The 114,955-nt window shown below is 64.2% G+C and carries 105 protein-coding genes, 7 tRNA genes and 1 pseudogene (2 of these 113 cut by a window edge); 78 read left to right on the top strand and 35 right to left on the bottom strand.

The features are described from left to right. From E7V67_009290 to E7V67_009330, 9 genes are all read left to right on the top strand, one after another. Positions 1 to 39 carry the final stretch of an RlmE family RNA methyltransferase gene (locus E7V67_009290; protein WUR15282.1) on the top strand. Its footprint begins 627 nt before the window's first position, so the window shows 39 of its 666 coding nt (coding positions 628-666); the start codon falls outside the window, past its left edge; the stop codon is at positions 37 to 39. A 255-nt stretch (positions 40 to 294) separates the two neighbouring features. Further along, a complete protein-coding gene (gene ftsH, locus E7V67_009295) occupies positions 295 to 2,175 on the top strand; it encodes an ATP-dependent zinc metalloprotease FtsH (GenBank protein ID WUR15283.1) in 1,881 nt (626 codons plus the stop codon). Between the two features lie 97 nt (positions 2,176 to 2,272). After that, complete coding sequence (gene folP, locus E7V67_009300; protein ID WUR15284.1) at positions 2,273 to 3,097, top strand: dihydropteroate synthase; 825 nt, start codon at positions 2,273 to 2,275, stop codon at positions 3,095 to 3,097. A 57-nt stretch (positions 3,098 to 3,154) separates the two neighbouring features. Beyond that, positions 3,155 to 4,507 (top strand): phosphoglucosamine mutase, encoded by a 1,353-nt coding sequence (gene glmM / locus E7V67_009305; protein ID WUR15285.1) that lies wholly within the window; start codon positions 3,155 to 3,157, stop codon positions 4,505 to 4,507. Between the two features lie 67 nt (positions 4,508 to 4,574). Then, a tRNA-Pro gene (locus E7V67_009310) sits at positions 4,575 to 4,651 on the top strand. A gap of 90 nt (positions 4,652 to 4,741) precedes the next feature. Next, positions 4,742 to 4,818, top strand: a tRNA-Arg gene (locus E7V67_009315). A 208-nt stretch (positions 4,819 to 5,026) separates the two neighbouring features. Next, the gene (locus E7V67_009320) at positions 5,027 to 5,623 is read left to right on the top strand and encodes a hypothetical protein (protein ID WUR15286.1); all 597 of its coding nucleotides are present in this window, start codon (positions 5,027 to 5,029) and stop codon (positions 5,621 to 5,623) included. A gap of 6 nt (positions 5,624 to 5,629) precedes the next feature. Continuing rightward, positions 5,630 to 6,367 carry a hypothetical protein gene (locus E7V67_009325; protein WUR15287.1) on the top strand — a complete coding sequence of 246 codons (738 nt, stop codon included), beginning with the start codon at positions 5,630 to 5,632 and terminating at the stop codon, positions 6,365 to 6,367. A gap of 194 nt (positions 6,368 to 6,561) precedes the next feature. Then, positions 6,562 to 7,056 (top strand): hypothetical protein, encoded by a 495-nt coding sequence (locus tag E7V67_009330; protein ID WUR15288.1) that lies wholly within the window; start codon positions 6,562 to 6,564, stop codon positions 7,054 to 7,056. Positions 7,057 to 7,099: 43 nt separating this feature from the next. On the opposite strand, the gene E7V67_009335 is transcribed toward E7V67_009330, so the two are convergent. Beyond that, positions 7,100 to 7,717: a LysE/ArgO family amino acid transporter gene (locus tag E7V67_009335; protein WUR15289.1), complete on the bottom strand. Its 618-nt coding sequence runs from the start codon at positions 7,715 to 7,717 to the stop codon at positions 7,100 to 7,102. 98 nt (positions 7,718 to 7,815) lie between these two features. Between E7V67_009335 and E7V67_009340 the strand changes: the two genes are divergently transcribed. Then, on the top strand, positions 7,816 to 8,715 hold the full coding sequence (locus tag E7V67_009340; protein WUR15290.1) for a LysR family transcriptional regulator ArgP: 900 nt from the start codon (positions 7,816 to 7,818) through the stop codon (positions 8,713 to 8,715). 102 nt (positions 8,716 to 8,817) lie between these two features. Here E7V67_009340 and E7V67_009345 read toward each other — a convergent pair whose 3' ends face one another. Beyond that, positions 8,818 to 9,894: a type II asparaginase gene (locus E7V67_009345; GenBank protein ID WUR15291.1), complete on the bottom strand. Its 1,077-nt coding sequence runs from the start codon at positions 9,892 to 9,894 to the stop codon at positions 8,818 to 8,820. Positions 9,895 to 10,063: 169 nt separating this feature from the next. Here E7V67_009345 and E7V67_009350 point away from each other — a divergent pair, with 169 nt between their 5' ends. From E7V67_009350 to E7V67_009400, 11 genes are all read left to right on the top strand, one after another. Next, positions 10,064 to 10,585, top strand: coding sequence for a DUF3305 domain-containing protein (locus E7V67_009350; GenBank protein WUR15292.1), 522 nt, complete (start codon positions 10,064 to 10,066; stop codon positions 10,583 to 10,585). Next, positions 10,575 to 11,204, top strand: a complete 630-nt coding sequence (locus tag E7V67_009355) for a DUF3306 domain-containing protein (GenBank protein ID WUR15293.1) — start codon at positions 10,575 to 10,577, stop codon at positions 11,202 to 11,204. Before E7V67_009350 ends, E7V67_009355 begins: the two co-directional genes overlap by 11 nt. Then, the gene (locus E7V67_009360; GenBank protein WUR15294.1) at positions 11,179 to 13,275 is read left to right on the top strand and encodes a 4Fe-4S binding protein; all 2,097 of its coding nucleotides are present in this window, start codon (positions 11,179 to 11,181) and stop codon (positions 13,273 to 13,275) included. The genes E7V67_009355 and E7V67_009360 overlap by 26 nt, the downstream gene beginning before the upstream one ends. Further along, a complete protein-coding gene (locus E7V67_009365; GenBank protein WUR15295.1) occupies positions 13,272 to 13,883 on the top strand; it encodes a molecular chaperone TorD family protein in 612 nt (203 codons plus the stop codon). The genes E7V67_009360 and E7V67_009365 overlap by 4 nt, the downstream gene beginning before the upstream one ends. 115 nt (positions 13,884 to 13,998) lie before the next feature. Beyond that, positions 13,999 to 14,196: a hypothetical protein gene (locus E7V67_009370; protein ID WUR15296.1), complete on the top strand. Its 198-nt coding sequence runs from the start codon at positions 13,999 to 14,001 to the stop codon at positions 14,194 to 14,196. 18 nt (positions 14,197 to 14,214) lie between these two features. Continuing rightward, positions 14,215 to 17,187, top strand: a complete 2,973-nt coding sequence (locus E7V67_009375) for a formate dehydrogenase subunit alpha (GenBank protein ID WUR15297.1) — start codon at positions 14,215 to 14,217, stop codon at positions 17,185 to 17,187. 8 nt (positions 17,188 to 17,195) lie between these two features. Next, positions 17,196 to 17,822, top strand: a complete 627-nt coding sequence (gene fdh3B, locus E7V67_009380; GenBank protein ID WUR15298.1) for a formate dehydrogenase FDH3 subunit beta — start codon at positions 17,196 to 17,198, stop codon at positions 17,820 to 17,822. Then, positions 17,819 to 18,046 carry a hypothetical protein gene (locus E7V67_009385; GenBank protein ID WUR15299.1) on the top strand — a complete coding sequence of 76 codons (228 nt, stop codon included), beginning with the start codon at positions 17,819 to 17,821 and terminating at the stop codon, positions 18,044 to 18,046. Before fdh3B ends, E7V67_009385 begins: the two co-directional genes overlap by 4 nt. 14 nt (positions 18,047 to 18,060) lie before the next feature. Continuing rightward, a complete protein-coding gene (locus tag E7V67_009390) occupies positions 18,061 to 19,179 on the top strand; it encodes a formate dehydrogenase subunit gamma (protein ID WUR15300.1) in 1,119 nt (372 codons plus the stop codon). Positions 19,180 to 19,186: 7 nt separating this feature from the next. Continuing rightward, positions 19,187 to 19,546: a hypothetical protein gene (locus E7V67_009395; protein WUR15301.1), complete on the top strand. Its 360-nt coding sequence runs from the start codon at positions 19,187 to 19,189 to the stop codon at positions 19,544 to 19,546. A gap of 15 nt (positions 19,547 to 19,561) precedes the next feature. Further along, entirely contained in the window at positions 19,562 to 20,404 is an 843-nt protein-coding gene (locus tag E7V67_009400; protein WUR15302.1) for a formate dehydrogenase accessory sulfurtransferase FdhD, read from the top strand. A gap of 70 nt (positions 20,405 to 20,474) precedes the next feature. Here E7V67_009400 and E7V67_009405 read toward each other — a convergent pair whose 3' ends face one another. Beyond that, entirely contained in the window at positions 20,475 to 21,023 is a 549-nt protein-coding gene (locus E7V67_009405) for an FxDxF family PEP-CTERM protein (GenBank protein ID WUR15303.1), read from the bottom strand. Positions 21,024 to 21,493: 470 nt separating this feature from the next. Continuing rightward, positions 21,494 to 22,045 (bottom strand): FxDxF family PEP-CTERM protein, encoded by a 552-nt coding sequence (locus E7V67_009410; GenBank protein WUR15304.1) that lies wholly within the window; start codon positions 22,043 to 22,045, stop codon positions 21,494 to 21,496. A gap of 322 nt (positions 22,046 to 22,367) precedes the next feature. Here E7V67_009410 and E7V67_009415 point away from each other — a divergent pair, with 322 nt between their 5' ends. The 7 genes from E7V67_009415 to E7V67_009445 all read left to right on the top strand — a co-directional run bounded on the left by E7V67_009415 (position 22,368) and on the right by E7V67_009445 (position 27,001). Further along, positions 22,368 to 23,264 (top strand): LysR family transcriptional regulator, encoded by an 897-nt coding sequence (locus E7V67_009415; GenBank protein ID WUR15305.1) that lies wholly within the window; start codon positions 22,368 to 22,370, stop codon positions 23,262 to 23,264. Positions 23,265 to 23,519: 255 nt separating this feature from the next. Next, on the top strand, positions 23,520 to 23,681 hold the full coding sequence (locus E7V67_009420; GenBank protein WUR15306.1) for a hypothetical protein: 162 nt from the start codon (positions 23,520 to 23,522) through the stop codon (positions 23,679 to 23,681). Between the two features lie 16 nt (positions 23,682 to 23,697). Then, positions 23,698 to 23,865, top strand: coding sequence for a hypothetical protein (locus E7V67_009425; protein ID WUR15307.1), 168 nt, complete (start codon positions 23,698 to 23,700; stop codon positions 23,863 to 23,865). A 197-nt stretch (positions 23,866 to 24,062) separates the two neighbouring features. Next, positions 24,063 to 24,440: a hypothetical protein gene (locus E7V67_009430; protein ID WUR15308.1), complete on the top strand. Its 378-nt coding sequence runs from the start codon at positions 24,063 to 24,065 to the stop codon at positions 24,438 to 24,440. After that, on the top strand, positions 24,437 to 25,168 hold the full coding sequence (locus E7V67_009435; protein WUR15309.1) for a DUF5668 domain-containing protein: 732 nt from the start codon (positions 24,437 to 24,439) through the stop codon (positions 25,166 to 25,168). The genes E7V67_009430 and E7V67_009435 overlap by 4 nt, the downstream gene beginning before the upstream one ends. Further along, entirely contained in the window at positions 25,168 to 26,247 is a 1,080-nt protein-coding gene (locus E7V67_009440; protein WUR15310.1) for a histidine kinase, read from the top strand. Before E7V67_009435 ends, E7V67_009440 begins: the two co-directional genes overlap by 1 nt. A 13-nt stretch (positions 26,248 to 26,260) precedes the next feature. Continuing rightward, positions 26,261 to 27,001, top strand: coding sequence for a LytTR family DNA-binding domain-containing protein (locus E7V67_009445; protein WUR16252.1), 741 nt, complete (start codon positions 26,261 to 26,263; stop codon positions 26,999 to 27,001). Here the strand turns inward: E7V67_009445 and E7V67_009450 are convergent. The 10 genes from E7V67_009450 to E7V67_009495 form a co-directional block, all read right to left on the bottom strand. Continuing rightward, positions 26,994 to 29,285: an ATP-dependent DNA helicase gene (locus tag E7V67_009450; protein WUR15311.1), complete on the bottom strand. Its 2,292-nt coding sequence runs from the start codon at positions 29,283 to 29,285 to the stop codon at positions 26,994 to 26,996. The two genes, E7V67_009445 and E7V67_009450, sit on opposite strands and share 8 nt — an antisense overlap. Continuing rightward, positions 29,273 to 30,913 carry a VRR-NUC domain-containing protein gene (locus E7V67_009455; protein ID WUR15312.1) on the bottom strand — a complete coding sequence of 547 codons (1,641 nt, stop codon included), beginning with the start codon at positions 30,911 to 30,913 and terminating at the stop codon, positions 29,273 to 29,275. The genes E7V67_009450 and E7V67_009455 overlap by 13 nt, the downstream gene beginning before the upstream one ends. 205 nt (positions 30,914 to 31,118) lie before the next feature. Next, entirely contained in the window at positions 31,119 to 31,670 is a 552-nt protein-coding gene (locus E7V67_009460; GenBank protein ID WUR15313.1) for a phasin family protein, read from the bottom strand. A gap of 82 nt (positions 31,671 to 31,752) precedes the next feature. Beyond that, positions 31,753 to 31,956, bottom strand: coding sequence for a hypothetical protein (locus E7V67_009465; GenBank protein WUR15314.1), 204 nt, complete (start codon positions 31,954 to 31,956; stop codon positions 31,753 to 31,755). After that, a complete protein-coding gene (locus tag E7V67_009470) occupies positions 31,953 to 34,151 on the bottom strand; it encodes an ATP-binding protein (GenBank protein WUR15315.1) in 2,199 nt (732 codons plus the stop codon). Before E7V67_009470 ends, E7V67_009465 begins: the two co-directional genes overlap by 4 nt. A gap of 137 nt (positions 34,152 to 34,288) precedes the next feature. Next, positions 34,289 to 34,373 (bottom strand) — tRNA-Leu (locus E7V67_009475). Positions 34,374 to 34,415: 42 nt separating this feature from the next. Further along, positions 34,416 to 34,500, bottom strand: a tRNA-Leu gene (locus tag E7V67_009480). Positions 34,501 to 34,588: 88 nt separating this feature from the next. Next, positions 34,589 to 35,665 (bottom strand): NF038122 family metalloprotease, encoded by a 1,077-nt coding sequence (locus tag E7V67_009485; protein WUR15316.1) that lies wholly within the window; start codon positions 35,663 to 35,665, stop codon positions 34,589 to 34,591. Between the two features lie 220 nt (positions 35,666 to 35,885). After that, positions 35,886 to 35,970, bottom strand: a tRNA-Leu gene (locus tag E7V67_009490). A gap of 62 nt (positions 35,971 to 36,032) precedes the next feature. After that, a tRNA-Leu gene (locus E7V67_009495) sits at positions 36,033 to 36,117 on the bottom strand. Between the two features lie 291 nt (positions 36,118 to 36,408). On the opposite strand from E7V67_009495, the gene rnr reads away from it, so the two are divergent. From rnr to E7V67_009520, 5 genes are all read left to right on the top strand, one after another. Continuing rightward, positions 36,409 to 38,952, top strand: a complete 2,544-nt coding sequence (gene rnr / locus E7V67_009500) for a ribonuclease R (protein ID WUR15317.1) — start codon at positions 36,409 to 36,411, stop codon at positions 38,950 to 38,952. A 100-nt stretch (positions 38,953 to 39,052) separates the two neighbouring features. Continuing rightward, positions 39,053 to 39,799 carry a 23S rRNA (guanosine(2251)-2'-O)-methyltransferase RlmB gene (gene rlmB / locus E7V67_009505; GenBank protein WUR15318.1) on the top strand — a complete coding sequence of 249 codons (747 nt, stop codon included), beginning with the start codon at positions 39,053 to 39,055 and terminating at the stop codon, positions 39,797 to 39,799. A 121-nt stretch (positions 39,800 to 39,920) separates the two neighbouring features. Then, positions 39,921 to 40,664 carry a serine O-acetyltransferase gene (gene cysE / locus E7V67_009510; GenBank protein WUR15319.1) on the top strand — a complete coding sequence of 248 codons (744 nt, stop codon included), beginning with the start codon at positions 39,921 to 39,923 and terminating at the stop codon, positions 40,662 to 40,664. A 9-nt stretch (positions 40,665 to 40,673) separates the two neighbouring features. Further along, positions 40,674 to 41,345, top strand: a complete 672-nt coding sequence (locus E7V67_009515; GenBank protein ID WUR15320.1) for a YceH family protein — start codon at positions 40,674 to 40,676, stop codon at positions 41,343 to 41,345. 65 nt (positions 41,346 to 41,410) lie between these two features. Next, positions 41,411 to 42,340 carry a restriction endonuclease gene (locus tag E7V67_009520; GenBank protein WUR15321.1) on the top strand — a complete coding sequence of 310 codons (930 nt, stop codon included), beginning with the start codon at positions 41,411 to 41,413 and terminating at the stop codon, positions 42,338 to 42,340. A 55-nt stretch (positions 42,341 to 42,395) separates the two neighbouring features. Here the strand turns inward: E7V67_009520 and E7V67_009525 are convergent, their stop codons facing one another. From E7V67_009525 to E7V67_009540, 4 genes are all read right to left on the bottom strand, one after another. Beyond that, complete coding sequence (locus tag E7V67_009525) at positions 42,396 to 42,932, bottom strand: hypothetical protein (GenBank protein WUR15322.1); 537 nt, start codon at positions 42,930 to 42,932, stop codon at positions 42,396 to 42,398. Positions 42,933 to 43,091: 159 nt separating this feature from the next. Beyond that, the gene (locus E7V67_009530; GenBank protein ID WUR15323.1) at positions 43,092 to 44,072 is read right to left on the bottom strand and encodes a hypothetical protein; all 981 of its coding nucleotides are present in this window, start codon (positions 44,070 to 44,072) and stop codon (positions 43,092 to 43,094) included. Further along, positions 44,069 to 44,926 (bottom strand): ABC transporter ATP-binding protein, encoded by an 858-nt coding sequence (locus E7V67_009535; protein WUR15324.1) that lies wholly within the window; start codon positions 44,924 to 44,926, stop codon positions 44,069 to 44,071. Before E7V67_009535 ends, E7V67_009530 begins: the two co-directional genes overlap by 4 nt. Beyond that, positions 44,923 to 45,297, bottom strand: coding sequence for a GntR family transcriptional regulator (locus E7V67_009540; protein WUR15325.1), 375 nt, complete (start codon positions 45,295 to 45,297; stop codon positions 44,923 to 44,925). Before E7V67_009540 ends, E7V67_009535 begins: the two co-directional genes overlap by 4 nt. 773 nt (positions 45,298 to 46,070) lie before the next feature. Between E7V67_009540 and E7V67_009545 the strand changes: the two genes are divergently transcribed. Both E7V67_009545 and E7V67_009550 read left to right on the top strand, forming a co-directional pair. Continuing rightward, positions 46,071 to 48,287 (top strand): SulP family inorganic anion transporter, encoded by a 2,217-nt coding sequence (locus E7V67_009545; protein ID WUR15326.1) that lies wholly within the window; start codon positions 46,071 to 46,073, stop codon positions 48,285 to 48,287. Between the two features lie 94 nt (positions 48,288 to 48,381). Next, complete coding sequence (locus tag E7V67_009550; protein WUR15327.1) at positions 48,382 to 50,697, top strand: hypothetical protein; 2,316 nt, start codon at positions 48,382 to 48,384, stop codon at positions 50,695 to 50,697. A 2-nt stretch (positions 50,698 to 50,699) separates the two neighbouring features. Here the strand turns inward: E7V67_009550 and E7V67_009555 are convergent, their stop codons facing one another. Beyond that, positions 50,700 to 51,419 (bottom strand): DUF72 domain-containing protein, encoded by a 720-nt coding sequence (locus tag E7V67_009555; GenBank protein ID WUR15328.1) that lies wholly within the window; start codon positions 51,417 to 51,419, stop codon positions 50,700 to 50,702. 114 nt (positions 51,420 to 51,533) lie between these two features. Between E7V67_009555 and E7V67_009560 the strand changes: the two genes are divergently transcribed. Together E7V67_009560 and E7V67_009565 are read left to right on the top strand one after the other, a co-directional pair. After that, positions 51,534 to 52,109: a DUF1439 domain-containing protein gene (locus E7V67_009560; GenBank protein WUR15329.1), complete on the top strand. Its 576-nt coding sequence runs from the start codon at positions 51,534 to 51,536 to the stop codon at positions 52,107 to 52,109. A 265-nt stretch (positions 52,110 to 52,374) separates the two neighbouring features. Next, positions 52,375 to 53,130 carry a tetratricopeptide repeat protein gene (locus E7V67_009565; GenBank protein WUR15330.1) on the top strand — a complete coding sequence of 252 codons (756 nt, stop codon included), beginning with the start codon at positions 52,375 to 52,377 and terminating at the stop codon, positions 53,128 to 53,130. On the opposite strand, the gene E7V67_009570 is transcribed toward E7V67_009565, so the two are convergent. After that, a complete protein-coding gene (locus E7V67_009570; GenBank protein WUR15331.1) occupies positions 53,131 to 53,952 on the bottom strand; it encodes a class I SAM-dependent methyltransferase in 822 nt (273 codons plus the stop codon). 139 nt (positions 53,953 to 54,091) lie between these two features. On the opposite strand from E7V67_009570, the gene E7V67_009575 reads away from it, so the two are divergent. After that, positions 54,092 to 54,682 (top strand): DinB family protein, encoded by a 591-nt coding sequence (locus E7V67_009575; protein WUR15332.1) that lies wholly within the window; start codon positions 54,092 to 54,094, stop codon positions 54,680 to 54,682. Between the two features lie 4 nt (positions 54,683 to 54,686). Here the strand turns inward: E7V67_009575 and E7V67_009580 are convergent, their stop codons facing one another. The 3 genes from E7V67_009580 to E7V67_009590 all read right to left on the bottom strand — a co-directional run bounded on the left by E7V67_009580 (position 54,687) and on the right by E7V67_009590 (position 56,632). Further along, positions 54,687 to 55,427, bottom strand: a complete 741-nt coding sequence (locus E7V67_009580) for a UDP-2,3-diacylglucosamine diphosphatase (GenBank protein ID WUR15333.1) — start codon at positions 55,425 to 55,427, stop codon at positions 54,687 to 54,689. Positions 55,428 to 55,438: 11 nt separating this feature from the next. Then, on the bottom strand, positions 55,439 to 55,930 hold the full coding sequence (locus tag E7V67_009585; protein WUR15334.1) for a peptidylprolyl isomerase: 492 nt from the start codon (positions 55,928 to 55,930) through the stop codon (positions 55,439 to 55,441). 72 nt (positions 55,931 to 56,002) lie between these two features. After that, positions 56,003 to 56,632: a peptidylprolyl isomerase gene (locus tag E7V67_009590; GenBank protein WUR16253.1), complete on the bottom strand. Its 630-nt coding sequence runs from the start codon at positions 56,630 to 56,632 to the stop codon at positions 56,003 to 56,005. A gap of 304 nt (positions 56,633 to 56,936) precedes the next feature. Between E7V67_009590 and cysS the strand changes: the two genes are divergently transcribed. The 24 genes and pseudogenes from cysS (at position 56,937) to E7V67_009710 (ending at position 85,157) form a co-directional block, all read left to right on the top strand. Further along, on the top strand, positions 56,937 to 58,322 hold the full coding sequence (gene cysS, locus E7V67_009595) for a cysteine--tRNA ligase (GenBank protein WUR15335.1): 1,386 nt from the start codon (positions 56,937 to 56,939) through the stop codon (positions 58,320 to 58,322). After that, positions 58,322 to 58,984 (top strand): DNA-3-methyladenine glycosylase, encoded by a 663-nt coding sequence (locus E7V67_009600; protein ID WUR15336.1) that lies wholly within the window; start codon positions 58,322 to 58,324, stop codon positions 58,982 to 58,984. Before cysS ends, E7V67_009600 begins: the two co-directional genes overlap by 1 nt. A 91-nt stretch (positions 58,985 to 59,075) precedes the next feature. Beyond that, positions 59,076 to 60,050: an acetyl-CoA carboxylase carboxyltransferase subunit alpha gene (locus E7V67_009605; protein ID WUR15337.1), complete on the top strand. Its 975-nt coding sequence runs from the start codon at positions 59,076 to 59,078 to the stop codon at positions 60,048 to 60,050. 91 nt (positions 60,051 to 60,141) lie between these two features. Then, positions 60,142 to 61,512 (top strand): tRNA lysidine(34) synthetase TilS, encoded by a 1,371-nt coding sequence (gene tilS, locus E7V67_009610; GenBank protein ID WUR15338.1) that lies wholly within the window; start codon positions 60,142 to 60,144, stop codon positions 61,510 to 61,512. A gap of 138 nt (positions 61,513 to 61,650) precedes the next feature. Continuing rightward, positions 61,651 to 62,898 (top strand): aspartate kinase, encoded by a 1,248-nt coding sequence (locus E7V67_009615; GenBank protein ID WUR15339.1) that lies wholly within the window; start codon positions 61,651 to 61,653, stop codon positions 62,896 to 62,898. 118 nt (positions 62,899 to 63,016) lie between these two features. Further along, positions 63,017 to 63,109 (top strand) — tRNA-Ser (locus E7V67_009620). Positions 63,110 to 63,585: 476 nt separating this feature from the next. Further along, positions 63,586 to 63,777, top strand: a complete 192-nt coding sequence (locus E7V67_009625) for a hypothetical protein (GenBank protein WUR15340.1) — start codon at positions 63,586 to 63,588, stop codon at positions 63,775 to 63,777. Between the two features lie 198 nt (positions 63,778 to 63,975). Beyond that, the gene (locus E7V67_009630; protein ID WUR15341.1) at positions 63,976 to 64,407 is read left to right on the top strand and encodes a hypothetical protein; all 432 of its coding nucleotides are present in this window, start codon (positions 63,976 to 63,978) and stop codon (positions 64,405 to 64,407) included. 403 nt (positions 64,408 to 64,810) lie between these two features. Next, the gene (locus tag E7V67_009635) at positions 64,811 to 65,401 is read left to right on the top strand and encodes a hypothetical protein (protein ID WUR15342.1); all 591 of its coding nucleotides are present in this window, start codon (positions 64,811 to 64,813) and stop codon (positions 65,399 to 65,401) included. A 752-nt stretch (positions 65,402 to 66,153) separates the two neighbouring features. Continuing rightward, positions 66,154 to 67,179: an HOASN domain-containing protein gene (locus E7V67_009640; protein ID WUR15343.1), complete on the top strand. Its 1,026-nt coding sequence runs from the start codon at positions 66,154 to 66,156 to the stop codon at positions 67,177 to 67,179. A gap of 36 nt (positions 67,180 to 67,215) precedes the next feature. Further along, positions 67,216 to 68,199 (top strand): HOASN domain-containing protein, encoded by a 984-nt coding sequence (locus E7V67_009645; GenBank protein WUR15344.1) that lies wholly within the window; start codon positions 67,216 to 67,218, stop codon positions 68,197 to 68,199. Between the two features lie 31 nt (positions 68,200 to 68,230). Continuing rightward, positions 68,231 to 69,652, top strand: a complete 1,422-nt coding sequence (gene purB / locus E7V67_009650) for an adenylosuccinate lyase (protein ID WUR15345.1) — start codon at positions 68,231 to 68,233, stop codon at positions 69,650 to 69,652. Beyond that, positions 69,649 to 71,109, top strand: a complete 1,461-nt coding sequence (locus E7V67_009655; GenBank protein WUR15346.1) for an adenylosuccinate lyase family protein — start codon at positions 69,649 to 69,651, stop codon at positions 71,107 to 71,109. The genes purB and E7V67_009655 overlap by 4 nt, the downstream gene beginning before the upstream one ends. 45 nt (positions 71,110 to 71,154) lie before the next feature. Beyond that, positions 71,155 to 72,228 carry a class I SAM-dependent methyltransferase gene (locus tag E7V67_009660; GenBank protein ID WUR15347.1) on the top strand — a complete coding sequence of 358 codons (1,074 nt, stop codon included), beginning with the start codon at positions 71,155 to 71,157 and terminating at the stop codon, positions 72,226 to 72,228. A gap of 394 nt (positions 72,229 to 72,622) precedes the next feature. Continuing rightward, complete coding sequence (gene cueR, locus E7V67_009665; GenBank protein WUR16254.1) at positions 72,623 to 73,096, top strand: Cu(I)-responsive transcriptional regulator; 474 nt, start codon at positions 72,623 to 72,625, stop codon at positions 73,094 to 73,096. 682 nt (positions 73,097 to 73,778) lie between these two features. Then, positions 73,779 to 74,954, top strand: coding sequence for an efflux RND transporter periplasmic adaptor subunit (locus tag E7V67_009670; GenBank protein ID WUR15348.1), 1,176 nt, complete (start codon positions 73,779 to 73,781; stop codon positions 74,952 to 74,954). Then, positions 74,951 to 78,143 (top strand): annotated as a pseudogene (locus E7V67_009675) (multidrug efflux RND transporter permease subunit). Before E7V67_009670 ends, E7V67_009675 begins: the two are co-directional and overlap by 4 nt. Continuing rightward, positions 78,140 to 79,612 carry a TolC family protein gene (locus E7V67_009680; protein ID WUR15349.1) on the top strand — a complete coding sequence of 491 codons (1,473 nt, stop codon included), beginning with the start codon at positions 78,140 to 78,142 and terminating at the stop codon, positions 79,610 to 79,612. The pseudogene E7V67_009675 and the gene E7V67_009680 overlap by 4 nt, the downstream one beginning before the upstream one ends. A 78-nt stretch (positions 79,613 to 79,690) precedes the next feature. Further along, positions 79,691 to 82,255: a heavy metal translocating P-type ATPase gene (locus E7V67_009685; protein ID WUR15350.1), complete on the top strand. Its 2,565-nt coding sequence runs from the start codon at positions 79,691 to 79,693 to the stop codon at positions 82,253 to 82,255. 49 nt (positions 82,256 to 82,304) lie between these two features. Further along, positions 82,305 to 82,580 carry a glutaredoxin family protein gene (locus E7V67_009690; GenBank protein ID WUR15351.1) on the top strand — a complete coding sequence of 92 codons (276 nt, stop codon included), beginning with the start codon at positions 82,305 to 82,307 and terminating at the stop codon, positions 82,578 to 82,580. Further along, on the top strand, positions 82,577 to 83,662 hold the full coding sequence (locus E7V67_009695) for a 2Fe-2S iron-sulfur cluster-binding protein (GenBank protein ID WUR15352.1): 1,086 nt from the start codon (positions 82,577 to 82,579) through the stop codon (positions 83,660 to 83,662). The genes E7V67_009690 and E7V67_009695 overlap by 4 nt, the downstream gene beginning before the upstream one ends. After that, positions 83,649 to 84,149, top strand: a complete 501-nt coding sequence (gene cueR, locus E7V67_009700) for a Cu(I)-responsive transcriptional regulator (GenBank protein ID WUR16255.1) — start codon at positions 83,649 to 83,651, stop codon at positions 84,147 to 84,149. Before E7V67_009695 ends, cueR (E7V67_009700) begins: the two co-directional genes overlap by 14 nt. 156 nt (positions 84,150 to 84,305) lie before the next feature. Beyond that, complete coding sequence (locus E7V67_009705; protein WUR15353.1) at positions 84,306 to 84,503, top strand: heavy-metal-associated domain-containing protein; 198 nt, start codon at positions 84,306 to 84,308, stop codon at positions 84,501 to 84,503. 141 nt (positions 84,504 to 84,644) lie between these two features. Next, positions 84,645 to 85,157 (top strand): MerR family transcriptional regulator, encoded by a 513-nt coding sequence (locus E7V67_009710; protein ID WUR15354.1) that lies wholly within the window; start codon positions 84,645 to 84,647, stop codon positions 85,155 to 85,157. Positions 85,158 to 85,257: 100 nt separating this feature from the next. Here E7V67_009710 and E7V67_009715 read toward each other — a convergent pair whose 3' ends face one another. After that, a complete protein-coding gene (locus E7V67_009715) occupies positions 85,258 to 85,692 on the bottom strand; it encodes a hypothetical protein (GenBank protein ID WUR15355.1) in 435 nt (144 codons plus the stop codon). Between the two features lie 184 nt (positions 85,693 to 85,876). On the opposite strand from E7V67_009715, the gene E7V67_009720 reads away from it, so the two are divergent. The 3 genes from E7V67_009720 to E7V67_009730 all read left to right on the top strand — a co-directional run bounded on the left by E7V67_009720 (position 85,877) and on the right by E7V67_009730 (position 87,199). Next, positions 85,877 to 86,236: a hypothetical protein gene (locus E7V67_009720; protein WUR15356.1), complete on the top strand. Its 360-nt coding sequence runs from the start codon at positions 85,877 to 85,879 to the stop codon at positions 86,234 to 86,236. A gap of 101 nt (positions 86,237 to 86,337) precedes the next feature. Then, the gene (locus E7V67_009725) at positions 86,338 to 86,670 is read left to right on the top strand and encodes a four-helix bundle copper-binding protein (protein ID WUR16256.1); all 333 of its coding nucleotides are present in this window, start codon (positions 86,338 to 86,340) and stop codon (positions 86,668 to 86,670) included. 187 nt (positions 86,671 to 86,857) lie between these two features. Continuing rightward, a complete protein-coding gene (locus E7V67_009730) occupies positions 86,858 to 87,199 on the top strand; it encodes a DUF305 domain-containing protein (GenBank protein ID WUR15357.1) in 342 nt (113 codons plus the stop codon). 114 nt (positions 87,200 to 87,313) lie between these two features. On the opposite strand, the gene E7V67_009735 is transcribed toward E7V67_009730, so the two are convergent. The 6 genes from E7V67_009735 to E7V67_009760 all read right to left on the bottom strand — a co-directional run bounded on the left by E7V67_009735 (position 87,314) and on the right by E7V67_009760 (position 96,192). After that, a complete protein-coding gene (locus E7V67_009735; protein ID WUR15358.1) occupies positions 87,314 to 88,708 on the bottom strand; it encodes a heavy metal sensor histidine kinase in 1,395 nt (464 codons plus the stop codon). Further along, the gene (locus E7V67_009740; GenBank protein ID WUR15359.1) at positions 88,705 to 89,376 is read right to left on the bottom strand and encodes a heavy metal response regulator transcription factor; all 672 of its coding nucleotides are present in this window, start codon (positions 89,374 to 89,376) and stop codon (positions 88,705 to 88,707) included. Before E7V67_009740 ends, E7V67_009735 begins: the two co-directional genes overlap by 4 nt. A 98-nt stretch (positions 89,377 to 89,474) precedes the next feature. Next, the gene (locus tag E7V67_009745; GenBank protein WUR15360.1) at positions 89,475 to 92,642 is read right to left on the bottom strand and encodes an efflux RND transporter permease subunit; all 3,168 of its coding nucleotides are present in this window, start codon (positions 92,640 to 92,642) and stop codon (positions 89,475 to 89,477) included. Further along, a complete protein-coding gene (locus tag E7V67_009750; protein ID WUR15361.1) occupies positions 92,639 to 94,141 on the bottom strand; it encodes an efflux RND transporter periplasmic adaptor subunit in 1,503 nt (500 codons plus the stop codon). The genes E7V67_009745 and E7V67_009750 overlap by 4 nt, the downstream gene beginning before the upstream one ends. Further along, positions 94,138 to 95,424, bottom strand: a complete 1,287-nt coding sequence (locus E7V67_009755) for a TolC family protein (protein WUR15362.1) — start codon at positions 95,422 to 95,424, stop codon at positions 94,138 to 94,140. The genes E7V67_009750 and E7V67_009755 overlap by 4 nt, the downstream gene beginning before the upstream one ends. A gap of 75 nt (positions 95,425 to 95,499) precedes the next feature. Beyond that, on the bottom strand, positions 95,500 to 96,192 hold the full coding sequence (locus tag E7V67_009760; GenBank protein WUR15363.1) for a hypothetical protein: 693 nt from the start codon (positions 96,190 to 96,192) through the stop codon (positions 95,500 to 95,502). Positions 96,193 to 96,519: 327 nt separating this feature from the next. Between E7V67_009760 and E7V67_009765 the strand changes: the two genes are divergently transcribed. From E7V67_009765 to E7V67_009805, 9 genes are all read left to right on the top strand, one after another. Next, entirely contained in the window at positions 96,520 to 96,873 is a 354-nt protein-coding gene (locus E7V67_009765; protein WUR15364.1) for a hypothetical protein, read from the top strand. Position 96,874: 1 nt separating this feature from the next. Then, a complete protein-coding gene (locus E7V67_009770; protein ID WUR15365.1) occupies positions 96,875 to 98,245 on the top strand; it encodes a TolC family protein in 1,371 nt (456 codons plus the stop codon). Between the two features lie 10 nt (positions 98,246 to 98,255). Then, a complete protein-coding gene (locus E7V67_009775; protein WUR15366.1) occupies positions 98,256 to 99,647 on the top strand; it encodes a copper oxidase in 1,392 nt (463 codons plus the stop codon). Between the two features lie 26 nt (positions 99,648 to 99,673). Then, positions 99,674 to 100,027, top strand: a complete 354-nt coding sequence (locus E7V67_009780) for a copper-binding protein (protein WUR15367.1) — start codon at positions 99,674 to 99,676, stop codon at positions 100,025 to 100,027. A gap of 126 nt (positions 100,028 to 100,153) precedes the next feature. Further along, positions 100,154 to 100,483 carry a copper-binding protein gene (locus tag E7V67_009785; GenBank protein ID WUR15368.1) on the top strand — a complete coding sequence of 110 codons (330 nt, stop codon included), beginning with the start codon at positions 100,154 to 100,156 and terminating at the stop codon, positions 100,481 to 100,483. 21 nt (positions 100,484 to 100,504) lie between these two features. Further along, positions 100,505 to 100,873 (top strand): copper homeostasis periplasmic binding protein CopC, encoded by a 369-nt coding sequence (gene copC, locus E7V67_009790; protein WUR15369.1) that lies wholly within the window; start codon positions 100,505 to 100,507, stop codon positions 100,871 to 100,873. 1 nt (position 100,874) lies between these two features. Beyond that, the gene (locus E7V67_009795) at positions 100,875 to 101,771 is read left to right on the top strand and encodes a CopD family protein (GenBank protein ID WUR15370.1); all 897 of its coding nucleotides are present in this window, start codon (positions 100,875 to 100,877) and stop codon (positions 101,769 to 101,771) included. A gap of 171 nt (positions 101,772 to 101,942) precedes the next feature. Then, the gene (locus tag E7V67_009800; protein WUR15371.1) at positions 101,943 to 104,345 is read left to right on the top strand and encodes a heavy metal translocating P-type ATPase; all 2,403 of its coding nucleotides are present in this window, start codon (positions 101,943 to 101,945) and stop codon (positions 104,343 to 104,345) included. Between the two features lie 377 nt (positions 104,346 to 104,722). Further along, the gene (locus E7V67_009805) at positions 104,723 to 106,009 is read left to right on the top strand and encodes a hypothetical protein (protein ID WUR15372.1); all 1,287 of its coding nucleotides are present in this window, start codon (positions 104,723 to 104,725) and stop codon (positions 106,007 to 106,009) included. A gap of 1,095 nt (positions 106,010 to 107,104) precedes the next feature. Here E7V67_009805 and E7V67_009810 read toward each other — a convergent pair. The 3 genes from E7V67_009810 to E7V67_009820 form a co-directional block, all read right to left on the bottom strand. Beyond that, positions 107,105 to 107,305 (bottom strand): hypothetical protein, encoded by a 201-nt coding sequence (locus tag E7V67_009810; protein WUR15373.1) that lies wholly within the window; start codon positions 107,303 to 107,305, stop codon positions 107,105 to 107,107. 881 nt (positions 107,306 to 108,186) lie between these two features. Continuing rightward, a complete protein-coding gene (locus E7V67_009815; GenBank protein WUR15374.1) occupies positions 108,187 to 108,750 on the bottom strand; it encodes a hypothetical protein in 564 nt (187 codons plus the stop codon). Positions 108,751 to 108,926: 176 nt separating this feature from the next. Beyond that, positions 108,927 to 110,024, bottom strand: coding sequence for an integrase domain-containing protein (locus tag E7V67_009820; protein ID WUR15375.1), 1,098 nt, complete (start codon positions 110,022 to 110,024; stop codon positions 108,927 to 108,929). Positions 110,025 to 111,047: 1,023 nt separating this feature from the next. Here E7V67_009820 and E7V67_009825 point away from each other — a divergent pair. The 4 genes from E7V67_009825 to E7V67_009840 are packed head-to-tail and all read left to right on the top strand — an operon-like array spanning position 111,048 to position 113,588. After that, positions 111,048 to 112,301, top strand: a complete 1,254-nt coding sequence (locus E7V67_009825) for a PRTRC system protein D (GenBank protein ID WUR15376.1) — start codon at positions 111,048 to 111,050, stop codon at positions 112,299 to 112,301. Continuing rightward, positions 112,298 to 112,564, top strand: coding sequence for a hypothetical protein (locus tag E7V67_009830; protein ID WUR15377.1), 267 nt, complete (start codon positions 112,298 to 112,300; stop codon positions 112,562 to 112,564). Before E7V67_009825 ends, E7V67_009830 begins: the two co-directional genes overlap by 4 nt. 6 nt (positions 112,565 to 112,570) lie before the next feature. After that, entirely contained in the window at positions 112,571 to 113,008 is a 438-nt protein-coding gene (locus E7V67_009835) for a CFI-box-CTERM domain-containing protein (GenBank protein WUR15378.1), read from the top strand. A gap of 19 nt (positions 113,009 to 113,027) precedes the next feature. Next, positions 113,028 to 113,588, top strand: coding sequence for a hypothetical protein (locus tag E7V67_009840; protein WUR15379.1), 561 nt, complete (start codon positions 113,028 to 113,030; stop codon positions 113,586 to 113,588). A gap of 57 nt (positions 113,589 to 113,645) precedes the next feature. Here the strand turns inward: E7V67_009840 and E7V67_009845 are convergent, their stop codons facing one another. Both E7V67_009845 and E7V67_009850 read right to left on the bottom strand, forming a co-directional pair. Then, positions 113,646 to 114,665, bottom strand: a complete 1,020-nt coding sequence (locus E7V67_009845) for a S49 family peptidase (GenBank protein WUR15380.1) — start codon at positions 114,663 to 114,665, stop codon at positions 113,646 to 113,648. A 17-nt stretch (positions 114,666 to 114,682) separates the two neighbouring features. After that, positions 114,683 to 114,955: the 3' end of a hypothetical protein gene (locus E7V67_009850; protein WUR15381.1), read on the bottom strand. The gene runs 375 nt beyond the window's last position; the window shows 273 of its 648 coding nt (coding positions 376-648); its start codon lies off the right edge, out of view; the stop codon is at positions 114,683 to 114,685.

Below are 114,955 nucleotides of genomic sequence, written 5' to 3' on the forward strand. Positions count from 1 at the left end.
TTGAAACATCCCGTCGAAAAAAGCAGCGAAATCGCCTGAACGGCCCTTGTAATCGGGGCGGGCACCCGCACATCCAAGCGGACAGCGGCGTGTGCCGCCGGGGCCGACGCCGGCGGGCCAGGCAGGCCCGGGTGGCTGGCACGCGGCAAGCGGCGCATCCAGGCGACAAAAGCGGTATATTTGACGCGTTTGCCGGGTGTCCCGATGGGCAGGTTTGTAGCATGGCCTGCGCATTGCGAGTAAAATCGGAATTCTGCTACAGGTAACAGGTGCGCGAGCATCCAAGGAGTTTTCGTGAATAACATGTTTTCCAAGTCCGCCATCTGGGTCGTCGTCGCCCTGCTGTTATTTATGCTGTTCAAGCAATTTGACAGCCACAGCATTTCCGGCGGCAGCAAGACCATCGCGTACTCCGACCTGCTCGACGAGATCAAGGCGAAGCGCATCAAGGACCTGGTCATCGAAGGCAACAGCATCACCGCGACGAAGGTGGACGATACGCGCGTGCGCACCACGTCCACGTACCTCGACCGCGGCCTGATCGGTGACCTGCGCGACAACGGCGTGCGCTTCGACGTGCGTCCGCCGGAAGAGCCGTCGTTCCTGCAGCAGGTGTTCGTCTCCTGGTTCCCGATGCTGCTCCTGATCGGCGTCTGGATCTTCTTCATGCGCCAAATGCAGGGCGGCGGCAAGGGCGGGGCGTTCTCGTTCGGCAAGTCGAAGGCCCGCATGCTGGACGAAACCAACAATACCGTCACGTTCGCGGACGTGGCCGGCTGCGACGAAGCCAAGGAAGAAGTGACGGAGATCGTCGACTTCCTGCGCGACCCGACCAAATTCCAGAAGCTGGGCGGCCGTATCCCGCGCGGCGTGCTGATGGTCGGTCCTCCGGGTACCGGCAAGACGCTGCTGGCGCGCGCCATCGCCGGCGAAGCGAAAGTGCCGTTCTTCTCGATTTCCGGTTCCGACTTCGTCGAGATGTTCGTCGGCGTGGGCGCCTCCCGCGTGCGTGACATGTTCGAGAACGCGAAGAAACACTCGCCGTGCATCATCTTCATCGACGAGATCGACGCCGTCGGCCGCCACCGCGGCGCCGGCATGGGCGGCGGCAACGACGAGCGCGAACAGACGCTGAACCAGCTGCTGGTCGAGATGGACGGTTTCGAGGCGTCGTCCGGCGTCATCGTCATCGCCGCCACCAACCGTGCGGACGTGCTGGACAAGGCGCTGCTGCGCCCGGGCCGTTTCGACCGCCAGGTCTCGGTCGGCCTGCCGGACATCCGCGGCCGCGAACAGATCCTGAACGTGCACATGCGCAAGGTGCCGATCGGCACGGACGTGAAGGCCGACATCCTGGCCCGCGGCACCCCGGGCTTCTCCGGCGCCGACCTGGCCAACCTGGTCAACGAGGCCGCGCTGTTTGCCGCGCGCCGCAGCAAGCGCCTGGTGGACATGCAGGACTTCGAGGATGCCAAGGACAAGATCTTCATGGGTCCGGAGCGCAAGTCGATGGTGATCCGCGAGGAAGAGCGCCGCAACACGGCCTACCACGAGTCCGGCCACGCCGTCGTCGCCAAGCTGCTGCCGAAGGCCGACCCCGTGCACAAGGTCACGATCATGCCACGCGGCTGGGCCCTGGGCCTGACCTGGCAGCTGCCGGAGCACGACAAGATTTCCGGCTACAAGGACAAGATGCTGGAAGAAATCTCGATCCTGTTCGGCGGCCGCATCGCCGAGGAGATCTTCGTGGGCCAGATGTCCACCGGTGCCTCGAATGACTTCTCGCGGGCCACCAAGTTGGCCCGTTCGATGGTGACGCGCTTCGGCATGTCCGATTCGCTGGGCGTGATGGTGTACGAGGACGAGCAGAACGAAGGCTTCCTGGGCGGCAGCAACAAGACGATCTCGGAAGCCACGCAGCAGAAGGTCGACGCCGAAATCCGCAACATCCTCGACACGCAGTACGCCCTGGCGCGCAAGCTGCTGGAAGAGAACCGCGACAAGGTCGAGATGATGACGAAGGCGCTGCTGGACTGGGAAACTATCGATGCCGACCAGATCAACGACATCATGGCCGGGCACGAGCCCCGTCCGCCGAAGGCCGGCGTGACCTTGCGCAAGAAGCCGAGCGACGACGGCCCGACCGCGTCGCCCAACGTCACCGCCCCGGCCTGAGGTCGCCAGCGTGGCGTGAACGAAAGGGTGAGGAGCGATCCTCGCCCTTTTTGTTTGGTCCGTCGTTCGCGACGTCAATCCTGATTCTCACTACCGTATGCCGCATTTCCCGTTTGGCCGCTTCAATCTCCCGCGCGAGCGCACGCTCGTCATGGGCATCCTCAACGTTACCCCCGACTCGTTTTCCGACGGTGGCCAGTTCGCCGCGCTCGACTTCGCGATTTCGCACGCGGAGCAGATGATCCGCGACGGCGTCGACATCATCGACGTCGGCGGCGAGTCCACCCGGCCGGGTGCGCCGCTGGTGCCGCTGGAGGAGGAGCTGCGCCGCGTGCTGCCCGTGCTGTACGCGCTGCGCGACTGTGGCAAGGCGATCTCCGTCGATACCTACAAACCGGAGCTGATGCGCGAGGCCGTGCTGGCCGGCGTGGACATGATCAACGACATCAATGCCTTCCGCGCCCCCGGCGCGGTCGAAGCCGTGCGCGACAGCGATTGCGCGCTTTGCCTCATGCACATGCTTGACAAACCTGCAACAATGCAGGATAAACCTGTCTACGCCGACGTGGTGCGCGAAGTCACATGCTTCCTGCGCGAGCGTATCGAAGCGCTGACATCCGCTGGCATTGATCGCAGTCGCCTGTGGATCGATCCTGGCTTTGGCTTTGGCAAGACGGTCGAGCATAATTATGCCTTGTTGAAGGCCGGCAGCCAGATGGTGGCCGAGCTTGGGGTGCCATTGCTGGCGGGGCTGTCGCGCAAGTCGATGATCGGTGCCGTCACCGGCAAACCGGTCGAGCAGCGCCTGGCCGGCAGCCTTGGCGGCGCGCTGGCGGCGGTGGCCCATGGCGCCGGCATCGTGCGGGTGCACGATGTGGCCGAAACGGTCGATGCCCTGAAAGTGTGGCACGCGGCCCAGTGAAACAGCGGGAACGATGGGCCAGGCCCGCGTTCCCTTAACGAGTAAAGAGAGCAGACTATGGCACGCAAATATTTCGGAACCGATGGTGTCCGTGGACTCGTCGGCGAAGCGCCGATCACGCCTGATTTCGTCATGCGGCTGGGCTATGCCGCCGGCAAGGTGCTGGCGAAGACGGCGACTCCCGGCATGGCGCGCCCAACCGTCCTGATCGGCAAGGACACGCGCATTTCGGGCTATATGCTGGAAGCGGCGCTCGAAGCAGGGTTTGCCGCCGCTGGCGTGGACGTGATGCTGGCCGGCCCGATGCCGACGCCGGCGATTGCCTACCTGACCCGCGCGCTGCGCCTGTCGGCCGGTGTCGTGATCTCGGCATCGCACAATCCGTTCCAGGACAACGGCATCAAGTTCTTCTCGGAACGCGGCACCAAGCTGCCAGATGCCGTCGAGCTCGACATCGAGGCACAGATCGACCTGCCGATGGAGTGCGTGCCGTCCGAGAAGCTGGGCCGCGCCAAGCGCCTGGAAGACGCCCAGGGCCGCTACATCGAATTCTGCAAGAGCACGTTCCCGAACGAGCTCGACCTGCGCGGCCTGAAGATCGTCGTGGACAGCGCCCACGGCGCCGCCTACAACATCGCGCCGCACGTATTCCACGAGCTGGGGGCCGAAGTGATCCCGATCGGCAACAAGCCGGACGGTTTCAACATCAATGAAGGCCATGGCGCGACGGCACCGAAGGCGATGGCCGCCGCCGTGCTGGCGCACGACGCCGACCTGGGCATCGCGCTGGACGGCGATGCCGATCGCCTGATCATGTGCGATGCCAATGGCCGCCTGTACAACGGCGACGAGCTGCTGTACGTGATGGTCATGGATCGCCTGGCGACGGGCGAGGTGAAGGGCGCCGTCGGCACCCTGATGACGAATATGGCGCTGGAAGTGGCGTTTAAGGAAAAGGGCATCGGCTTCGCCCGAGCCAAGGTGGGCGACCGCTACGTCCTGGAAGTGATGCAGGAGAAGGGCTGGATCCTGGGCGGCGAGGGCAGCGGCCACCTGCTGGCGCTGGACAAGCATACGACCGGTGACGGCATCGTCTCGGCGCTGCAGGTGCTGTCGGCGCTGAAGCGCGCCAACAAGACGCTGGCGCAGATCGCGGGCGAACTGGAGCTGTTCCCGCAGACGCTGATCAACGTGCGCGTGCCGGCCGGCTTCGACTGGCAGAAGAACGCCGCGATGGTGGCCGAGAAGGAAGCCGTCGAGCGCGAGCTGGGCGACACGGGGCGCGTGCTGATCCGCGCATCCGGCACCGAGCCGCTGATCCGCGTGATGGTGGAAGCCAAGGACGCCGCGCGCGCGCAAAGCCTGGCGCGGCGCATCGCCGACAAGGTCGAGGTGCCGCTGGCCGCCTGAGCCGCCGTTCCGGGCCCATGTCGATAGATTTGACGCTGCATGCCTTGACCGAGTATGATGTCTTCATCGGAGTGTAGCGCAGCCCGGTAGCGCACCTGGTTTGGGACCAGGGGGTCCAAGGTTCGAATCCTTGTACTCCGACCACTCCTTCTAAAAAGCCGGTTGTCTTCGACAACCGGCTTTTGCTTGAGCAGCCCGTTCATCCACGTCGCGGCGCCTGCCGATCTTCCTCTACTGCCCATAGCTCAGTTGGATAGAGCATCAGCCTTCTAAGCTGAGGGTCGCTGGTTCGAACCCAGCTGGGCAGGCCAGTAATCATCTCCCGCCGTGCAATACATTTCCCATTTGCTTCCGTGGCCTGCCTGTATGGCGGCGCGATAAATCTGCGCGGTCACCTGATTATTTTTGCCAGACCTGTCAGATATAGCAGGCTTCCCGTGACCATTGGATAGAATTCCTGTCATATACCCCGGATAGAATGCCCCTGCATTTTAATCCACCATCAACCAGGGGAATTGCATGAATTCGTTTATTAAGTCCATCAGTGGCGCCGCTATTGCCGCCGCCGCTTGGTTCGGGTTCGCAAGTGCTGCTCAGGCCGCTGAAGCGACCGTCGTCTCGCCAAACACCGAGATGGTCGTCAATCATCCATACAAATCGCCGAACGGCGTGTACTCGATTATTTTCCAGAGCGACGGCAACCTCGTCGTTTATAAAGGTTCGAATTACACGTGGCAGAACTCGCTGTGGTCGTCCGGCACGGACGTCAAGAAAGGCAAGCACGCGGTCTTGCAGGGCGATGGCAATTTCGTGATTTATGACGGCCTGATCGCATCCGGCGGCAAGGCCGTGTGGGATTCGCGCACGGCGGGCAAGGCGCCGTCGGCCACCATCAGCGACACCGGCGTGTTTGCCGTCAGCGGTGGCTTCAAGACCAATGCCGACCCGGCCGCGCCGAGCACGAACCCTCCTTGCACGCCGCGCCAGATCGGCCTGTGCATGTACCGCGGCACGCCGACCCAGTTCAGCACCTGGGTATTCGCCTGCACGAACGCCGAAGCGGTGCGGATCGCCGGTCCGGGCGCCAGCCTGGGCGCGTGCATTCACTGGAACTGATGCCCTATGACGTCAGCCCGTAAAACGGTAGGGCTGATCGGTGCCGCGGCCGCCTTGGCGGCAGCGGCATGGTTCGGCAGCGATCCGGCCACGCAGCAGGCAGCTGCCGCCTCGTCGACCCGTGGCGCCGAGGGCGTGGCAGCCGGCGCGCCGGCCCGGGGCGATGCTGGCGACCGGCTGTCGTCCCGGCCGGGTTCGTCGCTCGATTCGCCGTTTGCCCGTGGTGGCGCCGGCCGGCCCGATCCGGAACAAATGATCCGGGAGCGGGCCGCACTGATGAAGCAACTCGGCTTGGCGACGCCGCCCGAATATGACCGCATGTCGCTGGCCCAGCTGAAGGAGAAGGCCCACGCCAAGGATATTTTCGCGCTGCTGCAACTGGGCGTGCAGTACCAGTACCAGAATAACGGCCTCGAATTCGATCCGGATTACGACTTCGGCAAGGACCCGCAGCTGGAATCGAAACGCTACCTGACCGAGGCCGTCAATGCTGGCCATATTCATGCGTCGACGATCCTGGCGAAGCAATATGCCGAGAGCGGCGATACGGTCGAGGCATATGCGTGGAATACCCTTGCCGAACGGCTGTGGGATACGTCGAATAAGGAATGGAGCAAGACCGCCTTCGCCGGCCTGACGCCGGAACAGCGCATGCGCGGCGAACAGCGGGCCAATGAACTGTTTATCGCGGCGTCGCAGCGATTTTTACCGGCATCACAGGTCGCCAGCGAGACTGACAAATAGCCAGCCCATTTTATTTTTGTTATAGAGTTCTCGCATTAGAAAGGTATATTATGCGTTTCAATCTGCATCGCCTGGCAGCGTTCGCGCTCGCCAGTGGCGCAATGCTGGCCTCTGTGTCGGCATCGGCTCAGCTGGTCAACCAGCCGCCAGTTGCGCCATTCAAGGTCGTTCTGACGGCTCCACAAGAGATGGTGGTGAACCAGCCATATGTGTCGGCGAACGGTGTGTACACGCTGATCTTCCAGAGCGATGGCAATATGGTGATTTACAAGGGACCGCCACCGTACACCTGGCGCACTGCGATCTGGAGTACGGGTTCCGACGTCAAGCAGGGCCGCAAGGCCGTCATGCAAACGGATGGCAACCTGGTCGTGTACGATGCCAATAACGCGCCAGTATGGGATTCGAGAACGGGTCAAGCCCAGCAAAACTACGCGCCGTTCCTGACCCTGAACAACGACGGCTCGATCCAGATTACGTCCAGCAATCCGAAGAGCAACTGGTCGTCGCCACGCGACCCTGCGGCGCCGAGCACCAACCCGGGCGGCTGCACCACGGCGCGCCAGTACGGCATTTGCGTGTTCCCGAACTCGCCGAGCCGGTTCACCAGCTTCGTGCTGGCCTGCAGCATGGCCGAGGCACAGCGGATGGCTGCCGCCTCCGGCGCGGCCTTCGGCGCCTGCCGCTGAGCGACCGACACATCCGAAAGGAGCGCCGCGTGCGCTCCTTTTTTCATCCCGGCGCAAGCACCAGGGTGAGCGCCAGCGTCACCATCACCGCGCCAGTCAGCGCTTCGATGACGCGCCACACCTGCGGTCGGCCAAGCACGCCAGCGAACCGCGCCGCACCAAACCCCAGCCCGGCAAACCACAGCAGCGAGGCCGTCATCGCGCCGGCGGCGAATACGGGCCGTTGCTCCACGGAATAGCGGCCGCCCACCGAGCCCAGCAGCACGACGGTGTCGAGGTAGACGTGTGGGTTCAGCAACGACAGCGCCAGCACCGTGACCAGCGCGGTGGTCGTGCCTGTCGTCGTCGTGCCCATGTCGGCCGACAAGCCGCCGGGCCGCCGTACCCGCGCCCAGCTCTTCAATCCATACCACAGCAGGAAGGCGGCGCCGCCCCAGCGCGCCAGCGCCAGCAGGGCAGGCGACGATTCGATCAGCGCACCGGCGCCCGCCACGCCCAACCCGATCAGCAGCACGTCGATGCCGACACAAGCGGCAACGGTCAACGCCACATGCTGGCGCCGCACGCCCATGCGCAGCACGTGAGCGTTCTGCGCGCCGATCGCCATGATCAGGCTGGCACCAAGGCCGAGCCCGCTGAGATAAACCGCTGTGGTCGTCATCGTTGTTCTCCTTAAAGCAAGGATTGTGATGAGCACCAGCGTCAAAGTGAAGCTGGGTTAAGATATTTCAACTTCCATTAGTTTTCCTTAACTTAGCAATGACGCTCGACCCACGCCAATGCAGCGCCTTTATTGCCGCAGCCGAGACCGGCAGTTTCGAGCTCGCGGCCGCCCAGCTCACTGTCACGCCGTCCGCGATCTCCCAGCGCATCGCCGCCCTGGAGACGGCACTGGGCGCGCCGCTGCTGATCCGCAGCCGGCCGTGCCGTGCTACCGCGGCGGGGCAGCACCTGCTGCAATACCTGCGACGCAGCCGTTTATTGGAAGCGGAATTTCTAGCCGAGATCGGAGCGGACGATCGGCAACCTGTCCAGGTGGCGATCGCCGTCAACAACGATACGCTCGGCACCTGGCTGCTGCCGCCATTGATCCAGATACTGGCCGAGCAGAATATGACGGTCGAAATCCTGCTGGACGACCAGACCTTTACCTATTCGCTGCTGGAGAAAGGCGAAGCCTTGGCCAGTGTCTCGAGCGAGGCACAACCGATGCGTGGTTGCACGGTGCAGCCATTGGGCGTGATGCGTTACCGGCTGCTCGCCAGTAAATCGTTTGCACAACGCTGGTTTGCCGACGGATTCAACCGCGAAGCGGCACGGCGAGCGCCCGTCATGTTTTTCGACCGCAAGGACAAACTGCAGTCCGATTTCATCGAACATCGGCTGGGCCTGTTGCCGGGCGCTTATCCCGTGCATTATGTGCCGTCCAGCGATCCATTCGTCCGCGCCATCCGCCTGGGAATGGGGTACGGCATGCTGCCGTCGCAGCAATATGGCGATGGCCTGGAAACGGGCGAGCTGGTCGATTTATGTCCGGGGGAATATATGGACGTGCCGTTGTACTGGCACGCATGGCGTGTGCAGTCGCCGAAGCTGGAACGGTTGGGACAGCGTATCGTGGACGCCGCCAGAGGAGAACTGCTGCAGGCCTCGGACTGAAAGCTGGCGCTATCGCGCCAGGGCCTGGCTTATTTGCTGCCGGGCTCGTGCCCAAATTGGGGCCCTGGCCCCGAGTCGACACGGCCCCGGCTTTATGAACAATCAATAGGTGTAGAACATGCGCTGGATATCGCGCGTGTTATTGGTCTTGGTCAGCGCCAGCATCAGCAGGATACGGGCTTTTTGCGGGCTCAGGGTATCGGACGCGACGAAATCCAGCTCGTCGTCATTCGCTTCGCCGTTGCGTGCCAAAATGCCTTGGCCGACGCGGCTGGAGCGCACGATGATCGTGCCCTTTTTACGCGCGGCGATCAATCCTGGCTTGACCCGGGCGGCAATGGAACCGTCGCCAACGCCGGCGTGGATAATGCCTTTCGCACCGGCGGCGACAAACGCATCCAGCGCCACGGTATTCATATTGGCATAGCCGTACACGATATCGACTTGCGGCAGGGCCGTCAGGTTGGCGATATCGAATTCGCTGTCAGTCGTATGCTTGCGGGTCGAAGCGCGGTAAAAGAACGGCTTGCCGCCTTGTACGTAACCCAGCAGGCCCAATTCCGGCGTTTTGAAACTGTCCGGGGTCGAGGTATTCGTTTTCGTGACATCGCGGGCGGCGTGGATCTGGTCGTTCAGCGCCAGCAGGACGCCCTTGCCGACGGCTTCCTGGCTGCCGGCGATCGACACAGCGTTATACAGGTTGATCGGGCCGTCGGCCGACAGGGCGGTGGACGGACGCATCGCGCCGACCAGCACGACCGGCTTCTTGCTCTTCACGACCAGGTCGAGGAAATACGCGGTTTCTTCCATCGTGTCGGTGCCGTGCGTGATGACGATGCCATCGACATCGTTCTGCGCCAGCAGCGCATTGACGCGCTTGCCCAGGGTCAGCCAGTGTTCGTTCGTCATGCTTTCGCTGGCGATCTGGAATACCTGCTCGCCCTTGACGTTGGCGATCTTGGCCAGTTCCGGCACCGCGTTGATCAGTTGCTGCACGCCGACGGTCGCGGCCGTGTAGCCGACAGTGGTCGTGCTGGTCGCGCCTGTGCCGGCGATCGTGCCGCCGGTGGCCAGTACCGTCACATTCGGCAATTTTGTCGTTTGCGCCTGCGCGGCCGTGATGGCCGTCAGCGCGCAAAACGTTGCTACCAGCCAGCGTGACACTGTTGTGCTCTTCATATGCTCTCCTCTCAGGACGTTGTAATACGCGCATCTTAATACACAGACAAGGTGCTGTACCAGTGCAACTTGGGGCTTTTACTGATGGAAATACTCAGCAGTTTCAGGCATATTGGCAGGCTGACGATTAACGATCGTTGCCGATGTGCACGAACTGCCGGATGAAATTTTGGAAACAGATAGCCTGAACATTGCCGTTGTCATGCACCGCAAGCCGCTGGCCAGCCGCTGGCAGCCGTACCAATGGCAGCCGCTGGAGGTACTGCTCGAGCCAGGCCTGACGGGCGGTGCGGCCCCCCGTTGCCTGCGCGACGACCCGGCCGACCTGCGCTGGCTGTTCGGCGGCTTCGAGCTGCGCCTGTACAGCGACGAGGCCGAAGGCTACTTCCTCAACGTGGACACGGGCGCACCTTGCTGGTTCGTCATGTGGCGTCTTGATGAGATCGACGGTGTCGAGGTCGCGGTGCCGCGCACCGTCACGCTGTCGTACAACGAGGCGGCCCGGCTGATGGATGGCGGCGAGCAGGTCGACACCGTGCCGGCGCCCGCGCTGATCGCCGAACGCCTGCGCGAATTCGTGCAGGCCTACTATCGTCCGGAACCGAAACGCAAGCGCCGCAAGCCATCCTTCGAAGGCGGCGCCGGTGTTGCCGAGATGGCCAGGGCGGAGCGGACGGGCCATGGCGGCTGAGACCTTTTTCGCGCGCTGGTCGCGCGTGAAAGCCGGCACCAGGGCCGAGGCCAGCGAGCCGGCCGCGCCCGTGCTGGCGGAAGCGACCGGCTTGCCCGTTGCGCCGGCTGCTGATAGCGCTGTCATCGCCCCAGCCGAGCCGGCGCCGACCATCGAGCAGGTCGCGCAGCTGCGGGCGGACGGCGACTTCCGCCCCTTCGTCGCGCGCGGCGTGGACGAGGGCGTGCGCCGTGCCGCCATGAAGAAGCTGTTCAGCGACCCGCACTTCAACGTGATGGATGGCCTGGACATCTATATCGACGACTACTCGAAGCCCGACCCGATGCCGGCCGCGATGCTACTGGCCCTGAACCATGCGAAGGACCTGCTCGACCCGCTCGGCACGCTGGCGCGCGAACACGCGAAGCGCGGCCTGCTGACTGCCGCCGACCAGGCCGACCACGCCGACATCGTCGACGAGACGCCCGCGCCGGAACAGTGGCCCGTTGCCGAGCCAGAGCTTGAAGAGACCCCGGCGCCGGAAGCGCCCACCGCCAACGCCGCAGCGGTAGACGACGCGGCGACCATCGACCCAGCCAATCGCCAGGAAGACCATGAACAGCCGAATCAAAGTATGTAACTGCAACCGCACGATGGCCGTCGACGGCGCCGCACTGGGCGCCGCCCTCGACGCGGGCGCCTTGCCCGTCGCCACGCAGCTGTGCCGCCGCGAGGTGGGCGACTACCTGGGCACCCTGGACGGCAGCGAGAAGATCGTCGTGGGCTGCACGCAGGAGCAGCCGCTGTTCACGGAGCTGGCGCAGCAGAAGGGGACCGTGGCGCCGCTGCGCTTCGTCAACCTGCGCGAAACGGGCGGCTGGGGCCAGGACGCCGCCCAGGCCATGCCGAAGATGGCCGCGCTTCTCGCCATGGCGCGCCTGCCGGACCCGGAACCGGTGCCGGAAGTTGAATATCACTCGGAAGGGCGCGTGCTGATCACCGGTCCGGCCGCGCGCGTGCTGCCGTGGGCGCGCCGCCTGCAAGGCCAGCTGGAAGTGTCGGTGCTCCTCACCGACACGGCGGGTGCGGTGCTGGCCGGTGGCCAGGGCTGGCCCACGTTTGCCGGCGGCGAAGTGGTCGTCAAGGGCTGGCTGGGCCGGTTCGACGTGACGTGGCGCCAGGCCAATCCGATCGACCTGGACCTATGCACGCGCTGCAACGCCTGCGTCAAGGCCTGCCCGGAAGGCGCCATCGGCCTCGATTACCAGGTCAACCTGGACGCATGCTCGTCCCACGGCGACTGTGTCAAGGCCTGCGGCGCCGTCGGCGCCATCGATTTCGAGCGGAGCGACACGACGCGCGGTGGCCAGTTCGACCTGGTGTTCGATCTGCACGAGCAGCCGCTGCTAACCATGCACCAGCCGCCGCAGGGCTATTTCGCACCCGGCGCCTCCGAGGCGAAAGCGGCCGAACAGGCGATGCAACTGGCCAGCCTGACGGGCACTTTCGGCAAGCCGAAGTTCTTCCAGTACAAGGACAGCATCTGCGCGCACGGCCGCAACAAGAAAGTAGGCTGCAACGCCTGCGTCGACGTGTGCTCCGCCGAAGCGGTCAGCCATGACGGCGACAAGATCCGCGTCAACCCGAACCTGTGCGTGGGCTGCGGCGCCTGCACCACCGTGTGCCCCACCGGCGCGCTGTCGTATGCCTACCCGCGCGTGGCCGACCAGGGTGCACGCATCCGTACGCTGCTGGCGACCTTTGCGAAAGCGGGCGGCAAGCGCCCCGCGCTGCTGCTGCATTCGCAGGAGGAGGGCGCAGCCCTGGTCGAAGCGCTGGGGCGTGCGGCCGGTGCGGGCCAGATGCGCGGCGTGCCGGCCCGCGTGCTGCCGCTGCCTTTGCACCACGTGGCCTCGGTCGGCATCGACGTCTGGCTGGCCGCCGTCGCGTATGGCGCGGCCAATGTGCTGATCCTCGCCACCGGCGCGGAAGCGCCGCAGTATGCGGCGGCGCTGGCGCAGCAAGTCGAGATCGCGCGCACCATCCTCGCCAGCCTGGGCTATGGCTCCGGCCACGTGCAGCTGGTACAGGCGGGCGACGCCGCCGCACTGGATGGCGCGCTGCGCCGCATCGAGGCCGGCCAGGTGCCGGCCGTGCCGGCCACGTTCGCCATCGGCGGCGGCAAGGGCGGCGACAAGCGCACCACCCTGGACTTCGCGCTCGACCACCTGGCCCGGCACGCGCCGGTGCCGCAGCGCGAGATCGCGCTGCCGGCCGGCAGCCCGTTCGGCGCGGTCAACGTCAACCGCGATGCCTGCACGCTGTGCATGGCCTGCGTCGGCGCCTGCCCGTCGTCGGCGCTGGCGGACAACCCGAACGCGCCGCAGCTGCGCTTCACGGAGTCGAACTGCGTGCAGTGCGGCCTGTGCGAGAAGACCTGCCCGGAAGGCGCCATCGACCTGGTGCCGCGCCTGCTGCTGGCGCCCGAGGCGAAGCAGCCGCGCGTGCTGAACGAGGCGCAGCCCTACCACTGCATCCGCTGCGCCAAGCCGTTCGGCACCTTGCAGATGGTGGAAAACATGGTGGCAAAGCTGTCCAGCCACGGTGCGTTCGCGGCCAACCTGGACCGCCTGCGCATGTGTTCCGACTGCCGTGTCGTCGACATGATGCAGCCGGCCAAGGAAGTCTCGATCTTCGAGGTGAAGCGATGAACGAAACCCGACTCCAGTTCGAAACGCCGGACAGCGGCGAGGAAGCGGCGCGCGCCGAGTTGTATGGCCTGCTGTCGATGCTGTTCTACCAGGCGCCCGATGCGCCTCTGCTGGCCGCCATCGCGGCCGCGCCGGCCGAAGGCGAGGGCGAGCTGCCCGCCGCGTGGCGCGCCCTGCAGGCCGCCTGCGCCGCCGCCGACCCGGCCGCCGTGCGCGACGAGTACGACAGCCTGTTCGTCGGCACGGGCAAGCCCGAGGTGTTCCTGTACGGCTCGTACTACATGTCCGGCTTCCTGATGGAGAAGCCGCTGGCACTGCTGCGCGTGGAGCTGGCAAAACTGGGCCTGGAGCGCAGCGACGCCATGCCGGAAACCGAAGACCACATCGCCGCGCTGTGCGACGTGATGCGGGTACTGATCACGTCGGACGACGTGCTGCATGGCAGCATCGCCACACAGCGGCAGTTCTTCGGCGCTCAGATGCAGCCCTGGGTGCAGCAGCTGTGCGACGCGGTCGCCGCGCATGCGCAGGCGCATTTCTATCGTCATGTGGCGGCGCTGGCCGGGGCGTTCTTCGCCGTCGAAATGCAGGCGTTCGACATGAGTTGACGTCAAACCCGGCGGGTTATCGCACGTGCTCGTGTTGAGGGCGTGAAAATGTGTGAGAATGTCGAGTAGTTCTATTAAGCAATAAGTGTTACTAATACTGTCTGAGGAGACCAGCTTGTCTACCCAATCCAAACCCACGCGCAGGGCGTTCTTTGCCGGCCTTGGCGCCGTCGCCGCGGCCGGTGTCGCCGTCAAACTGGCCGGCAAGCCCGCCGAACCTGTCGCCGCCGAGCCGGCGCCAAGCGAACCGGAAGGCACCAGCTACCGGCTGTCCGAACACGTCAAGAAGTACTACCGCACCGCCAAGATCTGACGCGGGGAAAGGACCACTATGTTATTAACTCGTAAAAACGGCGACGCCGGCCGCCAGTCCGGCCGCGCCGGCCGCTTTGCCGCCGGCCTGTCGGAAAGCCTGGCGCGCGCGCTGCCGACCATGGATCGCCGCGCCTTCCTGAAGCGTTCCGGCATCGGCGTGGGTGTCGGCATCGCCGCCTCGCAATGGCAGCTGGTGAAGAAGGCGCAGGCCGCCGACAAGCCGGCCGAAGCCTCCGGCCTGAAGCGCGAAGTGCGCCGCACCGTGTGCAGCCACTGCTCGGTGGGCTGCGCGGTCGACGCGGTCGTGGAGAACGGCGTCTGGGTGCGCCAGGAGCCGGTGTTCGATTCGCCCATCAACCTGGGCGGCCATTGCGCCAAGGGCGCCGCGCTGCGCGAGCACGGCCACGGCGAGCACCGCCTGAAGTATCCGATGAAGCTGGTCAACGGCAAGTACCAGCGCATCAGCTGGGACGTGGCGCTGGAAGAGATCTCGCAGCGCCTGCTGGCGGTGCGCAAGGACAGCGGGCCGGACTCGGTGTTCTTCGTCGGCTCCTCGAAGCACAACAACGAGCAGGCGCAGCTGCTGCGCAAGTTCGTCTCCTTCTTCGGCACCAACAACTGCGACCACCAGGCCCGCATCTGCCACTCCACCACCGTGGCCGGCGTGGCCAACACGTGGGGCTACGGCGCCATGACGAACAGCTACAACGACATGGCGTTCTCGAAGGCCGTCATGTACATCGGCTCGAACGCGGCCGAGGCGCATCCCGTGTCGATGGTGCACATGATGCATGCCAAGGAAAACGGCTGCAAGATGATCGTGGTCGACCCGCGCTTCACCCGCACGGCGGCCAAGGCCGACCAGTACGTGCGCATCCGTTCCGGCTCCGACATCCCGTACCTGTACGGCATGCTGTACCACATCTTCAAGAACGGCTGGGAAGACAAGGAATACATCCACGACCGCGTGTACGGCATGGAAGCGGTGCGCGAGGAAGTCATGAAGTGGACGCCGGAGAAGGTCGAGGAAGCCTGCGGCGTGCCGGAAGCGGAAGTGTTCAAGGCCGCGCAGACGATGGCACTGAACAAGCCGTCCTCGGTGGTCTGGTGCATGGGCCAGACGCAGCACTCGATCGGCAACGCCATCGTGCGCGCCTCCTGCATCCTGCAGCTCGCGCTGGGCAACGTCGGCAAGTCCGGCGGCGGCACCAATATCTTCCGCGGCCACGACAACGTGCAGGGCGCCACCGACGTGGGCCCGAACCCGGACTCGCTGCCCGGCTACTACGGCCTGGCGACCGGCGCATGGAAGCACTGGTGCACCGTCTGGGGCGTGGACTACGAGTGGGTCAAGGGCCGCTTCGCCTCGCAGGCGATGATGGAAAAGTCCGGCACCACGGTGTCGCGCTGGGTCGACGCCGTGCTGGAAAAGAACGAGCTGATCGACCAGGACAACAACGTCCGGGCGATGGTGTTCTGGGGCCACGCGCCGAACTCGCAGACGCGCGGCCTGGAAATGAAGAAGGCGCTGGACAAGCTCGACACCCTGGTGGTGATCGACCCTTATCCGTCGGCCACCGCCGCGATGGCGGCGATGACGGTGGACGGCCAGGAGCTCAATCCGAACCGTGCCGTCTACCTGCTGCCGGCCGCCACCCAGTTCGAGACCTCCGGCTCCGTCACCGCGTCGAACCGCTCGATCCAGTGGCGCGAGAAGGTCATCGAGCCGCTGTTCGAGTCGCGCACCGACCACATGATCATGTACCAGCTGGCCGAGAAGCTGGGCTTCGCCAAGGAGCTGGTCGCGAAGATCAAGCTGGTGCCGGGCAAGGGCGGCATGCTGGAACCGGAACCGGAATCGATGCTGCGCGAGATCAACCGCGGCACCTGGACCATCGGCTACACGGGCCAGACGCCGGAGCGCCTGAAGGCGCACATGCGCAATATGCACAAGTTCGACGTCAAGACCCTGCGCTGCAAGGAAGGCCGTGACGAAGAGACCGGCTACGACCTGTCGGGCGATTACTTCGGCCTGCCGTGGCCATGCTTCGGCACGGCGGAGCTGAAGCACCCGGGTTCGCCGAACCTGTACGACACCAGCCGCCACGTGATGGACGGCGGCGGCAACTTCCGCGCCAACTTCGGCGTCGAGCGCGACGGCGTCAACCTGCTGGCCGAAGACGGCTCGCACTCGGTGGGCGCGGACATCACGACCGGCTATCCAGAGTTCGACCACGTGCTGCTCAAGAAGCTGGGCTGGTGGGACGACCTGACCGAGGACGAGAAGAAGGCGGCCGAAGGCAAGAACTGGAAGACCGACCTCTCTGGCGGCATCCAGCGCGTGTGCCTGAAGGTGCACGGCGTGCACCCGTACGGCAATGCCAAGGCGCGTGCCGTGGTGTGGAATTTCCCCGATCCGGTGCCGCTGCACCGCGAGCCGATCTTCGGCACGCGCCCGGACCTGATCGCGAAATACCCGACCCACGACGACAAGAAGGCCTTCTGGCGCATGCCGACCCTGTACAAGACGCTGCAGCAGAAGAACGTCGAAGCGGGCCTGGCGGAGAAGTTCCCCATCATCCTGTCGTCCGGCCGCCTGGTCGAGTACGAAGGCGGTGGCGAGGAAACCCGTTCCAACCCGTGGCTGGCCGAACTGCAGCAGGAGAACTTCGTCGAGATCAATCCGCAGGCGGCGGCCGCGCGCGGCATCCGCAACGGCGACTACGTGATCGTCTCCACGCCGACCGGCGCACGCATCAAGGTGCGTGCCCTCGTCACGCAGCGCGTGGCGCCGGACACGGCGTGGATCCCGTTCCACTTCTCCGGCTGGTGGCAGGGCAAGGACATGCTCGAGTTCTATCCGGAAGGCGCGGCGCCGGTCGTGCGGGGCGAGGCCGTCAACACGGCCACCACGTACGGCTACGACGCCGTCACCATGATGCAGGAAACCAAGACCACGATCTGCAATATCGAGAAATTTACCGCCTGAGGACCGACATGGCACGCATGAAATTCATTTGCGACACCGAGCGCTGCATCGAATGCAACAGCTGCGCCACGGCGTGCAAGAACGAACACGAAGTACCGTGGGGCGTGAACCGCCGCCGCGTGGTGACGATCAACGACGGCATCATCGGCCAGGAGAAATCCGTGTCGGTGGCCTGCATGCACTGCTCGGACGCGCCCTGCATGGCCGTCTGCCCGGTGGACTGCTTCTACCGCACCGACGAGGGCGTCGTGCTGCACAACAAGGATGCCTGCATCGGCTGCGGCTACTGCTCCTACGCCTGCCCGTTCGGCGCGCCGCAGTTCCCGTCCAACGGCACCTTCGGCCTGCGCGGCAAGATGGACAAGTGCACGTTCTGCGCCGGCGGCCCGGAGGAAAACGGCTCGCAGGAGGAGTTCGAGAAGTACGGCCGCAATCGCCTGTCCGAAGGCAAGCTGCCGGCCTGCGCCGAGATGTGCTCGACCAAGGCCCTGCTGGGCGGCGACGGCGACGTGGTGGCGGACATCTTCCGCACCCGCGTCATCACGCGCGGCAAGGGCAGCGAAGTGTGGGGCTGGGGCACCGCCTATGGCAACAAGCCGCAGCAGGACTCGGTGCCGCAGGAGCTGGCCAAATGAAGCGCCTCGTCATCGTGACGGCGGCGCTGCTGCTGGCGGCCTGCGGCGAAGTGGACCAGGCCAGGCCGGGCGTGGCCGTCGAACGGGGCGACCAGGCGGCCTACACGGGCGCGCACGGCACCATCGCGGCCAAGGGCTGGGAGGCGGGCAACCGCACCTCGTGGCAGCAGCAGGTGCGTAACCGCGGCCAGCTGCAGAACGAGTACAACCGGATCGCCCGGTGAGAGGGGAGGCAAGCATGCAACGATGGCTAGCCATGCTGGCGCTGTGCTGCGCCGCGCTGGGTACCGGCAGCGCGCTGGCGCAGCAGGAGACGCCGGCAGCTGTCCCCGCGCCCGCGGCGGCGCCGCAGGTGCAGTCGGTCGACATCCTGAAACAGGACCAGGCCGAGCGCACCCGCGTCCAGCCGGGCAACGCGGCGCCCGTGTGGCGTTCGGTGAACGCCGGCACGGAGCACTATTCCAGCCTGCCGTATCGCGAGGCGGGAGTGCTGATCCAGCAGAAGGTGCAGTACCCGGGCCAGGAACGTGCCGTCTCGGCGGGCGAGGCCTGGCGCCGCTTCCGCAACGGCCCGCTGCTGCACGTGGGCGGCTGGCTGTTCCTGGCGGCGATCGCCGCCTGCGCGGCGCTGTACTTTATTGCCGGACCCCTGAAGATCAAGGGACCGCTGACCGGCCGCCTGATCGAGCGCTTCACCCCGGGCGAACGGCTGATCCACTGGTCCGTCGCGATCACCTTCGTGATCCTGATGCTGTCCGGCCTGACGATGGCGTTCGGCAAGTTCGTCCTGATGCCGCTGATCGGGCACGGCCTGTTCGGCTGGCTGACGTATGCGCTGAAGACCGTGCACAACTTCGTCGGTCCGCTGTTCGCCGTGTCGCTGCTGGCCATGATCGTCAAGTTCGCGCGCGACAACCTGCCGGTGAAAGCCGACGTCAAGTGGCTGCTGTCGTTGGGCGGCGCCATCGGCGGCAAGCACCCGCACGCGGGCCGCTTCAACGGTGGCGAGAAGATCTGGTTCTGGGGCGGCGTGCTGGCGATGGGCGTGCTGGTGACGGCGTCCGGCTTCGTGCTGGACAAGATCGTGCCAGGCCTGGACTATACGCGCCACCTGATGCAGCTGTCGAACGTGGTGCACCTGGTGGCGGCCTCGCTGGTGATGGCCGCGTCGCTGGGCCATATCTACCTGGGCACGCTCGGCATGCAGGGCGCCTACCGCGCCATGCGCGACGGCTACGTGGACGACCAGTGGGCCAAGGAACACCACGACCTGTGGTATGACGAGGTGGTACGGGGCGACGTCCCGCGCGTACGCTCGCAGGAACCCGTGCCGGCCGCCAAGCCGCGCACCGTTTGAGGAGAGAATGATGAAACCTAGTGTATTGGCCGCGCTGCTGCTGGCCGGCGCCACGCTGGCGCAGGCCAAGCTGCCGGCCCAGACGGAAGAGCAGAAGGCCGCCGCCGCGGCCGCGAAGGACAAGGCGGCGTGGACCGACAAGGTGTCGGCCTTCCAACTGTGCAAGGCGCAGGACCGGGTGGCGGCGTATTATGCGAAGCACAAGGCCGACGGCAAGCCTGTCACGCCGACGGCGACGCCGGCCTGCACCGATCCGGGGCCGTACGTGGCCCAAGTGGCGGCGCAGGCCCAGGTGGGCGTGGCCGATTCGAAGCCGGTGCCGGCCGCCGGCGCGGTCCAGCCGGGACCGGCCGTACCGAAGAAATAGCAAGGAACCAGCGCGATGTCGTACCGCCCCCAGTTGTCGAGCGCCAGCGCCGTGCTGACGCGTGAAGTCGAGGTGCTCGACGAGCGGGGCCGCGCGTCCGTCATCGCCATTCCCGCCGAGCGCCCGCTCACCGTCTACGTGGACAAGCGCGAGCTGGTCACCCTGATGACGCTGGGCGGCGCGCCGGAAGCGCTGACCCTGGGCTACCTGCGCAACCAGCGCCTGGTGACGGCGCTGGAGGACATCGTCTCCGTGCAGGTGGACTGGGATGTCGATGCCGTCGCCGTCACCACGCGAAACGGCATCGCCAGCCTGGCCGAACGCACGTCCAAGCAAGTCGTCACGACCGGCTGCGGCCAGGGCTCCGTGTTCGGCGGCCTGATGGACGACGTCGACCGCATCGCGCTGCCGCCCAACGCACGGCTGGCGCAATCCACGCTGTACCGCATCGTCGATGCGGTCCGCATCCAGCAATCGATCTACAAGCAGGCCGGCTCCGTGCACGGCTGCGCGCTATTTTCCGCCAGCGGCGAGATGCTCAGCTTTGTCGAGGATGTCGGCCGCCACAACGCGGTGGACGCGATCGCCGGCCAGATGTGGCTGGACGGCACCGAAGGCGCCGACAAGGTGTTCTACACAACCGGCCGGTTGACCTCCGAGATGGTGATCAAGGGTGCCCAGATGGGCATTCCGTTCCTGCTGTCCCGTTCCGGCACGACGCAGATGGGCCATATGGTCGCCGAGCGCATCGGCATGACCCTGCTGGCACGCTGCACCGGCAAGCACTTCCTGCTGCTGACGGGGCAGGAGCGGCTGGTCTACGAGCCTGGTACCGCGGATGTGCTGCGCTACGCTTGAACAGAAATCCGCCGATGAGCGAAAAAAAACCCGCCGAAGCGGGTTTTGGTGAAGCTAACTCAGCTGAAGATCAGCCCAGTTTGTTGTTGGCTTTGCGGCGAGCCGTGAAAGCCAGCATGCCCAGGCCCAGGCCCAGCATGGCGTAGGTGGTTGGCTCAGGAACAGCCGACACCAGGTTCAGGTTGCCAGCGTAGGAACCGCCTTTGCCGCTCAGCAGCGTGTTGCCGGTGACGGTGAAGCCGTAGTTGCCGGCGACCAGGTCAGCTTCCGGGAAGAACGAGATGCTGCCGTCGGCATCGAAGGTCGTTGCCAGGTTGGTGCGCACGCCGCCCACTTCCGAGAAGAAGGTGATGTCGGTGATGCCATAGTTGGCCAGGCGAGCCGTGTCGATCTTGGTTTTGCCAGCCACTGCCGTGCCGGAGGCCGACGCCAGGGCGTCCGAAACCGAGAACAGGAAGGTGTCGGTGTACGAACCGGTCGTTGCGTGGGTCATGCCGAACGTTGCGTTGCCAGCGGCATCGAACGTCAGGGTGGTGTCTGCAGCGGCGACGCCGCTGGCCAGCAGGCCGGCGGACAGCAGGAGGGAACCGGCGACCTTGCTGAACAGTGCTTTTTTCATCTGAATTACCTTATTGGTTGTTAGGGGTTGGTGAAACTCGATTCTGGCTCAACTTCGGGCTATCTCGGGTATCCATCGTGACACAAGGTTACCCTCGGTGGCCCGACGTCTTAAAGAAATCATAACATAGCAATGCTAGAGTGCGACGCCTGTTACAATTTAGCATTGAAACAGTAGCAATATTCTGTTGCATTGCGGAGTAAAATTCCTGCAAGCAACTCAAGCGAATTGCAGAATGGAATTCACTGTTTCCTAAGCGCTAGACTAGCGTTTGCTTGCCGCAGCGCCAAGGCAAGTTGTGCTTGCATGAAATTTCACTACAGTATCGCTGTGGAAATTGGTGCAATGCAGCATTATTGCGTCAGGCTTCCAGTTTGTAACCAAGAAGCGCTTTCCATGCCGCGCAGTCGGCTTCCACGCGCAAAAAAACCCGCCGAAGCGGGTTTTGGAAACTGGACCGCGCGTTCCGATCAGCCCAGCTTGTTGTTGGTCTTGCGGCGGGCGGTAAAGGCCAGCAGGCCGATACCGACGCCGAGCATCGCATAGGTAGCTGGTTCCGGCACTGGCGCCGTCACGTTCAGGGTCCCTGCATACGAACCGCCGGATGCACCGTTCAGCACGTTGCCGCTGACGGTGAAACCGTAGTTACCTGCGCTCAGGCCTTCCACTGGATAGAACTCGATGTGGCCGTCCGAAGTGAAGGACGTTTCCAGGTTCGTGCGTACGCCACCGACGTCCGAGAAGAACTGGATGTCCGTGATGCCGTAGTTGGCCAGACGGGCGCCATCGATATAGGTCTTGCCGACGATGGCGGTACCGCTGATCCATGCCTGGGTGGCTGGGTCCACGGAGAACAGGAAGGTGTCCGTGAACGAGCCGGCGGAGTCGTGCGTGATGCCGAACACGGCATTGCCAGCGGCGTCGAAGGTCAGGGTTTCGTCTGCCGCTGCCACGCCGGAGGCGAGCAGACCAGCGGACAACAGGAGGGAGCCGGCTACCTTGCTAAAGAACGCTTTCTTCATTTGTATTACCCCTTGATTCGTTTGTTGTTACGAAAGTAGTAGCTTGACGTCAGCCGTTGCACAGCCAATACTTTCCTAGCCTGCAGAAAATATAAGTTTACGCAACTGCTAACATTGTCAATATAACTCTGCCGGCTTCGAAGATACTTCATTAATGAAATGTGTTTGTTCACATCCGGCCACGCCGTTTTCCCGTCCAGGGGCGCCGGAAAAAGATCAGCTAAAGTCAAGGACTATATTTTTTTCTTTTTTGCGAAAGAACTGCGTTGGCTAGCGGCAATGCTGCGCCGGGCCACGCGGGCAGCCCATCTATAATGTGCCGATGGACATTCATTCCGACGACCTGAGAACCTTTGTCGCCGTGGTCGACAGCGGCTCGCTCAGTGCGGCGGCCGTGCACCTCGGGCAGACCACGTCCGGCGTCAGCCGTGCCCTGTCGCGCCTGGAAGAAAAGTTGCAGACATCGCTGCTGACGCGTACCACGCGCCGCATGGAACTGACGGAAGAGGGCCAGCTCTTTCTCGACCGGGCCCGCCAGATCCTGGCGGCCATCGAGGAGGTCGAGGAGTGCATCCGCATTCGGCGCCAGCGACCGGCGGGGCGCCTGTGCGTGGACGCGGCGTCGCCGTTCATGTTGCATTGCATCGTGCCGCACGTGGCGGAATTTCGCGCGCTGTACCCGGAGATCCGGCTCGAGCTGACCAGCAACGACCAGATCGCCGACCTGATCGAACACCGCACCGACATCGCGATCCGCATCGGCACCCTGCAGGATTCGACGTTGCATGCCCGGGCGCTGCCCGCCAGCGCCCTGCACGTGCTGGCCAGCCCGGAATACCTGGCCCGCCACGGCAGCCCGGCCGATCCGGGCGAGCTGGCCGCGCACGCCTTGCTCGGCTTCGTCCAGTACGAGCCCGGCAACCTGTGGCCGCTGCGCCATGCCGACGGCAACTCGCTGCAGGTGACGCCGGCGCTGGCCGCATCGAGCGGCGAGACACTGCGGCAACTGGCGCTGGCGGGGCAGGGCATCGCCTGCCTGGCCGACTTCATGACGCGCGCCGACATTGCCGCCGGCCGCCTGGTGCCGCTCCTGGCAGCATTCAACAGCGGCTACCGCCAGCAGATCCACGCCGTGTATTACCGCAACACGCAGCTGGCCCAGCGTATCAGCTGCTTCCTCGACTTCCTGCAACAGAAACTGCTCCAGCATCAATCGTAGGTGCAGTCCCACAGTAACGAGAGCCGAAGCGCGACGTGCCTTTGTTCGCTGGCGCACGGAGGCCCGGCCTGCGCGACCATAAGATGGAGTTGCGTGATTGATGCGCGATGCAACGAATCATAAGAAGCGAAGCAAAGCCGCTCGTCCGCAGGCAAGCCGGTCGCCTCAAGCGCCGGCACCAGAATTCATGGCCAGACCCGCGCCCGCGTACTTCGAGGCAGAACCCCTGGCTGACAATCGTACTAGGAGGTCATCATGACGACGCCGCAAACGAATCATCCTTCGAAGGAAATGGTGCGTGAGTATCTGGAACGCAGGACGCAGGACGTGCAGCCGCCACCCACTCCGGAGGAGATCCGCCGGCAACTGGGCTGGGGCCTCGTCATGTTCGATGAAAAACCGGATTACCGGTCCTAACCACAAGGAGAACAGCATGACCAAACGTATCGGCAACAAGGATATCGCCCAGCATCGCGGCAAGGAGGAAAAGCAGCGCGTGCGCGCCTCCAACATCGCGATGGAAGCCGAAAAGAAAGCCATCGCCGCCGCCAAGTACCGCAACCAGGTAAAGGGCCGCCCGGCCCCGGCCGCCCAGGCCTGAGCGCGCCGCCGGCACCCGCCAGCCCACTCCCCGGAGTGGGCTGTTTGTTTTATGGGGCCGCGCAGCGACGCGGCACCGCCGTTCACCGCCCCCGCCGTCATTCGCCGGTACCGGCCCGCCGTCCGCCGAAAAGCGGTTGGCACCGCTGTCGCGTCGGCGTATCGTTGCCGCATCGTCAAGCGACTCCGGAGGGCATCATGCACGATACCACTCACCATGCCTTGCAGCGCCAGCGCCGCCAGGTGATCTGGGGGCTCACCCTGATCGCCTTCGGCGTGGCCTACCTGCTGCAGCGCGACGACGGCGACGCCGTCGTGCGCCTGTGGCAGTACTGGCCATGGGTGCTGGTCGCGTTCGGCGTCAACAACATGCTGCCGCCGACGGACGGCCGGCGCTTCGTCGACGGCCTGTCGCAAGTACTGTTCGGCGCCTGGTTCTGGATCACCATCGAAGGCTGGTGGGGCCTGAACTTCGGCAACAGCTGGCCCTTGCTGATCATCGTCGGCGGGCTGGGCATGGTGCTGCAGCCGCTGGCGCACCGGTATTTCCCGCGCCACCAGGAGGAGCGGTCATGAGCACCAGGTACCCTGGGCAGCACATGGGCGCGCAGGTCGTCGTCGGCCTGGCCGTCATCGCCATCGGGTTGCTGTTCCTGTGCGATAACCTGGGCTGGCTGGACCTGGACATGGGCATGCAATTCTGGCCCGTGGTGCTGATCGCGGCCGGCGTGCTGAAGATCTCCCAGTCCCGCTCCCGGCGCGGCGGCATCGCCGGCGGCGCGCTGCTGCTGGCCGGCGTGCTGCTGCTGCTGCGCGCGCTGGGGCTCGTGACGATCGGCTGGAACGTGCTCGGTCCCATGTTCCTGATCGGTGGCGGCGTGCTGTTGCTGTTGCGTGGCGCGACCCGGCGCGGCATCGCGGCAGGCACCGGCGCCCCGGCCGGCGTGCGCCTCGACAAGGACGCCGACAACGCGACCGAGGACGTCATCAACGTCACGACCGTGCTCGCCTCCTATCGTCGCCGCATGACCACGCAGCATTTCCGCGGCGGCGAGATCACGGCCATCACGGCCGGTTGCGACCTGGACCTGCGCGAGGCATCGATCGACAGTGTCGCGGTCCTGCACGTGTTCGCGCTGATGGGCGGCATCAACATCAAGGTGCCGACGGATTGGACGGTGGAACTGGAGGGAGTGCCGATCCTCGGCGGCTTCGAAGACTCCACCTTGCGTCCGCGCGACGCCGGCAAACGCCTGGTCGTGCGCGGCTATGCCATCATGGGCGGGCTGGAGCTGCGCAACTGATGCAGGGACCGTTGTCGACCCGGCGCGGCGCGCTGCTTTACCTGATCGCCTGGCTGTACCTGGGCATGGCGCTGGGCGTCGTGTGCGCGGCGCTGGCGCATACCCGGCTGGTCAACGGCCTGGTGTTCGCGCTGCCGACCACGCCTGCGTACGGCATCGCCGCCGGTTTTTCGACCTACTACCTGTGCCGCGCCAATCCGCTCGGCACACGTCCGGCGCCGCTGATCATCGTGATGCTCGCCGCGGCGGCGATCCTGGCCGGTTTCATGTGGCTCGCCGTGCTGCAGGGCTGGAACGAGTTGTGCCAGGGCCTGGGCGTGGCATGGGCCGGGGTGCCGGTCGGCACCGAGCTGTCCGCCTTGCTGTTCGCCCTGGGGGCGCTGCTGTATGGGCTGCTGGCCGCGATCAACTACCTGGCCATCGAGGCCGGCCGCGCGCGCAACGCGGAACGCCATGCGCTGGAAGCGCGGGTGGCGGCGCAGGAGGCGGAGCTGCGCATGCTGCGCACGCAGATCGACCCGCACTTCCTGTTCAACAGCCTGAATTCGATCAGCGCGCTGACGTCGCAGGACCCGCGCGCGGCGCGCGACATGACCTTGCAGCTGGCCAGCTTCTGCCGCCACAGCCTGGGCCTGGCGGGGCAGGACAAGGTGACGCTGGAGCAGGAGATGACGTTGATCCGGCACTTCCTCGCCATCGAAAAGGTGCGCTTCGGCGCGCGGCTGGTAACGGAGGAGGCGCTCGAGAAGGGCGCGCTGGCCTGCCTGGTGCCGCCGATGATCATCCAGCCACTGGTGGAGAACGCGGTCAAGCATGGCATCGGCCAACTGCCCGAGGGCGGCCTGCTGCTGGTGGCGGCGTGGCGCGAGGGGCGCGGGGCCGCCACGCGCCTGCGCATCACGGTCAGCAACGCCGTCGACGAGCACGCGAACAGCGGCGGTGCCGGCGGCATCGGCCTGGCCAACGTGCGCCAGCGCCTGGCCTGCGCCTACCCGAACGCGGCGACGATCGCCTGGAAGCGCGAGGACGGCACGTTCACCGTCGATATCGCGCTGCCGGGCGAGACCAAGGAGAGCTGACGTGAGCGCGCTCATCCGCACCGTCATCGTGGACGACGAACCGCTGGCGCGCGCTCTCGTGCGCGAATACCTGGCGGGGCATGCCGACGTGAGCATCGTGGCCGAATGCGGCAACGGCTTCGAGGCCGTCAAGGCCATCGCCGAACTGGCGCCCGATCTCGTCGTGCTCGATATCCAGATGCCCAGGCTCGATGGCTTCGAGGTCGTCGAGTTGGCCGGTACGCGCGCGGGCACCCGCTTCATCTTCGCCACCGCGTTCGACCAGTACGCGATTCGCGCGTTCGAGGTGCGCGCGCTGGACTACCTGCTGAAACCGTTCAGCCAGCAGCGTTTCGATCAGGCGCTGGACAATGTGCGGCGCGCCCTGGCCGCCGCCGTCGCGGCGCCCGCGCTGCGCGGCCTGGGGCGGGCGGCGGCGCCGGGCCAGCCGCTCGAGCGCGTGCTGATCCGCGATGGCGCCCGGGTCCACGTGATCGGCTGCGACACGATCGACTGCGTGCGTGCCCAGGACGACTACGTGGAAATCCACGCCGGCGGCAAGGCTTATCTGAAGAACCAGGCGCTGTCGGAGCTGGAAGGCCAGCTGGACCCGCGCCGCTTCCTGCGCGTGCACCGTTCCTGGCTGGTCAACATCGAGGCCGTCGGCCGCATCGAGCAGGCCACGCGCGACAGCCACGTGGCCGTGCTGCGCGATGGCAGCCGCATTCCCGTCAGCCGCGGCGGCTACCAGAAGCTGCGCGCCGTGATCAGCTGACGGCCGGGCCGATGCGCCACCAGGCCGGCAGCAGCGCCTGGATCTCCGGCCGGCCGAAGCGGTCGTCGATCAGGTGCACGGTGCCGCGGTCGGTGGTGGTGCGGATCACGCGGCCAGCCGCCTGGACGACTTTCTGCAGGCCTGGGTACAGGTAGGTGTAGTCGTAGCCGGCGCCGAACATCGCGTCCATGCGCCGGCGGATGCCTTCGTTGACGGGGTTCAGCTGGGGCAGGCCCAGGGTGGCGACGAAGGCGCCGATCAGGCGCGCGCCCGGCAGGTCGATGCCTTCGCCGAAGGCGCCACCCAGCACGGCGAAGCCGATGCCCTGGCCGTCGGCCGTGAAGCGGGCCAGGAAGGCGTCGCGCGCGCCTTCGTCCATGCCCCGTGCCTGGCGCCACACCGGCACGCCGGGATGCCGCGCCTCGAACAGGTCGGCCGCCTTTTCCATGTAGTCGAAACTGCTGAAGAACGCCAGGTAGTTGCCGGGCTGGCGCTGGTACTGAGCGCCCATCAGCGCCGCGATGGGCGCGAGCGAGCGGTCGCGGTGCTGCCAGCGCGTCGAGATATGGCTGGCCACGTGCACTGCCAGCTGGTCGGCGGCGAAGGGCGAGGCGACGTCCACCCAAGCCGTATCGGCCGGCATGCCCAAGGTGTCGGCGTAGTAGTTCCAGGGGCTCAGGGTGGCCGAGAACAGCGCCACCGAACGGGCCGCGGCAAAACGCGGCTGCAGGAACGGCGCCGGCACGATATTGCGCAGGCACAGCGTGGAGCCGCGCTTGCCGGCACGCGACGTGGTCAGCGTCACGTCGAACAGCGAGTGGTCACCGAAGCTTTCCGCCAGCCGGGCGAAGTGCAGGCCCTGGAAATAGAAGTCCAGCACGTCGGCGTCGAACCAGGCCGGGTTCTCGGCCAGGTAGTCGCCGATGGCCGTCGTCGCCGTCTGCAGCGCGCCCATGAATTTTTCCGGCAGCGCCGCCAGCGCGCGGTACTCCTCGTCCTGTTCCTTTTCCAGGGCGAGCCACTGGCGGTGCACCCGGTCCAGGGGCTTGGCCAGCGCCGCCGGCGCCGTCTTCTTCAGCGCGCGCAAGGTGCCGTGTTCCAGGTCGGCCGAGTACATGGCGCGGGCACGCGAGACCATATTGTGGGCCTCGTCCACCAGCACGGCCACGCGCCAGTCGTTTTGCACCGTCAGGGAATGCAGCAGGGCGGAGAAGTCGAAGTAGTAGTTGTAGTCGCCCACGATCACGTCGGCCCAGCGCGCCAGTTCGCTTTGCAGGTAATACGGGCAGACGTCGTGCGCCAGCGCGGCCGCGCGCACCGAGGCCCGGTCCAGCAACGGCAGCGCCAGTGCGGCGGCACGCGCGGCCGGCAGCCGGTCGTAGAAGCCGCGCGCCAGCGGGCATGCTTCGCCATGGCAGGCCAGGTCCGGATGCTCGCAGGCGCGGCTCTTCGCCGTCAGCTCCAGGGTGCGCAACGGCAGCAGCGGCGCGCTCTCGCGCAGGCGCGTGACGGCGTCCAGCGCCATCTGCCGGCCGGAGGTTTTCGCGGCCAGGAAGAAGATCTTGTCCAGAGCGTGCCTGGGCGCGGCCTTCAGCAGCGGGAACAGGCTGCCGATGCTCTTGCCGATCCCGGTCGGCGCCTGCGCCAGCAGCGCGCACGAGCGGCTGCTGGCCTTGAACATGGCCTCGGCCAGTTCGCGCTGGCCGGGCCGGAACGTGGGATGGGGGAACGCCAGTGCCGCCAGCTGCGCGTCGCGCGCCGTGCGGTGCGCCAGCTCCTGCTCGGCCCAGCCGACGAAGGCGGCGCAATGCGCCTCGAACACGGCGCGCAGCGCGGCGGCGTCGTGCTGCTCGGCCAGCACCGTTTCCTTCTGGCTGCCGATGTCGAAGTAGACCAGGGCCAGGCGCACGCTGGCCAGCCCGCGGGCCTGGCACAGCAGGTGGCCGTACACCTTCAGCTGCGCCCAATGCAGCGCGCGGTGATTGGCCGGCATGCGCGCCAGGTCGCCGCGGTAGGTCTTGACCTCTTCCAGCTGGTGGTTGCGCGGATCGTAGCCATCGGCGCGGCCGCGCACGTGCAGCGGGCCCCACTGGCCGGACAGGGCGATCTCGCGTTCGTAGTCGTCGTCGCGCCGCGCGCTGACGACCGCATGGCCGGCGATGCCTTCCTGCGCCGTGGGCGAGGGCGTGAAGCGCAGGTCGAGGTCGCCCGTCTTGGCCGTGAACTCGCACAGCGCGCGCACCGCCACCGTGTAGCGCGCGGCAGCTTCCGTCACGCCTGCCATTGCAGGTAGCACACCGTGACGGGCATGCGGTGCTGGGCGCAGTAGTCGATCCAGCGCAGCTGGTTGTCCTGCAGCCGGTCGCCCGGTCCCTTCACCTCGATCATCTGGTAGCGCCGCTCCTGTGGCCAGAAGCGGATCAGGTCCGGGAAGCCCGTGCGGTTTTCCTTGACGTCGGCCAGGATGCGCTGGAACGACACCTTCAGGTGCTCGGGCGGAATGCAATCCAGCGCCAGCGCCAGCAGGGTGTCGTCCAGGCCGTCCCAGTAGACGAACGGCGACGAGATGCCGTGCTTGGCGGCGCGGGTGGCGCGGATCGCGTCGCGCCAGCTGCCGTCGTCCAGCCGGGCGAAGCAGGCGGCGAAGCGCTCGGCGCGGCGGTGCCCGAAGTCGGCGCTGTGCAGGTCCGCCGGGCCATGGTGGAACGGGTGGAAGAAGGCGCCCGGCACGGCGGCGAAGATGGCGTCCCAGCACAGCAGGCCGAACAGCGAATTGATCAGCGTGTTCTCGACGTAGAACACCGGCGCCCCGTCCTGCGCCAGGTGGTCGCGCACCACGCCCTCGACCCACCAGCCGGGCGCCGGCAGCGGCAATTCCAGGTCGAGCCGGTCGATGGCGGGGCGCTTGCGCGGCGCGGCGCCGGGATGGCCCAGCCGGCGCGCCAGGCGCGGGCCGATGCGCAGCAGCTGCTGGCGTTCCGCCTCGCTTTCCGGCGCGGCCTGGGCACGCGCCAGCAGTTCCCACGCGGGGCCGTACTGCTCGTCCTTTTCCAGCACGCGGATGGTGCGGGCACGGGCCCCGGGCCAGGCGCAGTCGGCATACACGGCGAGCGCGCCGGGCCAGTCGCGCAGCTTTTCCAACTGCTGGCCCATCTGGAACAGCAGCTTGTGGCGGCGCCCGCGCAGCCATTCGTTGTCGCCGCTGGCCGGCGGCACGTCCGCCAGCACGGCCAGCGGCGCCTCGCCGGCGCCGAAGCGCTCGCGGCAGGCGTGCAGGCGCAGGTACTCGTCGATGTCGCGGCGCGACCGGAATGCCCGCGCAGCGGGGCCGAAATCGACTTTTTCAAAGCGGTAGACACCCAGGTCGGACAGCACGAACTCGGTCCAGTCCTGGTGGTAGTTACCGAAGAAGATCAGGCGCAGGCGGTCGCACAGGGGCTTGGCCAGCACGCGGTAGACGGCGTCGTCGCCGTCGGGCCACCACGCCGAGAACGGGCGCGCCTCCTGGTGGTTTTCGCGCAGCGCCGCCAGCTGGTCGGCCTTGCGCGCCGCGCGCAGCGCCCCTTCCAGGCCGAACACCTGGCACAGCTCGGGTTTTTGCAACAGCTCGAACAGCTCGTCCAGGGTCAGCTCCGGATCGGCGGCGATCCAGCCCTGTTGCGCCAGCGCCCCGGCGGCAGCGCGGCTGCAGCCGATTTCGTCGTAGCTCAGCTTGCTTGCGCGGAACAGCAGGCCCTTGCGCATGACCATGCGTACGAACAGCGCGCGGGCGTTTTGCGGCAGGGTGGGGAAGACGTCGATGAAAGCACGCTCGTCGGCATCGAGCAGGTCGCCATAGCGCTCGCCGATCCACGCCAATACCTGGTGGAAATTGTCGAGGTAATAAAAGGGGTTTTCCAGGACGGGCTTCATGGGACGGCGACGGCGGGGTGGTGCAATCAACTGTATCTTTATACAGTTTATCGCGTTGCCGTGCGCTTGCCCAGCAAATTCGTCGCTGGGGTCTGTCCCTGCAAGGGACTGACCCCGAAGTCGCGTGCACGAAAGCGACGGCAACTTCAGGGTCAGTCCCCTTTGGGGACAAACCCTGAGCGCGCGCCGCTGGTGGGCTTGTTGATCAGTGCTTGGTCTGCTGCTGCGCCTGCTGGTCCGCCAGCGCGGCGGCCTTGGCCAGCTGCTCCTCGAACGCGGCCACGGCCTGGCGCGTGGCGGTGGTGACCTGCTCATAGCCCTTGAAGGCATTGTCGATGGCGGCCTTGACGATCTCCACCGCGTTCTCCGAGCCGGGTCGGACGTTTTTCGTCACGTCGTAGATCAGCGCCGACAGGTTGCTCTTGGCTTCGGCCAGGTGGGCATCCGCCGCGCGCGTGAATTCATTGTGGATGTCGGCGATGATCTGGCTCAGTTGCTGGTTGTAGCCGACGATATTGGTCAGGTTGTGCATTTTTGCGCTGGCGGCGGCCATGGCGGCCTTGGGGTCGCTGGCCTGGCTTGCTTCGCGCCCGGCGGCGAGGCTGTTCTCGATGCCGGTGCGGGCCGTGTTCATGTTCAGCTGCACGACCTGCTCGAGGCCCTGGACCGCCTTGTTGGTCAGCGTATTGAACGTTTCGAGCTGGAACTCGAACAACGCCTTGGTGGCCTGGGCGAACTGCTCTGGATTCTGGAACATGTGTCTTCCTCCAAAAAGTGTGGCGCCGAGGGCCAACGACACCCTCGCGTGGGGTTGCAGCAATCGTATTATTGCCGAGTCATTATCTGGTACGGAAGGGTTTCTCGCAACGGGCATCACGATAGGGGCCCAGCAGCTTGCGCCAGCCGGGGCCGAGCGGGTGCTGCGCACACACCTTGCTGCCGCTGGTGACGCTCTCCCACAGCCACCAGGGCGCCGGCGCGGCCATGGCCGACAGGGCGAACACGCATGGCAGGAGCAGGAGGGCGGGGCGGAGCAGGATCATGGTGCGACGGCAGGCAGGGTGAGGGTGAACGTGGTGCCCAGGCCGGGCGTGCTGTCCAGGGCGATGCGCCCGCCCAGCACGCCGGTGACGATATTGTGCGTGATGTGCAGGCCGAGGCCGGCAGCGCCGGCGCCGGGCCGGGTGGTGAAGAACGGATCATACACCCGCGCCACGTGCTCGGGCGCGATGCCGGCGCCGTCGTCGCTGACCGACAGCGCGATGGCGCCGTCGTCCAGGCCGTGCGCGGCGATCGTGACGGTGCCGTCGTCGCGCCCCGCCAGCCCGTGCACCACGGCGTTCTCGAACAGGGCGGAGAGGGCCTGGCCCAGCGGGCCGGGGTAGCTGTCCATGACCAGGTCCGGTGCGATCTGCTGTCTCACCTTCGGGCGCGGTTGCGGCGTGGCGGCCAGCAGCGGCAGCACCAGTTCGGCGATGAATTCGTCCAGCCGGAAGCGGCGCCGCTGCGAACTGGCCGTGTCGACGGCGACCTGCTTGAAGCTGGCGATCAGGCGGCCGGCGCGCGTCAGGTTGCGCACGATCACGCCGTCCGCCTCGCCGGCCGCTTCCAGGTATTGTTCCAGGTCGGCGCGGCGCAGGCCCGCGTGCAGCCGGCTTTTCAGCGTGGCCAGATGTTCGCTCATCGTGCTGGCGACGGTCAGGCTGTTGCCGATCGGCGTGTTCAGTTCATGCGCCACGCCCGCGACCAGCGCGCCCAGCGCCGCCAGCTTGTCGCGCCGCACCAGCTCGTCCTGCGTCAGGCGCAGGTTGTCCAGCGCCGCCGCCAGGCTGGCGCTGGCCTGCTCGGCCTGCTCCTTGGCATGGCGCAGTTCGGCCGTGCGCGCCAGCACCAGTTCTTCCAGGTGGCCGCGGTGGCGCGCCAGTTCCGCTTCGCGCCGGGTACGTTCGATGGCGATGCCGGCCAGGTGCACGGCGACGTCGACCAGGCGTTCGTCCTCGGTTCGCGGCATGCGCGCGTCGCGGTAGTAGATCGCGAAGGAGCCCAGCACCGTGCTGGCGTCGCCCAGGATCGGCACGGCCCAGCAGGCGCGCAGGCCGTGGCGCAGTGCCAGCTCGCGGTAGCCTTCCCACAGCGGGTCGCGCGCGATGTCGGCCGCGATGACGGGTTCGCGCAGGAACATCGCCGTGCCGCAGGAGCCGGCGCGCGGGCCGACCGCGATCCCGTCCAGCGCCTGCAGGTACTCGGGCGGCAAGCTGGGCGCGGCACCGGGGCGCACCGTCTTGCCGTCCTCGTCCAGCAGCTGGATCGTGCAGACGACGCCCGGTGCCTGCGCTTCCATCAGCAACAGCAGCCTGTTCAGTGTCTCGGTCAGCGGCGCCCCGCGCGCCACCATCTCCAGCAGCGCGTTCTGGCCGGTGCGCAGCGCCTCCGCCAGGCGCTGGCCGGTGACGTCGACGAGACGCATGTGCAGCAGGCGCATGCCATGCTGTTCCAGCATGACCAGGCGGATCTCGCAGTCCACCGCGCGCCCGCTGCTGTGCTGGAACGTCATCGGGAACACGCGCACCTCGCCGCCCAGCACCTTGTGCAGCAGCGCGTCGATCGCTTCGCGCGAGGGCGTGCCATCGGGCTGCGCGGGCGGGCACAGGTCCGCCAGGCGCAGCCGCATCAACTCCGCGCTGGTGCGGCCGAACAGCCGTTCGGCGTTGCGGTTGACGTCGATCGGCGTGCCGCGCACGGCGTCGAACAGCAAGATGGCATCCGGCGAGCCGGCCAGCAGCGTGTGGTAGTTCACTTCCAGGGTGGCCACGTCCGGCAGCTCGCCGCGCGGCAGGTCGGGCCAGGCATGCCGTACCGTCAGCTCGATCTGGATTTTCTCGACGATTTCCTCCGGCGCGCACGGCAGGCGCAGGTAGCCGGCGGCCCCCGCTTGCAGCGCCCGTTCGCGTTCCTCTTCCGATGGCGCGGCCGACATGACGAGCACGGGCAATGCGCGGCCGGGCGCCGCATGCGCCAGCCGCGGCAACAGCTCCAGCCGCGCGCTGCCCGCCAGCGCCACGTCGAGCAGCACCAGCGCCACGCCGTCGTCGGCGATGGCGGCGAGCGCGCTGTCGCCCCGGTTGACGACCCGCACGCCCAGTTCCAGCCGCGCGAGCATGCGCGCCAGCGCCGCGTGCTCCGCCGCGCTGACGATCAGAATGGTGTGCAGGGTGTCGGGAAGGTTCAACTGCGCCATGCCAGGTCCGCTGATTGCCGATGGGCTCAGTGTAGACCATCGGCGGCAGCGTGGCGGCGCGGTTGCGCGTTGGCGACAGGCAAAGAAAAACGCCGCCGACCATGACAGTCGGCGGCGCTTCTCAGTATCCGGTAGAGTGGTGCCCACGGAGGGACTCGAACCCCCACACCTTGCGGCACATGGACCTGAACCATGCGCGTCTACCAATTCCGCCACGTGGGCACTGGTACTTCACAATGCATTGAAACTTCGTAAAACAAGACTTGGTGCCCACGGAGGGACTCGAACCCCCACACCTCGCGGCACATGGACCTGAACCATGCGCGTCTACCAATTCCGCCACGTGGGCCTTGTTTTACTGCTGTCTCGCTGCTTCGTTGCGGTGTTCAGCAACAGAAGGCACGCATCTTAAAGGACGAAACCGGATCGGTCAATGGTCATTTTGTGCTTTTGCGAAATAAATCGCGCCGGCGGCCCAGGAGCAGCAGTCCGCTGGTCAGCATGGCGGCCGTGGCGGGTTCGGGAATGGCCGGGACGTCCCAGCCGATGACGTCCATCGCCAGCAGGTCGTCCGGCGTGATCGCGAGCAGTTCGCCCATGCCGGCGGTGGGGTCCATCAGGCCGATGAACAGGTCGTCCTTCCAGTGGCTGGCCTGGCGGCCGTCGCCGTGCACGATGCCCGTCGCGAATGGCGCCACTGCCGTCAGGCCGCCGTCCAGCGACAGGAATTTCGCGCGCTCGTCGGCGGTCCAGTCGATCACGCCGGCCGCGTGGCTTTGCATGGAGTAGCGGAACATGTCCAGTCCGGAGACGAAGGTGAATTCGTCGTCGTTGTAGAAGTCGGGCGCGCTCGAGTTGTAGTCCAGCACGTCGACGCCGCTGATGAAGCCCAGCGAGTGGCCGATCTCGTGCGCGGCGACGCCGACGAAGTCGAAGGCGTCGGCGGAGATCCCGTCGTTCGGGTTGAAGTCGAACTTGTAGTTGCTGCTGAACTGGATGAAGCCGTCGCAGGGCCCGATGCAGTGCGTCAGCGACTGGGGGGCGGGGTTCAGGCCCAACGCCTTCGCTTCGGCCGTGGCGATGCGCACGAAGGCATTGTTGGCGTCGCCGTCGTGGTCGAGGAACGGCGTGGCATTGCCGGGGCCGCCGGGGCTGTTCAGTGTCCGGTTCAGCAGCATGTTGAAGGTGCTGCCGGTGGCAAGGCTGCCGACGGCCTGGGTGTCGTAGCTCGACCTGATGTCGTCGCTCAGCGCGTTGCGGAACGTGTCGTAGCTGTACAGCTGCTGGGCCGATTGCGCCTGGCCGAGGATGCCGGGCTCGAGCGGGTTGAAGCCGACGGTCAGGTTGACCGTCACGTTGTCGTCCAGCAGATTCGACCAGCGAGCCGCCGCGTCGATGAAGCCTTGCTGTGCCTGCATGGAGGTGCCAGGGATGAACGAAAAGTTGAAGGTCGGCGCGGCGGCGGCACCTCCGGCCGCGGCCGCCAGGGTCAGGGCGGAAAGCAGGGTTTTCATGGCGGACTCCCGTTGTAAGTGGTGACGGGAGGGCAGCACGCAAAAAGCGTGCACAGCTGTCAAGCCGCAGCGGGAGGGCGCGCTGGCGCATGCGCATGCAAGCGGTATCGTGCGCACGTGTCAGGAAGTCCGACGCATGGCGCCGGCCCAAAACAAAAAAACGCAGCAAACCTGAAAGATTTGCTGCGTTCCGTGCGGGCGATCCGCGTATCCGGTAGAGTGGTGCCCACGGAGGGACTCGAACCCCCACACCTCGCGGCACATGGACCTGAACCATGCGCGTCTACCAATTCCGCCACGTGGGCACTGATTACTGCTCAATACTACGTTACTGCAAACTACGATCTACAACCTTGCTGCGGTAGAGTGGTGCCCACGGAGGGACTCGAACCCCCACACCTCGCGGCACATGGACCTGAACCATGCGCGTCTACCAATTCCGCCACGTGGGCACTGCGTGCTGCTTTATTACCACCAACTACTGCGATTATAGTGCGACGAAGAGTTTTGCGCCAGATGAACTTTCATTCCACACTGCACATCCGCTCCGTTCTGCATTCCCGCATCGCTGCGAGAGCCGAGATTATAGAGCAATGTTTTCAAAAGTCAAAGGTATAAAAAAAGGAGATCGACATGGCGGGGCGCGCCACGATTGACGCCTTGTTAGGCAAACCGACGGACCTCCGGTACACTACCACTGACTATTTAACGAATGACCTCACAATAAGATCAAAGAACAAGTTTTGAACCAGACTACCCATATCATTCCCAGCCGCGAGGACATCCTCGCTCTCTTCCGCAGCGCCAACGCGCCGCTCGACCTGCGCACGGTCGCCATGTCGCTGGACGTCCCGACCGAATCGCACGCCGTGCTGACCCGCCGCCTGTCCGCCATGGAGCGCGACGGCCAGCTGCGTTCCGACAGCAGCGGCTTCTACGTGCTGGCGGACCACTCCGGCTTCGTGGCCGGCCGCGTCAGCGCGCACCGCGACGGCTTCGGCTTCGTCATTCCCGACGAACCGGGCGACGACCTGTTCCTCACCGAGCGCGAGATGCAGAAGGTGCTGCATGGCGACAAGGTGCTGGCGAAAGTCGTGGGCTTCGACCGGCGCGGCCGTCCCGAGGGGACGATCGTCGAGGTGGTCGAGCGCGGCAACACCCACATCATCGGCCGCCTGCTGAAAGATAACGGCGTGTGGATCGTGGCGCCCGAAGACAAGCGCATCGGCCAGGACATCCTGCTGGCCGGCTCGCCCGGCAAGGCCAAGAGCGGCCAGATCGTCAGCGTCGAACTGACCGAGCAGCCGGGCCGCTTCAAGCAGCCGGTTGGCCGCATCGTCGAGGTGCTGGGCGACATGGACGATCCCGGCATGGAGATCGAGATCGCCGTGCGCAAGTTCGGCGTGCCGCACGTGTTCTCCGACGCGGCGGTCAAGCAGGCGGCCAAGCTGCCGGACGTCGTGCGCGAAGCCGACTGGGGCGAACGCGTCGACCTGCGCGACGTGCCTTTGGTGACGATCGACGGCGAGGACGCGCGCGACTTCGACGACGCGGTCTACTGCGAACCCGTCAAGATCGGCCGTACCAAGGCATTCCGCCTGATCGTGGCGATCGCCGACGTCAGCCACTACGTCAAGCCGAACGACGCGCTCGATGCGGATGCGCTCGAGCGCAGCACGTCCGTCTACTTCCCGCGCCGGGTGATCCCGATGCTGCCGGAAAAGCTGTCCAACGGCCTGTGCTCGCTGAACCCCGCGGTGGACCGCCTGACCTTGGTGTGCGACGCCGTCATCACGGCCGCCGGCGACATCAAGGCCTACCAGTTCTATCCGGCCGTAATCCACTCGGCCGCGCGCATGACGTACACGGAAGTGGCTGCGATCCTGGGCAACACCAAGGGTCCGGAAGCGGCGAAGAAGCCGTACATCGTGCCGCACCTGCAGAACCTGTACGACGTCTACCATGCGCTGCTGAAGGCGCGCCTGGAGCGCGGCGCGATCGACTTCGAGACGACCGAGACGTACATCGTCTGCAACCCGGCCGGCAAGATCGAGAAGATCGTGCCCCGTTCGCGCAACGACGCGCACAAGCTGATCGAGGAATGCATGCTGGCGGCGAACGTGTGCGCCGCCGACCTGCTGCTGCGCCACAAGCATCCGGGCACCTACCGCATCCACGCGGCGCCCACCAAGGAAAAGCTGACGCAGGTGCGTGAGTTCCTGAAGCAGGTGGGCCTGTCGCTGGGCGGCGGCGATACGCCGGCCGCGCGCGACTACGCGGAGCTGATGAAGAAGGTCAAGGAGCGGCCGGACGCGAACCTGCTGCAGACGATGCTGCTGCGCTCGATGCAGCAGGCCGTCTACAGCCCGGACAATATCGGCCACTTCGGCCTGGCCTACGAGGCGTATGCCCACTTCACCAGCCCGATCCGCCGCTATCCCGACCTGCTGACGCACCGCGCCATCAAGGCCATCCTGCAGGGCAAGAAGTACGAGCCGAAGGTGGCCGACAAGAGCGTGCTCAATACCACGATCTCGAACGCGACGCGGCGCCAGCAGTTGAAGGACAAGGCGGAAGGCAAGGAGCCGAAACAGGCGCGCGACCTGACCGTGTGGGACGCGCTGGGCGTACACTGCTCGGCCAACGAGCGCCGCGCCGACGAGGCCTCGCGCGACGTCGAGGCCTGGCTGAAGTGCTACTTCATGCAGGACAAGCTGGGCGAGGAATTCTCCGGCATCATCACCGGCGTGACCACCTTCGGCATCTTCGTGCAGCTGGACCAGCTGTTCGTCGAGGGCCTGGTGCACATCACCGACCTGGGCGGGGACTACTTCCAGTACGACGATGCGCGCCACGAACTGCGCGGCGAACGCACCGGCAAGCGTTACCAGCTGACCGACCGCGTCAACGTGCAGGTCGTGCGCGTCGACCTGGAGTCGCGCAAGATCGACCTGCGCCTGGCCGACAGCGAAACGGCCGGCATGGGCGCCGCGCCGGCACCGAAGAAGGGGCGTGGCCGTGCCACGTTCGACGACGAGGCGGCGGCGGAAGTCGCGCCGCGCCGGTCCAAGGCGCGCAGCCGCGGCGACAAGCCGGGCAAGGCCGAGGCGTCCGGCCCGACCATCACGGTGCGCTATCCGGCGCCGGCCGAGTACGACGTGCCGCCGCCGCGCAAGCCGAAGGCGGCCAAGCCCGGCACCAAGACGGCCGCCAGCAAGCGCGGCCAGGCCGCCACGGCGGCCGCACCCCGGCCGAAGTCGCCCGCCAAGGGCAAGAAGAAGCGATGATGTAATATGTCGTCCGGCGCCGCGGTTCAACCGCGGCGCTGCGCTTGGGCCCCAGCGGCCGGCGCACCCCGCACAACAGCTCCACAGAAGAACCAGCACCATGTCCAAGAACAAAATGATTTTCGGCTTCCATGCCGTCACCTCGCGCCTGCGCCACGAAGCCTCGTCCGTGGAGGAGATCTTCGTCGACGCGGCGCGCGACGACCGCCGCATGAAGGACCTGATCACCAATGCCCGCGCGCTCGGCGTGCGCGTGATGCCCGTCGATTCGGCGCGCCTCGACAAGATCGTCGGCACGCGCCGCCACCAGGGCGTCATTGCGTTCGCCTCGCAGCTGGCGCTGGCGCGCAACCTGGACGAGCTGCTGGACGCCATCGATGGCCCGCCGCTGCTCCTGGTGCTGGACGGGATCACCGATCCGCACAACCTGGGCGCCTGCCTGCGCGTGGCCGACGGTGTCGGCGCCCATGCGGTGATCGTGCCGAAGGACCGCGCCGTCGGCCTGAACGCCACCGCCGCGAAAGTGGCCAGCGGCGCCGCCGAGACGGTACCGTACATCACCGTGACGAACCTGGCGCGCACGCTGCGTGACCTGAAGGACCGCGACATCTGGCTGATCGGCACCTCCGACGACGGCGAAAAAGGCCTGTACGAAGCCGACTTCACGGGGCCGACGGCGCTGGTGATGGGCTCGGAAGGCGAGGGCATGCGCCGCCTGACGCGCGAGACCTGCGACGTGCTGGTCAGCATCCCGATGTTCGGCACGGTCGAGAGCCTGAACGTGTCGGTCGCTTCCGGCGTGTGCCTGTACGAGGCGCGGCGGCAGCGGATGGCCCGCGAAGTTTGATGCTTGGGGTCTGTCCCTGCGGGACCGACCCCGAAGTTCGCTCGCGCGCCTGCAAGGCCGATAGAATAACTTCGGGGTCAGTCCCCTGCGGGGACAGACCCCCCTGCCAATACCGCTAACGATGTTCCACCACCTGCGCCAGGACATCCGCGCCATCATCGAGCGCGACCCCGCCGCCCGCAATGCCTGGGAGGTGCTGACCTGCTATCCCGGCCTGCACGCGATTGTCGCGCACCGCTGGGCGCACTGGTGCTGGCGCCGCGGTTTCAAGTGGCTGGGCCGCTTCATCGGCTATCTGGCGCGCATCGTCACCGGTATCGAAATCCATCCGGGTGCCGTGATCGGCCGGCGCGTCTTCATCGACCATGGCTTCGGCGTCGTCATCGGCGAGACGGCGGTGGTGGGCGACGACTGCACGATCTACCAGGGCGTGACGCTGGGCGGCACCTCGCTGGTGGCGGGCAGCAAACGCCATCCGACCCTGGAGCGCGGCGTCATCGTCGGTGCCGGCGCGCAGGTGCTGGGCGCTTTCACGGTGGGGGAGTACGCCAAGGTCGGCTCCAACGCCGTGCTGCTCAAGCCCGTGCCGGCCGGCGCCACCGCCGTCGGCAATCCCGCGCGGGTGGTGGTCAAGGAAGCGCCGGGCGAGCCGGCCATGCATGCGTTCGCCGCCTATGGCGTCACGCCGAACGGCACCGATCCGCTGTCGAAGGCGTTGCACGGCCTGATCGCGCAAAGCGCGGCGCAGGAAGAACAGATCGCCCGCATCGTCGCGTTGCTGCAGGCGCGCGGCATCGACTGCAGCGGGGTCGAAGCGGCGGCGGGCGCGGACGACACGGCCCGACTGAACAAGCTGGTTGATTAAGGAAACGAGATGAGCGACGACGCAGACGTACTGGACCCCTTTGAAATTCGCGTACTGGCCGTGCTGGCCGAGAAGGAAGCGCTGACGCCCGATAACTATCCGATGTCGCTGAACGCGATCACGAACGGCTGCAACCAGCTGTCCAGCCGCGATCCGGTCATGCAGATTTCGGAAGACACGGTGGCGGACGTGTTGAGCCGCCTGGCCACGCGGCGCCTCGTCAATGCCGTCACCGCGGCCGGCGCACGCGTGACGAAATACGAGCACCGCATGCGCATCAAGTGGACCTTGGAGCAGGACAAGCTGGCGATCCTGACCGTGCTGATGCTGCGCGGCCACCAGACCGCCGGCGAGATCCGCACCCGCACCGGGCGCCTGCACGAGTTCAAGTCGGTGGCCGACGTGGAAGCGGGCCTGCAGTTCCTGATCGACAAATACCCGCCGCTGGTGGCCAAGTTGGCGCTGGCGCCGGGCTCGAAGGAGCCGCGCTACGGCCAGTTGCTGGGCGGCGCGGCCGAACTGGCGCGGGAAGAGGCGGGCTACGGCACGTCGACGGTGGCGCCGGGCGGTGCCTCGCGCGGCGACCGCGTGGCGCAGCTCGAGCTGGAAGTGCAGCAGCTGCGCGCCGACTACGCGGCGCTGGCCGCGCAGTTCGAGCAATTCAAGAAGCAGTTCGACTGAGCCGCCATTTACTGTGGCGTTAGCGAGTGTTATAACAGCTGGACACTAACAGTCGAGGAAAACTCGTGGCGGAAATTACGCGAAAACGGACCGGTGAGCTGCTGCAGGAGCTCTTTGCGATCCTGTTGGCCAGTCCGGCCGGACTGCCTGCGCGAGAGGCGCTTCATCAGCTCGCAGCCAGCGTGACGCTCACGCCTTATGAGGCGGGAGAGTATGAGTCCGGAGGGCGTCGCTTCGAGAAAGTGGTGAGATTTGCGACTGTCGACTGCGTCAAGGCAGGGTGGCTCGTCAAGGACAAGGGAACGTGGTCGGTGACGGATGAAGGACGGCAGGCGTTGCAGGTCTACCCGCATCCCGAGGAGTTTTATCGACGGGCAGTCAAATTGTATGCGGAATGGAAAGCCTCGCAGCCCAATTCGGACACCGGCAGTGCTTCCACGATGACGAATGAGCTCAAGCCCGCCGACGAAATCTCCGCATCGCCGGATACCTCGGCCAAGGCTGTTAGCGTGACGTTCGACGAAGCGGAAGAGCAGGCGTGGTCGGAGATCTCCGCATACCTTAAGGCGATGAACCCGTACGACTTCCAGGACCTGGTTGCCGATCTGTTGCGTGCGATGTCGTATCACGTCAACTGGGTCTCTCCGCCAGGGAAAGATGGCGGCGTCGACATTCTTGCGTGGCCCGACCCACTCGGCACGCGACCGCCGCGCATCAAGGTTCAAGTCAAGCGCCAGCAGCAAGCGGTCTCTGTTGAAGGACTACGCTCGTTCATGGCAGTATTGGGTGACAATGACGTCGGGCTCTTCGTCTGCACCGGTGGCTTTACGAAAGATGCTGAATATGAGGCGAGAACGCAGGAAAAGCGGCGCATTACGCTGATCGGTCTTGAGAAGCTGTTTGATCTCTGGGTCGAACACTACGACCGATTGAGCGATCAAGCGCGCAGGCGGTTGCCTCTGCGGCCTATTCGTTTTCTTGCACCGCTGAACTGAATTTCGCTCCGCTGTCCGCGTACGCCCGCCCTGGTGCGATACGCGGCGCGCGCAATTACGCTGCAATCGGGATGGACGGCTGCGGCGCCGGCCCCGGTCCCGGCGTGCCGGCCGCCGCCAGCGCGCGCAGCTCGGCCAGGCCGGCTTCCAGGTCGAACGGCTCGTCGCGCAGCAGCGCGCCGATCAATGCGATCGACAAGGTCAGCGCGGCGTTGGCCACCATGCCGCAGCGGAACGGCAGGATCAGCCGGTAACGGCCGTTCATCTTCGGCACGCGGCCGACGAATCCCACCATCACCTCGTCGCCGGTCAGGCGGTGCAGTTCGATGGCGACGCTCTGGATCAGGCGCGCCAGCTGCAGGCCCTGGCAGGGCGCGTCCGGTTCCTCCGGCACCACCTCGTCGCCGACGATGCCGATCAGGCTGCGGCCGCGGCGCAGCCCCGGCAGCACTTTCGCCAGCCGCTCGCGCAGCTGCGCCATCGTGGCTGCGCAGGCGGGGGCAGGGTGGCCCAAGTCGAGAATACTCAGCAGGCAGGGTTCCGTGCTGTAGCGGTTGGCACTGTCCAGGTAACGTTGGTCGACAATTTTCATGGTCATCCTCAAAAAAAAGCTGCCAACGCAAGCCCCGGGGGTAGGCGGGGCGTGGCGCTGGCGGAATGATGACATTATCTTAAGCTTTTTCCTAGTCTGCCATCGGTACACCTCCAGAGAGGATGTAAGAAAAACCTTACACTGCTGAGCTGACCGTATTCAGCCTTCCTCGCGGCGCCGGCGCAGCCAGATCGCCACCAGGATCATGCCCACGCCGGCAATGGCACCCAACCACAGGTTCGGCGTCGCCACCACTGCCCAGGACTGCGCAAACAAGGCATCGACCACGCCGTGCACGTTGTCGGCACCCGCGGCGCCCCGGCCGGCATGCTCGACGGGAGCGCGCAGGGCGCCGTCGGAGAACCAGGAGCCGGGGACCACGCTGACCAGCAGGCGGCTGATGATATGCGAGAACACCCATTCCATGTCCAGCGCCAGGCCGAATGCCTTGGTGGCCCAGGCCAGCAGCGCGGCCGACAGCAGCGGCGTGCCGACGGCCCACAGGAACACCTTCGAGCGCGCCCAGCTCGACACCAGCAGCAGCCAGCCGACCGTGGGCAGGGCCCACAGCAGGTACACCGGCAGCAGCGAGAGCACTTTCAGTGGCGTCAGCCAGAACGTTCCGGACGTGAGCAGTGCCGGCAGCACGTTGGTGCCCTTCAGCGCCAGCACGCCCATGCCGAGCAGGATGATGACGAGCGCCGTCGCCAGTGCCAGCGCCACCATGCCCAGCGGGATCAGCAGCAGTGCCAGCAGTGCCTTCGACAGCACGGTCGCCGTGTCGGACACGGGCAGCGACTTCCAGAACAGCAGGCTGCGGTCGCGCCGTTCCTCGTACAGGGCGCCCAGGCTGTAGAAGAACACGATAAAGCCCAGCGTGATGTACAAAGGTGCCGCGGCCACCGGATAAGTGCCGGAAATGACGTCGACCAGCGCCTGCTGCTGGCGTTCGCCCATGTGCACGGCCACGCCGCCGGCGCGGCCCTCGGGCATGTCGATATGGATTTCGGCGTTGTGGCCCTTGATCGCCATCGCCAGCGTCACCACCAGCATCAGCGCGGCGATCGCCAGCGGCACCCAGACCAGCATGCCCTTGTGTTCCCAGTACTCGCGCCGGATCAGCCATTGCATCGTTTTCATTCGTAGGTCCCTTTCATGCTGGCGACGAACAGGTCGGCCACGCTGGGCGTGCGCAGTTCGCCAAGGTGTTGAAGTTGCTGGCGCGGCACGCCGTCGAACAGCATCACGCTCTTGCCGAACACGGTGCGCTGCGTCATCGGTTGCAGCGCATTGGCCGCCGCGGCCTGGTGCGGTTCCACCATCACTTCCGTGTAGCGCTCGCCGATCTCGTCCATCGACGCCGCCAGGGTGATGCGGCCGTCGCGGATGAACAGCAGGTCGGTCAGGATGTGCTCCACTTCCTCGATCTGGTGGGTCGTGATGACGATGGTCTTGTTCTCGTCGAAGTAGTCTTCCAGCAGGTGCTGGTAGAACTGCTTGCGGTACAGGATGTCCAGGCCCAGCGTCGGTTCATCCAGCACCAGCAGCCTGGCGTCGATGGCCATCACCAGCGCCAGGTGCAGCTGCACGATCATCCCTTTCGACATGGCCTTGACGCGCATGTTCGGTGCCAGCTTGGTGCTGGCGATGTAGCGCTCGGCCTTGCTGCGGTCGAAACGCGGATGCACGCCTGCGACGAAGTCGATCGCGTCCTTCACCTTCAGCCAGCGCGGCAGGATGGCCACGTCGGCGATGAAGCAGACCTGGTTCATCAGCTCGTCGCGCTGCTGGCGCGGGTCCATGCCCAGCACCGTCAGCTCGCCCTCGAAGCGGCACAGGCCGAGGATGGCCTTCAGGGTCGTCGTCTTGCCCGAGCCGTTCGGGCCGATCAGCCCGACGATGCGGCCCGGCTGGACATCGAACGAGGTGCCGTCCAGTGCCGCCTGCTTGCCGTAGCGCTTGACCAGGTTGCGCGCGCTGATGACGGCACTCATGATGCGCTCCCCGGCACGGCCGGATCGGCGACGCTGGCACGCAGCAACTGCTCGACATCCAGGCCGAGCCTGCGGATGCGTTCCACCATCGCCGGCCACTCCTCGCGCACGAAGCGTTCACGCTCGCTGGCCAGCAGTTTTTCGACAGCCCCTTCGGTAACGTACATGCCTATTCCCCTTCGTTTTTCTACCAATGTTTCGTCGACCAGCTCCTGGTAAGCCTTGGAGACGGTGATCGGATTGAGCTGGAAGTCGGCCGCCACCTGCCGCACCGAGGGCAGGGCGTCGCCGGGCTTCAGCGCGCCGTCGAGCATCATGCCGATCACCCGCTCCTTCAGCTGGCGGTAGATCGGCGTCTTGTCATTCCACATACATGGTTCCTCCAGTTGAGGTGATCTATTGGGCTGGTGTTGTAGTGAACTATAACACCGTTTCAGCGCTAGTCGAGTGGATTTTTTGTCGCATTGGCCTCGCAGCCATCCTGTCAGATCTGACAGTGCCACACGGTGGTGGCCGCTCCAGCCGTGGTGCGATCGATCGTCCGCCGCGACGCCGCTGGCGCATCCACATTGCTGCATTGCAATAGTGGCAACCGGCCGCGGGTGAACAAAGTTGCTTCGGCAAGGGTGCCGCAGTGCCTCTCGCCTTGCATGTCGCTAGCGGAGTGCCTGTAGTGGCGGGCCTGCTTGCAAGCCGCCCACGATATTCAGGGAAAAGATGATAATTATTTGAGATGATTATATCTTCGGACTGCGCTGCCTAATTGCTGTATAAATAATATGGGTTTATCCATAAACCAGGAAATTAATATATCCAGTGTGACATCGATATTTCATCAGGGCTATTGTAACGTAATATTGCGATATTCCCGCAGCGCGAAAAACGCGTGTTATATTGGGCTTGCCGATGTCGCAGAACGTTACCGCCTATCAGGCACTTCGTTGACGCAGCTCATCGCACCGCTCATTGTCCATTTGTCGTGGATGAGCGATGATGAAATGCTCGTTGCTCACCCGCCGGCACAGCATCCGGCCCTCTGGTAACGCGTCATCGGCAAATTCCGTACTCGCCAACGTTTCCCCATGTGTTTCCGGGGAAAGCGCACTGGCGCGTGACTGATAACCTTCATTAGCCACGTCAAATCATGAATATCAAAGAGCTTAAATATGATATCCCGGCCGGTATTGTCGTATTCCTGGTCGCCTTGCCCTTATGCCTGGGTATTGCCCTTGCATCTGGAGCGCCCTTATTCTCGGGGATTATCTCCGGCATTATCGGCGGCCTGATCGTCGGTATGCTGAGCGGCTCCCAAACCAGTGTCAGCGGTCCGGCCGCGGGCCTGGCGGCAGTCGTGCTGGCCTCGATCACGAAGCTCGGCGCCTTTGAGATCCTGCTGGTGGCGATCCTGATCGCCGGCGTGCTGCAACTGGCGATGGGCGTGTTCCGCGCCGGTTTCATCGCCAACTACGTGCCGTCGAACGTCATCAAGGGCTTGCTGGCGGCGATCGGCGTGCTGCTGATCCTGAAGCAGATCCCGCACGCGGTCGGCTACGACGCCAACCAGGGCGACGACTTGTCGTTCGCCCAGGCCAACGGCGAGAACACGTTCTCGGCGCTCGTCAGCGCGTTCCAGGTCGTCACCCCCGGCGCCATCGTCATCGCCGGGCTGTCGATGCTGGTCCTGTTGTATTGGGACCGCACGCCGCTGAAAAACGTCAAGCTGCTGCCAGCGCCCCTGTTCGTCGTCGTCCTGGGCGTCGCGTTGAACGTGCTGTTCAGCAAATACGTGCCGGGGCTGGCCATCGAGCCGAGCCACCTGGTCGATATTCCGCCGGTCGACGTGAACAACCTGGGCGCCTTCGTCCAGTTGCCCGACCTGGCCCACCTGGCCAACAAGGACGTCTGGATCGTGGCGGCCACGATCGCCATCGTCGCCTCGCTGGAAACGCTGCTCAATATCGAGGCGGTCGACAAGCTCGATCCGCACAAGCGCGAAACGCCGCCCAACCGCGAGCTGGTGGCGCAGGGCGTCGGCAACATCTTCGCCGGCCTGCTGGGTGGCCTGCCCGTGACGTCCGTCATCGTGCGCAGCTCCGTCAACATCCACAGCGGCAACCGCACCAAGGCGTCCGCCGTCTTCCACGGCCTGCTGCTGCTGGCCAGCGTGCTGGTGCTGAGCCCGCTGCTGAACCTGATTCCGCTGGCCGCGCTGGCGGCGATCCTGATCATGACCGGCTACAAGCTGGCCAAGATCTCGCTGTTCACGGACATGTACAAGAAGGGCTGGTCGCAGTTCGTGCCATTCGTGATCACCGTCGTGGCGATCGTCGTGACCGACCTGCTGATGGGCGTGCTGATCGGCCTGGCCGCCAGCCTGTTCTATCTGATGCGCAGCAACTTCCGCAATCCGTTCTCGATCGAGCAGTATCGCCTGCATATTGGCGAAGTGATCAAGATGGAACTGCCGAACCAGGTGTCGTTCCTGAACAAGGCCACCATCAAGACGGCCCTGTGGGACATCCCGAACGGCGCCAAGGTGCTGATCGACGCCAGCAACGCCGACTACATCGACCACGACGTGCTCGAAACGATCGAGGACTACCGCGTGGCGGCCGCCGAGCGCGACGTCCAGCTCAACATCATCGGCCTGCGCGACGAGTACCAGCTGAACGACCCGATCCAGTTCGTGCCGGCGCTGGACAAGGAAACGCAGACGCGCCTGCAGCCGGGGGACGTTCTGCAACTGCTGCGCGACGGTAACGAGCGCTTCAAGGCCGGGCGCTGGATCAAGAAATACTACCTGCACCAGGTGGATGCCACGGCCAGCAGCCAGCACCCGATGGCGGTCGTGGTCAACTGCATCGACTCGCGCACCTCGCCGGAGATCATCTTCGACGCGGGCCTGGGCGACCTGCTGACGATCCGCATCGCCGGCAACGTGATCAGCAAGGAGATCATCGGCAGCCTGGAAATCGCCCACAAGCTGGGCGCCAAGCTGATCGTGGTGAAGGGCCACTCCAGCTGCGGCGCCGTCGGCCTGGCGCTGAAGAACGAGCATGCGCACAGCATCGGCTCGATCACCGGCAAGATCGGCGTCGCGGTGCGCCAGTGCCAGTGCGGCGATCACCATGCGCCGGCCGGCAGCAAGGAACAGCTGGAGCAGGTCACGCGCCAGAACATCGAAAACTCGCTGGCCGAGATCATCAACGGCAGCGAATACCTGCGCGGCTGTATCGAGCGCGGCGAGATGGGGCTGGTCGGCGCCTACCACGACATCGCGGCGCGCAACGTCGAGTTCGGCCCGATGGTCACGCCGGACCGTTTCGAGCGCTATCGCAGCAATCCGGGACTGGCGGCCTGACGCGCGCGACCGGCACGCACACTTAGCAAATGTATAATGCCTCGCCCGTCACCGGGCGAGGCATTTTTCATTTCATCGATACCACGGAGTGCGCGTGTCCCGACGTTCCCGCGGCGGCCCTGGCCGACCGCTGTTTTCAGTTGTTCCTCAGTTCCTTGCGCTGGCACTGCTGGCCGCGCCGGCCGCCGCCAACACGCGCGCCATCGCCCCGGGCGTCGTGCAAGGCGCGGCGGCCATCGCCATCGACGGCGCACTGGACGATGCCGGCTGGGCCGGTGTTCCTGCGCTGGAGCGGTTTCACCAGTACCAGCCGGAAGATGGCATTGCCGCGCCGCGGGCCTATCGCACCAGCGTGCAGCTCGTGATCGACGCCGGCGCGCTGCTGTTCGCCATCCGCGCCTGGCATCCCCCCGGCCACGCGGCCGCCGGCACGCTGGCGCGGCGCGACAAGGTGGCACGCGACCAGGACTACGTCGGCGTCTGGATCGATCCGGCCGGCCATGGCCGCTCCGCCCAGTTCGTGCGCGTCAACGTGGCAGGCGTGGTTGGCGACGGCATCTACAAGGCCGATGAGGATGAAGAGGATGCCGGCCCCGACTTCCCGGTCGAAACGGCGGTGCGCCAGCTGCCCGACGGCTACGCCGTCGAACTGCGCTGGCCGCTGTCGAGCCTGCGCTTCCCGCACGGCGAGGCGCGGCCCTGGCGCATGATGGTGGAGCGCTCCGTGCCCGGGGCGGGCGGCATGCTCCTGCTCAGCGCCCCGCTCGACAAGAACGCGCTCAGCTTCATCGCCGAGATGGACGAGCTGAGCCAGATGGAACGGATCCTGCCGGTCGTGCAGGACAAGGGCTTCTGGTCGTTCCGTCCGGAGCTGACCAGCCGGCGCACCAGCGTGGCGGGCACGACCAGTCGACGCACCGACCTGGGCCTCGACATTACGGCCCGCCCGCGCGCCGACTGGGTCTTCAATGCCACGCTCAATCCCGATTTCTCCCAGGTCGAGATCGACGAACCCACCAGTGCCGGCACCAACCGCATCGCGCTGAGCCTGCCCGAGAAGCGCGCCTTTTTCCTGGAGAGCGCGGACGTGCTGGGGATGCGTATTCCCGCGTTCTATTCGCGTGCGATCGCCGACCCGGGGTGGGGCGCACGCGCGACCTACCGCGGTGCCGACGTCGATGCGACGGCGCTGGCCGGCCACGACCGCGCCGGCGGCACCGTGCTGCGCGGCACCGCCTACGAGACCGTCGAACACGTCAACGCGGCGGACAGCAACGTCATGCTGCTGCGCGGCCGGCGCCATGATGAAGCCGCGGTGATGGGCGCGTTTCTCGCCGCGCGCGATTACCGCGCCGGCGGCCGCAACCTGGTACTGGGGACGGATGGCCAATGGCGCCGCCGCCACGAGGGCGGCGGCGACGTGCAGGCGGCGTGGACCCTGATGGGATCGGCGACGACGGCCACGTTCGACGACGCCGGCATGCCGCGCGCGGGCCGGCAGGCGCACGGCGCCTATGCCTGGGGCAGGCTCGATTACATGTCGCCGGACTGGGCCAACATGGCGCAGCTGGAAGCGATCGGTGCCGACTTCTTCAACGATAACGGCTTCGTGCCGCAAAGCGGCATCGCCAAGGCCGAAATCCAGCTCAATCGCCGGCTGGGCGCGCGCAACCTGCCCGGCGGCATCGACACGCATGAGACGGAACTGCACCTGGGACTGCACGAGCAGCGCACGCTGGCCCGCGGCCCTGCGGGCGCCGCCAGCGGCGAGGTGGTGCAGCGCTGGATCCGCCCCGGCTTCTGGCTGTATGGGGCGCGCCAGACCCGCTTCTGGGCGGACCTCGGCTTCGACCGCCAGCGCGCGCGTCCCGGTGGCCGGCTGCATCGTACGCCCGTGGTGTACGTGGGGATCGAGAGCTCGCCGTTGCCGTGGCTGGTGCGGCTGAACGGCGAGCTGACGGTGGGGCGCCAGCTGGACGTCGAGGCCGATGCCGTCGGCCGCGGCGGCACGCTGCAGGCGGAAGCAGGCCTGCGCTTCGCGCTGCCGGCCGGCTGGAGCCTGGAGTCGGATCACCGCTGGAACCGGGCCTGGGTGCGACACCGCTCGCGCCAGGATTTCGTGGATTACGGCTGGCGCTGGGTCGGCACGCTGCACATGAGCGCGCGCGACTCGCTGCGGGCGATCGTCCAGAACACCTCGGCCGCGCGTCTGGAAGGCACCATCGACGGCGAGGCAGTCCGCTTCGACTTGGTCGAGCCATGGCGCGACCGCGCGCGCCATCGTTCGCTGCTATACCGGCACATGCCGCGCCTGGGCCGCTCGCTGTCTCTGGGCCTGACGACGGATGTCAACGGTGCGCTGCCGGGCAAGAGCCGCGGCGTCACCGCCAAGCTGCAGTGGGAAAGCTGACGTCAGCCGAACATGGCCCGCAGCGCCAACGCATCGGGCACCGCCGCGCCGGAGGCCGTATTGTCGAAGATGCACCAGGACCCTGGCGCCTGCTGCGCCAGCCACGCGTGCACGTCGGCCAGGCGCTGCGGCGCATAGGCCGAGTAATAGATGCGCGGGCTGCCGTGCAGGCGCACGTAGGCCATGGGCGCGGTTGGTACGAACGGCCCGGTGTAGGCGACGACGGGATCGGCCAGCACGCGCGTCACGCCGGCGTCGCGCAGCAGTTGCGTGGCGCTGTCGCCGAACCAGCTGGCATGGCGCGCCTCGCAGGCAAGCAGGCAATCGAAGCGCCGGTGCAGGGCGGCGAACAGGGCGCGGGCCGGACCGGGGTCGAGCGCCAGCTTGGGCGGCAGCTGCACCAGGATGCAGCCCAGCTTGTCGCCCAGTGCGCCGGCCTCGCCGGCAAAGCGCGCCAGCGCGTCGTCCACGCCGACCAGGCCCGCCTCGTGCGTGATCGTCTTCGGCAGCTTGACGGCGAAGCGGAAGTGCGCGGGCGTGCTGGCGGCCCAGCGTTCGTAGGTCTTGGGCTGGTGCGGCCGGTAGAACGACGAGTTGATCTCGACCGCATCGAACACGGCGGCATAGCGTTCCAGATGGCTGCCTGCGCCGGGGAAGCTGGCGGCGACGGCGCTGGACAGGCTCCAGCCGGCGCAGCCGATGTAAGAGGTGAGCGTGGTCATGGCGTCACTCTAAGGGAAATGGACCCGGCGAGGCGTTCCGATAAGCTATCATGCGCCTCGATCACGCAACCACAATCACGCAACAACAATCACACAAGAACAGGAACAGCTACCATGACAGAACACACGCATGCGCGCCGTGCCCGCCTGGGCCAGTTTCTCGGGCTGGCCGTGCTGGCGGCCGGCCTGGCGGGCTGCGCCAGCCTGACGGGGCCGCGCGACGTCGACATCCCGCTGGCCAAGCTGCAGCGCGGCCTGGAGCAGCGCTTTCCGATCCAGCAGCGCGCGCTGGCAGTGTTCGACCTGCAGCTGGCGCACCCGCGCCTGTCGCTGCAGCGGGATAACGACCGTGTGGCGCTGGAGTCGGAGGTGATCGCCTCGACGCCACTGGTGCGCCGCGCGCTGACGGGCAATGTGATGCTGTCCGGCCGCCTGCTGGTCGACAACGTGCGCAACGCCGTCGTGCTGGCCGACGCGCGCATCGAGCGCTTCGCCATCGACGGCGTCGACGGCGCCTTGCAGGGCCAGCTGACGGCGGCCGGCAACGTCGTCATCGACCGCCTGGTGCGCGACGTACCGGTGTACACGTTCCGCCCGGAAGACCTGCGCTACGGCGGCGTGCAGTTCATTCCGACGGCGATCCGCACCACGCCGACCGGGTTGTCGGTGCGGGTCGAGCCGGCGAAATAATGTAACCGCAGACACGCACTAGTGCCGCAGGCTGTTTTTCACCCAACACCAGAAAGCTGGGGTCAGACCCGGCGGGTCTGACCCCGGTTTTTGGTCTTGGGGTTAACCATGCGCCAGCAGCACAACGAGTCCCGCTTCTCGTGGGTCTTGCTGGTGCCACTAGCATCGCGCAAGCCGCTCCGGCCATATTGTGGATAACGGGGCGAGTGCCTACAATGGCTGCCTGCGCGCTCAGCGCTGGTCTTTCGTCCCGTCGGAGTTATCCATGCCCATCTTCGGTATCGGCCTGCACGTGCTGGTCGCCCTGTTCTTCGCCGTGCACGCGGTGCGCAGCCGCCAGCAGATGTATTGGCTGATGATCCTGTTCGCCTTCCCGCTGCTGGGCAGCGTGGTCTATTTCTTCGGCGTCTACCTGCCTGATTCGCGCCTGCAGCACGGCGCCCGCAAGGCCGTCGCAGGCGCCGCGCGCATGCTCGACCCGACCCGTGAGCTGCGCGCCGCCCAGGCCGCGTTCGACTTTACGCCGACGGCGCAGAACCGCATGCGCCTGGCTGCCGCCCAGCTGGAGGCGGGCGACGCCACGGCCGCGGCGCAGACCTTCGAAGCCTGCCTGGAAGGGCCATTCGCGGGCGACCTGGAGATCCGCCTGGGCGCCGCGCGCGCCAGCCTGGCGTGCGGCCGGCATGCCGCCGCCTTGGCGCACCTGGAGGCGATCCGCCGTGCCGACCCGCAGTTCCGTGCCGAACAGGTCGGCCTGCTGCTGGCGCAGGCGCTGGCCGGCAGCGGGCAGGCCGACGCCGCCCGCAGCGTCTTCGAGGAGGTCGTCAAGCGCCATGGCAGCTTCGAAGCCAAGGCCGAATTCGCGATCTGGGCCGCCGGCGCGCGCGAATACCAGCTGGCGCACCGGCTGCAGAACGAGCTGCAATCGACGATGGACCACTGGAACCGCCATACCCACACGATGAACCTGCCGCTGGTGCGCCGGCTGGAAACGGCGTTCGCGGCGGTGCCGAAGCACTGATTACTTCACGATCTGGCCCGCGAACAGCCGGCGTCCGGCGATCAGGTTGGCCAGCGGCTTGAGCATGGCCAGCAGCACCCGGTCGGCCATCACCAGCGGCTTCGACTCCGGCAACACGCGCGTGACGAGGAAGTTGAAGTGGCGCGACAGCTCGAGCGTCGGCAGGATCGCCCGCACCAGCGCGATGTCGCGTTCCGACATCTTGCGCTCGTCCGCCGTGATGTAGGGCTTGCCGGGACCGTAGATCAGGCGCTGCATGCGCGGATAAAGAAAACCCTCGACCAGGCGCGAGCGGCGGATCACGTCGGTGACCGAATGGGAGTAGATCTCGTTGACGACGAACAGGGCGCCCGGTTTCGCCACGCGGCGAATCTCGCGCATCGCGGCGGGAATGTCGACGTGGTGCAGGATGTCGCGCGCGACGACGCAGTCGAACGAGTCGTCCGCATATGCCAGCCGCTCCGCCGGCATCTCGGCGAAGTCGATGTCCAGGCCCTCGCGCGCGGCCAGCCGGCGCGCGATCGCCAGCGAATCGGGCGACAGGTCGAACGCGTGCACGCGAGCGCCCAGCCGGGCGATGCGCAGCGCGTCCTCGCCGAAACCGCAGCCGACCACCAGCACCTGCTTGCCGGCGAGGTCGATGCGGGTCAGGTAGGCGTACATCTGCCAGTAGGCGTTCCACCAGCGCCGTTCCGGGCGGTCCAGCACGTCGAACGAGAAGGGCTTTTGCACCATGTCCTCATGCTCGCGGGCGTGCTGGCGGTGGTATTCCACCTCGTTGCGCTGGCGCTCGGTCAACGGCATTGCGGCATCGTCCTGCATGGCGGCTCCGGTCCGAATGGGTGGTGCGGCCAGCTTATGCCGGACGCGCAGCCGGCGCAAGCATCGCGTGGCGCTCGCTTGATTCTGCTATCGTGGCGCGTGTCGCGGCATCCACAGCCGCGCTGGAAAGGAGAGCGCCTTGACGACCGACCGCCTGGCCCGCCATTTGCGCGCGGGCGCCTACAACAATGCCTGGGCCAACCACCGGCTGCTGCGCGCCTGCAGTGAACTCGACCAGGAAGCCTTCGCCGCGACCGACCGCACCAATTTCTTCCCTGGCATCGGCCTGACCCTGAACCACCTCGTCACGGTCCAGCAGTTCTACGTGGACGCGCTGTGGCGCCAGGCGCGCGGCCAGCCGTCGCATCCGGATTACCGGGCCGAGTTCTTCGCCGTGGAGGTGCCATACGTGACCTGCGCCGCCGTGTGGCAGGCGCAGAAGGACAGCGATGCGGCGCTGATCGCGTATTGCGACACGCTGACGGACGCAGTGCTGGACGAGGAGGTGACGATCCTGCGCGTCGATCACGTCCAGCGCGACACGCGCGAGCGCCTGCTGGCGCACCTGTTGCAGCACCAGGTGCATCATCGTGGCCAGGTGCATGCGATGCTGGCCGGGACCAATGTGGCGCCGCCGCAGCTGGACGAGTTCTACGCCAGCGGCGAGGCGCCGCTGCGCGCGCGGGATTTCGCCGAACTCGGTTGGACCGAGCGGCAAATTTGGGGATAGCGGGTCAGGCGAGCAGCGCGCCGTCCAGCGCGTGGCGCGTGATGGCGCCGTCGTCGCCGATGGCGATCCAGCCGCCGCGCGGCGGCGTGCGTTCGGGTTCCCAGTCCGGCAGCACGTAGCGCAACTTGCCGTCCATGGCGTGCAGGGCAGGGCGGTGCGTGTGGCCGTGGATCATGACGGTGCTGCCGGTCTGCTCGAACACGGCGGCAATCGCCTGCGGCGTCACGTCCATGATGTCGTAGCTCTTGCCCGCCTGGTCCTTGCGGCTGTTGTCGCGCAGGCCGGCGATGATCTGCTTGCGCTGGGCCAGCGGCATGGCCAGGAACTGCTGTTGCCAGGCCGGTTGCCGCACCTGGGCGCGGAAGGCCATGTAATTGACGTCGTCGGTGCACTGGGCGTCGCCGTGCACCAGCACGATGCGGCGGCCGTGGTCCTCGATGACCCAGGTCTCGGGCAGCAGGGTCAGGCCGGCGGCGTGGGCGAACGCTTCCCCGACGAGGAAGTCGCGGTTGCCGGCGATCCAGAACAGTTCGACGCCACGCCCGGCCAGGCCGCGCAGGGCGGCCACGATCTGGCGGTGGAAGGGGGTGTCGAGGTCGTCGTCACCCGCCCAGTATTCGAACAGGTCGCCCAGCAGGTACAGCTGCCGGGCGTGCACGGCCCGCTCGTCGACGAAGCGCAGGAACGCTGCCGTCAGGGCGGGCCGGTCTTCCTGCAGGTGCAGGTCGGAGATGAACAGTTTCAACGGCGTTGAATTTACGCGGCTTCGATCTTCTCGATGATCACGTCTTCCACCGGCACGTCGGCGAACATGCCGCTGCGCGTGGTCTTGACCTTGCGGATCTCGTCGACGACTTCCGTGCCTTCGGTGACCTTGCCGAACACGGCGTAGCCCCAGCCGTCCTGGCCCGGGTAGTCGAGGAAGCTGTTGTTCTTGACGTTGATGAAGAACTGGGCCGAGGCCGAGTGCGGCGCCGACGTGCGGGCCATGGCCAGCGTGTACGGTTCGTTCTTCAGGCCGTTCTTGGCTTCGTTTTCCACGGTCTGCTCGGCGGGCTTCTGCTTCATGCCCGGCTCGAAACCGCCGCCCTGGATCATGAAGCCGTCGATGACGCGGTGGAAGATGGTGTTGTCGTAGTGGCCGGCTTTGACGTAGTTCAGGAAGTTCTCGACGGTCTTCGGCGCTTTTTCCGCGTCCAGCTCGGCAACGATCTTGCCCTTGTTGGTGGTGATGGTAATGGTGGTCATGGTGTTCCTGTATCTGGTTGGGTCAGGGGCCGCGATATTACAGCACGCGGCAAACGATGGCAAAATACCATTTTACTGCGCGATGGCCGGCTGCGCCGGTTCCACCGGTGCTTCCGGCGCCGGCGCTTCCTTTTTCGGCGCCGCCGGCTGGACCGGCGTCTTCAGGATCGTGGCCGACTTGACGACGATCGGCGTCACCGGCACGTTCTGGAAGATCGGCGATTTGTCGTCCACCAGCACGCCACGGATCTTGTCGACCACCTCCTGGCCTTTCACCACCTTGCCGAACACCGTGTAGCCGACACCGTCGAAGTTCGGGTAGTCCAGCCCTTCGTTATTGGCCACGTTGATGAAGAACTGCGACGTGGCCGAGTTCGGGTTGTCCATGCGTGCCATCGCCACCGAATACGGCTCGTTCCTGAGGCCGTTCTTCGATTCGCTGGGAATGGGCGGGCGGGTCGGCTTCGATTTCAGATCCTTGGTATAGCCGCCGCCCTGGATCATGAAGCCGTCGATCACGCGGTGGAAGATGGTGTCCTTGTAGAAGCCGCTCTTCACGTAGGCCAGGAAATTGGCGACCGTCTTCGGCGCCTTTTCCTGGTTCAGTTCCAACACGATTTCGCCGGCCGTCGTCTTCAGCGAGACCTGCGGGTCGGCGGCCAGGAGCGGGCCCGACAGCAGCACGGCAAGGGCGCCGCTCATGATGGAGAAAGATTTAGCACGCATGTTCTTTTACTTTCCTGAAGGTTGTAGTTTAGGCCAGCGGCATTTTATCAATGCTATACTTGGCGACGGCTTCCATTCTAGACCGTCTCGGATGGAAACCAGAACCATGTAAAAGCACACGGGCACCGGGTGCCCGGGCAAGACAAAAAACGATCAGGTCCGCACGTCCCAGGGAGGAGTGCCGGAACGCTGGCGCCAGGCAGGCGCGGCATCCAGATGCCGGCGCCCGGTCGGCGCTGGTGGGCCGGAACGTGGCGGACCACAGCACAATAAGAGTCCGATGAGCAATTTGAAGATCTACAACACGCTGGCACGCGAGAAGCAGGCATTCGTACCGATCGAACCGGGCAAGGTCCGCATGTATGTCTGCGGCATGACGGTGTACGACTACTGCCACGTGGGCCATGGCCGCATGATGATGGCGTTCGACGTCATCTACCGCTGGCTGAAGGCATCGGGCTACGACGTGCGCTACGTGCGCAACGTGACGGACATCGACGACAAGATCATCCGCCGCGCCGTCGAGAACAACGAATCGATCCACTCGCTGACCTCGCGCTTCGAGCGCTACATGGACGAGGACACCCAGGCGCTGGGCATCCTGCCGCCGACGGACGTGCCGCACGCGACCGACTACGTGCCGCAGATGCTGTCGATTATCGAGCAGCTGGAGGCGAAGGGCCTGGCGTACCAGGGCGAGGACGGCGACGTCAACTACGCGGTGCGCGGCTTCGAGGGCTACGGCAAGCTGTCCGGCAAGTCGCTGGACGACCTGCGTGCCGGCGAGCGCGTGGACGTCAACACGGGCAAGCGCGACCCGCTCGACTTCGTGCTGTGGAAGGCTTCCAAGGAATCCGAGCCGGCCGAAGTGAAATGGGATTCGAAGTGGGGCAAGGGCCGCCCCGGCTGGCATATCGAGTGCTCCGCGATGTCCTGCGCCACGCTGGGCGAGCACTTCGACATCCATGGCGGCGGCGCCGACCTGCAGTTCCCGCACCACGAGAACGAGATCGCCCAGTCCGAGGGCGCGTTCGGCCATCCGATGGCCAACTACTGGCTGCACAACGGCTTCATCCGCGTCGACAACGAGAAGATGTCCAAGTCCCTGGGCAATTTCTTCACGATCCGCGACGTGCTGCAGAAGTTCGATGCCGAAGTGGTGCGCTTCTTCATCCTGCGCGCCCACTACCGCAGCCCGCTGAACTACTCGGACGCGCACCTGGAAGACGCGCGCGGCGCGCTGACCCGCCTGTACACGGCGCTGGACGGCGTGGAAGGCGATGGCCAGCCGCTGGACTGGAACGAGGAGAATGCGAAGAAGTTCGCCGAGGCGATGGACGACGATTTCAACACGCCGATCGCCGTCTCCGTGCTGTTCGACCTGGCTTCCGAAGTGAACAAGTCGAAGTCGCCCGTGGCCGTGCGCCAGCTGAAGGGGCTGGCCGGCGTCATCGGCTTGTTGGAGCGCAGCCCGCAGGCATTCCTGCAGGCCGGCGCCACGGACGCGATCGGCGAGGCGATCATCCTGGAAGCCATCGCCGCGCGCGCCGCGGCCAAGAAGGCGCGCGACTTCGCCCAGTCCGACAAGATCCGCGCCGACCTGCTGGCGCAAGGCATCGTCCTCGAGGACAAGCCGGACGGCACGACGAACTGGCGCCGCGCATAATGGTGCTGCAGTCCAGGGACAAGACGGATGCCGGCGGCCGGCAGATGGCGGTGCCGCCCTACTGGGAGGAGGCCAAGGCCGAGCTGATGCGGCGCGACCGCATCATGAACAAGCTCATTCCGCAGTTCGGCGACCTGCACCTGGTCGGGCACGACGACCCGTTCACGACCCTGGCCCGTTCCATCGTCAACCAGCAGGTGACGCCGAAGGCCGCCAACGCGGCCTGGCAGAAGCTGTTGGACGCCTGTCCGAAATTCACGCCGGCGCTCGTCATCAAGGCGGGCGCCGCGCAGCTGGCCGCCTGCGGCCTGTCCAAGCGCAAGACCGAATACATCCTCGACCTGGCCGACAACTTCAAGGCCAGGAAGGTGCATGCCGGCGAGTGGCACCAGATGGACGACGAGGCCGTCATCGCCGAACTGGTGCAGATCCGCGGCATCACGCGCTGGACGGCCGAGATGTTCCTGATCTTTAACCTGTTGCGGCCGAACGTGCTGCCACTGGACGACCCGCGCCTGATCGCGGGCATCAGCCATAATTATTTTTCCGGCGAGCCCGTCTCGCGCAGCGATGCGCGCGAAGTGGCAGCCAACTGGGAACCGTTCCGCACCGTCGCCACGTGGTACCTGTGGCGCAGCCTGGACCCGGTGCCGCCGCCGTGATGCGGCAGCTTTGTCCGGTAGAATAAACACAACCGAACCCACGCAGCCTGGCCACATGCCGCCGCACGGGGACCATACTCTCGGAGGACCAATGACCAAAACTACTTTCCTCAATTTTGAACAGCCGATCGCGGAACTGGATTCCAAAATTGAAGAGCTGCGTTTCGTCCAGGACGATTCGGCCGTCGACATCTCGGAAGAGATCGACCGGCTGGCCAAGAAGAGCCAGCAGCTGACCAAGGACATCTACGCCAAGCTGACGCCATGGCAGGTCGCGCAGATCGCGCGCCATCCGCAGCGGCCGTACACGATGGACTACGTCAACGAGATCTTCACCGACTTCCACGAGCTGCATGGCGACCGCACCTACGCGGACGACCAGTCGATCGTCGGCGGCCTGGCGCGCTTCAACGGCCAGCCCTGCATGGTGATCGGCCACCAGAAGGGCCGCGACACGAAGGAGCGCGCGATGCGCAACTTCGGCATGCCGAAACCCGAAGGCTACCGTAAGGCGATGCGCCTGATGAAGGTGGCCGAGAAGTTCAACCTGCCGATCTTCACGTTCGTCGACACGCCCGGCGCCTTCCCCGGCATCGACGCGGAAGAGCGCGGCCAGTCCGAGGCCATCGGCCACAACCTGTACGTGATGGCGGAGCTGAAGGTGCCGCTGATCGCCACGATCATCGGCGAAGGCGGTTCCGGCGGCGCGCTGGCGATCGCCGTGGGCGACGCCGTGTTGATGCTGCAGTACGCCACCTACTCCGTGATCTCGCCGGAAGGCTGCGCGTCGATCCTGTGGAAGACCTCCGAGCGCGCCGCCGAGGCGGCCGAGGCGCTGGGCCTGACGGCGCACCGCCTGAAGGCGATGGGCCTGATCGACAAGATCGTCAACGAACCGCTGGGCGGCGCGCACCGCGATCCGAAGGAAATGGCGCGGCTGTTGAAGCGCGCGCTGGCCGACTCGCTGCGCCAGTTCCAGGGCATGAAGACCAAGGAACTGCTGGAGAACCGCCACAAGAAGCTGCTCAGCTACGGCAAGTTCAAGGAAACCACGCCGCAGGAATAAACCAGCGTTGCAGCAAAATCGGGGACAGACCCCATTTTTCGGGAAACATTGCCTGAAAAATGGGGTCTGTCCCTATTTTTATGGGTAACACATGAAGTCACGTCACACCAGCCTTTCCGACCTGTTTTCCACGGCCGTCGCGGCACTCCCGGGCAACGGCCCACTCGCCATCGCCTACAGCGGCGGCCTCGATTCGACGGCACTGCTGCATCTGGCGCAAGCGCTGCAACGGCCGCTGTACGCCTTCCACATCCACCACGGCCTGAGCGCCAACGCCGACGCCTGGGAAGCGCACTGCGCGGCCGAGTGCGCGCGCCTGGGCGTGACGTTCGCGGCGCGCCGCGTCACGGTAGCCGCGGACGGCACGGGCACCGAGGCGTCCGCGCGCATGGCCCGTTACGCCGCGCTGGGCGAGTTGTGCCGCGCGCATGGCGTGACGACCCTCTTGACGGCCCATCACCTGGATGACCAGGCCGAGACGATCCTGCTGCAGCTGGCGCGCGGCGCCGGGCCGGCGGGGCTGTCCGGCATGGACGCCTTCAACACGGCGCCAGGCCTGCTGGGCAGCGCCGACATCGTGCTGGCGCGCCCGCTGCTGCAGGCGTCGCGCCAACAGCTGGAGGACTACGTGCGCCAGCACGGCCTGGCCCACATCGACGACGAATCGAACGACGACACCCGCTACGCCCGCAACGCGCTGCGCCACACCGTGATGCCGGCGCTGGCGGCCGCGTTCCCCGGCTACCAGCAGCGCTTCGCCCGCAGCGCGGCGCATGCGCAGTCGGCCCAGCGGCTGCTGACGCAACTGGCGGCGCAGGACCTGCAGGCGTGCGAGCGCGACGGCGGCATCGACGTCGAAGCCTTGCGTGCGCTGGACGAAGACCGGCGCAACAACCTGCTGCGCCACTGGTTCGGTGTGTGCGGCATCCGCATTCCATCGGCCAGCTGGCTGGCCGAGATGACGGCGCAGCTGCTGGAAGCGCGCGAGGATGCCAACCTGCTGGTCACGCACCCCGACCGCGAAGTGCGGCGCTACCGCGGCCGCCTGTACCTGGCGCCCAAGCAGCGCGCGCTGGCCGGCACGCGCGAGGACATTTTCGAGGAAGCGCCGTTCCAGCATTTCCGCTGGCTGGGCGAGGCGTCGATCGCCTTCCCGGATTACGGCGGCAGCTTGCATTTCGACCGTGCGGAAGAGGGCTGCGCGCCCGAGTGGCTGCAGGCGCAGCTGCTGACGATCTCGTTCCGCCGAGGTGGCGAGCGGCTGAAGCTGGCGCCGAACCGCCCCACGCGCGGCCTGAAGCAGCATTACCAGGCATTGGATATCCCCGCGTGGGACCGCACCCGCCTGCCTGTGGTGGGCATCCCGGGGCAGACGGTGTTCGCTGCCGGGATCGGCATGGACTGCCGAAACGTTGTGCAGGGGCGGAACGATTTGATCGTCTTGCGCTGGATGGCCGAATAAGATTTGCCGGCGGGGCGTTTTTTCGCATGAGCTTATGCCTGAACTGTATGAGCTCCTTGGTTTTTTGACTTGTCCTTTTGCATTGCAGCATGTAGAGTAAAGGGCTCCCTTACTTCAACCGAGTGGAAAACGCAAGTTATGGCTTTAATCGTTCACAAATACGGCGGTACGTCGATGGGTTCGACGGACCGTATCAAGAACGTCGCGCGCCGGGTCGCCAAGTGGCACGACGCGGGACACCAGATCGTCGTGGTCCCGTCCGCGATGTCCGGCGAGACGAACCGCCTGATCGCGCTGGCCAAGGAAATCCAGAATCCGCCCGACCCGCGTGAACTGGACATGATCGCCTCGACGGGCGAGCAGGTCTCGGTGGGCCTGCTGTCGATGGCGCTGCAGGCGATCGGCAAGGATGCCGTGTCCTACGCCGGCTGGCAGGTGGGCATCAAGACCGACTCCGCGTTTACCAAGGCCCGCATCCAGTCGATCGACGACGCGCGCGTGCGCAAGGACCTCGAAGCAGGCAAGATCGTCGTCATCACGGGCTTCCAGGGCGTGGACGAGAACGACAACATCGCCACGCTGGGCCGCGGCGGTTCCGACACCTCGGCCGTGGCGATCGCCGCCGCGCTGAAGGCGGACGAGTGCCTGATCTACACGGACGTGGACGGCGTCTACACGACCGACCCGCGCGTGGTGTCGGAAGCCCGTCGCCTGAAGGCGATCACGTTCGAGGAGATGCTGGAACTGGCGTCGCTGGGCTCGAAAGTGCTGCAGACCCGCTCGGTGGAATTCGCCGGCAACTACCGCGTGCCGACGCGCGTGCTGTCGTCGCTGACCGACCCCCTGATGGACCTGGCCGAGGAAGCCAGCTCGGGAACCCTGATTTCGTTTGAGGAAGACACCAATATGGAACAAGCAGTCATCTCCGGCATCGCCTTCAACCGCGACGAAGCCAAAATCTCCGTCATGGGCGTGGCCGACCGTCCGGGCGTGGCGTACCACATCCTGGGCCCGGTCGCGGATGCGAACATCGAAGTGGACATGATCATCCAGAACCAGTCGGTGGAAGGCAAGACGGACTTCACGTTCACGGTCTCGCGCAACGACTACAACAAGGCCCTGGAAGCGCTGAATTCGCAGAAGGAAGCGATCGGCTACGCCACGCTGATCGGCGATGCGAAAGTGTCGAAGATCTCGGTGGTGGGCGTGGGCATGCGCAGCCATGTGGGCGTGGCGTCCGACATGTTCCGCACGCTGGCGGAAGAGGGCATCAACATCATGATGATCTCGACGTCGGAGATCAAGATTTCCGTCCTGATCGACGAGAAATACATGGAGCTGGCCGTGCGCGCGCTGCACAAGGCGTTCGAACTGGAAAAAGAGTAAATATTTCAAAAAAAAACCGCCGATTTCCTTGACCAAAGTGGGCCTGGCAATTACTATGGCGGTCGTCTGATGTGACGCAGAAATGTAGAGCAAAAGACGATAGTTGAGCGATCGACTAGGAGACGTGGCCGAGTGGCCGAAGGCACTTCCCTGCTAAGGAAGCATACGGGCAAAACCTGTATCGTGGGTTCGAATCCCACCGTCTCCGCCAAGCATTTTTAAAAAGCCCTTGAGATTCAAGGGCTTTTTTCATTTCTGTGCCTGTGCGCCGATCCATACCCACAAGGCTACCCACAAACCGTTCGACGCTGTATCCGGCTGTGGATGGCTCTCTGTCGAAAGGGCACAGGCCGACCGGCTGCTTCAACTTGCGAGCCGCCCAGGCTCCAAAGGCCCGTCCGTACTCCAGTGCTGGGCAGGGGGCGAATTGACCATCGTGCGACGGTATGTTTCGGCTGGTGCATGCAATGCTATCGGCCTAGCATGCTCCTGAGCCGTCCCACCGGTTGCTCTAAGGCCTGCGGCGTAGCGGCCGTGTGTAAAGGCCCTGGGCCCGAAAACTGTATAAATCGTATGTAGGGTTTCGCGGCTGCTGGGGGGGCGATGGCTGCGTCGCGCAAGGGGCGCGATGACACCCCTTGCGCGTGCGCGAAGGTGACAAGTAAGGCTCCACTGGATTCGAGCGAAATGATCGACTTCACGATATCAACACCGACAGAAGCGGACGCCGTTATTGCCCTTCGCGATGCGCTGCAAAAGATCAGCCGTGCACAGGAAGTGTGCGAGCGCGCCGGATTTGGGTGCCTCGTGCTGATGCCCTTGTCGGAATCGCAGCGGGAGCTGCAGTATGCTCTCGACACCGCGTTAGGCCGCAACTGAACGACCCTGCGACCTACGTATATGGGCCGTTTGCGGAGGACGGGCCAGACGCACCGCTACATTGTTGGCACTATCGGAACTGCTGACAGAGCGGATGTGTCACTGACTGCAGCATGGCTTCAACAGTCACGGGGTAATGGAATCAACTTGGTGCTGCACAGCACCCCGCGATGGCCGGTAGCCAAGCTTGGAGCAATCATGGACACATTGGATGCATGCTGGTTCCTCATGCTGTTTGCCGCCGCCGTGGCCTGCGACATTCGGTTCGTCATCCGCCAACGACAAAGGCCGGACGAGGATCATACCGACCTGTGGTTCTGGGCCGGCGTCTTTGGTACAGGTAGTTTGTATTTTGCATGGCCTGTCGTGGCCGTGCTGTATGACGCCGTCGCAATGTTTGTACCTTCCCCCGCCAATGCGATGCACACGCCTACCACCGTCTTGGTAGTTGGAGTAGTTCTGGTAGCTTATCTGGCGACCCTCATTCACGTGCCAGCCCAGCTGTATCATTGGCTGACTTCTCGTGTCCGTCTGGCGTCGGTCCGGGCAGCGCGTGCAGGTCAAAGTACAAGGCAACGGGACACGGCCGCAGGCGCGCGGTGGTTTCCACTCCGGCGCCGACCTGATTGACAGGGCGTCAGTCTCGCCGGCCGCGCCACTAGACCTTGTTTGACGAACACCTCCGCACTACCGGTGCTGCTCGGGTATTCCTAGTTTCAAGATTGTTGTTGTGTGTCCGAGCAGTATTCATATCTTGCCGTCTGGGGCTCGCCAGTGCCCCGGGAAGTCGGCGCGCTGGCATCGGCGAATACTTCCCATATTGGGTGGCCGCCAGTCAGCCTATAGCATGCGGCATCGAATACATGCGCAAGTGTCCAGTGCGCTAGCTTCGTCCAAGCTTGTCCCAAGCCTTGGCAACTTCGAGAAAAACCTCAAAGTGTAGTTACTTAAATCTTCTATCGATATTTGTATTTCTTCTTTTGCCACCAATAAGCCGGTATGATTGTAGGTACAGCTATCTTTTAGGATGACTATGAACGCACTCGAATTTTCGGAACGAGCACCGGGCCCGAGTAGCCAACCAGGAATGACTGGGATTATAGGGCTGGAAGAAAAAACCATCTTTTCTGATCCACATCACCTTGCAGCTTGGGTGAACAAATATTTCCTGGTAGATATTTGCCTGGAGCGGGATCGTCAGCTACTGCCGGTCGCGGAAATTTGCAAGCTGTTAGATCTTACAGCGGAGCAGCTCGAACCTTGTGCTCGCGAATATGCCTTGTTGCGAATCGCCGGCGTTGCGTCGTTCATCAAGAGCGCCTATGACGATGTGTTCTGGTCACGCTTCCACATCGATATTGTGAGGTTGCTTACCAAAAAACTCTGCGAACTTGAAAGTCAAGAACAAAGCAATGAAATTTCCATGGTGTTGGATCGTTATGTCCAATGCATGGTCCTCAAACAATGGGATGAATGCTCTGAGATCTATCTGTTGCGGATATTTGAAAATAGAGAGCTGGTGACTCGTATGTCAAAAACGGGCATAGGCGATATTGCAGCAGATGAGATAATAAATGCATACAGCATAATGCAGGACGCGTTTATGATCGCGCTTCACCCATAGCGCAACGGTGGCCTATTACGGTCACTCTTACAATGGGCATGTGGCGCACCAAGCCTGAATCCGTGGGCCGGAACCATTTTTCCATTATCCGCATATTCTCTGCATGCCAAGAATGGCTGGAGCGATTGGCGTCGCGGTCGGAGTAAGCTAGGGGCCGCGAAACCCACTGCGCCGCAACGCCCAAGGGCGAGCGTTTCTGCTCAGGCTTGCTGGGGGCGGCTCGTGCACAGTCACATCCTCTCCTCGTGTTACGCGAGAAGAGAATCGTTCGGCTCTCCTCACGGCCCCCGTATGGCTATGAGCAGTACAGCACGAGGTGCACGTACAGACGCCTACTCATTGCAGTTAATCAATTAGGCTTTCAATTTACCGCTCAGGTAGGAGGCAGTGTCGCCGCCACCTTCGCGCGCCACATACAAATGCAATTCTAGGTCCCGCAAGTGCGTTGCATTTCGAAAGTGCCGCTTCTGTATCAGCCCTGCCACCTTAGATCAGTGATCGAAAAATAATTTCGGACGTTTGTTGACCTTACCATTTGGGAAGGTTTAGCCTTGTTCAAAGATAAATAGAGCGCATAACGAGGCGCGGGCGAAACGCACGTCAATTCTGGCTTGCATCGAAAGGCCATTCGATTTGGCGTCTCATCGCTAGAAGTGCCTGGAGAACGCACTTTTGACCGTCTCTCCTTCTAGGGCCGCCTTGAATGTCGATTCTATTCATCATTAAAAATCTTCGTCGCTAAAGGGGTTTTCATGAGTAAAGTCCATAAAGAACAGGAGACAGGCGGTATGGCACTTCACGCCGTCCAGGCAGGAACGCCAACGCAGGATGCAGCTGGATTGCTGGCTGCGGCGCTGAAGCCAGGCGCGGATTATTCACAGGTCGTCAATGCCGTGGAGGCCGTGCTCCAGTGCACCCAGAGAGGCCTTGCCGGGGACGCGGCATCCTATGCGCAATACCAGTCATTGCTACTTGAGCTGCATCTGCCGGGCGAGCCACGTACGGAGCCGACCCGTCGCTGGATGGCAAGCCAGATATACCTGGTGGAAGACAAGTTCGCACCTGAGCTTCCCAATTTCACCGCACTGCCGGTAGACCAGTTTCGGGAGAGGGTGGATGCCGAGATCGCGGCCCGTACTCGCGTGAAGCATCCGATGTCGGTCCATCTATTCGAGGGGACGCCACCGCTGCGGGACGTCCGGTTCTTCCTGCAACATCATTGGACACGTTCATACAACTTCTACAGCCTGCTTGCGGAACTAGCGTTCCGCTTCGAAGCTATCGAAGACGCTTCGGTGTTCTATCGCAACCTGTATGGCGAAGCCGGTGCAGAGAGTCCCGACCGGTCGCACCCGGCGCTGCTTGCGCACCTGATGACGTATTTCGACATCCCGCTAAGTATCGATTTTGCGCGGCTCGATCCACTCGAGAAAGCCTATCTGAACAATCGAATTCGCTGTGTTCGCCATACGGACGTGGCTTGGGGCTTGGCACTGCTATACGCCGTGGAGTCGGTAAGTTGCGTGAACCATCGCCGCATCTATGAGTTGCTGCAGCGTTTGGACGTGCCGGCCGAGCCAAGCGAGTTTCACCGGCTGCATGGCACCCAGGACGAAATCGACACTGAAGAAATGTGGAATCTCATTGCGAAGCTGGCGCCGGGCGAATCGTTCCAGCGCATGTTCATGCAGTCGCTGGTACGCCACTTCGACATCAACAAAGCCTACTTCGACATGTTGTGGCAGGAAATGCAAGGCCAAGCCATCCAGAACGCTTGATCTACTCAGCAGACCAACCGAAAAGGGATACGCATAATGATTACTCGAAACTTCTCTCTACATCAGCTGCAGCAACTCGAAACCCCTGCCGCGCGCGTCGTCGCCGGGGCACTTGCGCCCAACGCCAGTCCTGCACAGATCGACGGCGCCATCAGGGCGCTAACGGAACTGACCGAGTCCGCGCACAAGGGCAGCGCGGGCGCGTTCACCGAATACCAGCAACTGCTGTACATCCTTTCGCTAAGCGACGACGTATCCACATCGCTGACTCGCCGGTGGTTGTCGAATGCGATCTATAAAGTTGAAGAGCGTTACATCCCGGCCGCGGACATCCACACGCCATTGTCCGAGTCACAGTTCCAGCAGCGGCTCGAACTGGCCATCTCCTCACAGTCGCGCGAGACACACCCGATGTCGCAATATGTATTTGCAGGGAAGGCGTCACGCGCGCAGCTTCAGGTTTTCCTGCGACACCAATGGATGCGCACGTTCCGTCTCTATCGCGACGCGGCGGATCTGCTGGTGAATCTTGTCGATGTCGACGAGGCCGCAGCGCTGAGCCGCTATCTCTACGGCGAACTGGGCGAAGAAGACGAAACACGTTCGCACCCGCGCCTGCTGGGCAAACTGCTCAAAGCCGTAGGCCTTGATGAAGACTTCCAAGCTGTCACTACGATGCCGGAGGAGATCGCTTATCTGAATAACCGCGCACGCAGCTTCCGAAATCCCGACGTCGGGTGGGGCCTGGCAGTGTTCTACGTCACCGAACTCGTTGTTCCGCGCAATCACGAAAAGCTGTATCAGGCGCTGCTGCAGGCGGGCGTGAGCGAGGATGCCGCCGAGTACTACAAAATTCACATCAGCCTCGTGCCGCCGCGAGCAAAGCGCGAGTGGCAGCTGATCTCGCGTCGCATTTCTGATCGCGCGTTCCAGGAATCGTTCCTGACGTCGCTAGCCCAGCATTTCCGTGTCGAGACAGCGTACTTCGACGCTGTGTGGCAAGAAATGCAGAGCGTTTAACCGCGCGGACAGGTCAAGCGGAGCCTTGAGTATGCCAACTCATATAACGGAATCTCGCATCCACGGGGGCGCTTACTCCGCCCCCGACTTTGCCGCGATCTTCTCCGACTCCAACCAGGTGCAAAAATGGCTCGACGTTGAAGTGGCGCTGGCCGCGACCCAGGCGGATCTGGGTATCGTTCCGAACGACGCAGCACTGGAAGTGGCCCGCGTAGCCCGGGTGGAACTATTCGATCTTGAAGCGTTGGGCCGTGAAAGCGTTGCGACGGGACATGTCCTTGTTCCCACTATCCGGGCACTGGCCAGACTATGCGCAAATGGCTGGGGTGAATACGTCCATTACGGCGTGACGACGCAGGACATTCTCGACACGGGCTTGGTCCTGCAGATCAAGGAGGCCTGGACCCTTGTCCTTGCCCGGCTGCATTCGATCCGCAGCCATCTGGTGACGCTGGCACGGCGCCATCGGCACACACCGATGGTCGCGCGCACGCATGGCCAGCAAGCGTTGCCGACCACGTTCGGCTACAAGGTCGCGATCTGGATTGACGAAATAGATCGACACTTCGAGCGTTTCAGTGAGGCGCGTGCCCGGGTAATGGTCGGCAATCTAACCGGGGCAGTCGGCACAATGGCGTCATTCGGTCGGCCGGGCTTCGACATCCAGCAGCGAACACTGTCCAGGCTTGGCCTCAACGTTCCGCTGACCAGTTGGCACTCTGCGCGCGACCGTATTCTGGAGGCAGCGTGGCTGATGGTTCAGACTTCGGTCACGCTGGGCAGGATGGCGAACGAGGTCTACCAGTTGCAGCGCAGTGAGATCGACGAGGTTCGCGAGGGGTTCCGACCTGGGCATGTGGGAAGCAGCACGATGCCGCACAAGCAGAATCCATCGACCGTCGATCTGATCAGTGCATTATCCCGCATGGTCCGGGCACAGATGGTCGCGCTCACGGACGCGGCATTCCAGCAGCACGAGCGCGACGGCACGACCTGGCGCATCGAGTGGGCTGCGTTGCCCGAGCTCTTCATCTATGCCGGCGCGCTGCTGTCCCGGATGGACGAGGTTCTGGCTGCCGGACTTGAAATCCGGGAGGACCGGATGCGCCAGAACCTGGACTTGTCGGGCGGTTTGATCATGTCTGAACGGGTCATGCTGGCGCTGAGCTCCAAGCTTGGCAAGCAGACCGCACACGAGCTCCTGCACGACGTAGCCCAGCAAGCGCGCCGAGACGATATGTCGTTCCGGGAAGCCTTGCTCAACGCTGGACGTCTGTCCGAATGCATCACGCGCGAGGAGCTCGCAAGTCTGCTCGACCCACTTAGCTATGTCGGGCTGGCAGCGGACATGGTCGATCTGGTGATACACAAGGGTGTACGTAACGTCTCGAAGGAGCCGGTAGCAATGGAAACAACTTCCGAACAGCCGCAGCTTGCAAAAGAGGAGACATGATGAATCCGCAGTCTTCAGGAATTACCGTTCATTCGCTCTTCAAAGGGCATCCGAAAGAAAGCAGGGCCTTTCAACCCAGCCCTAGGGACTGTTTGCATGAGCACAGCCATATCCTCGACTCCAAGATACACGGCGGTGGATATGCGGGGCCAATATCGAGAAGGATCTTCTGCAGCCATTGCCGCCTGCAGCGTTGGCTGGACGTCGAGGCCGCACTCGCCTTGGCTCAAGCTGACCTCGACATCATCCCGCGGCAGGCCGCGTTCGAGATTGAACGCGCCGCGAAGCTCTCGGCCATCGATTTGGACAGTGTCGCGGAAGGGGTGGCGGAAACCGGGCATTCGCTGATGCCTCTGCTGAGTGCGTTGAAGGCAAACTGTAGCGCGAGCGCCAGCGAATTTATCCACTATGGCGCGACGACCCAGGACATCCAAGACACCGCCCAGTCGCTCGAGATGCGCGACGTGCTCGATGCAATGGATGACGCACTGGATGTTCTGTTGCAGCGGCTCGCGGTGTTAGCACGCGCGCACGGCAACTCGCTGATGGTCGCCAGGACGCATTCGATTCCAGCCTTGCCCACCACGTTCGCACTGAAGGTGGCGGGCTGGATCGACGAACTCCTGCGCCACCGTGAACGCCTCGCAGAGGTGCGGCAGCGGGTACTCGTGGCCCAGTTGTTCGGGGGCGTTGGCACGATGGCGGCCTTCGGCAGCCAGGCCATGCTGCTGCTGGAAGGGTTCGCACGCAGGTTGAACCTGCAGGTGCCACTGGCGGGGTGGCACGTGGCGCGCGATCGCGTTGCGGAATTCGTCAGCACGCTGGCAATGGCCACTGCGTCGCTGGCGCGCGTGGCTGACGAGATCCGCACCCTGAACCGCTGGGAGATCGGAGAGGTCGAGGTAGGCTGGTCCGCTCAGCAGATCGGCAGCAGCACGATGCCTCATAAGCGCAATCCCGAAGGATGCGAGCAGGTCGTCGTCCTCGCGCGACTGGCGAAAACGCAAGTCATGCTCGCCCTGGATGCCATGATACTGGAGCATGAGCGCGACTATCGCGGAACCCGCCTGGAGTGGTGCGCCGTTGCCGATGTCTCGCACTACGCGCTGATGGCGATCTCGCTGGTCACGGACACGATCGGCCAGCTAACGGTCAACGACAAGAAGATGGAAGGAAACGCCCGCGCTTTTGCCGATTCCATCTGCACTGAGGCACTCGTGTTCGAGATGGCAAAAAAGCTCGGCAAGAGCAGTGCGTACGAGATTGTTTTTGAAATCAGCCAGGCATGTCAGCGCGATCGGGTGTCGATCCGCGATGCCATCGAGTCCGATCCCCGGGTTACCGCCGTCATGGAGAAGGAAGCCTTGGCCCGCCTGTTCGAGCCGAGGTCGCACCTCGGCATGTCGGAAAAGATCGTTGACAACGTGCTCACCAAGGTGGGTTGCCGTCATCAATGAGTTACCACCGCGTTACGCGGCCAACTGAAAACAATGGAGACGAAAATGTCAGAAACCACCACGATGGATGCAACGAAAGTAGAACAGTTTTCCGTACGAATCATGGAGGACTACGGCAATACGCTACGGGGCGCAATGCTCTATATCGGCGACCAACTGGGCTTGTTCAAAGCGCTCGCGCACAGCGAATGGGTGACCCTGGACGAGTTGGCACGGCAGACCGGCTTCAATGCCCGCTATCTGCGCGAATGGCTCGGCGCCATGGTCACCGGCAGCTACGTCACATACGATCGCGAGACCAGACGCTATCGGATGCCTGCCGAATTCGTCCCAGTGCTCGCCGACGAAGATTCGCCCTATTTCGCTGGCGGGATCATGCAGCTGAGCGTGCCCTTTGTAAGCATGGCCCCGAGGGTCATCGAAGCCTTCCGCAACGGAGGCGGCTGCCCTGAGGAAGCGTTCCCGATCGAGACCTGGCAAGGTATGGAACGGATGACGATGCCGTGGTATAAAAATTTTCTTGTGCAGCACTGGATTCCGTCGCTCGATGGCGTGAAGGAGAAGCTCGAAGCCGGTGGCAGCGTGTTGGATTTCGGTTGCGGCAGCGGCCTGGCAGCGATCACGATGGCCAAGGCATTCCCACGGGCGCGTATCGTTGGCTGTGACTTCCATCCTCCTTCGATCGAGCGGGCACGCGCGAACGCCGTCGCCGCCGGGGTAGGCGATCGGGTGACATTCGAGGTCAGCGACTCAGACGCCATCGTCGGCAAGAAGTTCGACTTCGTGACCACTTTCGTGGTGATCCATGATGCAACGGATCCTCAGCAAATGTTGAAGGACCTGCGCGCTTCGACTGCGGACGACGGCACCTATCTCATGGTGGAGCTTAACCTGTCGGAAGAGCTCCACGAAAACATGAATCTGTTCGGCCGTGTGATGTATCCGCAGAGTACGCTTTACTGCATGACGTGCTCGCTATCGCATGGCGGTGCGGGACTGGGGGCCTTCATGGGCGAAAAGCGTGCACGCCAGATGGCCGAGGTCGCAGGGTTCAGCCGCTTCCGCAAGGTGCCGTCCGATCGCCCTCCAATGCCGGCGTTGTTCGAGCTGCGGCCTTAAGGTAATTCGGTCCGGCATTGCAATGTCATGCGATGCCGGACCTTGGCAAGAGGCGCTACTGTCATCCTTGCCGGTGCTTGGGCACCTGTACAATCTGACAGGTTTACGAATAAGGCGTCTCGACGCATCATCGCTTCGGCTTGCATCGCGCCATCGACTTCCGGCACGGGCAGGTGCATGTTTGCGCTTGCGCTGCACCGGCTCATATGTGGTGACGCAGGCCTGCGGAGCGGGACCATGGGTAAGCTGTCGAGCGACTGGAGAATCGCTGCGCGTCCGACCAGCGAGGGTTTCTGCTTCGCGGCACTCACGCTGAGGTGTACCTGGTCATTGCAGCACAGCTTCGTGCCAATGCTACAGGTGGTATCTGGTGAATCGTTCAAGAGGAGGAATGATGAATATCGGTCAGGTGGCCAAGTCTTCCGGGGTCTCTGCGAAGATGATCCGCTACTACGAACAAATCGGCCTGATTCCGAAGGCCAACCGCTCCGATGCGGGGTACCGCAGCTACAGCTCGTCAGACGCCCACGCTCTCTATTTCATTCGCCGCGCCCGCGACCTGGGGTTCTCCGTCGAGCAGATATCGGAACTGCTGGCATTATGGCGCGACCGCGAACGCGCGAGCGCGGATGTCAAGGCAATGGCGCTCACGCACGTCGCAGGCTTGAAGAGCAAGATCGCGGAATTGCAAACGATGGTGCATACACTGGAAAAGCTGGCCGATACCTGTAGCGGCGACGACTGTCCAAATTGCCCTATCATCGAGGAGCTGGCGGAGCGCGCTGTCGCCCCGTCCACGCCGCGGCTGCCTCCGATTCCAAAGGCCAAGCCATGGCCTGTAGGCGAGATGGCGACCGAAGGCCGGTGAGTTCAATTGCACGACAAATCCAGAGCTGAAACCGTACCGCGTGGCGGTTCCGGGGGCTGTCTTGCAGGCGATTCAGTGAGAAGGCACCGCAATTTGCATATCGCTTCGCGGACTGAGCCGAACGCGCAAGGCACGCTTTAACTACCGATCAATTCCTGGGCGAGCTTGCGTCGCGCAATCGACGCCGGTGCCACTTTTGTAGTACCCGTGGCCGCTATGGCTTTGCACCGGGCGGTTCGGCAAATCGTTCATGGTTGGTACCCTCGTTCGTGCTCGCACTGCGCGGATGAGGGCACCATAATCGTCGCGGCCTGATTCCAGGCTCGCCGGCCGAGGACGACGACGGCGAACACGAGAGTCGCAACGATACGTGCCGCATCCGCATGGCTGCATCGCCGCTGCTATCGCGACAGTCGGCTATGTCATCCCCTCCATCACTCCAATCGATCAGTGCGATTGGCCGCATTCGCTTCTCAACGTTGTGTCGCATAAGGTGCTCGCAGCACCGCATCGAGGGACCTGCGTCCTGAGTGGGACGTCGACGTACGCCTGCCTCCAGCTCGGCGAGGGTAGGCCACTCAATTTAATAAATGCTTGACTTTCCAAACGTGGCAAGTCCGATAACTACGGTATTGCTGCTTTGCCTGCACAGACCAAGTCGACTCCACTCGTGAAAGGAAAAATGATGGAAGTCAAGCCTATATGCCTTATCGCTGCGGCGCTCGGCGTGGCGCTCGCCACGACCGGATGTAAGGACTCCGCGCGCGCCGCCACCGCTCCCGCATCCCAGCCGCCCGGCGTACCGGTGGCCGAAGTACTCGCGCGACCGGTAACGCCGTTTGTCGAGTACACCGGTTCGTTGACTGCGGTCAAGCGGGTCGAACTGCGTTCGCGGGTGGCCGGGTATATACAGGAAGTAAGTGTTCCCGAGGGTCAATATGTGAAGAAAGGCCATGGCTTGTTCCTGATTGACCCGCGCCCGTTCCAAGCCGCACTGGCCGCGGCGAAAGCGCGTCTACAAGAGGCCGAGGCCGCATCAGCGCTCGCACGGGAGGACTACAAGCGAGCCGAACAGCTGTTTGCGCAAAAAATCGTCGCGCGCGCCAAGTTGGATACCGCGACCGCGTCCCTGAACGCGAGCAAAGCACAGGTCGAAGCCGCGAAGGCGGCGCTCGACGCCGCGAACCTGGATCTGTCCTTCACGCGCGTTACCGCGCCGATCAGCGGACGCGTCGGGCATGCCGCCGTCACCGAGGGGAACTATGTCGCCAGCGGTGCGACGCCGCTCACCACGATCGTCTCGATCGACCCGATCCACGTGTACTTCGACGTGGATGAGCGCACGTATCTGCGCTCGCTGGCCACGGCACGCGACAGCGCGGGCGGGCGGGGAACCGCGACGGCAAACGTCAAGGTTGGACTCCTCACCGACCAGGCGTATTCCCGCAGTGGCCGTATCGATTTCGTCTCGAACAGTGCGGATCGCGGCACCGGAACCGTACGCCTGCGTGCCGTGGTCGATAATCCCGACGGGCACCTGACCCCGGGGCTGTTTGCCAAGGTTCGACTGGAGACCGGTGCGCCACAGACCAGGATACTCGTCTCCGACCAGTCCATCGGGACCGACCAGGGCCGGCGCTACGTGCTCGTCGTTGGCAAATCGAACAAGGCCGAATTTCGTCCTGTCGAGCTTGGGCCGGTGGTCGATGGACTGCGAGTGGTCGAGCAAGGACTGAACCCTGGCGAGCGCATCGTCGTCAAGGGACTGGTTCGGCCGGGAATGGTTGTCACGCCGCTGTCGGCGGCGATCGACGGCACGCCGATCACGCTCGCCCAGGCAGCCGGAGTGCCGCAATGACGTTCCCGCGCTTCTTCATCGATCGGCCGATCTTTGCGATCGTGCTTTCCGTCCTGACCGTGATCGCCGGCACGGTGGCGTTCTTCCGACTTCCTCTTAGCGAGTACCCGTCTGTTACACCTCCGACGGTTCAGGTGACCGCGTCGTATCCAGGCGCCAACCCCAAGGTGATCGCCGAAACGGTCGCGGCACCACTCGAGCAGGCGATTACCGGTGTCGAAGGCATGTTGTACATGTCGTCGCAATCGGCTACCGACGGCCGCATGATCCTGACCGTCACGTTCGCACAGGGGACCAACGCCGACATGGCGCAGATCCAGGTGCAGAACCGGGTGGCGCGCGCGCTGCCGCGCCTGCCGGAGGAAGTCCAGCGCCAGGGTGTCGTCACGCAGAAGACGTCGCCCGATATCCTGATGGTGGTGCACCTGCTGTCGCCCGACAAGCGCTACGATCCCTTGTACATTTCGAACTACGCGTACCTGCAGGTACGCGATGAGCTATCGCGTATTCCCGGGGTCAGCGACGTGCTGGTCTGGGGCGCCGGCGAATACAGCATGCGGCTCTGGCTCGATCCCGATCTGATCGCAGCGAGAGGGCTCACGGCGGGCGATGTCATTGCCGCGGTTCGCGAGCAGAACGTTCAGGTCGCCGCAGGCTCCGTTGGCCAGGCTCCCAACTCGAACGCCGCGTTCCAGGTGACAGTGAATACGCTTGGCCGCCTGACCGACGAACAACAGTTCGGCGACATCATCGTCCGCGCAGGCAGCGACGGCCAGGTGACGCGGCTGCGTGATGTTGCGCGCATCGAGATGGGCGCTGACGCCTATGCGCTGCGCAGCCTGCTCGACGGCGAGCCGGCTGTCGCGCTGCAGATCATTCAAAGCCCGGGCGCCAACGCACTCGACGTAGCGCAAGCGGTAAGGGAAACGATGCAGCGCCTCGGCGCCAAGTTCCCCGCCGGTCTCAGTTCACGCATCGCCTACGACCCGACGGTATTCGTGCGTGCCTCGCTCCAGTCAGTGGCGGCCACTCTGCTCGAGGCAATCGTGCTGGTCGTCGTCGTCGTCGTGCTGTTCCTGCGGAACTGGCGGGCGTCGCTGATTCCCCTGATGGCAGTACCTGTATCGCTGATCGGGACGTTCGCCGTCATGCACGTGATGGGCTTTTCGCTCAACACCCTGTCGCTGTTCGGCCTGGTGCTTTCCATTGGCATCGTCGTCGACGACGCGATCGTGGTGGTCGAGAACGTCGAACGCCATATCGAGCAGGGGAAAGCGCCACTGCTGGCCGCGAAGCACGCGATGGACGAGGTCACTGGTCCGATCATCGCGATCACCTCGGTGCTCGCGGCCGTCTTTATCCCGACCGCGTTCCTGAGCGGCCTGCAGGGGGAGTTCTATCGCCAGTTCGCGCTGACGATCGCTATCTCGACCATCCTGTCGGCGCTCAATTCGCTTACGCTCAGTCCCGCGCTGGCAGGCTTGTTGCTGCGTCCGCGCCCGCCCGCCCGGGAGACCGACTCGCACGGCCTGCGCGGCCGTGCGGGCCGTTTGCTGGCGGCGTTCAGCCGGCCGTTCGGGCGCGCGCCGGGCGCTTACGGCAATGCGGTCCGCAAGGTGATCGGCGCCAGCGGCTTGGCCCTGCTGCTGTATGGTGGGCTGCTCGCGCTGACTTACCTCGGATTCAGAGCCGTGCCGCCGGGCTTCGTGCCAATGCAGGACAAATATTATCTGGTCGGGATTGCTCAACTGCCCAACGGTGCGTCGCTGGAGCGGACCGACGCCGTCGCCAGGCAGATGTCCAGGATCGCGCTTGCCGAGCCCGGTGTCGAAAGCGTCGTTGCCTTCCCGGGCCTGTCGATCAACGGCTTCGTCAACGTTCCGAACGCCGCGGTAATGTTCGTGATGCTCGATCCATTCGAGGCGCGCGCGACACCCGACCTGGGTGCGACCGCGATCGCGGGACGCCTGCAGGCGAAGTTCGCCAACATACCCGACGGCTTCCTCGGCGTGTTTCCGCCCCCGCCGGTGCCCGGCCTGGGCGCAACCGGTGGGTTCAAGCTGCTGGTCGAGGATCGTGGCGGCGCCGGACTCGATGCCCTGGTTCAGCAAGTCCAGACGCTGATGGCAAAGGCCACCGAGTCCGGGCAGGTGGCCGGATTGATGACCAGCTTCGACGTCAATGCACCGCAGCTCGACGTAGCGGTCGACCGTACGCAGGTCAAGGCGCAGGGCGTCCGTCTTGCGGACGTCTTCGAGTCGCTCCAGGTCTATCTCGGCTCACTCTACGTCAACGACTTCAACCGGTTTGGCCGCACCTACAAGGTGACGGCGCAAGCCGATGCCGCGCACCGGATGGAGGCCGAGGCCATTGGCCGCCTGCAGGTACGCAACGGAGCGGGAGAAATGCTGCCACTGTCGTCGTTCGTCACCGTCACGCCGGGTTCCGGACCGGATCGCGTCATTCACTACAACGGCTACCCCGCCGCGGACATTTCGGGCGGTCCGAACCAGGGCGTCAGTTCAGGGCAAGCGGTAGCGGTCATGGAGCGTCTCGCCAAGGAAGTCCTGCCGGAAAGTATGAGCTTCGAATGGACCGATCTCACCTACCAGCAGAAGCTGGCCGGCGCCTCCGCGCTGTTCATCTTCCCGCTTTGCGTGCTGCTCGCCTATCTCATCCTCGCGGCGCAATACAACAGCTGGCTGTTGCCCCTGGCGGTCTTGCTGATCGTACCGATGTGCATGTTGAGCGCCATCCTCGGCGTCTGGCTGATGGGCGGCGACAACAATGTTTTTGTGCAGATCGGGCTGGTCGTGCTTGTCGGGCTGGCTGCCAAGAACGCGATTCTCATCGTCGAGTTTGCCCGTAACCGGGAGGCAGAAGGAGCAGGGCCGCTAGATGCGGTGTTGGAGGCTTGCCGGCTGCGCTTGCGACCTATTCTGATGACTTCGTTTGCCTTCATCGCTGGCGCCGTACCGCTCGTGTTGGCGGACGGTGCGGGCGCCGAGATGCGACAGGCCATGGGCTGTCTCTTATACACATATCGCTGTTTTCGCGGGGATGCTTGGCGTGACGGTGTTCGGACTATTTCTGACGCCGGTGTTCTACGTGGTCATGCGCCGGTCATCGGCTCGCGTGGCGCAGCGCGACGCGAGCGCTCGGCTGCACATGGAGGAGCGCACGTCATGAGAACACCCCGTCGAGTCCTTGTGCTTTTCCTGGCAACGCTGATCCTGGGCGGATGCGCGGCGGTTGGCCCCGATTACACGCCGCCTACGCTCGCCGCCTCGCAGATCCCCGCCAACTTCGGCACCGTCCCGCCCGGCCTGGATATGCGCACCGTCGAGGTGGCGTGGTGGCAAGCCTTCGACGATCCGGCACTGACCAGTCTTATCGAGCGGGCGCTTGCAGCAAACCACGACATTGGCATGGCCGCGGCACGCGTCGAGGAGGCGAGGGCGCTGGCGGGCGAGGCTCGCCAGGGCTTCTTGCCGCGTGGTGCTGTCGTGTTAGGCCATGAGAACCGCCGCCGCAGCGACGTCGAGCTTATGCCTGGTCAGCCAAGGCGGACCGAGACCTACCGTGGTGCGGTGGACGCATCGTGGGAGGTCGATCTGTTCGGCCGTATCCGTCGCTCGGTGGAAGCCGCCGAAGCGCTGGCGGGCTCCCGCGCGGCGCTGCTGCGCGGCGTGCAGGCAGGTATCGCTGCGTCCGTGGCGGCCACGTGGTTCGAGCTGCAGGGCATCGATGCCGAACTTGCAGTCGTGGTCGAGATCAGCGCAAGCCAGCGCGACAGCCTTGGCCTGGTCGAACGGCTGCTGCAAGCTGGCGCCGCCACCGAGTTCGATCGTCTCCGTGCCGAAGCGCTGTTGCGCGATGCCGAAGCGGTGGTTCCTGAACTGAAGCGTCGTCGTGCCGCGTCCGTCAATGCGCTGGCCGTTCTTCTGGGGGAAGCTCCACAAACGTTCCGAGCGCCGCCCGCCACCCCGGCCCGCGAGACGTTATCGCTGCGGACCATCGCCATAGGCGATCCTGTCGCGCTGATGACGCGGCGTGCCGATGTCGCGGCAGCCGAACGTGACCTTGCGGCAGCGACCGCCCGGATTGGTATCGAGACTGCTGGTCTGTATCCGGATGTCCAGGTGGAAGGATCGATCGGCCTCGTCGCAGGCAGCCTCGATGCCATAAGCGGCCGCGCCGTGTCCGGCTTGCTCGCGCCAGTCTTGCGCTGGTCATTTCTGGATAGCGGGCGCGTGCGAGCGCGGATCGCCGCCAGCGAGGCACGCGGCAGGGAGGCGTTGATCGCATACGAACAGACGGTGCTGCGCGCGCTGCAGGAGGCCGACGATGCATTCGAAGCCTACGGCGCGGCAGGCCGTACGCTGGAGCTGCGCTTGAGCGAGTCGGCTGCCAATCGCGAGGTGGCACGTCTGGCAAGGGCGCGCTTCTCGGCCGGGGAGGGCATTTATCTGGACGTCCTGGAGGCCGAGCGGTCCGATTTTGCCAGCCGGCGTGCGCTGGTGGCAGCTCGCACCCAGCAGCGCCTGGCTGTCGTCAGCATCCACAAGGCACTCGGCGGCGGCTGGGAGGCCTGCGCGCAGGCGGGACTGGACTGTAGTGGCGCCAGTGGCACTCCCAGCTGGCGCGCCCCGAACTAAATCGTCGACGGTGCTTGACCTTCCCACGGAGGGAAGCACCAGACTTCACCTTAACAAAAACACTCGAGGGAGAAAATCATGGCTTCCGTTCCTCAGCAAGCCGGACCATCCGTGTCATCCATCAATCGCTTCAGCTTGCCAATCGAAGGCATGACGTGCGCCTCGTGCGTGGGCCGTGTCGAGCGCGCTCTGGAAGCGGTTCCCGGCGTGCTGACTGCCGCGGTCAATCTCGCCACGGAGCGTGCCGACATCACGGTTGCAGGTGTGCCGGATCCCCAACTGGCGGTGCAGGCCATCGAGCAGGCAGGCTACGCCGTTCCCGAAGCGATCACGGAACTGGCGATCGAGGACATGACCTGCGCGTCGTGTGTAGGTCGGGTCGAGAAGGCCTTGGCACGCATCCCAGGCGTGCTCGAAGCCACGGTTAACCTGGCAACCGAGCGTGCACGAATCCGCCATCTTGACGGGGCTGTCTCCGTGGGCGACCTCGAGGCGGCTGTTGTACAGGCTGGCTACAAACCCCGCCGTCTTGGCGCCGCGACCGCAGCAGGCGACCAGGGCGCCGAGCGGCGCGACAGTGAAACCCGAGCACTACGACGTTCGTTGCTCATCGCGTCGGTCCTGACGCTACCCGTATTCATTCTCGAGATGGGGTCCCATCTCATCCCCGCCATGCACCATTGGGTGATGGGTACGCTGGGCGAACAGAGAAGCTGGTATTTACAGCTCGTGCTTGCCACGCTCGTGCTGTTCGGTCCCGGTCTGCGCTTCTTCCGCAAAGGGGTGCCAGCCTTGTTGCGGGGCGCACCCGACATGAACTCGCTGGTGGTGCTGGGCACCGCCGCTGCGTACGGTTTTTCGGTGGTCGCAACGTTCTTCCCGGAAGCGCTGCCGCCAGGCACCGCCAACGTCTATTTCGAAGCCAGCGTCGTCATCGTTACCCTGATCCTGCTCGGACGAACCCTGGAGGCAGGCGCAAAAGGGCGGACATCGCAGGCCATCAAGCGGCTGGTCGGGCTCCAGGCCAAGACCGCGCGTGTCGAGCGCAACGGGCAGTCGGTCGAGGTCGCGCTCGACGAGGTGGTGGCCGGCGACATCGTGTTCGTCCGACCAGGCGAGAAAATTCCAGTCGACGGAGAGGTGGTCGAAGGCGCGTCCTATATCGACGAGAGCATGATCACCGGCGAGCCCGTGCCCGTTTCGAAGGGGCCAGGCGCCGCCGTCGTTGGCGGAACGATCAACAAGAATGGCGCTTTCAGTTTCCGCGTCACCAGGATCGGCGGGGACACCGTGCTGGCGCAGATCATTCGCCTCGTCGAGGAGGCGCAGGGGTCCAAGTTGCCGATCCAGGCGCTGGTCGACAGGGTGACCATGTGGTTCGTTCCCGCCGTCATGGCCGCCGCAGCGTCGACCTTCGCAATCTGGCTGAGCGTAGGACCGCCCCCGGCGCTGACGTTCGCGCTGGTAGCCGGGGTTACGGTACTGATCATTGCGTGCCCATGTGCGATGGGGCTCGCCACGCCCACCTCGATCATGGTGGGCACGGGCCGAGCGGCTGAACTCGGTATTCTTTTCCGCAAGGGGGAAGCGCTGCAAGCGCTCCGTGACGTAGGCATGATTGCGCTCGACAAGACCGGTACGCTGACGAAAGGGCGTCCGGAGCTGACCGATCTCGTTCCAGCCGATGGGTTCGAATATGACCAGGTCCTGGCGCTCGTGGCCGCGGTGGAAGCTCGCTCCGAGCACCCGGTTGCCGAAGCCATCGTCGCCGAGGCTGGGCAACGTGGCATCACGCTCGCTCCGGTCGAGGGCTTCGATGCAACCCCCGGCTTCGGTGTATCGGCCAGGGTCGCCGGCCGGACGGTCGCCGTCGGCGCGAACCGTTACATGACGCGGCTCGGTCTCGATGTAAGCGGCTTCGTCCAGACGGCGCAGCGCCTGGGCGAGCAGGGCAAGAGCCCGTTGTATGCAGCGATCGACGGGCGGCTGGCGGCCGTGATCGCGGTTGCCGATCCCATCAAGGAAAGCACGCCTGCAGCGATCGAGGCCTTGCATGCGCTCGGACTCAAAGTCGCGATGATCACTGGCGACAACGTGGCGACTGCCACGGCAATCGCGAGGCAGCTCGGCATCGATGAAGTGGCCGCCGATGTTCTACCAGATGGCAAGGTCGCGGCGCTGAAACGCTTCCGCGCCAAGGGCGCGCGAGTCGCCTTCGTAGGCGACGGCATCAACGATGCGCCGGCACTTGCGGAAGCGGACGTCGGCCTTGCCATCGGTACCGGGACCGACGTGGCGATCGAGGCAGCCGACGTGGTCCTGATGTCGGGCGACCTGCTCGGTGTACCGAATGCGATCGCGCTCAGCCAGGCGACCATCCGCAACATCAAGCAGAACCTGTTCTGGGCGTTCGCTTACAACGCTGTGCTGATCCCTGTGGCAGCGGGTGCGCTTTACCCTGTCAACGGCACCTTGCTGTCGCCGGTGTTCGCCGCAGGCGCGATGGCGCTCTCCAGTGTCTTCGTCCTCGGGAACGCGCTGCGGCTCAAGCGGTTCCAAGCGCCGATGGCGGCCGATACCCAAGCTGGAACGCAGCCAAACGCGGAGCGCATGGTCACGTCACGCATGGCGCACGAGCACTGACGCCTGCGTACGGCAGTTACTGATACCGGAACAATATTGAGGAGGCCAGATGGCACATGTATCTCATCGCCCGACAACGATCTACACGTCACCGGGTTGTCCCGATTGCCGCATGCTGAAGCAGTGGCTCACGCGAGAAGGCGTCGCTTTCGCCGAACGCGATATTTCCGATCCCGACATCATGGCGGAGGCGAAAGCACGCACCGGCGTGCGCGTCGCGCCGATCAGCATCGTCGAGGGGGCGGTGTTCTACGGTCCGTTCCACTCGCAACAGTCTCGGTTGCGGCGCTCGGCCTGTCTCCAGCCGCCTGAGAGGGAATCATGACGAAGCGGGTCGAGATTCGGCAGGCCGGGCGCACCATCGCCGTTCCGGAGGGAGTTACCATCCTGGACGCGGCGCTCGGCCAAGGGATCGACTATCCACATGGATGCCGCTCCGGGCGCTGCGGCTCCTGCAAATCACGTCTGGTCAGCGGCGCGGTCGAACTGCTCGAGCATAGTCGCTTCGCGCTGTCGGGTGAGGAGAAGGCGCACGGCCTGATTCTCGCCTGCCGGGCCACCCTGGTAACGGATGCGGCCGTCGCCTGGCTTGGGGACGGCGACGACGCGCCATCCCACCCGCGCCGCCGGCTGGCGTGCCGGGTGAGGGCGATCGAGAGCGTTACGCACGACATCAAGGTGGTCAGGTTGGTCACCGAAGGGACCGAGCCGCTAGCTTTCACGGCCGGGCAGTACGTACGGCTCACCTTCCCACGGGTCCCAACGCGCGATTATTCGATGGCGAACGCACCCGGCGGACGGGAATTGGAATTTCACATCCGAAGAGTGCCGGACGGAGAAACGTCCGGCCATGTGCATGCGCTGCTGGACGTTGGCGATCCGGTCTCGCTCGAGGGACCATTTGGCGCTGCTTACCTGCGTGAGCAGCACACCGGGCCGATTCTGTGCGTCGCCGGCGGCTCGGGGCTGGCGCCGATCAAGGCGATTGTCGAGGCGGCGATCGCGAATGGCATGCGGCAACCGATTCATATTTATTTCGGCGCACGTGGAGAACGCGATCTTTACCTGGTCGACCATTTCGAGCGCCTGGCGCAGCGGCATCCCAACCTGACGTACACGCCCGTGCTGACCGATGCACCTGTGGGGACGTATCGGCGCGGCGGATTTGTCACGGATGCGGTCGCGTCGGATCTGCAGGATCTCGACGGCTGGAAAGCGTACGTCGCCGGCCCGCCAATGATGGTCGAGGCAGCGATGCTGATATGCATGGCACGCGGGTTACGTCCCGACGACCTCCACGCCGACGTGTTCTTCACGCCTGGCACCACATCCGCACCCGGGTACGCCCCGGTATTCAAGTCATATCAAACCGAACTCTTGGGAGGAGGGAATGATGAACATCGGTGAAGCTGCGAAAGCATCCGGCGTCTCGGCAAAGATGATCCGATACTACGAACAAATCGGCCTGATGCCTCGCGCGCCCCGTTCCGGGGCCGGGTACCGGCATTACACGGCCTCTGAAGTGCAGAGTCTGCGCTTCATCCGTCGCGCGCGCGACCTCGGCTTTTCGGTCGAGCAGATTGCCGCCCTTTTGGCACTGTGGCGCGACCGCGATCGTGCCAGTGCCGACGTCAAGACCATGGCGCTGTCGCATGTCGCCGCACTGGAGGCGAAGATCGCTGAACTGCAGGCGATGGTGCAGACGCTGGGGCACCTGGCCGAACACTGTCACGGCAACGATCGCCCGGAGTGTCCCATTCTTTCGGATCTGGCCGAACCGTCGCCGGTCGTCAGGGCGGAATCCTGTTCGCCGGCGGCGCACAAGGCCCCCCGCTTCGGACTCGATACGCCGGCTTCGTCGCGCGAGCGTGCCGCTATTGCGACGCACTCGTGAGCTGGCTGCGCTGTTCGCTGACGTTCGTGAGTTCGTGCGGCCTTCGGCACCTGTGGTGCTGCACGCGCCGTCGATCCGACCGATCAAAACCGCTTGACCTTGCCACAGTGTCAGACGCCATAGTGGTGCGACACCCTAACCAACCAGGAGAAGAAAATGATGCGTTTCAACGTTGAAAACATGACCTGCGGCGGCTGCGCCAAGTCCGTTACCAAAGCGCTGATGAGCGTCGACCCGAAGGCGCGGATCGAAACCGACCCATCCAAACGCGAGGTCCGGGTCGACAGTGGGGCGGAGGAAAGCGCCTTCCTCGCCGTGCTCAGCGAGGCAGGGTACCCGGCACGCATCGCTTAGCGCTGATTTATACAAGAGAAGCTGATGCGCATGGAATCGGCGTCGGGTCCGACTGCGATTGCGAATCGCCTAGGTCGCTAGAGCGGACCTTCATTTGCGGACGCCTCCTGCGTCGCATTCATGCAATACGGAGAGATGGACATGAGTCACAGTAATCAAGTAGCCGTGGCGAGGGGGAACTCGGCTGCGGCGGCACACTTCCAGGTCACAGCGGATATGGGGATTAACGAGGTAACCTCGCGCGCCGGCGTTTCCGAACGGCTGGTACGTCATTGCGCGATGCGCGGGCTGCTGTCGTGCCCGGCGAACGCCGACGTCTCATGGCTCGCCTTCACGGAAGAGGACGTCAGCATCCTGCGATTCATCCGGCAGGCGCACGTGCTGGGCTTCGGCATGAATGAAAGCGCCAAGCTGCTGCGCCAGTGGCAGGCGCTGCAGGCCGACAGCATTGCGTCCGGCACCCCCGACCTGGGTCGTCGCCGCGAACCGCTCGCACCCGAGGCGCCTTCCCGCATCGTCGAAGCGCTCGTCGAGCGCCTCCAGAGTTCGCTTCCTGTCGAGCAGCAGCCGTCGTGTCCGATCCTGGAAGCGTTCACGGCGCTTGGTGGATCCAAGGCTGTGCTCGCAGAGGACGCTGCAAGCAGCTGTCAATAGCCTCGGCGCAACCGCGGCGCATCGTCTCCCCATGGTGTGCGGTGACGGCTCGGTCGCCCGGTTGCGCCTGGGGCGACTGCGGTTGCGGCCGGCGGCATCCTCATTTGGCGAAATGTTCGTTGCGCCGTTTATTGAACTCAAAGGGCTGCCAATCGATTCGGGCGATCGGCATGTCCTGTACCACTTGCAGCTTGCGGTCGATCGTCACCGATCCCTCCACCGGCAGAATCGCACCCTCCTTCGGTACTTCGACACCGACGAAGCGGTAGGCGAACGATTCGCCATCCTTGCGGCAAGCAGCCACGAAGCGGCCTACGAAACTCCCGCTGGCGTAGCTTCGGGCGAACGCGGTAGCGGAAATGTCGACACTGCTGCCGCCGGCCGTCAGCGTCAGCACACCGCTCTGCTCGATCAGCGTGATCGGACGTTGGTAACAAACAGCTTCGTACCGGGCCCGTTCCGTTGCCGGCACGTGGAACTCGTCATTGGCCGTCACGGCCACGGCGATGGTGGTCAGTGCAGCGAGCAGTAGCATTGGTATCTCCCGGACGGTAATTGTTGAGCAAAGCGTCATGCATTGTACTGACAATCCAACAGAAGATTAAGCTGCGAAGGGCACATATTCGGGCCGACCGAAGCAGAACCGTTCCGGCGTCACCATGTCTTTCCCGGGCGAACGGTGTGGCAGCGCCGCTCTTTCCAATGCTAGTCTAAAAGGCATGAAACGGACGTTCTCCACCTTCATATTGTGGTTGCTGATCGCCATCCTTCCGCTGAACGCGAGTGCGACGCGGTTGGCCTGCTGCTGGCCAGCTGGTGACGACGCTGCGTCCGAGTGCGAGCAGCATCGAAATATGACGCGAGCCGGGGATACGGCACTGGCCAAGCATCGGGCGCCCGTTGGAGAACGCTGTTCCCACTGCTCGCTCTGTTGCGCGCCTGCGCCGGCCCTGCAACGGCATGTCGTCGCCCTGACGATCGTCCTCAATATCGAGCGTGTCGAATCCCGCAGCCAGGCACGTCACAGCAGCCGCACGCGCGATCGGCTCGAACGCCCACCCAAACTCTTCTTCGCCTGAACCGCTGACTGCGCTGCCGCCAGGCATCGACTGCCTTGCCGCGTGATCCGCCTCGCACGGCGGTGGTGCTACCGTATTTTGCAAACAATTCAAGGAGAAGAATCATGCACCAGCAATTCCAAGATTGTATCGACGCCTGCAACGCCTGTGCTGACGCCTGCGACAACTGCGCGGCAGCCTGCCTGCAGGAAGGGCACGCGAGCGAGATGGCGCGTTGCATCGCGCTCAATATGGACTGCGCACAGGTGTGCCGCTTGAGCGCGGCACTGATGGCACGCGGCAGCCAGTTTGCCGCCGCGTTGTGCCGTGTGTGCGCCGATATTTGCCGGGCGTGCGCGGAAGAATGCGGCAAGCACTCGATGGATCATTGCCAGCGGTGCGCCGAGGCATGCCGCCGTTGTGCCGACGCGTGCGCTCGGATGGCCGCCGCCTGATGTGTTGACCCGTCCCGGCATGGAGCCGCATATTTCGCCGTCGCGCCGTATGCGGCGCTCACGCCGGGATTTTTCCTAACGAAGAAAGCAGACGATTCGGCAACCGTAGGCACGCTTATCGCTGCGTAGCTTGCACGGTCGCGTGCGCCCGTGCGACGGTCGGCCACCATTCTTAATGAAGGGGTACATGATGAACAAGCTGATGAAACAAGCCGCCGCCTGCGGCATCGCCCTGGTTCTTGGGGTTGCACCGGCATTTGCGCAGCAGGCGCAGCAGCAGTCGCACGACATGTCCGGACACAGCGGGCATGGCACGGCAGGCATGCAGATGACGGGTGACGCGGACCTGGACTTCGCGACAATGATGCGCTCGCACCACCAGGCGGGGATCGACATGGCCAAGACCGAACTCCAGAACGGCAAGGACAAGCAGATGCGCGAGATGGCACAGAAGATCGTTGACGCCCAGACCAAGGAAATCGCCAAGCTCGACGCGTGGATCGCCAAGCGTAAGGAGCAATCCAGGTAAGCGGCCGGTCGTTACAGACCTGTTGGCGTGCCGTTGATAAAGGCGCGTATCGGCGCGTGCGTCACCGGACCCTGGTCGGGAGGCGGGCAAGATGCCAGTGCGTATCTCCTCACCCTACACTTGCCGCCTTGGGAACAGCAGGCAAAACCGGGTTTCCCCATCAAGCCCGCTCGTCACTGCAACGCGCCCCCGTTGCAAGGTCATGATCGACTTGACGATCGCCAGGCCGAGGCCAGACGTTCCGGATGCACTCGAACGTGATGGGTCGGCGCGATAGAAGCGGTCGAACAGCCGGTCGATGTGTTCGGGAGCAATACCTCGCCCAGGGTTGGTGACGCTGATCGTGATCCACTCGCTCTCGTCTCCTGCGTCGAGGCGTACGGTATTGCCCCGCGGCGTGTAGCGCAGCGCATTCGATACCAGGTTGCTCACTGCCCGGCGCAGCAGATGGGCGTCGGCGACCACCATACCGACGGCGCTCACCTCGATCTGCACGCCGGCATCGAGGGCGGGGCCCTCGAAATATTCGGCAATGCGCGTGAGCTCCTGGTATAGATCGAGCCGCGCCAGCGACAGCGCGACCTCGTCATGGTCGGCGCGGGCGAGGAACAGCATGCTCTCGACCATCCGCGCCAGCCGGCCAAATTCTTCATGGTTCGAGTGGAGCAGGGTCTGGTAGTCCTCCACGGGCCGCGCTTGGGACAGCATCACCTCGGTCTGCACCATCAGGTTGTTGAGCGGGGTACGCATGTCATGCGCCAGGTCGTCTGCGAACTGCGACAGATTGTCGAAACTCGCCTCGAGACGGTCCAGTACTTCGTTGAAACTGTCGGCCAGCACACGCAGTTCCATCGGCGCCGCCGCCGCATCCAGCCGCACGCGCAGGTTCTGCGCCGAGACGTGACGGGCTTGTTCTGCCAGGGCAGTCACGCGTGCCAGACCGCGACGTATCAGCAGGGCGCCGAGCAGGGCGGTGATGGCCGCACCGAGCAGCGCCGCGCCGAGCACCCGCCAGCGATAGGTGGCCAGCAAAGCCGAGCGGTCCGCCGCGATGCGTGCCAGCGTGACACGCACCTCTTCGCCGCTAGCGGTGCGTCCCAGCACCGCGAGGACCCGCAACCGGGTGGACTGCTCTGCTGCTCCATTCACATCGGCTTGCACTGGCGGACGACTGAGCGGTACGACATGAGGTGCAATGGCGCGGCGTTCCGCATTGGCAGCCAGCACCGCGCCACCAGGCGCTTGCATGACCAGAAGTACATCGCCGTCCAGGCTTGCCGCGTCGAGGAAACGGTGCGGATCGCGGCGTATCTCGGCCGTGCTCGACGTCTCATCGAGGAAGTGGCGCATCAGCTCTGCGCGTTCGACCAGGTCCGCGTCATCCCGCTCCTGCAGCTGTCCAGCCAGCGAGCGATACAGGTAGATGCCCACGGCGGAAAACACGGCAAACGCCACCATGGCCACCAGGGCGCTGAGTCGCAGTGTGAGTGAGATGCAACGAACGCTCATCCGCGCGCTTCCAGTACGTATCCCATGCTGCGGATCGTATGGATGAGCTTTTGGTTGTAGGGATCGTCGATCTTCGCGCGTAGCCTTCGCACGGCCACGTCGACGACGTTGGTGTCGCTGTCGAAATTCATGTCCCAAACCTGCGAAGCGATCAGGGGACGGGACAGCACTTCGCCAGCGCGCTTGGCCAGCAGGTGCAATAGCGCAAATTCCTTTGCCGTCAGGTCAATGCGCGTGCTGCCACGGCTGACCCGGCGCTTGGGCACGTCGATTTCCAGGTCGGCGATGCGGATGACGTCCAGCTCGCGCATTGGGCCGCGGCGCAGTAGGGTCCGTACGCGGACGAGCAGCTCGGCGAAGGCGAACGGTTTCACCAGGTAGTCGTCCGCACCCAGCTCGAGTCCCTTGATCCGGTCGTTGAGTGCGTCACGCGCGGTCAGGAACAGCACGGGCGTTTCGACCTTGCGCCTCAGTTCGGTGACTACCTGCCACCCATCCATGTCGGGCAGCATCACGTCCAGGAGGATCAGGTCGTAATGGCCGGTCGTGGCGGCATGCAGTCCATCCGGGCCGGTCCGCGCCAGGTCCACCACGAAACCCGACTCCGTCAGGCCTTTCTGGATGTACTCGCCAGCCTTCTGTTCGTCTTCAATGACCAGTAATCGCATTGTATTCCTCATGTAATGGCCGCCGGCGTCGCGCCGGCGGCGGCTCATTCTAGCGCCGCGGTGTTACAGGCAGCGCCCGCGCGATCTGTTCAGGGCCCCTAGGGAGACACGCGATGCGCCACCGCGCGCCGGCGTGCGCGTTCGAGTTTCGCGACCTGCAGCATTTCCCATGCCGCGGGCAGCACGAACAGCGACAGCAGCGGTGCCGTGATCATGCCACCAACCATTGGCGCGGCGATGCGTGCGATCGCTTCGCTGCCGGCGCCTTCGCCAAACAGCATCGGCAGAAGGCCGGCGAGAATCACCGCCACCGTCATGGCTTTCGGTCGCACTCGCTGTACGGCGCCTTCACGTATCGCCTCGGCGATCAGCTCGCGCGACAGTACGTGGCCGGCGGCCAGGCGGGCGTCGAGGGCATTGCGCAAGTACACCATCATCACCACGCCGAACTCCGCCGCGACACCGGCGAGTGCTATGAAGCCCACTGCCGTCGCCACCGATACCGCATGGCCCAGCAGCCAGATGAACCAGAAGCCGCCGATCAGCGCGAACGGCACCGTCAGCATCAGCAGCGCGGCCTCGGCGGTCGAGCGGAAGGCGAAGTACAGGAGCATGAAGATGACGAGCAGTGTCAGCGGCACGACCGTCTTGAGCTTGGCCGTGGCGCGCTCGAGGTATTCGAACTGCCCGGACCAGCCGATCGCGTAACCCGGCGGCAGTTTCACCTGCTGCGCGACCTGCCGCTGCATGGCGCGCACCGCGCTGGCCAAGTCCGTGCCACGCACGTCTACATACACCCAGCCGGACGGCCGGGCGTTTTCGCTGCGGATCATCGGCGGCCCGTCGGCGACCGTGACCCGAGCGACATCGGCAAGACGGATCTGCGCACCTGTCCCGGTGACCACCGGCAGTTCGCGCAGCGCCTGGACGGAGTCGCGGTAATCGCGCGGGTAACGCACGCTGATCGGGAAGCGCTGGCGGCCATCGATCACTTCGCCCACGTTCTCGCCACCGATGCTCGATGCGATGACCGACTGCACGTCGGCGATCGCGAGGCCATAGCGCGCCGCGCTGGCCCGGTCGATGTCCACGTCGATATAGCGGCCACCGGCAAGGCGCTCGGCCAGCGCCGAGGTCACCCCGGTCACCGGTTTCACGGCGGCTTCGATCTGTGCCGCAATCCGGTCGATCTCGTCCAGCCGCGGGCCCGACACCTTGATGCCGACGGGCGTCTTGATGCCGGTGGACAGCATGTCGATGCGATTGCGGATCGGCGGCACCCATACGTTCGACAGGCCAGGCACCTTGACGACGCGATCGAGTTCCTCGACCAGCCTGGCCGGCGTCATCCCGGCACGCCACTCTTCGCGCGGCTTGAACTGGATCGTCGTCTCGAACATCTCGAGCGGCGCCGGATCGGTGGCCGATTCGGCCCGGCCGGCTTTGCCGAACACGGTGGCCACTTCCGGCACGGTCTTGATCAGACGGTCGGTTTGCTGCAGCAACTCCGAAGCCTTCGAAGCCGACAGCCCCGGCAGTGCGGATGGCATATACAGCAGGTCGCCTTCGTTCAACGGCGGCAGGAACTCACCGCCGAGGCGGGAAATGGGAATCGCGGTCAGGGCAAGGGCCAGGGCGGCGATGCCCAGCGTCAGGCGAGGATGGCGCAATGCCGTCTCGAGCAAGGGTCGATACGCCCGCACCAGCACGCGATTGATGGGATTGGCGGCTTCGCCCGGGATGCGGCCGCGGATCAGGTAACCCATCAGCACGGGTACCAGGGTGATGGCCAGGGCCGCGGCAGCGGCCAGCGTGTAGGTCTTGGTATACGCAAGAGGCGAGAACAGCTTGCCTTCCTGCGCTTCGAGCCCGAACACGGGAATGAACGAGAGCGTGACGATCAGCAGCGAAAAGAACAACGCCGGCCCCACCTCGGTCGCCGAGGCGGACATGATCTCCCAGCGGCGCGAACCCGATACCGGCTCGTCCGGATGGGCGTGCGCGTAGGCCTCCAGGTGCTTGTGGGCATTTTCGATCAGGACCAGGGCGGCGTCCGTCGCGGCGCCCACGGCAATCGCGATGCCGCCGAGCGACATGATGTTGGCGTTGACGCCCTGATAGCGCATCACGATGAAGGCGGCCAGCACGCCCAGCGGCAGCGAGACGATGGCAACAAGTGCGCTACGCAGGTGAAACAGGAACACGGCGCAGACGATCGCGACGACGACGAACTCCTCGACCAGCTTGTTGCGCAGGTTGGCGACCGATGCGCCGATCAGCGTGGATCGGTCATAGGTGGTCACGATCTCGACACCCTTGGGCAGTGAGGCCTTCAGGGACTCCATCTTGGCCTTGACCGCGCGGATCGTCTCCAGCGCGTTCTTCCCGGAGCGCATCACGATCACACCGCCGGCCACCTCGCCCTCGCCATTCAGTTCCGCGATGCCCCGCCGCATCTCGGGGCCGATCCGCACCGTGGCGACATCGCGCAGCAGCACGGGCGTGCCGTTTTCCGACGCGCTCAGCACGACGTGATTGAAATCGTCGAGCGAGCGCAGGTAGCCGTGCGAACGCACCATGAATTCGGTTTCCGCCATTTCCACCACGCCGCCACCCGATTCCTGGTTCGCCCTGGCCAGCGCTTCTAGCACCCGGGCATGCGACATGCCGAACGCGCGCAGGCGCGCCGGGTCGAGCACGACCTGGTACTGGCGCACCATGCCGCCGATGCTGGCCACCTCGGCCACGTCCGGCACCGTTTTCAGCTCGAACTTCAGGAACCAGTCGTGCAGGGCGCGCAGCTGACCCAGATCGTGGCTGCCCGTGCGGTCCACCAGCGCATACTCGTAGACCCAGCCGACGCCCGTGCCGTCCGGCCCAAGTTCCGCGCGCACCCCGGCAGGCAGACGGCCCTGCACCTGGCCGATCGCTTCGGTGACGCGCGAGCGGGCCCAGTACAGGTCCGTCGCGTCGTCGAACAGTACGTAGACGAAGGCATCGCCGAAGAACGAATAGCCGCGCACGGTTTTCGCCCCCGGCACCGAGAGCAGGGCGGTTGTCAGCGGATAAGTGACCTGGTCCTCGACCAGCTGCGGCGCCTTGCCGGGGTACTGGGCGCGGATGATGACCTGCGTATCCGACAGGTCGGGCAGCGCGTCCACTGGCGTTTGTCGTAGCGACAGCACGCCCCAGCCAGCCAAGAAGGCTGCCGCGAGCAGCACCCACACACGGTGCGCGATCGAGGCACGGATGATGCGGGCGATCATTTGGCCGCTCCCGCAGCCGGGGTCACGGTGTCGAGCACGTAGCCGTCCTCGCTCTGGTGGAACGTGAAGTCCACGCGCTGCCCTGCCTTGATGCCGGGGAAGGCGCCAGGATCGGGCTTCATGAAGTCCATCGTCATCGCCGGCCAGTCCAATGCAGGGATTGGCTGGTGCGACAGCGTCAGCGCTTCCTTGCTCACCTGTTCCACGACACCGACGCCATGCAGCGATGCGGGGCCGGCTTTTTTCCCGGGCGCTGGCTCCGCCGGTGCCGGAGCGGTCCCGAGCTTCGGTAACACGGACCGGAGGTTCGCTTCCGAGTCAATCAGGAACTGGCCGGATGCGATGACTTTCTGTCCCTCGGATAGTCCACTGACGATCTCGATGTCGTCACCGAACACGCGTCCCGTCGTGACGACGACGGGCTGGATGCTGTTCTCGGTGGCCGCGACCAGGACCACGGAACGCTTGCCGCTGCTGATCACCGCCTCGGCCGGGACAACCAGGCGCTGCGCATTCTCTGCTGCCGCCAGCTGGACCCGCATCAGTTGACCCGGCACGAGCATCCCGTCGCCGTTGTCCAGTTCCAGACGCGCCTGAGCCGTGCGCGTTGCACCGCTGACACCGGGAAGGATCTCGCTGACCCGCCCCGTATAACGGCGTGCCGGGTCGCCTTGTGGCGTTGCCGTCACCGCCATGCCGGAACGGACCGAGGCCAGGAGGGATTCGGGCACTTCCGCGAGCAACCACAGCTTGTCCATGCCGCTGATCTTGGCGATCGTCACACCCGGCGTCACCATCGCGCCTTCGCGTACCGCCAGCTCGGAGACCACGCCCGTGGCAGGTGCCGCCAGCTCGACGCGGCTTTGCGGCTTGCCGCTGCGTTCCGCGCTGGCCACCAGCGCGTCGGGAATCGACAAGGCACGCATCCGCTCCCGGGCCGCGCTGGCCAGCGACTGGTCGCCAGAGCGCCGCAGGGCCAGGTATTCCTCCTGCGGGGCCAGCCAGTCCGGCACGAACAGCGTGGCGACCGCATCGCCGCGCCGCACGCGCTGCAGCGGCGCACGGGTATGCAGGCGCTCGATATAGCCAGTGACGCGGGTTTGCACGACTTCGGCACGGCGCTCGTCGAACTGCGTGGTGCCGACCAGGTCGAGCGTATCGGCGAGGGCGGCGCGGCGCACGGTGGCGAAACGAATGCCCAGGTTCTGCCGCAAGGCAGGGGCGATGGTGACGCCGCTCCCGGCACCCGCCTCGTCGGCGTAGACGGGAACGAGCTGCATGTCCATGAACGGGCTCTTGCCCGGCTTGTCGAAGCGCGTGCCCGGCACCATGGGGTCGTGCCAATACAGCACCTTGCGCTCCGTTCCGGCGTGAGTCGCAGCGCCGTTGCCGGAGGCGGCTTGGCCGGCGCCATGACGCGTGCCTACCCAGTAGCCGCCGCCGGACAGTGTGGCGCCTGCCAGAAGCAGAATCAGCGTGGTCAGGATCTTGCGATTCATTGCGTCGCTCCTTCACCGTTGCCTGCAGCAGGTGCGAGCGCGGGAAGTTCCAACGCAGCCCAGGTCAACGCGGCCTGCTGCTCGAGACCATTGATCTGCAGCCGCTTCTCCAGCAGCGCGCGGCGCGCCTGGAAAATGGCGGCGAGGGGGCCACTGGCGGCGCGGTAAGCGGCAATGGCCAGCTCGACCTGCGCCTTCGCCGCGGGCAGCAGCTCGCCGTTCAGGCGAGCGATCCGCCCGGTCAGGTTGTCTAGCTCCGCCCGCAGGACCTGGACCTGCGTCTGCTGGTCAAAAACGGTGTCTTCGTACAGCAGCCGGGCCCGCGTTCCCTGCGCCGACTTCTCCGCCACGTCGCGGTCCTGCCGCTGCGCGCGGTTCACGGGCAGCGGGATCGTGACGCCAAACGAAACCATGTTGCCGTACTGGCTGCCGCGCTGGCTGAAGCCCGCTTCGAAGGACCAGTCCGGATGACGCTCGCGCGTGGCCACGGCGGTGTCGGCGTCGGCCAGGGCAATCGCACGACGGGCTGCCAGGACGGATGGCCGGGAGCGTTCCAGCCCTGCCGGCTCGACATCGGCCACCGTGACCGTCAACGCTGGCACCACGTCGTCAACGACATCGACCGGCCTGCGCAGCCAGCGGGACAGCCGCACGGCCGCGGAGCGCTGCTCCTGCTCGGCCCTGGACACATCGTCGCGGGCCTGGACCAGTGTCAGGCGGGTCTGCAATACCTCGACAGCGTTCGCCTTCGCACCCCGGTGAGCAGCTTCGGTGCCGGCCAGATCCTCGGCCATCTCGCGGGCCAATTGCCGGTACAGTTCAGCCGCGCGTTGCGCATACAACACCGCGAACCACGCCTTGCCGGCTTCCTCGCGCACCGTTGCCGCGTTCTGCGAGCGCGCCGCCTGCTCCATGTCCATGGCCTTGCCCGCACGGGCGGCCCTGGCCTGGCGTTTGTCGGATGAGATCCACTGCTGTTCGATGCCGATGCGACGCATCGTCATGAAGTCGGCCGACGTGCGCCAGCGGTCCGGACCTGACACTGGCAGGTTTTCGATTCCCAGCTTGAGCATGGGATCCGGTAACTGCGCGGCACGCGCCGCCGCCTGGATGCTCGCATCGACCGACGCTTGCGCGGCGCGGTTCGTCGCCGAGGCTTGGCCGGCGAGGCGCAGCGCTTCTTCGAATGTGAGACCGGGCTGCGCGGCAACGGCCAGGAGTGGCGCGAACGCCAGGGCAACCGCAAGCACCCGCGGTGCATACGGCAAATTTTTCAATAACATACGACCCCCAACGAGAATGGATGAGCACCGGCCAAGGACCGCAAGGGCCAGCCGGCAATACGAGTGGGGGAGGTGTCAGATGCGCAGACGCAGGGTTGCCAGATATGGCGGATCGGCACCGGCTTCCGGTAGCAGGCGCGTTGAGGGAACGTCAAGCATCGTGGGAACGCGCGGCCTTGGACTTGGAATCACGAAACCGATCGACAGCATGGCGAGGGCCGGGCTGGCGGCATGTTCCACCGTGGCTTTTGTAGCAGCTTTGTGTTCGGCGCAGTGCACCGGCTTTTCCCGATCCATTTCAGGGCAAGGGGTGCCTTCCGCCATTTGCAGGGCGGCCCTTGGCATCGCCTGCTCGGGGCAGACGTAGGCGGCCATTGCCAGTGCCGCGTTCGTGACGGTCACGAGCAGCAGCAGGGCAATATGGCGGAACAGCAAGGGAAAGACACGGCGCATCTCATTAGTGTAGTGAATAGTGCCGCCGTGCGATAGTAGTTCCGAAGGCGTAGCCCTGCGGGGTGCGCTTGCGGAAAAAAAACTGTTGACCTTCCCTCTGTGGGAAGGTGTAAGGTCATGCACGCTTGCAAGGTATTTCCGACCTGCGTACCATACGACCCTATGCCTGGATTTGTCCGTTACCTGTTGTGGCTGTTGATTGCGCTGCTGCCTTTGCAAGGCGGAGCGGTCGCGCTTATGCCATACGATAGCGCCCATGCATCCCGTGGCGCGGCAGTCGCCGACCGCCATGTGATGCCCCTTCATGGCAAGCATGCCGGCATGGAGCAGGCAGCCCACGCGTCCGCGCAGTCCTGTCACGACACCGGCGACAGCGCGACGGTGAAGGCGCATGGGCACAGCAGCCACTGCGGCAGCTGCTGCGTCGGCGCAACCGTTCCCGTGACCGTGCACGCACCGGACCGACCCTTTACGTTTGTTATGCCTGTGGCCATTGCCGCCGAGCCGGCAATAGTGGCCTTCATCCCTGCCACACCCGAGCGCCCGCCGCGGCGCGTCCTCTGATCTTCCACTGACGTCGTGGGCTTCGCGCCCGCTGTTGTTGTGCCTTCCACAAGGCACTGATCATCTATTGGAACTCACATGAACCGTTTCCGCATGCTGCTGCTGGCAGCCGCGGGCGCGCCCCTGTTCGCTTTCGCGCAATCTGCCCCTGCAATGGCCGATGCTGCGGATGCCAGGGTCGCGGTCGCACCGCCCGTTTACCGCTCCGCATTTGCCGGAGTCCGTCCCGCCGACGTGCCGTCCGCTTCGCCGGACAAGCTCTGGTTGCAGGCCAACCGCATTGTTGCCGGTGACAGCACGGCAGCCGCCGATCAGGGGCCGCCGTCGCCCGCTCCAGCTGCGGCAAAGAAAGGCACCGACAACGCTGGTCATGCCGGCCACGCGGGCCACCAGGGGCACCAGGGGCACCAGATGCCGATGAAAGGACAATGACATGCGCTCATTCATCTATCCTTTACCGGGCCGTCTGGCGGTCGCGCTAGGCGCGGTCGTGCTCACCGGCTGTGCCACCTTCACGCCGGATGGCGGTTTGAACGATGTGTCGCGCCTTACCCAGGAGCGCATCGGGCAGCCCGTCACTCTCGCCAAGCCTCAGGCCCGGCAATCCGAAGCCGCGGCGGCGCAAGTGCAGTCGTTGCTCGCGCAGCCGTTGACGGCGGAATCGGCCGTCCAGCTCGCCTTGCTGAACAGCCCGGCATTAAAGGCCTCGCTCGCCGAGCTGGGCATATCCGAAGCCGAGTGGGTGCAGGCTGGGCGGTTGCGCAATCCCGGCTTCTCGTTCGGCCGCGTGCGTGGCGGCGATGAGACAGAGATCGAGCGCAGCGTGACGTTCGACGTCATCGGCCTGCTCACCATGCCGGTCCGGCAGCGCATTGAGCGGCGTCGGTTCGAGCAGGCCAAGCTGCTGACAGCGGCGCAGGCAGTGCAGCTGGCGTCCGAGACGCGCCGTGCCTATTTCACGGCCGTGGCTGCCGCGCAAAGTGCCGCATTTGCCGACCAGGTGCGTATCGCCGCCGAGGCGTCGTCGGAACTGGCCGACCGCATGAGCAAGGTGGGTAACTGGAGCAAGCTCGACCAGGCACGCGAGCGGGCTTTCTATGCGGACGCGGTCACCGAGCTGGCCCGGGCCCGTCATGAAGCGACCGCCGCGCGCGAGCAGTTGACCCGCCTCATGGGTCTGTGGGGAGCGAAGCAGGGCTACCGCCTGCCGGATCGCCTGCCCGACCTGCCCGCCCTGGCAACGACGATGCAGGATGCCGAGGCACGTGCCTTGTCGCAGCGGCTCGATGTGCTGGCAGCCCGTCGCGATGCCGAGGCGACCGCCAGCGCGCTTGGGCTGACGAAGGCCACGCGCTTCGTTAACGTGTTCGACGTGGCGTACGCCAACACGAGCAAGTCCGGCTCGCCGCGTGAAAATGGCTACGAGGTGTCGCTCGAACTGCCGCTGTTCGACTGGGGCACGGCTGCACGTGCGCGGGCCGAAGCCGTGTACATGCAGTCCGTGCAACGCACCGCCGACACGGCAGTCAAGGCGCGGTCACAGGTGCGCGAGGCCTATTCGGCTTACCACACGGCCTATGACATCGCCCGGCATTATCGCGATGAAGTGGTCCCACTGCGCAAGAAAATCTCCGACGAGGTGCTGCTGCGCTACAACGGCATGCTGGCCAGCACCTTCGAACTGCTGGCGGACGCGCGCGAACAACTAGCCAGCGTTAACGGTGCGATCGCCGCACAGCGCGATTTCTGGATCGCCGAGAGCCAGCTCCAGTCCGCCATGAATGGCGGCGGTATCACTCAGTAAGGACACATACATGATTTCACGTAGAAACTTCTTCATGGGCGCAGGCGCTGTGGCTGTCGGCGCCGCCGCCGTCAGCAAGGCCGGCGCCGCGACGCTGCCTGAAGCGGCGACCGCCAGCGACGCCAGGACCCAGGTACCGCCGCCGCCGGCGAACGGACGCCCGTTCAACCCGGTGGTGACGCTGAACGGCTGGTCGCTGCCATGGCGCATGAATAACGGTGTCAAGGAGTTCCACCTCGTCGCTGAACCCGTCGTACGCGAACTCGCGCCAGGCATGAAGGCGAACCTTTGGGGTTACAACGGCCAGTCGCCGGGGCCCACGATCGAAGTGGTCGAAGGCGACCGTGTGCGTATCTTCGTCACCAACAAGTTGCCCGAGAACACCAGCGTGCACTGGCACGGCCAACGCCTGCCGAACGGCATGGATGGCGTGACCGGTCTTACCCAGCCTGCCATCCCGCCGGGCAAGACGTTCGTGTACGAATTCGTGGCCAAGCGGCCGGGCACCTTCATGTATCACCCGCATGCGGACGAAATGGTGCAGATGGCGATGGGAATGATGGGCTTCTGGGTCACGCACCCGAAAGACCACCGCCAATTCGCCGTCGATCGCGACTTCGTGTTCCTGCTGTCTGCCTACGACATCGAACCTGGCAGCTACGTGCCGCGCGTGAACACGATGCTTGACCAGAACTTGTGGACATTCAACAGCCGCGTGTTCCCGGGGATCGACTCGATGCCGGTACGGCAAGGGGACCGCGTACGGATCCGCGTAGGCAACCTGACAATGACGAACCACCCGATCCACCTGCACGGCCACGAGTTCGTTGTCGCAGGTACCGATGGGGGCTGGACGCCGCCGGCGTCGCGCTGGCCCGAAGTGACCACCGACATCGCCGTGGGGCAGATGCGCGCGATCGAATTCGATGCGACTGACCTGGGCGACTGGGCTTTCCACTGCCACAAGTCGCATCACACGATGAATGCGATGGGGCACGACGTGCCGACGATGATCGGCGTCGACCACAAAGGTATCGCGGAGAAGATCAACAAGATTGTCCCCGACTACATGGTGATGGGCGATAAGGGCGGTTCGATGGGCGGCATGGAAATGCCGCTGCCCGATAACACACTGCCGATGATGACGGGTGAGGGCCCGTTCGGTGGCGTCGAGATGGGCGGCATGTTTACGGTGCTGAAGGTGCGCAGGGACCAGAAGCGCGGCGACTATACCGACCCAGGCTGGTTCAAGCACCCTGCCGGCACCATCGCCTATGAATGGACGGGTGCATTGCCGGAGCCTGCCCGCTCCAGGAGTGCCGGCGGCCAACTGATGCCTGCGAAGAGCCGGCCGAACGTCGAGCTGACGGTGCGCAAGCCGACCGGCCATGGCGAACACTGATTTACTCCAACCGAAAAGAGGACCTTATGAAACAGCTGAACAACGTAATCCTGGCCGCTGGCGTGGCACTCTCCGCAGTGGCCTTCTCGCCGGCTTACGCGCAACATGACAACCATGCGCAGCATGCCCAGCATGGAGAACACGCAGCGGCGTCCGTCGAACTGACCGATGGCGAAATCAAGAAGGTCGACAAGGACGGCGGAAAGCTCACCATCAAGCACGGCGAGCTGAAGAATCTCGGCATGGCCGCGATGACGATGGTGTTCCGTGTCCAGGACGCGGCCATGCTCGACAAGGTAAAAGTTGGCGACAAGGTTCGCTTCGCGGCCGACAAGGTCAACGGCAGCACGACGGTCACGCATCTCGAACCCGCGAAATGACGTCGTGGGCGGATGGCACTGTAATGTATCTGTAATGTTCGGGTCATGCTGCGGTGCGCATCCGCTCCCTACAATGATGCAATGGATTCGGCAACGGATACTCATTTGGCTTACTGGAGGGAACACATGAAACACAGTCTCAACTACCTCGCTGCCGCCCTGATTGGCGCGGCGGCCCTGACCACCGGTCCTGTCGCCCATGCCCAGCAGGCCGCGGCAACCGCGCTGAATGCCGCGCTGACCGATGGCGAAATCAAGAAGGTCGACAAAGATGGCGGCAAGGTCACCATCAAGCATGGCGACATCAAGAACCTGGGCATGCCCGGCATGACGATGGTCTTCCGCGTTCAGGACCCGGCAATGCTGGACAAGGTACGGGATGGCGACAAGGTGCGCTTTACGGCCGAGAAGGTCAATGGTGCTTTGATGGTGACCACCATCGAACAAGCCAAGTAATCGAATACAGGATCAATACTGATGAAAGCAATCTCCAATGTAATGGCGGCCGCCGCCGTAGTGGCCGCTGCTCTGGCAAGTCCGCTCGCGGCCGCGCATGCCACGCTCAAGAGTTCCGATCCGCAAGCGGGTGCCACCGTTGCCGCGGCGCCGAAGCAAGTTGCCTTGACGTTCAACGAGAAGATCGAGGAAGCGTTTTCCAGCATTACCTTGACCGATGCCGCAGGCAACGTGGCCGCTACCGGCAAGGCAAAAGTCGACACCGCAAACCCGGCCATCGTGCGCGTGGACGCTCCGGCGCTGCAGAGTGGAACTTATACGGTGAAATGGGCCGTTGCCGGGCATGATGGGCACCGCCGCACGGGCAACTTCACGTTCACGGTGAAATAAGTTGGACGCGGTCGCGCTGCTGCAGGTCGGATCGGCCGCGCTGCTCAACCTGGGATTTACTTGGCTGGTGGGGACCTGGTTCGTACGACGTTGGCTACCTGTGAGCAGCGTGACCGGCGATTGGTTGATCGGCCTGCGCCGCCACGACACCGCGGCGATCGTGCTGACGATCGTCGCCAGTACCGCGGCGCTGTGGGCCGCGACGGCCGTGATGGCTGGCGTTCCGCTGGCTGACGCCGGCGGCATGTTCTGGACGATGCTGATCACGTCCGCCCATGGCCATGCGGGCTGCATCGCGATCGCCGTCATGTTCCTGCTGCTGGGTGTTCGCGGCGTTGGCAAAGGCAGCCGGGCTACCGAAGGGCTCGCGCTCCTGTTGCTGGTCGCCTTTGCCGCCACGCGCGCGTCGATGGGGCATGCGGGGGAGGAGGGCTGGTGGACAGGCCCGCATGTGGCAGAAACCATGCACCTGTTCGCCATTGCCGTGTGGACCGGCGCCGTGATCGTCTCGGCCGGGTACGCGTTGCGACCGTTGCGCGTGCAAGCATTGGAGAGTGCCGCGACGGATCATTACCTCGACCACATGTCGCAAGCTGCGATGGTTGCCGTGATCGCGATTGTCGCGACAGGCATCTACAGCGCCTGGCATCGGGTCGGCAGTTCCGAGCACTTGCTGCACACCCAATACGGCTACACGCTGCTGGCAAAGGTCGGACTCGTGCTGGGAGCGATCGCCCTGGGTGGCTATAACAAGTTCATCGGCTTGCCGGCGGCGGCGAGATCAGCGGCTGGCATCGCCGTGGTACGCCGCGTGCTGCAAATCGAAGCGGTACTACTGCTGGGAGCTTTGGCGGCCGCCGCGTATTTGACGGTGCAACAACCCCCGGCAGCCATGTAAACCGGTGTGGGGGATGGCAGGGGTACATGGCTCGCACGCTTGACTTTACCGCCGTGGTAAGGCTTAAGGTTTCGTTCAGTAAGGTGGCGCGGCGCGTAGCCGCGCCACCGCAACCCATCATGCCGCCAACGTAAGCGACAGGCATCGGCGAACCGTACAGGAGTTTGCAACATGCACAGCAGCGAGGGACAGCAGCACGACCACCGTCACCACGATCACCACCATGGCGGGGCACATGGGACCGCAGCGCGACCCGATGAGCAGGCGAAGCCGTTCACCGATCCAGTATGTGGCATGAAGGTCGGACCGGACCCTGATCGTGAAATCGTCCACCAAGGCCACGCCTACCACTTCTGCAGCAGCCGCTGCATGCAAAAATTCAGGGCCGCGCCCGCCAGTTACGTCAAAGAACAGCAATCAGGGGAGGCGAATTCCGTACCCGCGCCAGCTTCCGCCGGTACGGTTTATACCTGCCCGATGCACCCCGAGATACGGGCCGCGCAGCCTGGCAACTGCCCGATCTGCGGCATGGCGCTTGAGCCGCTCATGCCAACGACGGATGACGAGGAGAACCCTGAGCTGGCTGATTTTCGCCGCCGTTTCTGGTGGACTTTGCCACTGACGGCCGTCGTGTTCGTGCTGGCGATGTTCGGCCACGTGATGTTTCCACAGGGGCTGCCGTACCAAAGCCTGATCGAACTGGCGCTCAGTGCGCCGGTCGTGCTGTGGGCGGGCTGGCCGTTCTTGCAGCGCTGGTGGCAGTCACTGGTGCGCGTGAGCCCGAATATGTGGACGCTGATCGGCTCCGGAGTCCTGGCGGCATTCGGTTACAGCGTGGTGGCCACGCTGGCCCCGCAGCTGTTTCCTCCGGCGTTTGCCGCCCATGGCAGGGTGGGAGTGTATTTCGAAGCCGCCGCGGTGATCGTGTCGCTGACGCTCCTTGGGCAGATCCTGGAACTGCGCGCCCGCTCGCAGACCTCGGCTGCCATCAAATCGCTGCTCGGGTTGGCACCCAAGACGGCGCGCCGCATCAACGCCGACGGTAGCGAAGAAGATGTGCCGCTTACTCATGTCCATATCGGTGACGCTCTGCGCGTTCGGCCAGGCGAGAAGGTGCCTGTCGATGGTGTCGTAGCCGAAGGCGACAGTTCGGTGGACGAATCGATGCTGACGGGCGAGCCGATCCCGGTGTCGAAGCGCTCCGGCGACCGGCTGATCGGGGCGACGGTCAACACTAGTGGCAGCCTCGTGATGCGGGCGGAAAAAATTGGCAGCGAAACGATGCTGTCGCAAATCGTCCAGATGGTCGCGCAGGCGCAACGTTCGCGTGCTCCGATGCAGCGCCTGGCCGACAGCGTCGCTGGCTACTTTGTCGTCGTCGTGGTCATGATCGCGGTGTTGACGCTGTTGGGCTGGGGAGTTCTTGGGCCGGAATCCGGCTGGGTGTTCGGTTTCGTCAATGCGGTGGCGGTCCTCATCATAGCGTGTCCCTGTGCCCTGGGGCTCGCCACGCCGATGTCGATCATGGCGGCGACCGGTCAGGCGGCCACGAAGGGCGTGCTGTTCCGCGACGCAGCGGCCATCGAAGCGCTGCGCAAAGTCGACGTGCTGATCGTCGACAAAACGGGAACGCTTACTGAAGGCAAGCCGGCGTTCAGCACAATCGTCGCCGCCGTTGGGTTCACCGACCAGGAGGTGCTGAGGATAGCGGCCAGCATCGACCAGGGCAGCGAGCATCCGCTGGCCCACGCCATCGTGGCCGAGGCGCGGGCGCGCGAGATCGCGCTATCCAAGCCCGAAGCATTCGAATCGGCAAGCGGGATCGGGGTGCGTGGTAATGTCGACGGTTTGAGAATCGCTCTGGGCAATACGGCGCTGATGGAGGCCGAGAGGATCGACTGGCGTCCTTTAGCCGACCGCGCGGAGCGGCTGCGCGGGGAGGGCGCGAGCGTGATGTACCTGGCCGTGGGAGGAAGGCTGGCCGGTCTCGTCGCCGTCTCGGACCCCATCAAGGCCACCACGCCGGAGGCGCTTGCCGAACTTCGCAGCGAAGGTCTGGATGTCATCATGGCGACCGGAGATGGGGGCACGACGGCGAAGTCCGTGGCCGGCCAGCTCGGCATCGATGAGTATCACGGCGAGGTGAAGCCAGCCGATAAGCTGGCGCTCGTCGTGAAGCTGCAACGGAAGGGCAAAGTGGTGGCCATGGCCGGCGACGGCATCAACGACGCGCCGGCGCTGGCCAAGGCGAACGTTGGCATCGCGATGGGAACGGGCACGGATGTGGCAATCAACAGCGCCCACGTTGCCCTCGTCAAGGGCGACCTGCGTGGTATCGCGCAGGCACGCGCCATCTCGGTCGCGACGGTACGCAACATGTGGCAGAACCTGGCATTTGCGTTTGTCTACAATGCCGCTGGCATCCCGCTGGCGGCAGGGCTATTGTATCCGCTGACTGGGCAGTTACTCTCGCCGATGATTGCCGCGCTGGCGATGAGTTTAAGTTCGGTGTCCGTTATCGCCAACGCGTTGCGGCTTCGATCCAAGGTCGGCCACGCAACATCGAGTGGTTGAACTGTAGAAGGCCGCCATCGTTCACAGACGCGCATGGTGGCGGCCAGCAGCGAGTATGCCATCGCTTTACCGCACGATCGGTAATGCTGCTGGAGCCTTGCTACGCCGCTGGGCCAGGCTTACTTCTCGACCGAGGCATGCACGCTGCCTATCACGGCTGCGGTACCGTGTCCTTGCAAAGGCGCCGCAAAGAACTCGACGTGGCATAGGCTCCTGGCGCCGTCCACACACACCTTTGATAGCCCGACGTTTTTTTGTCGCACGCATGTGCAAAGCGAACGTGGTGCTGCGTCGAGACGTCCGACGTCCAAGTGGCACTTGCAATGACGATATGCCAGGCGATCCTAGAGACCTCACAAGTAAGAACGGAGGTCGTTATGCAAAACGTTGTCGCAGTAGTAGCCGCCGGGAGGAACGCCGGTCCCACAGTCCTGGGCCAACGAAACATTCATATCCCCACAGCTGGCAAGATCCGTGCGGGCATTAAGGTGCTGACCCGCAAGGCCCAGGAGAATCCAGCAGCGCTTTCGATCTATGAGGAAGGACTCAGGGCAGGGCGCAGTTTCGACGACATCGAACGGTCGATCGTGACCCAGATACCTGACCTGGCGCGCCCGCTGGTTCCGAAAAACGTCCCGTATTTCACGGTCCGACCGGGGGACTTTCCCAACCCCGAAACCGCTGCCCAGATCATGAGACTCTACGCCGAGGATCGGGGCGATGGTGTTCCGAGACTGTACCGGTTTCCCGTCATCTTCCCCGCAGACGTCTGGCAAGCGGTGATGCCGCATGGCCTTGTGGCCTGGGGAGCAGGCGAGAAAAAATTCTGGAGCGAGTATGCCCCGGATGGCCGCACCCGGGTATGCAAGTGCTACGCCCCTGTACCACCTGATCGCTCCGGCCGAAAGCCAGCACGGACTTTTGGGGGACGGAAGACCCAACTGCGGCGCGAGAATAACGGGATGTGCGATCCCGAGAACTGCCGTGAGTTCCAGGAACGGAAGTGCAACCTTTCCGGACGATTCATCTTCTACATCCCAGGTGTGCAATCATGCGACGCGTTCGAGCTGCCGACCAACAGCGTGTACTCGATGACCCGAGCGATCCAGAAATTCGAGGCGCTGGCGTTCCTGCGCGGCGGCAGGATTTCCGGTTTCCTGGACGCGAAGCGTACGACGTTCTATATCTCGAAGGTCGAGCGTGACGTCCCGCACATCGACGAGCAAGGCCGAAGCGTGCGGACAAAGATCTGGCTGATCGAGCTCGAAGCGCCCATCGATGTCACTGCGCTGCTGAATGTCAGCGATGGCACCGTATTATCCGATACGACGCGAGAGACCCTGACGCTTGACGGTACTCAGCCTGGGCCTGGAGTGTCGGCCTCACCGCCATGCGATCAAGTCGGAGCGCCAGCAGATGACCGCGATCCGGACGACAAGCCGAAGCGGCAGTCAGGCGCGGACGCATGCGACCCTGCCGAGCCGATTCTGGCGGTGGTCGACGCGTTCGGTTTGGAACGGGGCCGCTTCGAGGTCTTCGCGAAGAAAAAATGGGGAACCGGCTGGAAGTTCAATGCAGGTGGGCGAGCGAGGGTTCTTGCCACGCTGGAGTCGTTCGAGGACCTAGCGGCCTTGAAGGCAGAAGTCGATAGTGTGCTTGGATAGTCCCGAACCAGCATCCCGCGGCGCGCCCTCGTCGTTTAGAGGGCGCACTGCGGTCCGTGGAAGACGGCATATTCGCGCGCGTCGTCGGGGTGGGCAGTGATTGCAACCAAGGCGACGCACGAACGTCGCCATCAGTCCGACAGATCCATGTCGCTCATGGATTCTGGTCCTACCGAAACTCCCGTCGGGTTCAAAGTCGCCCCCCCATGTCGACTGCAGACATCTCGAGCAGAACAGAGCTGGCCAGTCGCCAGATTGCAAAACCCGAAGCAGATCAGGTTCGTCCGAATGAATCGGCAACCGTCTCGCATCTGGAATTGCCGGCCTGGCGGCATCGCCTCCAGGTTGCAGATCATGTCGCCACAATCCGTGGGTATCCGATCGGACGCGGATGAAGACCTGCGACCGAAGATAGAGATTTTGGCGTGCATAGGACCTCCTACACTTCCGGTTGATATGTCGTAGTTGGGATCAATTCGTCCTTCGCGAGGACATTACGCTGACTTGCTCTCAGCCTTCGCATCATGATCATGTGAGGCAGGACGTAGCGGCGCCGTTTCAGCCGACGCTGCTTTACGCCGGCTTGGCGACGCCGCACGTCGTGGTCTCGGCCGTCCGCTCCGGGCGGACTGATGATGCCCATCACATGCATTCATAAAAACGTCCCTGCAGAAGCAGACGAGCGTATGAATGGGCGCGGCCGCACACGCAACGATGCTCATGGGAAGACGCAAGGCAGTGTCGATAAAACGTCGCGCAATCTCGCCACAGCGTGCTACGCGCATCTGGCGCTCCCGTTCGCGACGCAGCGACTGCCTGCACCGCACATAAAGCCCCGCGTAGCGATGGCGGGTATGAGGGTCGGCATCCAGATAGGCGACCAGTTCTTCCGCCAACGATGGATCCGATACCTGCGCGTAGAATGAAGCCCACGCGCTCTCTTCCTGGTCCGCCGCGGGAACGCGACGAAAATATGGGCGTTCGTTATTCATGGTGACCTCCCAAAGTCGAGAGGCCACCAGCCCCGCAGGGGAACTCGTGGCCCCACGGGTTTGCAATTGATTGATGAGACGCTTGATCAACGGACTAACGCCTCTACCAACGTTCGTGCTTCTGTGTGTTGACGTATCCGCAATCCGGACAGTTGACACTCCAGTGTTCCATAAGCTGTCCGTTCTCACGCGTCAGCCACTGATCATACTGAGCGCGTTCGCTCGGGCATTTCATGCAGTCACTGATCGTTGAGATCGCCGCCAGGACGTCGTCGCCGCCGTTGGAAAGCTGATCGCTATTCATCGCGGACTCCGTCTGGGCAATGCGCACCTGGCTGTTTTCTCGACTTCGCGCAGTGACGCCAAGCTGAAGAATCCGGGCTGGGCCGCAACAACATTGCAAGCTTGCTTCGGTTCTTCCCAACGCTGGCAGCCAGGGTCGGTCGCAGGCTCTTACTGAATTTTTCGCAAAGCGCCGTCAGCCGAGCAGGAGCGCGGCCGCACGTGCGTTGAACTGGGCTGCGAAGCAGAGCGCACAGCGGAACATGTGTGTTCGAGGTGCAAGTATTCATGATCTTCCATCCTTTTCAGTGCGGAAGCCGCACAGTTATACAGACGCAAAAAAGGCCCAGGGTTCACGAGGAACTCGGGCCTGGCCGGTCATGGCATACAGCAGGCATGACCTCACTGAATCGGGTTACGATGCAGTGTCCGTGACGCCGTTTAGGCATCACTATCAGCTATATCGCCTGGGCGATTTCGGTTGAGGCAACCGATCCAGAAGGCGGGTGACGTCCGCGGCGCCCGACATTGTTGCCAATGTCGGGTCCTGACATGTTCGCGATGAGCATTGTCAGGAGCAATGTGAGAGCGATTCTCACAAATAGCACGATCAGTTTTGCAGCGACAACCGGCGAATACAAGCTCTAGCGTCGAAACAAACACAAATTTTTGATATTATTTGTTAGAGAACTTTGGCGTACGTGAAACTCGCAGCCTCGACACATTACTGTGAGTTACTCCTCAGCACCATCTTTGCCATATAGCGTGGAATCAGTGTATCTTCGTTGAAATGAGGGGGCATCATTAGCTTTGAACGCGAATCTTTCCTGATTGATTAAATTGCAGGGTAAGCATATCAGCACCGATCGTCGCGTTAAGGGGCTCTCAGGCACCGGTTAATGACTACCGGATATTCGTCAGTATTCCCGCTCTAAAGCTGCGGCTAAGCAGAAAAAAATAAAAAATGTGAAGCCAAGAGCTAATATTGTAGTTGCCAAACTGTTTTTTTTCTAGTTGCGCGGCTACATAAAGAAGATATCCGCTATAGTTTCCGGTTTGAGAAAATGCACCGCTGAACAAATCCCAGATACCGAAGCCGACGGTACCGGCAGCCCAGTTCGACATCTTCTGTTGATCGGGCGTTCGGTTGCTATTAGAGTAACGGAAGTTACCGTAGTGCAAAAGAAGAGTAGTGTAGACATAGCGGAGAGCTGGAAATACGAGACACATAAGTACTGAGAAAATCGCTATAAAGCTCACAATTGTCCGCATATTCAATGCCTTGATTCGTATTATGGCTGAATCGATTGATAGTGCGGCCATGTCGATATTGGTCGCGATAAGCCAAATATCGAAGTATAGAATAAATGCAGCCCACAGTACTAACATTCTGTTGTCTACAAGCTTTTCAAGCGTGCCTGCTACCTTCTCGAAACCCTTCGCCGCGACTGAACTTTCTTCTGCCATGATTCCTTTTTACTGCGTAAATTTAGATAATGCCGAGAATAGGCTTAGTTTGGAACTGTACGTGACATTAGCGTTATTCGCGATGGCTCGCAACTGCCAAATTTCTCAGGTGCGGCTGCGGAATGGGCGTTGAATTGAAAGCGAATCCGATGTCATTCATCGGAACGGGAACGATATCAGATGTGCGGCGCGGCAGGTGATTTAGTAGCTCCTGGAACTTCACATGCACAAGCATCCGGGACCGCCGAACCCAAGTACGCACTGCTAATTTGTGATCGAGTGTGTCCAAGTTGGTGAGCTACTTCAGCATATGCAAGCTCAATTACGTCACGGTCATAACACAGGTCACCCCCGCGTACGGGCGCGTGATGAAGGGAGACATCGAAGTAGAGATCGCCGGCAAACTCATGCCGCAGTCCATGTGGAGTTACGCCTTGCACAGTCTTTGTGAGGCCAGCAACTCGCACCACATTGGAAAAGCGGTCCAGCGACTGTTTCAATGTAAGGCCAGGACGGCCAAGGTGCGATGTTGGATAACGAGCGATCTGCTGTGCATATGCTAGTGCTCCGCGCTGCGCCTCTGTGCGGATAGCGACATAACGCAATCTGCCGCCCTTGGTGCCGCGCTTCACGCGCAGGAAGCTGACATACCGGTCGATTGCAGCGCAAGTAGCCGGCAGGGCATATGACGGGACTTCCGACGCGTGCGGCCGAAACATGATCGCCTCCTTTCGTCGGAGGCCAAACGCCATCATCATACGCAGCTGTGCTGCGACATATTCGTCGAGCTGCGCGACCTTTTGAATCGATGCCTCGACATCGATGCCGTTCCCAGTCCAGCCATGCTCGTGCCGAGCAGCGTAGTGTCGCCTGACCTTTTCGGGCTTCGCCACGTAGCGTTCCGCGTCAAGCACGAGTCCGGGCTTGCCGATCCAGCTGGCGAATACACGAAGAAAGGAGAGCTGCTGCTGAATGTAAGCGGCGCTTAGAGCGCGGGTACGCAGAGGCACCTTAGGCTGGCTGGCAGCGAGACGTGCGCCGAGGGCAGGGTCGGCGGTCCAGTACTGCATCAAAATTTCGATGTGTGTACCGCAAAGGTTTTGCGGCGCTGGCTGGAACCCCAGCTCGCGAAGCGTTTTGAACGCGCGGAACAGTCCTTTGGCGCGCGCGGCCATAGTACTGTGCGAAACCAGTTTGCTTCGAAACGCGTGGTAACTGTTGTGCAAGGACAGTATCGTTTGCAGTTGTGCTTTCCAGTTGCTGTTGTTGGGCATGATCCGCCTCACGGTGAAAGTAGTCGGTTAGGGCAGGCGACAGAGCTGGTCCGCCCGTACCGCTGCAGCGACCTGTGATACGCCGCAGCATTGGTGCGCCAGTGACGATTCCGACAATGCATGGCAGGCACTGTCGTCACGAGTGCTGTCACGTGGACTAGTAAAGCGTTGGCGCTGCCCAGGCGCTATCTGGATAGGTTCTCGCTGCTGCGATGGCGTTCGTCAAAATGCTCCAGTGATGCGCCTGCGAGATTTCGCCCGCATGGCCCATCCCCGCTCCAGGCGGGCAGTGCGGACTGGCCGCAAAGACTCCGGTGTTACCGGTCCCACATATGGGGTGTTCTCGAACTCCCTTCCCGTCGATATCCCCGGCCCTGCCACCAGGCCGCCGTACGTTCCCACGCCAAGTACTGCGATCGATACGAGACCGTACCGATGCGCGATGCCATCCAGTTGCGATGTGCGCGCGGGTGAAGGGTGATGCTGTAAGAATGCCGTGCACCGTACTTCGGTGCAAATTGGCTCCGTCCTGCCGCGGCAATGACGACACGCGGCAATAAAAATGCGGATGCTTGGGCCTTGCCCTTGGAATGGCTGTCTGCTGCGGCGTTTCCGCAGCTGCTTGCTTGAAGACAGACGAGGACGCCTGGCTCGGCCCGCCGCGTCGCAGCGGGCTTATAGAATGTGCCGGGTGGGCGCAGCTTGTGCGGGACCATCACGGCGATTGGAGGCAGGTGACGACTGCGACGGCCGCTTCGGAACACGATGTTCCTGGTTGCGACTTCCAGACAGCGATTTCAGATTAGATCGACCATCGATCTTGTCAAGCCAACTCATGTTCAGAGCTGTGCCCTCAAGCTCGATTTCCAGACGCGCGGATTTTGTAGTTGACGGACCATTTATTTTGTAACCCCTACCATGCTCAAAAATTCGTAGGGACGCCACGTGCGCAAGGATTCCTCTGTTTGTGCCGTCTCGCGCTAGCGTGCCTGAAATCCCGTCTAACCGTTACATCGCGAACGCATGCAGTCGCATTCGGCACCGTGCCGGCATGCACACAGCTTCAGCGTCGCCGATGCTGGAATCCGAAAGCAGATCGCAGCGTTGCCGGGCCGGTACCGGTACGTTGCCGATCGCGAATGGCGCTTAAAAAAACGTGTCTTTGCGGCTGTCACGTTGCGGTGTCGCGCGGTATCGTTCGGGCGAATGCTGACGATGGAGGTGAACGTGAACCGGATAGTACGAGCTGTCGACGTTGGACGCGGCAACGTCAAGTTTATCGCCACAGTCAGCGGTGTCGATTTTAAGTGCGAAATGTTCCCAGCCGAAGCGCATCCTACCGAGGTGCTGCCTGAACAGGATGGCTGGAGCGCTCGACGCAAGACCGTTGGAATCCCGATCGGGAAGCTGATCTACGAGGTCGGCCCTGACGTGGCGCTGGCGGCCGACGTCTTCAATGCCGCCGTACTGCAGCACGACCGATACTGTGAGAGCGACGAATACCTGGCGTTGCTGCTTGGGGCCATCCATTACATGGACGTGCCCGTGATCGACCTGCTGATCGTCGGGCTGCCGGTGGCGACATTCAAGCTGCGCAAGGTCGTCACTGCACTGGAACGCCGGCTGACGGGGCAACATGCCCTCGGCGGCACTCGCAGCGTCACTGTCGCCAAGGCCAAGGCTGTACCGCAGCCGGTTGGAGCGCTAATGTCTTACGGGCTCTTGCAGAATCGCTTGGCCGAAGTGCGCAAGGAACGCAGCCTGATCGTCGATCCTGGACGTCGAACTTTCGACTGGCTGGTCACGCAGGGAATGCAGCAGATCGAGAAACGCAGCCACTCGGTCAACCGCGGCATGTTCGATGTCCTGCAATCGATAGCCGACGGTATCGGGCGCTCCACGAGCTCCCAGTTCCGTGATTTCGACGCGATCGACATCGCGCTGCGCACGCGCAAGCGGCCGGTTGTGTTCCAGTCCGAATACGATATTGAGCAGCACCTTCCGCTCGCGCGAAAGATTCCAGAGCAGGCCGTGGCCGAGATGATGCGCTATGTCGGCGACGCCGGGGACATCAAGAACATCCTCTTGGTCGGAGGCGGAGCCTTTTTCTTCAAGCCGGCGCTGAAAGCCGCTTTCCCTCGTCACGCCATCCACGAGATTAAAGATCCGCTGTTCGCCAACGTGCGAGGTTTTCAATACGCCGGCATCGATCTGGCACGTAGCTTGTGCTCGCAGCATGCCGAGGTGATGGCACTGCCAACGTTGGAGGCACCATGACGATGCCCATGCGAATCAGCTTTCTGCTGGCTCGGGAAGATAACGCACGTCTATACGACGAGCTTGCGCAGTTCCCCAAGGGCCAGCGCAGGGTGAACCGGTTACGCACGCTGGCGTATGACGGCCTGTTGACGCAGCAGGGCGCAGCCGTACCAGTTGTCGCCGGCACCGATCGCCTGCCAACCACGGCGTGCATCCCCGGTGTTTCTGCGGAGCGAACGGAGGCCGCCCTGGAACTTTTCAGCGACCCCATAGCGGAGTGAGACGACATGAAGCACATCCGATACACCTCTGCATCAGAGCTAACGGAGCAGGCGTTCTGCGAAAAGAAGATGTTGTTCGCCGTGCGCCTGGGACGTCGCGAATCTCGCTTACGACGGCAGGCCCAGGCCGTCGGCGATCGTGCACATGAGGCGTTTCACCGCGACGCCATGAGCAGTGAACCGCGGCTCAGCGGAGCAGCAGGGAAGCCGTGGTGCTTCATTGCGTCCGAAGTGTTTGGGACCAATGCAAGCGAAACTCGATTGCTGCGTGCGTTCCGCGACAGGGTGCTCCGCAGGTATGCCGCCGGTCGCGCCTTTGTCCGCCTTTACTACCGGCATTCACCAGTAATTGCGTGCTCCCTGCACTCGCATCCTATGTGGCGTGCCGCGACGTATTGGCTGCTCAAAGCCGTTGTCGCAGTCCTGGCTATGTGGCGCATCTAATCCGATACAGGGGAATGAAATGTTCAGTAACGTCTACTGGCTTGCCATCATCCTGGTCGGCATCGCCGGCTTTGTCCACGTGCTGGCTGCGCTCTGGCGGGAGCGTGGCTGGCTGCCTCCAGACCTGGCTCGTGGACAGCTGATCTACTCCGAAAGGCTGTTTCATGGCGACCGGGAGTTGCCTGTTGTCGCGCGGGTGGACCGGGCCTACCTGGTCGATGGTGTCATCCACCTTGTCGAGTTGAAGACCCGGCCGCGTGTTCGCGTGTACGAAACGGATGTCGTTGAGCTGTCTGTACAACGAGTCGCGGTCCAGATTTCGACCGGCAAGGCGGTAAGCCTGATCGGTACCGTGGTCGTCCAGCACACCCGCTCACGAAAGCGATTCGTACGAAGAGTTCAGCTGCTGGACACGGCTGCGGTTGCGCGGTTACTGAGGCGGCGCTTGCTCGTGCTGCAGGGTCAGGCCCAGCCGGCAGCAACGCCGTACCAGGGTCGCTGCCGGACGTGCGAGTATCGGATGGAATGCAAGGGAGTTGCGTCGGCGCGAGTGTATCCGATCGTTACAAGGTTCCACTAGCCGACCCCGTCGCGAACCCCGGCGGGCAGAGGGGAACCTGAGGGCTCCATATCATCCTTACCGAAGTACCGGTGGGCGCTCGATCGCTTGGGCGACCGGGACGTCACGAAGCGCCTCGGCAAGCGTCTGGCTAATGATGCTGGCCTGCGACGGATGTGGGCCAAAATTATAGGCTGGCTTCCCGCTGGCGGCTGTCAGTTCGTCGATGGTGCCTACCGAATCGACCAGTCCGATTTCCTTCGCCTGTAGCCCGGTCCAGACTTCGCCAGTCGAGTAATCAGTACCTACCTTGAGGCGCGCTCCGCGGCGACGTTGAAGTTCCATCATAAACGTCGCTCCGGCGTGGCTCACCAGCTCCTGCGCCTTTCGCTCTGCCTCGGGGCTTACGGGCGCAAAGGGGTTCAGAAAGGACTTCAGCTTGCCAGATGCATAGACCCGTTGCGTAACCCCGATCCTTTCCATGGCGCGGTTTAACTGCCACGGTGCCATGACCGCGCCGATGGATCCGACGAGGCTGTACTTCCCGGCAATGATGCTGTCTGCCTCCAGCGCGATCATGTATGCCGCCGATGCGCCAACATTGGAGATCACGGCAACCACTGGCTTGCGATAGCGCGTCTTGAGCAGGTGCACAGCACGGCCGATGCGCTCCGCCTCGACCGGGGCACCGCCTGGACTGTCGATGGCGAGGTAGACGTCTTTTACGTTACTGTTCTCGAAAGCCTGCTTGAGAGCGCGGATGATGCGGTCGGCCGATGCTTGACTGTTCGTCCCGATTTCGCCATCAATGTGGACCACGCCGTTTACGGTCTCGAACGGGCCCAGTTGGAACCCTACCGCGCTCGCATACGCAAACAGTGCCAGCCCAACAGGAAGCGCGACGACAAACGCACGGCCGGCCAGGTGCCATCGCCGCTCGCGCTTGTCACGCTCTGCACTGGCTTGCAAGTGCATCTCCTGGAGGTGTCGTTGTGCGGCGATCTCTTCAACGAGCCTGGCCAGCAGCGCGTCGTCACGGGGGAGAGGTAGCAATCGAGACGGCTTAACGGTGGGGCGGGTTCTCCTGGCAAAATTCATGATGTCTCCCTTGAGCGCTAATCGCGACATCCACCGCTGACACCGAGGAGCGCGCCATACGACATGGAGCCACCGCACTTTTCGCGACGGTCCTCGGCTCGTTCCGTAGTCTTCGGCCGGCCGGATGACGGGCTGGCGGCACCGTTCGCGATAAGGTGCTCGGTGCTTTGTGCCGCTTCGCTATCCCGCAACCACGCCCTGGCCGCAACGAGGCGTGTGATCCGGCATCGCACGCGGAACGCGTGCGGCTCGTCGGCGGTTCCGGACGCCTCGCGGATGGCGGCTCCGGG

The organism is [Empedobacter] haloabium (assembly GCA_008011715.2).
GTDB classification, from domain to species: Bacteria; Pseudomonadota; Gammaproteobacteria; order Burkholderiales; family Burkholderiaceae_D; genus Rugamonas; species Rugamonas haloabia.

Bases quoted from the DNA above. Each gene is read 5' to 3' on its own strand.
- E7V67_009590 (WUR16253.1), bottom strand. From the start codon at position 56,632: ATGAGCGGCGCCCTTGCCGTGCTGCTGTCGGGCCCGCTCCTGGCCGCC.
- E7V67_009585 (WUR15334.1), bottom strand. From the start codon at position 55,930: ATGACCACCATTACCATCACCACCAACAAGGGCAAGATCGTTGCCGAG.
- E7V67_009755 (WUR15362.1), bottom strand. From the start codon at position 95,424: ATGTTATTGAAAAATTTGCCGTATGCACCGCGGGTGCTTGCGGTTGCC.
- E7V67_009440 (WUR15310.1), top strand. From the start codon at position 25,168: ATGCAGGGACCGTTGTCGACCCGGCGCGGCGCGCTGCTTTACCTGATC.
- E7V67_009560 (WUR15329.1), top strand. From the start codon at position 51,534: ATGACAGAACACACGCATGCGCGCCGTGCCCGCCTGGGCCAGTTTCTC.
- E7V67_009420 (WUR15306.1), top strand. From the start codon at position 23,520: ATGACGACGCCGCAAACGAATCATCCTTCGAAGGAAATGGTGCGTGAG.
- cueR (WUR16255.1), top strand. From the start codon at position 83,649: ATGAACATCGGTGAAGCTGCGAAAGCATCCGGCGTCTCGGCAAAGATG.
- E7V67_009720 (WUR15356.1), top strand. From the start codon at position 85,877: ATGAAACGGACGTTCTCCACCTTCATATTGTGGTTGCTGATCGCCATC.
- E7V67_009345 (WUR15291.1), bottom strand. From the start codon at position 9,894: ATGAAGAGCACAACAGTGTCACGCTGGCTGGTAGCAACGTTTTGCGCG.
- E7V67_009670 (WUR15348.1), top strand. From the start codon at position 73,779: ATGATGGAAGTCAAGCCTATATGCCTTATCGCTGCGGCGCTCGGCGTG.
- fdh3B (WUR15298.1), top strand. From the start codon at position 17,196: ATGGCACGCATGAAATTCATTTGCGACACCGAGCGCTGCATCGAATGC.
- E7V67_009450 (WUR15311.1), bottom strand. From the start codon at position 29,285: ATGGCAGGCGTGACGGAAGCTGCCGCGCGCTACACGGTGGCGGTGCGC.
- E7V67_009835 (WUR15378.1), top strand. From the start codon at position 112,571: ATGAAGCACATCCGATACACCTCTGCATCAGAGCTAACGGAGCAGGCG.
- E7V67_009525 (WUR15322.1), bottom strand. From the start codon at position 42,932: ATGAAAATTGTCGACCAACGTTACCTGGACAGTGCCAACCGCTACAGC.
- E7V67_009570 (WUR15331.1), bottom strand. From the start codon at position 53,952: ATGCAGGACGATGCCGCAATGCCGTTGACCGAGCGCCAGCGCAACGAG.
- E7V67_009390 (WUR15300.1), top strand. From the start codon at position 18,061: ATGCAACGATGGCTAGCCATGCTGGCGCTGTGCTGCGCCGCGCTGGGT.
- E7V67_009705 (WUR15353.1), top strand. From the start codon at position 84,306: ATGATGCGTTTCAACGTTGAAAACATGACCTGCGGCGGCTGCGCCAAG.
- E7V67_009820 (WUR15375.1), bottom strand. From the start codon at position 110,024: ATGCCCAACAACAGCAACTGGAAAGCACAACTGCAAACGATACTGTCC.
- E7V67_009845 (WUR15380.1), bottom strand. From the start codon at position 114,665: ATGAATTTTGCCAGGAGAACCCGCCCCACCGTTAAGCCGTCTCGATTG.
- E7V67_009540 (WUR15325.1), bottom strand. From the start codon at position 45,297: ATGTGGAATGACAAGACGCCGATCTACCGCCAGCTGAAGGAGCGGGTG.
- E7V67_009365 (WUR15295.1), top strand. From the start codon at position 13,272: ATGAACGAAACCCGACTCCAGTTCGAAACGCCGGACAGCGGCGAGGAA.
- E7V67_009750 (WUR15361.1), bottom strand. From the start codon at position 94,141: ATGAATCGCAAGATCCTGACCACGCTGATTCTGCTTCTGGCAGGCGCC.
- E7V67_009645 (WUR15344.1), top strand. From the start codon at position 67,216: ATGATTACTCGAAACTTCTCTCTACATCAGCTGCAGCAACTCGAAACC.
- E7V67_009735 (WUR15358.1), bottom strand. From the start codon at position 88,708: ATGAGCGTTCGTTGCATCTCACTCACACTGCGACTCAGCGCCCTGGTG.
- E7V67_009685 (WUR15350.1), top strand. From the start codon at position 79,691: ATGGCTTCCGTTCCTCAGCAAGCCGGACCATCCGTGTCATCCATCAAT.
- E7V67_009745 (WUR15360.1), bottom strand. From the start codon at position 92,642: ATGATCGCCCGCATCATCCGTGCCTCGATCGCGCACCGTGTGTGGGTG.
- E7V67_009600 (WUR15336.1), top strand. From the start codon at position 58,322: ATGGTGCTGCAGTCCAGGGACAAGACGGATGCCGGCGGCCGGCAGATG.
- cueR (WUR16254.1), top strand. From the start codon at position 72,623: ATGAATATCGGTCAGGTGGCCAAGTCTTCCGGGGTCTCTGCGAAGATG.
- E7V67_009470 (WUR15315.1), bottom strand. From the start codon at position 34,151: ATGGCGCAGTTGAACCTTCCCGACACCCTGCACACCATTCTGATCGTC.
- E7V67_009545 (WUR15326.1), top strand. From the start codon at position 46,071: ATGAATATCAAAGAGCTTAAATATGATATCCCGGCCGGTATTGTCGTA.
- E7V67_009455 (WUR15312.1), bottom strand. From the start codon at position 30,913: ATGAAGCCCGTCCTGGAAAACCCCTTTTATTACCTCGACAATTTCCAC.
- E7V67_009515 (WUR15320.1), top strand. From the start codon at position 40,674: ATGAGCGACGACGCAGACGTACTGGACCCCTTTGAAATTCGCGTACTG.
- E7V67_009405 (WUR15303.1), bottom strand. From the start codon at position 21,023: ATGAAAAAAGCACTGTTCAGCAAGGTCGCCGGTTCCCTCCTGCTGTCC.
- E7V67_009415 (WUR15305.1), top strand. From the start codon at position 22,368: ATGGACATTCATTCCGACGACCTGAGAACCTTTGTCGCCGTGGTCGAC.
- E7V67_009815 (WUR15374.1), bottom strand. From the start codon at position 108,750: ATGGCAGAAGAAAGTTCAGTCGCGGCGAAGGGTTTCGAGAAGGTAGCA.
- E7V67_009385 (WUR15299.1), top strand. From the start codon at position 17,819: ATGAAGCGCCTCGTCATCGTGACGGCGGCGCTGCTGCTGGCGGCCTGC.
- E7V67_009425 (WUR15307.1), top strand. From the start codon at position 23,698: ATGACCAAACGTATCGGCAACAAGGATATCGCCCAGCATCGCGGCAAG.
- E7V67_009410 (WUR15304.1), bottom strand. From the start codon at position 22,045: ATGAAGAAAGCGTTCTTTAGCAAGGTAGCCGGCTCCCTCCTGTTGTCC.
- cysS (WUR15335.1), top strand. From the start codon at position 56,937: ATGAGCAATTTGAAGATCTACAACACGCTGGCACGCGAGAAGCAGGCA.
- E7V67_009395 (WUR15301.1), top strand. From the start codon at position 19,187: ATGATGAAACCTAGTGTATTGGCCGCGCTGCTGCTGGCCGGCGCCACG.
- purB (WUR15345.1), top strand. From the start codon at position 68,231: ATGCCAACTCATATAACGGAATCTCGCATCCACGGGGGCGCTTACTCC.
- E7V67_009830 (WUR15377.1), top strand. From the start codon at position 112,298: ATGACGATGCCCATGCGAATCAGCTTTCTGCTGGCTCGGGAAGATAAC.
- E7V67_009840 (WUR15379.1), top strand. From the start codon at position 113,028: ATGTTCAGTAACGTCTACTGGCTTGCCATCATCCTGGTCGGCATCGCC.
- E7V67_009625 (WUR15340.1), top strand. From the start codon at position 63,586: ATGATCGACTTCACGATATCAACACCGACAGAAGCGGACGCCGTTATT.
- tilS (WUR15338.1), top strand. From the start codon at position 60,142: ATGAAGTCACGTCACACCAGCCTTTCCGACCTGTTTTCCACGGCCGTC.
- E7V67_009320 (WUR15286.1), top strand. From the start codon at position 5,027: ATGAATTCGTTTATTAAGTCCATCAGTGGCGCCGCTATTGCCGCCGCC.
- E7V67_009800 (WUR15371.1), top strand. From the start codon at position 101,943: ATGCACAGCAGCGAGGGACAGCAGCACGACCACCGTCACCACGATCAC.
- E7V67_009400 (WUR15302.1), top strand. From the start codon at position 19,562: ATGTCGTACCGCCCCCAGTTGTCGAGCGCCAGCGCCGTGCTGACGCGT.
- E7V67_009785 (WUR15368.1), top strand. From the start codon at position 100,154: ATGAAACACAGTCTCAACTACCTCGCTGCCGCCCTGATTGGCGCGGCG.
- E7V67_009660 (WUR15347.1), top strand. From the start codon at position 71,155: ATGTCAGAAACCACCACGATGGATGCAACGAAAGTAGAACAGTTTTCC.
- E7V67_009460 (WUR15313.1), bottom strand. From the start codon at position 31,670: ATGTTCCAGAATCCAGAGCAGTTCGCCCAGGCCACCAAGGCGTTGTTC.
- E7V67_009780 (WUR15367.1), top strand. From the start codon at position 99,674: ATGAAACAGCTGAACAACGTAATCCTGGCCGCTGGCGTGGCACTCTCC.
- E7V67_009615 (WUR15339.1), top strand. From the start codon at position 61,651: ATGGCTTTAATCGTTCACAAATACGGCGGTACGTCGATGGGTTCGACG.
- E7V67_009360 (WUR15294.1), top strand. From the start codon at position 11,179: ATGAACAGCCGAATCAAAGTATGTAACTGCAACCGCACGATGGCCGTC.
- E7V67_009605 (WUR15337.1), top strand. From the start codon at position 59,076: ATGACCAAAACTACTTTCCTCAATTTTGAACAGCCGATCGCGGAACTG.
- E7V67_009680 (WUR15349.1), top strand. From the start codon at position 78,140: ATGAGAACACCCCGTCGAGTCCTTGTGCTTTTCCTGGCAACGCTGATC.
- E7V67_009715 (WUR15355.1), bottom strand. From the start codon at position 85,692: ATGCTACTGCTCGCTGCACTGACCACCATCGCCGTGGCCGTGACGGCC.
- E7V67_009530 (WUR15323.1), bottom strand. From the start codon at position 44,072: ATGAAAACGATGCAATGGCTGATCCGGCGCGAGTACTGGGAACACAAG.
- E7V67_009485 (WUR15316.1), bottom strand. From the start codon at position 35,665: ATGAAAACCCTGCTTTCCGCCCTGACCCTGGCGGCCGCGGCCGGAGGT.
- folP (WUR15284.1), top strand. From the start codon at position 2,273: ATGCCGCATTTCCCGTTTGGCCGCTTCAATCTCCCGCGCGAGCGCACG.
- E7V67_009640 (WUR15343.1), top strand. From the start codon at position 66,154: ATGAGTAAAGTCCATAAAGAACAGGAGACAGGCGGTATGGCACTTCAC.
- copC (WUR15369.1), top strand. From the start codon at position 100,505: ATGAAAGCAATCTCCAATGTAATGGCGGCCGCCGCCGTAGTGGCCGCT.
- E7V67_009775 (WUR15366.1), top strand. From the start codon at position 98,256: ATGATTTCACGTAGAAACTTCTTCATGGGCGCAGGCGCTGTGGCTGTC.
- E7V67_009430 (WUR15308.1), top strand. From the start codon at position 24,063: ATGCACGATACCACTCACCATGCCTTGCAGCGCCAGCGCCGCCAGGTG.
- E7V67_009690 (WUR15351.1), top strand. From the start codon at position 82,305: ATGGCACATGTATCTCATCGCCCGACAACGATCTACACGTCACCGGGT.
- E7V67_009770 (WUR15365.1), top strand. From the start codon at position 96,875: ATGCGCTCATTCATCTATCCTTTACCGGGCCGTCTGGCGGTCGCGCTA.
- glmM (WUR15285.1), top strand. From the start codon at position 3,155: ATGGCACGCAAATATTTCGGAACCGATGGTGTCCGTGGACTCGTCGGC.
- E7V67_009805 (WUR15372.1), top strand. From the start codon at position 104,723: ATGCAAAACGTTGTCGCAGTAGTAGCCGCCGGGAGGAACGCCGGTCCC.
- E7V67_009695 (WUR15352.1), top strand. From the start codon at position 82,577: ATGACGAAGCGGGTCGAGATTCGGCAGGCCGGGCGCACCATCGCCGTT.
- E7V67_009710 (WUR15354.1), top strand. From the start codon at position 84,645: ATGAGTCACAGTAATCAAGTAGCCGTGGCGAGGGGGAACTCGGCTGCG.
- E7V67_009810 (WUR15373.1), bottom strand. From the start codon at position 107,305: ATGAATAGCGATCAGCTTTCCAACGGCGGCGACGACGTCCTGGCGGCG.
- cysE (WUR15319.1), top strand. From the start codon at position 39,921: ATGTTCCACCACCTGCGCCAGGACATCCGCGCCATCATCGAGCGCGAC.
- E7V67_009655 (WUR15346.1), top strand. From the start codon at position 69,649: ATGATGAATCCGCAGTCTTCAGGAATTACCGTTCATTCGCTCTTCAAA.
- E7V67_009355 (WUR15293.1), top strand. From the start codon at position 10,575: ATGGCGGCTGAGACCTTTTTCGCGCGCTGGTCGCGCGTGAAAGCCGGC.
- E7V67_009565 (WUR15330.1), top strand. From the start codon at position 52,375: ATGCCCATCTTCGGTATCGGCCTGCACGTGCTGGTCGCCCTGTTCTTC.
- E7V67_009335 (WUR15289.1), bottom strand. From the start codon at position 7,717: ATGACGACCACAGCGGTTTATCTCAGCGGGCTCGGCCTTGGTGCCAGC.
- E7V67_009375 (WUR15297.1), top strand. From the start codon at position 14,215: ATGTTATTAACTCGTAAAAACGGCGACGCCGGCCGCCAGTCCGGCCGC.
- E7V67_009630 (WUR15341.1), top strand. From the start codon at position 63,976: ATGGACACATTGGATGCATGCTGGTTCCTCATGCTGTTTGCCGCCGCC.
- E7V67_009340 (WUR15290.1), top strand. From the start codon at position 7,816: ATGACGCTCGACCCACGCCAATGCAGCGCCTTTATTGCCGCAGCCGAG.
- E7V67_009825 (WUR15376.1), top strand. From the start codon at position 111,048: ATGCAGTCGCATTCGGCACCGTGCCGGCATGCACACAGCTTCAGCGTC.
- E7V67_009465 (WUR15314.1), bottom strand. From the start codon at position 31,956: ATGATCCTGCTCCGCCCCGCCCTCCTGCTCCTGCCATGCGTGTTCGCC.
- rlmB (WUR15318.1), top strand. From the start codon at position 39,053: ATGTCCAAGAACAAAATGATTTTCGGCTTCCATGCCGTCACCTCGCGC.
- E7V67_009555 (WUR15328.1), bottom strand. From the start codon at position 51,419: ATGACCACGCTCACCTCTTACATCGGCTGCGCCGGCTGGAGCCTGTCC.
- E7V67_009435 (WUR15309.1), top strand. From the start codon at position 24,437: ATGAGCACCAGGTACCCTGGGCAGCACATGGGCGCGCAGGTCGTCGTC.
- E7V67_009325 (WUR15287.1), top strand. From the start codon at position 5,630: ATGACGTCAGCCCGTAAAACGGTAGGGCTGATCGGTGCCGCGGCCGCC.
- E7V67_009730 (WUR15357.1), top strand. From the start codon at position 86,858: ATGATGAACAAGCTGATGAAACAAGCCGCCGCCTGCGGCATCGCCCTG.
- E7V67_009535 (WUR15324.1), bottom strand. From the start codon at position 44,926: ATGAGTGCCGTCATCAGCGCGCGCAACCTGGTCAAGCGCTACGGCAAG.
- E7V67_009740 (WUR15359.1), bottom strand. From the start codon at position 89,376: ATGCGATTACTGGTCATTGAAGACGAACAGAAGGCTGGCGAGTACATC.
- E7V67_009765 (WUR15364.1), top strand. From the start codon at position 96,520: ATGAACCGTTTCCGCATGCTGCTGCTGGCAGCCGCGGGCGCGCCCCTG.
- E7V67_009760 (WUR15363.1), bottom strand. From the start codon at position 96,192: ATGCTTGCCATGAAGGGGCATCACATGGCGGTCGGCGACTGCCGCGCC.
- E7V67_009635 (WUR15342.1), top strand. From the start codon at position 64,811: ATGAACGCACTCGAATTTTCGGAACGAGCACCGGGCCCGAGTAGCCAA.